90 protein-coding genes, 1 tRNA gene and 7 pseudogenes (1 of these 98 only partly in view) are annotated in these 97587 nt (G+C 68.5%); 51 read left to right on the forward strand and 47 right to left on the reverse strand.

The features are described 5' to 3' along the window. The 4 genes and pseudogenes from AS857_RS01425 to AS857_RS01440 all read left to right on the forward strand — a co-directional run. Positions 1 to 540 (forward strand): annotated as a pseudogene (locus AS857_RS01425) (NF041680 family putative transposase) (it extends 917 nt beyond the left edge of the window). A 277-nt stretch (positions 541 to 817) separates the two neighbouring features. Then, positions 818 to 1753 (forward strand): DUF6192 family protein, encoded by a 936-nt coding sequence (locus AS857_RS01430; RefSeq protein WP_063804140.1) that lies wholly within the window; start codon positions 818 to 820, stop codon positions 1751 to 1753. Between the two features lie 2 nt (positions 1754 to 1755). Beyond that, a complete protein-coding gene (locus tag AS857_RS01435) occupies positions 1756 to 2172 on the forward strand; it encodes a hypothetical protein (RefSeq protein WP_058041228.1) in 417 nt (138 codons plus the stop codon). A gap of 5 nt (positions 2173 to 2177) precedes the next feature. Continuing rightward, positions 2178 to 3143 (forward strand): IS5 family transposase, encoded by a 966-nt coding sequence (locus AS857_RS01440; protein ID WP_216823930.1) that lies wholly within the window; start codon positions 2178 to 2180, stop codon positions 3141 to 3143. 84 nt (positions 3144 to 3227) lie between these two features. Here the strand turns inward: AS857_RS01440 and AS857_RS01445 are convergent, their stop codons facing one another. Together AS857_RS01445 and AS857_RS01450 are read right to left on the reverse strand one after the other, a co-directional pair. Beyond that, positions 3228 to 3440 (reverse strand): DUF4287 domain-containing protein, encoded by a 213-nt coding sequence (locus AS857_RS01445; protein ID WP_058041229.1) that lies wholly within the window; start codon positions 3438 to 3440, stop codon positions 3228 to 3230. Between the two features lie 45 nt (positions 3441 to 3485). Further along, the gene (locus tag AS857_RS01450) at positions 3486 to 3668 is read right to left on the reverse strand and encodes a hypothetical protein (protein WP_058041230.1); all 183 of its coding nucleotides are present in this window, start codon (positions 3666 to 3668) and stop codon (positions 3486 to 3488) included. Between the two features lie 285 nt (positions 3669 to 3953). On the opposite strand from AS857_RS01450, the gene AS857_RS01455 reads away from it, so the two are divergent. Beyond that, positions 3954 to 4448, forward strand: coding sequence for a DUF3592 domain-containing protein (locus AS857_RS01455; protein WP_160330164.1), 495 nt, complete (start codon positions 3954 to 3956; stop codon positions 4446 to 4448). A 374-nt stretch (positions 4449 to 4822) separates the two neighbouring features. Here the strand turns inward: AS857_RS01455 and AS857_RS01460 are convergent, their stop codons facing one another. The 3 genes and pseudogenes from AS857_RS01460 to AS857_RS42510 all read right to left on the reverse strand — a co-directional run. Then, positions 4823 to 5029 carry a hypothetical protein gene (locus AS857_RS01460; RefSeq protein WP_058041232.1) on the reverse strand — a complete coding sequence of 69 codons (207 nt, stop codon included), beginning with the start codon at positions 5027 to 5029 and terminating at the stop codon, positions 4823 to 4825. 84 nt (positions 5030 to 5113) lie between these two features. After that, positions 5114 to 5758 carry a TIGR00645 family protein gene (locus tag AS857_RS01465; protein WP_079109970.1) on the reverse strand — a complete coding sequence of 215 codons (645 nt, stop codon included), beginning with the start codon at positions 5756 to 5758 and terminating at the stop codon, positions 5114 to 5116. Between the two features lie 121 nt (positions 5759 to 5879). Then, a pseudogene (locus AS857_RS42510) lies at positions 5880 to 6152 on the reverse strand (IS5/IS1182 family transposase); the annotation flags it as partial. A 655-nt stretch (positions 6153 to 6807) separates the two neighbouring features. Here AS857_RS42510 and AS857_RS01475 point away from each other — a divergent pair. Beyond that, on the forward strand, positions 6808 to 7371 hold the full coding sequence (locus AS857_RS01475; RefSeq protein WP_063804132.1) for an SMI1/KNR4 family protein: 564 nt from the start codon (positions 6808 to 6810) through the stop codon (positions 7369 to 7371). Positions 7372 to 7695: 324 nt separating this feature from the next. Here the strand turns inward: AS857_RS01475 and AS857_RS01480 are convergent, their stop codons facing one another. The 12 genes from AS857_RS01480 to AS857_RS01535 all read right to left on the reverse strand — a co-directional run bounded on the left by AS857_RS01480 (position 7696) and on the right by AS857_RS01535 (position 14869). After that, positions 7696 to 7944 (reverse strand): hypothetical protein, encoded by a 249-nt coding sequence (locus AS857_RS01480; protein ID WP_058041234.1) that lies wholly within the window; start codon positions 7942 to 7944, stop codon positions 7696 to 7698. 266 nt (positions 7945 to 8210) lie between these two features. After that, complete coding sequence (locus tag AS857_RS01485) at positions 8211 to 8984, reverse strand: CPBP family glutamic-type intramembrane protease (RefSeq protein WP_338058238.1); 774 nt, start codon at positions 8982 to 8984, stop codon at positions 8211 to 8213. A 176-nt stretch (positions 8985 to 9160) separates the two neighbouring features. Continuing rightward, positions 9161 to 9394: a hypothetical protein gene (locus AS857_RS01490; protein ID WP_058041236.1), complete on the reverse strand. Its 234-nt coding sequence runs from the start codon at positions 9392 to 9394 to the stop codon at positions 9161 to 9163. An 8-nt stretch (positions 9395 to 9402) separates the two neighbouring features. Beyond that, complete coding sequence (locus tag AS857_RS39755) at positions 9403 to 9846, reverse strand: class I SAM-dependent methyltransferase (RefSeq protein WP_160330165.1); 444 nt, start codon at positions 9844 to 9846, stop codon at positions 9403 to 9405. A gap of 68 nt (positions 9847 to 9914) precedes the next feature. Then, the gene (locus tag AS857_RS39760) at positions 9915 to 10214 is read right to left on the reverse strand and encodes a hypothetical protein (RefSeq protein WP_058041238.1); all 300 of its coding nucleotides are present in this window, start codon (positions 10212 to 10214) and stop codon (positions 9915 to 9917) included. Between the two features lie 316 nt (positions 10215 to 10530). Further along, positions 10531 to 11154, reverse strand: a complete 624-nt coding sequence (locus tag AS857_RS01505; RefSeq protein ID WP_058041239.1) for a hypothetical protein — start codon at positions 11152 to 11154, stop codon at positions 10531 to 10533. A 67-nt stretch (positions 11155 to 11221) separates the two neighbouring features. Further along, positions 11222 to 12007, reverse strand: coding sequence for an HAD family hydrolase (locus AS857_RS01510; RefSeq protein ID WP_063804133.1), 786 nt, complete (start codon positions 12005 to 12007; stop codon positions 11222 to 11224). Beyond that, positions 12004 to 12195: a hypothetical protein gene (locus tag AS857_RS39380; RefSeq protein ID WP_144440685.1), complete on the reverse strand. Its 192-nt coding sequence runs from the start codon at positions 12193 to 12195 to the stop codon at positions 12004 to 12006. Before AS857_RS39380 ends, AS857_RS01510 begins: the two co-directional genes overlap by 4 nt. 284 nt (positions 12196 to 12479) lie before the next feature. Further along, a complete protein-coding gene (locus AS857_RS01520) occupies positions 12480 to 12944 on the reverse strand; it encodes a hypothetical protein (protein WP_144440686.1) in 465 nt (154 codons plus the stop codon). A gap of 187 nt (positions 12945 to 13131) precedes the next feature. Continuing rightward, positions 13132 to 13479, reverse strand: a complete 348-nt coding sequence (locus AS857_RS01525; protein WP_058041242.1) for a DUF6415 family natural product biosynthesis protein — start codon at positions 13477 to 13479, stop codon at positions 13132 to 13134. Positions 13480 to 13580: 101 nt separating this feature from the next. Then, the gene (locus AS857_RS01530; RefSeq protein ID WP_058041243.1) at positions 13581 to 13991 is read right to left on the reverse strand and encodes an ATP-binding protein; all 411 of its coding nucleotides are present in this window, start codon (positions 13989 to 13991) and stop codon (positions 13581 to 13583) included. A gap of 134 nt (positions 13992 to 14125) precedes the next feature. Further along, on the reverse strand, positions 14126 to 14869 hold the full coding sequence (locus AS857_RS01535; RefSeq protein ID WP_144440687.1) for a Fe(II)-2OG oxygenase family protein: 744 nt from the start codon (positions 14867 to 14869) through the stop codon (positions 14126 to 14128). A 397-nt stretch (positions 14870 to 15266) separates the two neighbouring features. On the opposite strand from AS857_RS01535, the gene AS857_RS42025 reads away from it, so the two are divergent. The 7 genes and pseudogenes from AS857_RS42025 (at position 15267) to AS857_RS37035 (ending at position 21041) form a co-directional block, all read left to right on the forward strand. Then, positions 15267 to 15806, forward strand: a complete 540-nt coding sequence (locus AS857_RS42025) for an NsdA family TPR-like regulatory protein (protein WP_338058235.1) — start codon at positions 15267 to 15269, stop codon at positions 15804 to 15806. A gap of 134 nt (positions 15807 to 15940) precedes the next feature. Further along, positions 15941 to 16654 carry an NsdA family TPR-like regulatory protein gene (locus AS857_RS42030; RefSeq protein ID WP_338058236.1) on the forward strand — a complete coding sequence of 238 codons (714 nt, stop codon included), beginning with the start codon at positions 15941 to 15943 and terminating at the stop codon, positions 16652 to 16654. Between the two features lie 70 nt (positions 16655 to 16724). Further along, positions 16725 to 17210: an SAM-dependent methyltransferase gene (locus AS857_RS01545; RefSeq protein ID WP_058041245.1), complete on the forward strand. Its 486-nt coding sequence runs from the start codon at positions 16725 to 16727 to the stop codon at positions 17208 to 17210. Between the two features lie 686 nt (positions 17211 to 17896). Then, positions 17897 to 19147 carry an NsdA family TPR-like regulatory protein gene (locus AS857_RS01550; RefSeq protein WP_245699531.1) on the forward strand — a complete coding sequence of 417 codons (1251 nt, stop codon included), beginning with the start codon at positions 17897 to 17899 and terminating at the stop codon, positions 19145 to 19147. Positions 19148 to 19179: 32 nt separating this feature from the next. After that, a complete protein-coding gene (locus AS857_RS01555) occupies positions 19180 to 20088 on the forward strand; it encodes a phosphotransferase family protein (protein WP_058041246.1) in 909 nt (302 codons plus the stop codon). 53 nt (positions 20089 to 20141) lie between these two features. Next, a pseudogene (locus AS857_RS01560) lies at positions 20142 to 20498 on the forward strand (diadenosine tetraphosphate hydrolase); the annotation flags it as partial. Between the two features lie 27 nt (positions 20499 to 20525). Then, a complete protein-coding gene (locus AS857_RS37035; RefSeq protein ID WP_420823903.1) occupies positions 20526 to 21041 on the forward strand; it encodes a phosphotransferase enzyme family protein in 516 nt (171 codons plus the stop codon). 210 nt (positions 21042 to 21251) lie between these two features. Here AS857_RS37035 and AS857_RS01565 read toward each other — a convergent pair whose 3' ends face one another. Next, a complete protein-coding gene (locus AS857_RS01565; RefSeq protein ID WP_058041247.1) occupies positions 21252 to 21797 on the reverse strand; it encodes an EF-Tu/IF-2/RF-3 family GTPase in 546 nt (181 codons plus the stop codon). 265 nt (positions 21798 to 22062) lie between these two features. Continuing rightward, positions 22063 to 22266, reverse strand: coding sequence for a hypothetical protein (locus AS857_RS01570; protein ID WP_058041248.1), 204 nt, complete (start codon positions 22264 to 22266; stop codon positions 22063 to 22065). Between the two features lie 308 nt (positions 22267 to 22574). Between AS857_RS01570 and AS857_RS01575 the strand changes: the two genes are divergently transcribed. The 5 genes from AS857_RS01575 to AS857_RS01595 all read left to right on the forward strand — a co-directional run bounded on the left by AS857_RS01575 (position 22575) and on the right by AS857_RS01595 (position 26211). Next, on the forward strand, positions 22575 to 23090 hold the full coding sequence (locus AS857_RS01575) for a hypothetical protein (RefSeq protein ID WP_058041249.1): 516 nt from the start codon (positions 22575 to 22577) through the stop codon (positions 23088 to 23090). Positions 23091 to 23494: 404 nt separating this feature from the next. Beyond that, the gene (locus tag AS857_RS40860) at positions 23495 to 24154 is read left to right on the forward strand and encodes a hypothetical protein (RefSeq protein ID WP_058041250.1); all 660 of its coding nucleotides are present in this window, start codon (positions 23495 to 23497) and stop codon (positions 24152 to 24154) included. Beyond that, on the forward strand, positions 24151 to 24885 hold the full coding sequence (locus tag AS857_RS01585; protein ID WP_058041251.1) for a recombinase family protein: 735 nt from the start codon (positions 24151 to 24153) through the stop codon (positions 24883 to 24885). Before AS857_RS40860 ends, AS857_RS01585 begins: the two co-directional genes overlap by 4 nt. Before the next feature lie 4 nt (positions 24886 to 24889). After that, entirely contained in the window at positions 24890 to 25111 is a 222-nt protein-coding gene (locus AS857_RS01590) for a hypothetical protein (protein ID WP_058041252.1), read from the forward strand. Between the two features lie 590 nt (positions 25112 to 25701). After that, the gene (locus AS857_RS01595; RefSeq protein ID WP_058041253.1) at positions 25702 to 26211 is read left to right on the forward strand and encodes a hypothetical protein; all 510 of its coding nucleotides are present in this window, start codon (positions 25702 to 25704) and stop codon (positions 26209 to 26211) included. Between the two features lie 267 nt (positions 26212 to 26478). On the opposite strand, the gene AS857_RS01600 is transcribed toward AS857_RS01595, so the two are convergent. Then, entirely contained in the window at positions 26479 to 26847 is a 369-nt protein-coding gene (locus AS857_RS01600; RefSeq protein WP_144440689.1) for a hypothetical protein, read from the reverse strand. Beyond that, positions 26844 to 27026 carry an SMI1/KNR4 family protein gene (locus AS857_RS39765; protein WP_160330167.1) on the reverse strand — a complete coding sequence of 61 codons (183 nt, stop codon included), beginning with the start codon at positions 27024 to 27026 and terminating at the stop codon, positions 26844 to 26846. Before AS857_RS39765 ends, AS857_RS01600 begins: the two co-directional genes overlap by 4 nt. Before the next feature lie 246 nt (positions 27027 to 27272). Between AS857_RS39765 and AS857_RS39770 the strand changes: the two genes are divergently transcribed. The 9 genes from AS857_RS39770 (at position 27273) to AS857_RS01645 (ending at position 35225) form a co-directional block, all read left to right on the forward strand. Beyond that, positions 27273 to 27701: an Imm63 family immunity protein gene (locus AS857_RS39770; RefSeq protein WP_160330168.1), complete on the forward strand. Its 429-nt coding sequence runs from the start codon at positions 27273 to 27275 to the stop codon at positions 27699 to 27701. 326 nt (positions 27702 to 28027) lie between these two features. Beyond that, the gene (locus tag AS857_RS01610; RefSeq protein ID WP_058041256.1) at positions 28028 to 28816 is read left to right on the forward strand and encodes a hypothetical protein; all 789 of its coding nucleotides are present in this window, start codon (positions 28028 to 28030) and stop codon (positions 28814 to 28816) included. A 234-nt stretch (positions 28817 to 29050) separates the two neighbouring features. Beyond that, on the forward strand, positions 29051 to 29332 hold the full coding sequence (locus AS857_RS01615) for a hypothetical protein (protein ID WP_058041257.1): 282 nt from the start codon (positions 29051 to 29053) through the stop codon (positions 29330 to 29332). Next, positions 29329 to 29652: a hypothetical protein gene (locus tag AS857_RS01620; protein WP_058041258.1), complete on the forward strand. Its 324-nt coding sequence runs from the start codon at positions 29329 to 29331 to the stop codon at positions 29650 to 29652. The genes AS857_RS01615 and AS857_RS01620 overlap by 4 nt, the downstream gene beginning before the upstream one ends. 1420 nt (positions 29653 to 31072) lie before the next feature. Continuing rightward, a complete protein-coding gene (locus AS857_RS40870) occupies positions 31073 to 31759 on the forward strand; it encodes a group II intron maturase-specific domain-containing protein (RefSeq protein ID WP_245699532.1) in 687 nt (228 codons plus the stop codon). Positions 31760 to 31907: 148 nt separating this feature from the next. Next, positions 31908 to 32381: a hypothetical protein gene (locus AS857_RS40875; RefSeq protein ID WP_058041259.1), complete on the forward strand. Its 474-nt coding sequence runs from the start codon at positions 31908 to 31910 to the stop codon at positions 32379 to 32381. A gap of 367 nt (positions 32382 to 32748) precedes the next feature. Then, complete coding sequence (locus tag AS857_RS01635) at positions 32749 to 33561, forward strand: replication-relaxation family protein (RefSeq protein ID WP_245699533.1); 813 nt, start codon at positions 32749 to 32751, stop codon at positions 33559 to 33561. A gap of 574 nt (positions 33562 to 34135) precedes the next feature. Continuing rightward, a complete protein-coding gene (locus tag AS857_RS01640) occupies positions 34136 to 34540 on the forward strand; it encodes a hypothetical protein (protein ID WP_058041260.1) in 405 nt (134 codons plus the stop codon). Between the two features lie 490 nt (positions 34541 to 35030). Further along, positions 35031 to 35225 carry a hypothetical protein gene (locus AS857_RS01645; RefSeq protein WP_058041261.1) on the forward strand — a complete coding sequence of 65 codons (195 nt, stop codon included), beginning with the start codon at positions 35031 to 35033 and terminating at the stop codon, positions 35223 to 35225. A 666-nt stretch (positions 35226 to 35891) separates the two neighbouring features. On the opposite strand, the gene AS857_RS37055 is transcribed toward AS857_RS01645, so the two are convergent. From AS857_RS37055 to AS857_RS37060, 3 genes and pseudogenes are all read right to left on the reverse strand, one after another. Beyond that, positions 35892 to 37421, reverse strand: a complete 1530-nt coding sequence (locus AS857_RS37055) for a M12 family metallopeptidase (protein ID WP_079109974.1) — start codon at positions 37419 to 37421, stop codon at positions 35892 to 35894. Between the two features lie 128 nt (positions 37422 to 37549). Further along, entirely contained in the window at positions 37550 to 37801 is a 252-nt protein-coding gene (locus tag AS857_RS39385; protein WP_144440690.1) for a hypothetical protein, read from the reverse strand. 522 nt (positions 37802 to 38323) lie between these two features. Further along, positions 38324 to 38413 (reverse strand): annotated as a pseudogene (locus AS857_RS37060) (MerR family DNA-binding transcriptional regulator); the annotation flags it as partial. A 47-nt stretch (positions 38414 to 38460) separates the two neighbouring features. On the opposite strand from AS857_RS37060, the gene AS857_RS39775 reads away from it, so the two are divergent. Beyond that, a complete protein-coding gene (locus AS857_RS39775; protein ID WP_160330169.1) occupies positions 38461 to 38613 on the forward strand; it encodes a hypothetical protein in 153 nt (50 codons plus the stop codon). A 238-nt stretch (positions 38614 to 38851) separates the two neighbouring features. On the opposite strand, the gene AS857_RS39780 is transcribed toward AS857_RS39775, so the two are convergent. From AS857_RS39780 to AS857_RS01680, 8 genes and pseudogenes are all read right to left on the reverse strand, one after another. Continuing rightward, positions 38852 to 40162 carry a hypothetical protein gene (locus AS857_RS39780; RefSeq protein WP_058041262.1) on the reverse strand — a complete coding sequence of 437 codons (1311 nt, stop codon included), beginning with the start codon at positions 40160 to 40162 and terminating at the stop codon, positions 38852 to 38854. 376 nt (positions 40163 to 40538) lie between these two features. Further along, a pseudogene (locus tag AS857_RS42205) lies at positions 40539 to 40973 on the reverse strand (TniQ family protein); the annotation flags it as partial. Continuing rightward, a complete protein-coding gene (locus AS857_RS01655) occupies positions 40970 to 42091 on the reverse strand; it encodes an AAA family ATPase (protein ID WP_058041263.1) in 1122 nt (373 codons plus the stop codon). The gene AS857_RS01655 and the pseudogene AS857_RS42205, both read right to left, overlap by 4 nt. Next, positions 42088 to 43741: pseudogene (locus tag AS857_RS01660) on the reverse strand (transposase family protein). Before AS857_RS01660 ends, AS857_RS01655 begins: the two are co-directional and overlap by 4 nt. Beyond that, positions 43738 to 44256, reverse strand: a complete 519-nt coding sequence (locus AS857_RS01665) for a TnsA-like heteromeric transposase endonuclease subunit (RefSeq protein ID WP_338058239.1) — start codon at positions 44254 to 44256, stop codon at positions 43738 to 43740. Before AS857_RS01665 ends, AS857_RS01660 begins: the two are co-directional and overlap by 4 nt. A gap of 509 nt (positions 44257 to 44765) precedes the next feature. After that, positions 44766 to 45227, reverse strand: a complete 462-nt coding sequence (locus AS857_RS01670; RefSeq protein WP_144440691.1) for a hypothetical protein — start codon at positions 45225 to 45227, stop codon at positions 44766 to 44768. A gap of 52 nt (positions 45228 to 45279) precedes the next feature. Continuing rightward, on the reverse strand, positions 45280 to 46179 hold the full coding sequence (locus tag AS857_RS01675) for a TniQ family protein (protein WP_058041265.1): 900 nt from the start codon (positions 46177 to 46179) through the stop codon (positions 45280 to 45282). Then, a complete protein-coding gene (locus AS857_RS01680; protein WP_079109977.1) occupies positions 46163 to 47059 on the reverse strand; it encodes a TniB family NTP-binding protein in 897 nt (298 codons plus the stop codon). The genes AS857_RS01675 and AS857_RS01680 overlap by 17 nt, the downstream gene beginning before the upstream one ends. Between AS857_RS01680 and AS857_RS37070 the strand changes: the two genes are divergently transcribed. The 3 genes from AS857_RS37070 to AS857_RS40890 all read left to right on the forward strand — a co-directional run bounded on the left by AS857_RS37070 (position 47035) and on the right by AS857_RS40890 (position 49962). Beyond that, on the forward strand, positions 47035 to 47514 hold the full coding sequence (locus tag AS857_RS37070) for a hypothetical protein (RefSeq protein WP_079109991.1): 480 nt from the start codon (positions 47035 to 47037) through the stop codon (positions 47512 to 47514). The genes AS857_RS01680 and AS857_RS37070 overlap by 25 nt on opposite strands. Positions 47515 to 47768: 254 nt before the next feature. Beyond that, positions 47769 to 49025, forward strand: a complete 1257-nt coding sequence (locus tag AS857_RS42515) for an NB-ARC domain-containing protein (RefSeq protein ID WP_245699549.1) — start codon at positions 47769 to 47771, stop codon at positions 49023 to 49025. A gap of 262 nt (positions 49026 to 49287) precedes the next feature. Then, positions 49288 to 49962: a tetratricopeptide repeat protein gene (locus AS857_RS40890; protein WP_245699537.1), complete on the forward strand. Its 675-nt coding sequence runs from the start codon at positions 49288 to 49290 to the stop codon at positions 49960 to 49962. 289 nt (positions 49963 to 50251) lie between these two features. Here the strand turns inward: AS857_RS40890 and AS857_RS01690 are convergent, their stop codons facing one another. Further along, positions 50252 to 51364: a TIGR03767 family metallophosphoesterase gene (locus AS857_RS01690; protein ID WP_058041267.1), complete on the reverse strand. Its 1113-nt coding sequence runs from the start codon at positions 51362 to 51364 to the stop codon at positions 50252 to 50254. A gap of 324 nt (positions 51365 to 51688) precedes the next feature. Here AS857_RS01690 and AS857_RS01695 point away from each other — a divergent pair, with 324 nt between their 5' ends. Next, complete coding sequence (locus AS857_RS01695; protein ID WP_079109978.1) at positions 51689 to 52309, forward strand: CBS domain-containing protein; 621 nt, start codon at positions 51689 to 51691, stop codon at positions 52307 to 52309. Between the two features lie 711 nt (positions 52310 to 53020). After that, positions 53021 to 54076 (forward strand): hypothetical protein, encoded by a 1056-nt coding sequence (locus tag AS857_RS01700; protein WP_058041268.1) that lies wholly within the window; start codon positions 53021 to 53023, stop codon positions 54074 to 54076. 841 nt (positions 54077 to 54917) lie between these two features. Here AS857_RS01700 and AS857_RS01705 read toward each other — a convergent pair. Beyond that, positions 54918 to 55964 (reverse strand): vWA domain-containing protein, encoded by a 1047-nt coding sequence (locus tag AS857_RS01705; RefSeq protein WP_058041269.1) that lies wholly within the window; start codon positions 55962 to 55964, stop codon positions 54918 to 54920. A gap of 1097 nt (positions 55965 to 57061) precedes the next feature. On the opposite strand from AS857_RS01705, the gene AS857_RS01710 reads away from it, so the two are divergent. Then, positions 57062 to 57340: a hypothetical protein gene (locus tag AS857_RS01710; RefSeq protein WP_058041270.1), complete on the forward strand. Its 279-nt coding sequence runs from the start codon at positions 57062 to 57064 to the stop codon at positions 57338 to 57340. Positions 57341 to 59077: 1737 nt separating this feature from the next. Here the strand turns inward: AS857_RS01710 and AS857_RS01715 are convergent. Then, positions 59078 to 60619, reverse strand: a complete 1542-nt coding sequence (locus AS857_RS01715; RefSeq protein WP_079109992.1) for an MFS transporter — start codon at positions 60617 to 60619, stop codon at positions 59078 to 59080. A 104-nt stretch (positions 60620 to 60723) separates the two neighbouring features. On the opposite strand from AS857_RS01715, the gene AS857_RS01720 reads away from it, so the two are divergent. Further along, the gene (locus tag AS857_RS01720; RefSeq protein ID WP_058041271.1) at positions 60724 to 61650 is read left to right on the forward strand and encodes a helix-turn-helix transcriptional regulator; all 927 of its coding nucleotides are present in this window, start codon (positions 60724 to 60726) and stop codon (positions 61648 to 61650) included. 1154 nt (positions 61651 to 62804) lie between these two features. Here AS857_RS01720 and AS857_RS01725 read toward each other — a convergent pair. Both AS857_RS01725 and AS857_RS01730 read right to left on the reverse strand, forming a co-directional pair. Next, positions 62805 to 63755 carry an alpha/beta fold hydrolase gene (locus AS857_RS01725; protein ID WP_245699538.1) on the reverse strand — a complete coding sequence of 317 codons (951 nt, stop codon included), beginning with the start codon at positions 63753 to 63755 and terminating at the stop codon, positions 62805 to 62807. Between the two features lie 852 nt (positions 63756 to 64607). Further along, the gene (locus AS857_RS01730; protein ID WP_058041272.1) at positions 64608 to 67577 is read right to left on the reverse strand and encodes a helix-turn-helix transcriptional regulator; all 2970 of its coding nucleotides are present in this window, start codon (positions 67575 to 67577) and stop codon (positions 64608 to 64610) included. Positions 67578 to 67911: 334 nt separating this feature from the next. Between AS857_RS01730 and AS857_RS01735 the strand changes: the two genes are divergently transcribed. Next, a tRNA-Met gene (locus AS857_RS01735) sits at positions 67912 to 67985 on the forward strand. A 419-nt stretch (positions 67986 to 68404) separates the two neighbouring features. Here AS857_RS01735 and AS857_RS01740 read toward each other — a convergent pair. From AS857_RS01740 to AS857_RS01750, 3 genes are all read right to left on the reverse strand, one after another. Beyond that, entirely contained in the window at positions 68405 to 69106 is a 702-nt protein-coding gene (locus AS857_RS01740) for a hypothetical protein (protein WP_058041273.1), read from the reverse strand. Between the two features lie 261 nt (positions 69107 to 69367). Next, complete coding sequence (locus AS857_RS01745) at positions 69368 to 69913, reverse strand: hypothetical protein (protein ID WP_058041274.1); 546 nt, start codon at positions 69911 to 69913, stop codon at positions 69368 to 69370. Next, positions 69897 to 70166 (reverse strand): hypothetical protein, encoded by a 270-nt coding sequence (locus AS857_RS01750; protein ID WP_058041275.1) that lies wholly within the window; start codon positions 70164 to 70166, stop codon positions 69897 to 69899. The genes AS857_RS01745 and AS857_RS01750 overlap by 17 nt, the downstream gene beginning before the upstream one ends. A 361-nt stretch (positions 70167 to 70527) precedes the next feature. On the opposite strand from AS857_RS01750, the gene AS857_RS40900 reads away from it, so the two are divergent. Further along, the gene (locus AS857_RS40900; RefSeq protein ID WP_245699550.1) at positions 70528 to 71016 is read left to right on the forward strand and encodes a hypothetical protein; all 489 of its coding nucleotides are present in this window, start codon (positions 70528 to 70530) and stop codon (positions 71014 to 71016) included. Between the two features lie 245 nt (positions 71017 to 71261). Beyond that, complete coding sequence (locus AS857_RS39390) at positions 71262 to 71489, forward strand: hypothetical protein (protein WP_144440692.1); 228 nt, start codon at positions 71262 to 71264, stop codon at positions 71487 to 71489. Positions 71490 to 71818: 329 nt separating this feature from the next. Here AS857_RS39390 and AS857_RS01770 read toward each other — a convergent pair whose 3' ends face one another. Continuing rightward, the gene (locus tag AS857_RS01770) at positions 71819 to 72157 is read right to left on the reverse strand and encodes a thioredoxin family protein (RefSeq protein WP_058041278.1); all 339 of its coding nucleotides are present in this window, start codon (positions 72155 to 72157) and stop codon (positions 71819 to 71821) included. A gap of 247 nt (positions 72158 to 72404) precedes the next feature. Between AS857_RS01770 and AS857_RS01775 the strand changes: the two genes are divergently transcribed. Further along, positions 72405 to 74012 carry a hypothetical protein gene (locus AS857_RS01775; protein WP_058041279.1) on the forward strand — a complete coding sequence of 536 codons (1608 nt, stop codon included), beginning with the start codon at positions 72405 to 72407 and terminating at the stop codon, positions 74010 to 74012. Positions 74013 to 74021: 9 nt separating this feature from the next. After that, on the forward strand, positions 74022 to 74342 hold the full coding sequence (locus AS857_RS01780) for a hypothetical protein (RefSeq protein WP_058041280.1): 321 nt from the start codon (positions 74022 to 74024) through the stop codon (positions 74340 to 74342). A gap of 12 nt (positions 74343 to 74354) precedes the next feature. Here the strand turns inward: AS857_RS01780 and AS857_RS39395 are convergent, their stop codons facing one another. Next, positions 74355 to 74822, reverse strand: coding sequence for a hypothetical protein (locus AS857_RS39395; RefSeq protein WP_144440693.1), 468 nt, complete (start codon positions 74820 to 74822; stop codon positions 74355 to 74357). A 1171-nt stretch (positions 74823 to 75993) separates the two neighbouring features. Between AS857_RS39395 and AS857_RS01785 the strand changes: the two genes are divergently transcribed. Genes AS857_RS01785 through AS857_RS01795 form a run of 3 tightly spaced genes read left to right on the forward strand, consistent with a single transcriptional unit; the run spans position 75994 to position 78439 of the window. Further along, entirely contained in the window at positions 75994 to 76272 is a 279-nt protein-coding gene (locus AS857_RS01785; protein ID WP_058041281.1) for a helix-turn-helix domain-containing protein, read from the forward strand. After that, complete coding sequence (locus AS857_RS01790) at positions 76269 to 77867, forward strand: helix-turn-helix domain-containing protein (RefSeq protein WP_058041282.1); 1599 nt, start codon at positions 76269 to 76271, stop codon at positions 77865 to 77867. The genes AS857_RS01785 and AS857_RS01790 overlap by 4 nt, the downstream gene beginning before the upstream one ends. Further along, positions 77867 to 78439 carry a hypothetical protein gene (locus tag AS857_RS01795; protein WP_058041283.1) on the forward strand — a complete coding sequence of 191 codons (573 nt, stop codon included), beginning with the start codon at positions 77867 to 77869 and terminating at the stop codon, positions 78437 to 78439. Before AS857_RS01790 ends, AS857_RS01795 begins: the two co-directional genes overlap by 1 nt. 61 nt (positions 78440 to 78500) lie before the next feature. On the opposite strand, the gene AS857_RS01800 is transcribed toward AS857_RS01795, so the two are convergent. Both AS857_RS01800 and AS857_RS41790 read right to left on the reverse strand, forming a co-directional pair. Next, positions 78501 to 79283: a helicase associated domain-containing protein gene (locus AS857_RS01800; RefSeq protein WP_275477340.1), complete on the reverse strand. Its 783-nt coding sequence runs from the start codon at positions 79281 to 79283 to the stop codon at positions 78501 to 78503. A 9-nt stretch (positions 79284 to 79292) separates the two neighbouring features. After that, positions 79293 to 79385: pseudogene (locus AS857_RS41790) on the reverse strand (helicase associated domain-containing protein); the annotation flags it as partial. A 201-nt stretch (positions 79386 to 79586) separates the two neighbouring features. On the opposite strand from AS857_RS41790, the gene AS857_RS38480 reads away from it, so the two are divergent. The 4 genes from AS857_RS38480 (at position 79587) to AS857_RS01820 (ending at position 85220) form a co-directional block, all read left to right on the forward strand. Beyond that, positions 79587 to 79811 (forward strand): DUF5954 family protein, encoded by a 225-nt coding sequence (locus AS857_RS38480; RefSeq protein WP_058041285.1) that lies wholly within the window; start codon positions 79587 to 79589, stop codon positions 79809 to 79811. A gap of 588 nt (positions 79812 to 80399) precedes the next feature. After that, positions 80400 to 81107, forward strand: coding sequence for a hypothetical protein (locus AS857_RS01810; RefSeq protein ID WP_058041286.1), 708 nt, complete (start codon positions 80400 to 80402; stop codon positions 81105 to 81107). Then, entirely contained in the window at positions 81104 to 83074 is a 1971-nt protein-coding gene (locus AS857_RS01815; protein WP_058041287.1) for an ATP-binding protein, read from the forward strand. The genes AS857_RS01810 and AS857_RS01815 overlap by 4 nt, the downstream gene beginning before the upstream one ends. A gap of 49 nt (positions 83075 to 83123) precedes the next feature. Further along, positions 83124 to 85220 (forward strand): hypothetical protein, encoded by a 2097-nt coding sequence (locus AS857_RS01820; RefSeq protein WP_058041288.1) that lies wholly within the window; start codon positions 83124 to 83126, stop codon positions 85218 to 85220. A 121-nt stretch (positions 85221 to 85341) separates the two neighbouring features. On the opposite strand, the gene AS857_RS01825 is transcribed toward AS857_RS01820, so the two are convergent. From AS857_RS01825 to AS857_RS01840, 3 genes are all read right to left on the reverse strand, one after another. Further along, positions 85342 to 86469, reverse strand: a complete 1128-nt coding sequence (locus AS857_RS01825) for a TniB family NTP-binding protein (protein WP_245699539.1) — start codon at positions 86467 to 86469, stop codon at positions 85342 to 85344. A gap of 134 nt (positions 86470 to 86603) precedes the next feature. After that, positions 86604 to 89918 carry a TnsA-like heteromeric transposase endonuclease subunit gene (locus tag AS857_RS01830; RefSeq protein ID WP_245699540.1) on the reverse strand — a complete coding sequence of 1105 codons (3315 nt, stop codon included), beginning with the start codon at positions 89916 to 89918 and terminating at the stop codon, positions 86604 to 86606. Positions 89919 to 90060: 142 nt separating this feature from the next. Continuing rightward, positions 90061 to 91146 carry a TniQ family protein gene (locus AS857_RS01840; protein WP_063804143.1) on the reverse strand — a complete coding sequence of 362 codons (1086 nt, stop codon included), beginning with the start codon at positions 91144 to 91146 and terminating at the stop codon, positions 90061 to 90063. Positions 91147 to 91343: 197 nt separating this feature from the next. On the opposite strand from AS857_RS01840, the gene AS857_RS01845 reads away from it, so the two are divergent. The 4 genes from AS857_RS01845 to AS857_RS01860 all read left to right on the forward strand — a co-directional run bounded on the left by AS857_RS01845 (position 91344) and on the right by AS857_RS01860 (position 97263). After that, entirely contained in the window at positions 91344 to 93683 is a 2340-nt protein-coding gene (locus AS857_RS01845) for a DEAD/DEAH box helicase (protein ID WP_058041291.1), read from the forward strand. A 71-nt stretch (positions 93684 to 93754) separates the two neighbouring features. Further along, positions 93755 to 94237 carry a hypothetical protein gene (locus AS857_RS01850; RefSeq protein ID WP_058041292.1) on the forward strand — a complete coding sequence of 161 codons (483 nt, stop codon included), beginning with the start codon at positions 93755 to 93757 and terminating at the stop codon, positions 94235 to 94237. Between the two features lie 74 nt (positions 94238 to 94311). Beyond that, positions 94312 to 94731, forward strand: a complete 420-nt coding sequence (locus AS857_RS01855; protein WP_058041293.1) for a hypothetical protein — start codon at positions 94312 to 94314, stop codon at positions 94729 to 94731. Between the two features lie 54 nt (positions 94732 to 94785). After that, positions 94786 to 97263 (forward strand): DEAD/DEAH box helicase, encoded by a 2478-nt coding sequence (locus AS857_RS01860; protein ID WP_058041294.1) that lies wholly within the window; start codon positions 94786 to 94788, stop codon positions 97261 to 97263. The last annotated feature ends 324 nt before the right edge of the window (positions 97264 to 97587 follow it).

Genomic DNA, 97587 nt, shown 5'->3' on the forward strand with positions numbered 1-97587 from the left:
GGCACGTTGATCCGCCTCAAAGTCGATCACCTGCCCGGTGACCGTGACGCACCACCGGTCTGGCTGTGGTCCTCGGCCACCGGAGCGAGGCCGGCCGACGTTGACTTCATCTGGTCGTGCTACCTGCGCAGATTCGACCTGGAGCACACGTTTCGCCTGTTCAAGCAGTCCCTGGGATGGGCCCGCCCGCGGCTACGCGATCCGCAGGCGGCGGACCGCTGGACGTGGATCGTCATCGTCGCGCACACCCAGCTTCGCCTCGCCGTCCCTCTCACCACCGACCAGCGCAAGCCCTGGGAGAAGACCACCCGCCCCGGCACCGCGCTCACCCCCACCCGCGTCCGGCGCGGCTTCAGGAACATCCGCCCCCACCTCGGCAGTCCGGCCCGTGCACCCAAACCCACCCGGCCGGGACCAGGACGACCACCCGGCTACAAGAACCAGCACCCCGCCACCCGCTACGACGTGGGCAAAACCGTCAAGCGACCCGAGACGCTGATCGAACGCGACCGAAACAGACCGCAGCGATCACGACCATGAATACAGAAAGTGACCCCCCGATGTTAAGAAACAAGCTTACTAGCTGTGCTTAATCCCCTGATCTGTGACGCGCGGTGACGGTTGACAGAGTCGTTCAGGGATGCGTCGGAACCGGACTCGCGTTCGGGCCGAACTGGGATGGTTCGTATGCGAAGGGGTGCTCTTCCGGTCGTTCGTGGTGACCTTGGGGTGGTCGGCGGACTCTGCGAGTAGGTGCGGGCCGGGGTTCCTGCGGCCGGTGGAGCGTCGGCCCTCCGGCCCGCCTGGGGAGGGCACCGTGTCCGAGACGATCGGCAGTGTGCCGTGTGAGCGATTCGAGGTTCTGGTGGACCGGTCGGTGGAGCTGGTCCGGGTGATGTCGGGGTGCCAGTTCTCGCTGGGGGACGTCGCGCTGGAGATCGCTTCGCTGCGTTCCCACGGCGGGGACATGACGCTGGGCGAGGACGAGCTCGGGGTGGAGGGCGCCTTACGTGAGTTCGCCCAGGCGATCGGGCTCTCCTTCCATACCGTGCGCACGTATCGGTGGGTGGCCGCGCGGTGGCCGAAGGACCAGCGGCAGGAGGGGGTGTCCTTCGAAGTGCACCGGATTCTGGCGTCGGCGCCGGACGCGTACGAGCTCATCAAGAGTCCGCCGGTCAATGAGCGGACGGGCCGCAGCCAGTGGAGCGGGGACGCGGCGAAGCGGGCCGCGGGCTGGTCGACCGCGACGCCGGTGACGGTGGAGGAGAAGGTCGAAGCCATCCGGGACCTCGCGGCCGACGAGACGGTGGCGGCCCTGGCGGCCTGTGATCTGCTGCGCCGGCCGGAGGTGGCTTTCAAGGCGATGCAGGACCGGCAGGCCAGGGATCTGGTGAACCACGCCCAGTTCGACCAGGCCGAGTTCGTCGAGGACGAGGGCGAGGAGGACTGGTGGGATGAGCCCGAGGCCGAGGACGACGGGGGCGGGGACGACTGTGATCCGGCCCGGATCGTGCGGGGCTTCCACCGGGCGATGGAGTTCACCGACCTGATCGGGGTCTGCCAGGGATTTGTTGCCGGGGCGAGCCGGCTGGTGCCGAAGCTGCGCGGCCGGGAGTTCACCGAGTCGCAGCTTGGTCTCGTGACGCGGCAGCTGGAGAAGGTCAGGGCGAGGGCCGACTGGATCGAGACGGCGGTTTCCACGGGCAGGGTGGATCTGGATGAGGCCCTGGCCGAGCTGCTGCGGGGCCAGTAGCCATGAGGCGGCGGGCGGGACAGCCCGCTCATGGGCACGGAAACGCGGTCCGCAAGGCCCTGCTGGAGGCCAGCCCGGCCGGGCTGTCACTGAAGCAGCTGGTGAAGGCCACCCGGCGGACGCCGGCGCAGGTGTGGACGGGCATCCGGTTCCTGCGGAAGGTCGCGGTCAAGGCCGATCTGCCGCCCGTGACCTATAGCCGTGTCGAAGGCTTCCAGCTGTCTGAGCAGCCTGAGGTCTGGATCGCTTATGAACGGGCGGTCTTCCGGGCCGAGCTGCACCGCATCACGAACTTCATCGCCGGGATCGTCGCCCCGCACGCCAAGAAGGCCCCTGAGGATGAGTGGGCGCGCCTGGTCCTCGACCAGCTCGGCGGCGTCAAGGCCACCCTCGAAGTTCTCACCCGCATGGAACGCTGATCATGATGCGCACCGCCACTGAGACGCCGGCGGCTCCGGCCATCCGGCCGCGGCACTACCCGAGCGATACCACGGACGAAGAATGGGCGATCCTGGAGCTGCTGCCGCCGCCGGCCTGCACTCTCCCCTCAGGGGGAAGGCCGGAGGCTCACCCGCGGCGCAATGTGGTCGATGCCATCAGATATGTCAATGACAACGGCTGCAAGTGGCGTTCCGTCCCCGTCGACTTCGGTGTTCCCTGGCGCACCGTTTTCGGGTTCTTCCAGCGCTGGCGGGACAGCGGCGTCCTCGCTCGCATCCACAGCGAGCTCCACCAGAGGGTCCGCCTCCACGACGGGCTCAACCCCCGGACGGTCGCGGTGATCCTGGACTCCCAGTCCGTCAAAGGCGCCGAGACGGTGGGAGCCGCCACCCGCGGCTACGACGCCGGGAAGAAAATCAATGGCCGCAAGCGGCACCTGGCCGTTGACATGCGCGGCATGCCCCTGACGTTCATGGTCGCCCCCGCCACCAACCGCGATGACCAGCCCGCCCGCGACCTCCTCTTCCGCCTCCGCCTCGCCCACCCCGAGGTCACCGTCGCCTGGGCCGACTCCGCCTACGGCGGCGAACTCGTCCGCTGGACGAAGTCCTTCCTCAGCATCACCCTCCACACCGTCCCCCGGCGCAAAGACCAGGACGGCTTCCCCGTCCTCGCGAAACGGTGGCGAGTCGAACGCGCGATCTCGTGGGTCATGCGAGCCCGCAGAAACGTCCGCGACTACGAGCGGCTCATCTCCCACAGCGAAGCCCACCTGACCTGGACCATGATCACCCTCATGGTCCGTCGCCTCACCCGACCGCCCCGGCCTCCGCGCTCGGAGCCTCACCCCGTCGAACGACCCGAAGCCGTCGCCAAGCCCAGGCCGATCCGCATCCGGGCCCAGCAGCAGCCACACACCATCCGCCTCGCCCCCACCACCCTCGCCTGAGCCGTTTTCATCAGCCCGGCCTGCCTTGCCGCCATTCCGCCCTGGGCCCGCAGCTGGCCGCCGAGACAGACCCCAGAGGTGTCTCTACTTTCCGTCGGCCTCCGCGAGGGTGCGGGCGACAAGAGCGTTGGCATGGCCGTGCCCCAGGCCGTGTTCGGTCTTGAGCCAGCTGACCAGCTCCATGTGCTTAGACAGCGGTGACGTACGGATGAGGTTCTTCCACTCGGCTATGGGCCGGCCGTACTTCTTTTCGATCGACGGAAAGTAGCTGGCCGGGCCCTTCACAGGTTCAGTCATAACCGCAGCATGTCACCCACCACTGACAACGCAGCCTGCCGCCCATCACAGAACGTCACAGATCAGCAGTTCTGGCACAGCTAGTTGCGAGGCCAGCGCCCAACTTTCCAGCGGAGTAAGGCTTCGGCGCAGGGCCTCGATCAGATTGCGGCGCGAGAGGTTGACGACCAGGACGTGGTGGTGCAGCTGGGTGTGGTTGCCTGCGGTGCGGCACAGGTCGATGACCACGGACAGTGCCGGGCGCTGGCACGGGTCCTTGGCAGAAGTCGCCCACTCCTGACCCTGCGTCGGGGCAGCGTACTTTCTCTCCGGGAGCCGTAGCGATAAGGATGTCTCCGGTATCAAGCAGCTCAAGCAGCCCGTGAGGAAGTGAGCCCAGTGAGGACCGAGACGAGCAGCCCGCCGATGAAAGGGGTGAGGATGAACAGCCCTAAGCCGTGGCCCAGGTGGCCTGTCACTCTCGGCCTTGCAGTCCTCGTACCCCTGATCCTGGCGGGTTGCGGATGGCTCAACGTGGGCGGGGACGGTCTGCTGATAGCCGCCAGCGTCGTGATCGCCCTGCCCCTCCTGGTCGTGGCCGGCGCCCTGTGCGGAGCCGGGCCCGGCACCTGTGTGGTGATCCTCGGGTTCGCCTTCGTCCTCTTCGCCGGGCCTGCGATGGACGACTACGTGCTGGATCAGCGCGGCGTTCGGTACGAGGCCGTGATAGACGACGTCAGCAGCTACCACAGGAAGCACGATACGGGGCATACCTGCACCGTCGTCCGGTCGGACTCCGGACAGAGTCTGACCTACCGGATCGACGACTCCGACGGTTGCGAGAAGGACTTCGAGCCGGGGCAGCGCGTGACGCTGGTGGTGGATCCCAAGGACTGGCTGGCGACAAGGCTGAGCAGCAAAGCCAACGGGCTGTCACACGGCATGGCCTGGACCGTTGGGGGGCTGTTGGCGGCCATGGAGGCCTTCATCCTCTACGGTCGGCTACGCCGCCGGCCCCGCTTCGCCTGATCTGCGGACACACCTTCCGCGTAGAAACTCGTCTTCGCCGGCGACGCCAGCCCCTTCCCGCTGTGCGGGCGCTTCGGCTCCGGCGGCATCGAGAAGACCGACTGTCTGAGGGGCCTCGGGCGGGGCGTGCGCGACGCGGGCAGCAGCCCAGCGCCGTGATGCAGAAGGCCGGGCGTCCAGGGTGAGGGCCGTCACGGTCCAGCAGGCACCCCGGCAGCGTTGAGCCCACGAGCCCCTTCCCACACCAGGCTCTGGGTACCGCATTACGCTAAGGATCGGCATGCGCAGCGACCTCGCCCCCTTCAAAGCCCGCGGCCTGCGCTGCGTGGCCGAGCTCGACCAACGCGGCCGCGACTTCCTCGCCAGCCCTTGAGTCAGCCGCCCGACCGCAGCGGGGTCTCGGCGTACCGGCGGACGACCGGCTCCAAGTAATCTGCATGTGGCCCCGCCAGGGCGTAGCCGGCTGTCGTGGACAGCGCTGAGGGCTGGCCGCGGTGACGGGCGGCGAACAGGGCGGGGTCGTGCACTCCGCGGTCCAGCAGCACCTCGTCCAGAGCCGTGCGGCCGTGCAGCTCTTCCACGTCCCGTCCGGCTGCTTGATGGCGCGGTGACGGCGGTGCACTAGGGGGTGTCCGACTGGTCGGTGCGGCATGCGGTTGCTGGTGCTATTCGGGGCGCTCGCTGGCAGCTGGGGGTGCGGGGCTGTCAGCGGGGTTGTGGGGGCCCTGCGGGGGGATGGTGTGGCTTTGCTGTTCCAGCAGGGTCGCCTTGGCTTCCATGGGGCCTGCCATGTAGGCGAGGAGGCAGGCGGAGGCGATGAAAGCCATGTGGATGATCGTCCCCCACAGCAGTTCCTGGCGGGGGGTGTGGTGGATGTTGACGAACATCTGCAGCAGGTGGATGGACGAGATGCCCACGATCGCCATGGCGAGTTTGACCTTGAGCACGTTCGAGTTGACGTGCGAGAGCCATTCCGGCTGGTCCTTGTGGCCCTGGAGCCCGATACGGGAGACGAAGGTCTCATAACCACCGATGATCACCATGATCAGCAGATTGGCGATCATGACGACGTCGACCAGTTTCAGGACGCCGAGCATCACCATGTTCTCGTCCGAAGCTCCAGTGACCACACCACGGATGAGGGTGCGGAGCTCGCCGAAGAATTCCCACACGTAGACGGCCTGGGCAGCCACGAGCCCGAAGTACAAGGGTGCCTGGAGCCAGCGGGTGGCGAACAGGGCGTAGCCCAGTGACGGTACGGAGCCGTTCGCCGGAGGAGGGGCTGCCTCGTACGTGCCGCGCGTGCGCAATCGCTGCTCCGTCTCGTCGCCGGCGGTCGCCTATCAGCCCACCACTGCCCCAGCGGTCGGCGGGTTACGTGCGGCTGGCGCAGACTTCCCTCGTATAGGGGACCACGGTCTGTCCGGCAGGTCATGAGCGGAGCCAGAGGCGCAGGGCAGCGACGGTCACGGTGCCGTGGAAAATGTACGCCCTCTTGTCGAATCGGGTGGCGGCCGCGCGGAAGCCCTTGAGGGCGTTGATTGTTCGCTCGACTTCGTTGCGGCGCTTGTAGATTGCCTTGTCGAAGCCGGTGGGCCTGCCGCCCGCGCTGCCGCGGCGCTGGCGGTGGGCCCGCTGGTCCTTGCGTTCGGGGATGGTGTGCTTGATCTGCCGACGCCGCAGGTACCGGCGATTCCGGCGGGAGTCACGCCGCGGCACACCGGTCCGCTGCCGGAAGAGAAAAGCCGTTGATCACCCTGCGATGACTCTTCCAACGACCGCCTCGTCCCATGTTCTTCGGCAAGTGCGGCTCCAGCCGAGCCCACTCCTGATCCGAGAGATCGCCCCGCCACACACTGACTGAGCGTTTGGTCCTGTCTCAGGGTGATGTGTTGCGGTTTTCCGGTCCCGATACCCGGAGGCTGAAGGGGCAGTGAGACGACTGGCCGTTGATGTGGCGGCAGATGCCTGTTTCGCTCCGGCACCTCCTGTCTCATCCCAAGCCGTCCCGGCCCATGACCCTTCGCCCGCTGGCCAGGCCGACCGCCGCGCGAGGTGGATGCCGTGCAGGAGAGCGGAGCCCTGGTAGCCGGAGGCGTTGTGGACCAGGGGCGAGAGGAGTTCGGCAGCCCGTGTCAGGAGCGACGGCGCGTGGGCGGGGTAGGCGCGTGCGAGGAGGACGTGGGCGCGGCCGTTCTCGGCATCGCACTCGGTGATTGCCATGGCAACTTGCTGCCCTCTGGCGTGCTTGTCCACTTACGCTGAGGCCGAAGCGTACTGACGACGGGACACCCGGCGTACGGGGCATGCTCGTCGGCCCCCGTCACCAACTGTCCGTGGCCAATGGCGCCATCACGGCATGGTGCCCATCATCAAATCCTGGTCACGGATAGAAGCGTGGCTCGCCCTGCATGCCCCGGCCACCTACGCGAGCCTGGCTCCCCCAGCCAACCAGGAGGCACTCGCCATGACCGAGAAAGCGATCGGTATGCGGCTGCCCGGGCCGTTGACCGAGATTCTGCTGCTTCACAACGGGACGGGCTCCCAGACGCTGCTGCCCTCAGGGTGGCACCTCCTCAGCGCCGAAGGCATCGCCAGGACCTGGGCGCTGCGTACCGAGATCGCGGGAAACGATGCGGATGATTTTCACTACGATCCTGCTGCGGAGTTCGGGCCGTGGTGGGACCGGCGCTGGGTTCCCTTTGCCAGCTTCGGAAACGGTGATCACCTGGTGATCAGCCAGCTCGGCCGGATCGGCGACGCCTGCCATGAGGATGGTTGCCACTTTGACGCCCACCCGATGTGGTCCTCGCTCACGGCTCTGTTCGCCCATGTCGCATCGGCCCTGGAATCCGGCAACAAGCTCCACTACTACCAGCGAAGCGTCGACAAGGACGGCGAGCTGGAATGGGAAGTCCTCTGACCGCTGCCCTCCACAGCTGCGGCTTGCAGGTCCATCCCCGCCGCAGCGAGGCCTGGCCTGGAGATCTTCACCGTTGTCACAGCTGCTGCACTGGCGGGATTCCCACCGGATTGGCCAGTGCCGTCAGCGTCAGGCCCGTGCCCCGAGGCCGGTTCGCTCGTTGGAGGACTTGAGTGCATGTCCACCTGCGCCGGGGTCTACCCCGTCTCCCAGGTCCCGGCGCGGGACGCATGCACGGGCCGGGCTGGTCTATTTGCGTTTCGCGCGGTCGGCTGCAACTGTGCTGGCCTCGGGGCCGAGGGCAGCCACCCTGAGCTGGCAGGCCTATTGCAGGGCCCGTTTGCGGGCTTCGTCTTCGCGGGAGCTGACCCGGCCGGTGAGGACCAGGGCGACGATGCTTGAGGGGATCCATCCCCACTTGGCGACGAAGTCCGCGATCGTGCCCACGACCGAATCATCGTCGGTGAACCAAGCGACGGCGACCGCCACCATGCCGGCGAACAGCCAGCCCTTCCAGATGTTCCTGCGCGCGTCCTTCGCCGCTGCCTTGACGTCCTTGTATCCGTCGCTCATGGAGCCCTTTCCGTCGAGGTTCCCGGATCCTAACAAGCGAGTCGGGCCCGTCGACCGGCGACGTCGTGGTGCTGTCGGCCGTGACGAAGAACGAGATCGGTCGCGTCGATGCGAAGTCGTCCGTCGCGAGTGGCGGTAACCGCCCCTGACTTGCCGGGTCTGACCGCGTGGTGATGCGAGGGTTGGTGAGGTCAGCAAGGGCTCGCTCCCGTCGCGACGGCCCCCGATGGGCCGGTTCACGCAACAGGTCACGTCAGAGGGCGGGATCACCAGGCCTCCTGCAGGAAGGGAAGCGTGTCATAGAGAAAATGGCCGAGCATCAGGGGGAGCAGCCGCCGGGTGCGCAGGTACAGGCCTACGCCCGCTGCGCCGAGGAGGATTGCGGCGAGAGCTGGAGCTCCAATGAAGAGGTGGGTGGCTACGCGCAGGCCGATGCTGATCGCGTATGCGGTCCAAAGCGGAAGCCTGGCTGCGCGGGTGAGGATCACGACTGTGGCGACGATCACCAGTTCTTCCAGCACGCACGTGTAGACGACGTTGCTCACCGGGTGCAGCGTGCCGGACCAGCCCAGCACCTCGTCCTGGCTCCGGGCCGGGACGAGATCCGGCCACCAGTACGCTAGCCAGCCGGAGTAATAGACGGTCAGGGCAGAAGCGACGTACATGCCTCCGCCGGCCACGATCCACTTCACCAGACCCGCCGGTCGTGGCTCGCGTTGCCCGCTGTGCAGGACACGCCGGGGTGGGGTGCCGTGCCGGTGCAGCAGGTTCAGCGTCAGCCACGCGGCCAGGGCGGAGAAGGCGAGGTTGAACACCGCCCGCCCGGCCAGCGAGGGCAGGAGCGGCGCCAGGCACGCCGCGGTGATCACCGGCAGTGCCAGGTAGGCCTGCCACCGGCTGGCTGTGCGCAGCGTACGGATCAGCCAGATCCCAGCGGCTAACGCGGACAGCGGGCGGATGGCCGGTGCCCCGTGGGCCAGCAAGGGGTTCGTAGCGCCGTACAGGCTGGAGAGCTGTGTCGCCGACGCCCACAGGGCCACAGCCAACGTGACCGCAAGTAAACCCGCCCAGTGTCAGCAGCGCGCTTCTTCGCTCTTTCCAGGACGGCCGGCTCTCGGACGGCGTGAGGGCGGCCGGGGGCGGCGGGGCGGCGGCGGGATGGGCGGGCGTGGCCATGATGCTCCAGGCGTGATCAGGAAGCGGAAGGGGGGTGTGGTCAGCGGCGTTGGGCGTGGATGAGGAGTGAGGGGATCGGCCGGTGGGGGTGGTCCGGGTTGGCCAGGCGCGTCAGGTGCTGGATGGTGAAGTCGCGTGCCAGCAGGGACTGCCACAGGGCCGGGGCGAGGACCCAGCGGGGGAGCGTCACGGTGGTGCCGTTCGGCTGGGGCAGGAGCGCCGACGAGGACTCGGGGTAGGCGTTTACCGCAGTGCCGTCGGCGTGTTCAGCCATCGCCGCGATCACCAGCCGTCGCCCGGGCACAGTGCTGCGGCGGCCGCGGCCAGGAGCAGGTAGGGGTCGGTGAAGCAGGCGGCGCCGAACCGCGAGAAGCACACGTCGTACACGCCGGGCCGCTGGGCGAGGTGACGGACGGCGTCCTCCGTCACGTACCGCAGCCCGGGCAGGTGGCCGAAGCGGCGGCGAGCGAGTGCGGTAGCGGTCGGGGAGCTGTCCACGCCCACGCCGTCGGCGCCGTGCTCCTGGACGAGGTGGGCGACGACGAGTCCGGTGCCGCAGCCGACGTCGACGACCCGGCGGCCGCTCACGGGGCCGAGGAGTTCTGGTCCGGGTCCGTAGCTGTCGTAAGCGTCCCAGCGGAAGGGGTCGCCGGGCGTGCGTGCGGCTTCGGCCAGGCTGCGCTGGCGGCCGTGATGGGCCCACGGGTCGGACACGATCGGTTCCACGGTGATGCTCTCCTCACGTTGACGGCCGGCGGAGCGGCGGGTGGGCTGCCGCTCCACCGGCCATGGGGTCAGTCCTGGTCGGCGATGAGGGTCTGGAGGGAGGGCATGCACAGGCTGGGGTGTTGCAGGAGGTGCACGTGTCGCTTCTCGCGCAGGACGGTCTCCACCGTGCAGCCGATCGTGTCGCGGGCGTAGCGCATGACGCGTTCGGAGCTGGTGTGGCCGCGCACCCAGACGGCCGAGATGTGGCGGGCGGCGTAGTCCACGGCCCACCAGGCGAGGAGCTGCCCCAGCCGCCGGTGCTGCGGGGCGGGGGTGGTGAACAGGCCGCCCACCATGAGGGCGGGTTCGGCCTGCTGCTCGGGCATCTACCCGCAGGACGAGGACGAGGGAAGGAGGGCGATGGTCCCCAAGGGACGGTTGTCCTCGGTGACCACCCACACGACCGGTCGCCCGTCCTCGCTGCTGAGGAAGAAGTCGATCAGAAGAGTGCGGGCGGCCTCGAGGACAGTCCGGGCCCGGGGCGCAGGGTTGAGGGAGCGATCAGGTCGGACATCAGGCCGGTGACAGCGATCTCGTCGCTCTTCGCAGCCGGCCGCACCATGTAGCCCGGCGCGCGCATGCCGTCTGCCGGGTCGGCGGTACTGCCTGTGCCAGTAGAAGTGCGTGTGGAGGAGGGGTCGTTCATGACGGCTGTCCCCTGATGCTGTCTACGCGGATGGCGTCGGCGAGGAGCAGGGCCTGGCTGGCAGTGGCGCGGCCCAGGGCGATCCGGTCGGGACGGGAATCGGCACAGTCCGCACAGACAGGCTTGGCAATGGCATCGATGAACCCGCCCGCGGCGGCTGCCAGGAGAGGGCGGAGGCGGTCGGTCAGGTCGTGGATGGCCTCATAGCTGTCCAGAGGGACATCGCCGGCTTGCTGGTCGCCGCCGAGGAACCGCCACAGGCGGGCGGCGTCGGCGGCGCTGATGTCACCGATATCGACTCCGGATTCGGTGGCGCGAACGTCCGGGGCTTCGATGCCGGCGTCGCCCCAGACGGTGCGCAGACGGAGGGCGGCGGCCTGTACGTCGGACAGGTGGGCGAGGACCAGGAAGGCAAAGAGCATCGCGTCCTGGGCTGTGGCCAAGGCGATCTCCAATGCCGGCTCGATGCGGACGACGGTCCGCACCGTCGCCCGGATCTGGTGCTGGGCCAGCGCCTCCTGCAGAGCGCGGGCCATCTGCTCGACAGGCAACAGCGGGTCGACGGCATCCGTGCCGGGGAGAAAGGGAGCGGTGCTGTCCGGGGCGATCGTGACGGTCACAGTGGGCGCCTCCTTGCTGTCCCCGACTGTGAGGACCGGCAGGGTGTTGCTGGCCCGCAGCGCCTTGTCAACGGCCTGGGCGGCGGAGCGTGCATTCGTACGAGACGACGGCGAGGGGACCGCCCTGGGCGAGCGACTGGTGTTCATGATCGGTGTCTTTCTGGTGCGGGGAGTGGTCGGGGTCAAGGAGCGTGAGGAGGCCGTAGGGGGTGAGAGCGGTGGGGGTGCTCGGGTGGGCGGGGTGTCCGTAGCCCCAGGCGGCATGGATGTGAGGGGTGCCGGCACGGTGGGCGCATTCCTCGTCGACGGCCATGTCGCCGACGTAGACCGCGCACGCCGGGTCGACACCGAGGTCCACCAGGGCCAGCAGCAAAGGATCAGGGGCCGGCTTCCCCCGCCGGATGCACCCAGAGGCACGGAGGGTGACAAAGGGCCAGCCGAACCGGCCGGTTAGCTCGACGGCAGCCTCCGGGGACTTCGACGTCACCACCGCAACCGGCCAGCCCGCACGGCGGAACGCCCGCAGGACTTGGCTGATGCCGGGGAACGGCCGTGCCAGGTGGGAGGCGTTCCGGGAGGCACTCCGGTAGGTCTGCGCCGGGCCGGGCGAGGAATCCAGGCCGAGGAGGCTCATGATCTCGCCGAAGGGCCAGCCCAGGTGCTGGGCATAGGCGCTGAAGGGGATGCTCAGATCGTGCCGGGAGCACATCTGCTGCCAGGCCGACTTCATGACCGGCAGGGTGTCGACGAGGACCCCGTCCAGATCGAACACCAGGGCCCTGCCCAGTACCGGCTGGCCCGGCAGCAGGACTGAAACGGTGGTAGCGGCAGCAGACCACTTAGGATCCGTCACGTGGCCGCCCCTCGTGTCCGGCAGCCCGTGCCTCCCGGCGGGTCCACCAGCTGGCCGGCCACCCTGGCCAGGGCCTGGCGTAGTTTGCGGGGCGAGGTGATGCCACCGGGCGCCACCACCCACCGCACGTCCCGGGCCATCCCCAGCGCACCGGACAACGGCAGCTCGATGACACTGCCCTTGCGCATCACCCGCACACCGCGCACGCCAGGCCAACGCCGCGCATGCCCACGGGCGATGAGAAACATCCAGGCCCCTGACGAGCTGGCCACGACAGGCCCGATGCCGGTACCGAGGTAGGCGAGGACCCGCTCACCGATATCTGCCGGGACCCGGACCGCGTCCCAGCCGATACCGCACGGGGCCCGGTGCACGCCGCCCGCCGGAAGACGTACCGGCGAGGGCCGGCCGTCTCTGGGGGCGGCGTGCACCTGGTAAGGGTCCAAAGCGACCAGCTGGTCCCGTGAGGTGGTCACTGCGTTGCCCCCACTTGCTGGGGCGATGCGAGGAGCGCGGGGCGTGAACTGTGCCTGCGGGCCATACCGGCCTCGGTGAGAAGGCCGTAGCGCCAGGCGAGACGGACACCGTGAGCGGGCGTGCGGCCTCCGAGCCGTGCCAAAAGTCCTAGATTGGCAGAAGTAAGCACATAGCGGGGCGTGCGTGTGGTGTGGCTGAGCTGCCCGATGGTGACTCCGCGGATGTGAGCGCCGAGCACCAGGCGCTCCTGGGCGCTGAGGGTGGGTGCGGTGTCCTCGAAAGGCTGTGGGGCGGGGAAAGAGGGGTGGCAGTAGCAGGCGTGCACGAGCGCCGGCAGCCGGCGGGGCGAGCCGAGCAGCCTGGCGGTGGTGCTGAGATACGACGCCAGGGTGCTCATCTCGATCCCCATCGCCCCGGCAGCCTGCCGATACGTGTAGCCGTGCGCGAGGAATGTGATCACCGTCCGGTGTGCGAGGGACAGGAGCCGGGCGGTGCAGATCGCCTCACACTCGCGGGGAGGTAACAGACGGGCCAGCTCAGACGCGGGAGCAGCCGGGAGCAGTGAGCTTGGGGGACCGGGCACAGGCATGGCAGGGGCTTTCCTGGGAGGGACATGCGGGCAGCAGCATCAGGTCGCGGGGCCGGGCTCAGCGGTGGGGCTGGTGATCGGACGGGGCAGTGCTCTCCAGTTCGAGGAGGGTCGAGGTTGCGTGGGCCGGGCGCCGCAGGTGTCCTCGCGCCTCCTCCTCTCCTGTCGGCGCGGGCACGGTGACCAGTCGTCGAGCACGGTCAACCGCCTGCCGGGCGGGATGGCCGTGGCGGCCGATGAGGAAGGAGGCGTTGACCGTGAGTCGCTCGAGGAGCGTGATGAATTGCGGCGTCAGCTCGCGGACCTGCCCGGGGCTGGGCGCGGCGAATTCGCCGGTGACCTGCTCCAGGAGGTCGTAGGTGGCGTCAGCGTCGGCGATCTCGCAGAACCGCTGGTCCTGGCACAATCCGTCCCGAGGCTACGGCGGACGACCGGACGGAGACTGAACGAACCTGCCCAGGCTGCGCTGCCCTGTACCGGCCGCCACGTAGACCGTGGATGCTGGATTCACCGGGCGCCCCGGCGCTCGGTCCGGCTGACGTAGGCCCATACGGCCAGGTGGCCGCTGGGAAGGCGGCGCCATCCCCAGATGGCCAGTGACTCCACAAGGAGCAGCCCACGACCGTGCTCGGCGTCGTCACCAGGACCATCGGCCGCGCGGCACGCAGCGAGCAGCGCCTCTGCTTCGCCGCCTGCGTCTTCGACCTCGATGAGGACCGAACCGCCGGCTTCGGTGACGCTCAGACCGATCTCCGCGCAGTGGGCGGGAGTGGGGTGCTGGAGGGCGTTGGTCAGCAGCTCGCTGACGATCAGCTCCACCCGGAACACCTCGTCATCGCCGATCGCCCACCGGGCCATCAGAGCGGTGACCGTGCGCCGGGCCTGCCTGACGGCCTCGCGGTCAGGAGCAACCCCCATGGCCTCCTGACGCGACGCACGTAACCGGGGACGCTTACGCAACGCCGGCACAGTGACCCCAGCGCAGGAACTGGCCCCAGCGCTCTGCAGGCTGCCGCGTTCAGCACGGTGGGGGCGCAGTCTCGTCACCGTCCTCACGCCTGACCACCACCCCGAAGCGCGCGGTACGGAAGGAAGCCGTAGGGAAGATCCTGATGAGACATGCCGAGGGCTTGAACCACGCGGTACGGAGCGGCGGAGGGTTCCTGGCCGACCGCCCACCGGTGGTTGTCCAGAAGAAGCCCCTGACCCGCCCTGAGCCTGACGACAACCGCCACCCGGGCCAGGACATCCTGCAGCTCGACGAGGTGATCGCGGGCAGCGGGATACCAGTCCACGAGAGCATCCAGCCGGAGCCGCAGCGCCACCCGCCCTCCAGTACCGCAAGCAAAGACAGCACTGCGCACGCCCCCGCTGCCACCGAAGAACGCCGCCGACGGATCCGAGAAGACCGCTGCCGCCGCCGGGTAACGTCGGCGCATCGCGCGATACAGCTGCAGCCCGTCCACCAGCCGGAAAGCAGCACCCTGATCGGGGGCCCGGAGGCAAGCCAGCACCTTCAGCCGGGCCGGGTGAACAAGCGTGCAACCAGCGGTCGCCAGCTCCGCATCTCCGTGGCCGCTCAGGGCGGTGACGCGCAGGCCCAACTCGTGGAGGCGAGGGACCGTTGCCAACCCGTCAGGGCCACTGTCTCTCTGGCGTTGAACCTTCATGGCCCGGGGAACAACACGGGCCACCGACTCCCGGTCGGCCAGCCCCTGCAGCCGGACAGCTCCCGTGCTGCGCAGTTGCGCGACACACTGCTCGACACTGGCGGTGCTCAGGGTCGGCACGAGCATGATGGCTGCCTCCATGCCGCGGGCAGGAGGCCTCCTGGCACGTGTCACCGGCTGAAGTGGTGCGGCAGCTCTTGAAGCGGGCATGACGGCATCACTCTCCTGAGGTGTGGAGCGCAGAACGGGGCGTGTGGCAGGCCAGTCGGCGACTGCCAAGGCTGAGGCGTCGTATGGCAGCGCTCCGCTGGCGCGGGCATGCCGCTCCGGCGGTGCGGCAGGACGGGCCCGGCAGGATGTGGCCTGTGATCCCCCTGGGAATGATGTGCACCGAATTCCCCCTTGAATCATGGGCAGTTGTAGGTACGGTGAGCCAACCGCGAGTGGCATCCGGCGGGTATGCGTTTGTGGGGAGCAACCGCGCCAACGGTGCCAAAGATCGTTTTGGAGACGGGAGGGCTCCATGGCTCGCACGCGCAACGACAAGCTCGCGGCGGTGATCAGGGAAACCGGCTGGACGCAGGCCCAAGTAGCCGCCCGCTTTGTGAAGGTCGCCGCCGAGACGGAGGCCCATGAGCTCACGAGCGCAACGCGCTCGCATGTCTCCATGTGGCTGATGGGTGCGGCCCCCAGCGGCCGGGCACCCCTTATCTTGTGCGAGACCCTTGCGCGAGGCCTTGGCCGCCCGGTCTCCCTGACGGACATCGGCCTCGCTGCACCGACCCCAGGGGCGCCGCAGCCCCTGGGATGGCACGCCGACACACTGACCGCGCTCCATGACCTCGGGGGAGACGACATGGACATACGCCGACGACACCTTCTGACAAACGCCGCCTACTCGGTTGCTGGCCTCTCTCTTCCCACCGGCCCCTGGTGGGAAGAGACAGCCGAGCACGCGCGGCACCGCTCGCCCGGAACAGCCCGCCGCGTGGGCAGCACAGACGTGGAGGCCATCCGGGAACTCGTGTCCTTCTTCTCCCTGCGCGACCAGCGGCGCAGGTAGGCCACGGCCGCCAAGCCGTCGTCGCCTACCTGCGATCCGACGTCGCCGCCTGTCTGAGCGGCCGCTTCCCGAGCGAGGCCGTACGGCGCGAAGCGTTCTCCGCCGCCGGCGAGCTCGCCTACCTCAGCGGCTGGATGGCCTTCGACAACTGCGAGCACGCCACCGCCCAGCGCTACTTCACCCTGGCCACCAAGCTCGCCGCCGAGGCCAGCGACCCGGCTCTGGTCGCCCACATCCTGCGTGCCATGGCCCACCAGGCCGTCTACCTCGGTCACTACCTCCAGGCCCTCAACCTGGCCGAAGCCTCCATGAACCGCCCCCGCTACACCCTCGCCACCCCTCGCGAACGCGCCCTCCTCGGCGTCGTCCACGGCCGCGCCCTGGCCGCCTCCGGCCGCAAGAGCGACGCCCTGGCCGCCTTGCAACGCGCCGCCCGCGACCTCGCCACCGTCCGTCCGGGCGACGAAGAGCCTGGTCGTGTGTGGTTCTTCCAGGAGGCGAGCCTGTCTCACGAAACGGCCTGTGCGCTCCGGGACCTGGGCGACTTCAAGAGCGCCGAGAAGGAGTTCAAACGCAGCGTGCGCACCAGGAAGGCCAGCGCGTTCACCCGCACCCATGCCGTCACGCTCGGATACCTCGGCGCCGTGCAAGCTCAGCAGGGCAGCGTCGAAGCGGCCTGCGCAACCTGGTCGGCGGCTCTGGACACGATGGACGGGATCCAGTCCGGCCGGGCCCGCGACACCGTGGCCACGATGCGCCGCGTGCTCTCCCCCTTCCGCCAGCGGGGCATCCGGACCGTCGCCGACGTCGATACACGCGCCGCGAGGATCTTGAGCGGAGTAGCCTGACCCGGCCAAGGCAACCAACAGCCGACGGGCCGGGGCGCTGCGGGGCCCGCGGCGGGGAGAGGGGAGTGGGATGACCACCGAGCCGATACAGGCAGAACCCATCGCGACCGTGATCGGAGGACGCGCCGAGCCCACGGACGACTACTGGGGCGGCACCTGCTCCATCATCCGCCTCCACGACCGCTTCCCCGTGAAGACCGTCCAGGGCCTTGAGGAGTTCTCCCACCTCATCGTCACGTGGCACTTCCACCTCGCCGCGCCCGATGACGTCGCGCTCCACGCCCGCAGTCCCCGCAACAACCCACGATGGCCGGCCACGGGCACCTTCGCCCACCGCAACCACCGCCGCCCTAACCAGCTGGCCACCTCCTTTCCCCGCCTGCTGCGCGTGGAAGGACTCGACCTGCACGTAGCCGACCTGGACGCGGTAGCGGGAACACCCGTCATCGACCTGGCCCCCTACTTCCCGGCCATGGGACCGCAAGGCACCGTGCGGGTGCCGCAGTGGGTGGACGAGATGCTGCCGGACTACTGGACCACCCCCGGCAGGCCCTGACCCGGCACGTCGCAGGCACCCGGCACTCGCGGACCCGCACGGAGGGGAAACCGTCAGGGACCCACTGGTCTCACCGACCAGGGTGGAGACCGCTCGCGCCCAGCCGGTCTGCCCCGGCGCGCCAGGAAGCTGCCGAGCGTGGGCAGCGGTCCGGACACGGGAACGGCGGTGAGGGTCAGTCTTGGAACCGCGCATTCTGGCACCCCCTTCGGCAGTTGGAGGAAGTGGGTGCTGTCCAGAAACGCTGAGCAGCACCCACCCCGTACTCGGGAGCCGGGGTGGTCAGGGCATCCGGCTGCCGTGTACCTACGGCCTCGGCAATCGCCGAGGGATCGCAAGAGTCCTCGAATGCTCCGCCCGCAGCAACCGTCAAATTGGCGGAGCCCGTGAAATGAGAGGGAGAGATGACGGGGTCAGAGGCTGGACCCGTCAGAGGGTTCACGGGTCCCTCCCCGGAACGTTTCTTCGTTCACTACTCTCTGGGCGCAAACGGCGAGTTGGGAGGGAGTCGGGGATGGGTCTGCACACAGCTCGGCAGGAGATTTCGTGCGCGCAACGCTTACGGAAGGAGGGGCGCGCCAACGCGTGGAGTGCGGAGCAGATCGCTGCCGCGATCCATGAGTGCTGTCAGGTCAGCAGGCTCTAGGGCGCACCGTCTGGCGCGCGGTCTCACCCAGGACGAGGCCGTGGCTCGCCTGCTGCAGCTGGCCGAAGACCAGGGGATGGAAGCGCCACGCATCAATGCAGATCAGCTCAGACTGTGGGAATCCGATCAGCATCAGCCCCGCGAGACGACGGTCAAGCTCCTGTGCTGGCTGTATGATGGCCCACTCAGCCTTGGCCTCCGCAAAGCAAACACCCTCCCGGAGCCCGGGCAACGTCTGGCAGCAACGATGCCGGTGCCGGCCGACGCGCCTTCTCCGCTCGCCGGGCTTACGAGTCATCACCTGGCCCTGCTTCCTGACCCGGTGGGGGACCGGATCGAGGCCAAGCGTCGCTCCCTGAACCGGACCCTGGCCATGGCGACCGTGAGCGCGGACCAGCTCGACGACCTCGACGAGAGCATCCGCTGCCTTCGCCGGCAGTACCTCTACACCGCGCCCGTCGTGATGCTCCAGGCCCTCTTCAACCAGCTGGATGAAGTCGAGGGCCTGTCCGCCGAACGGCAACCCGGCGCCGTACAGGTCCGGTTGTCCGAGATGACCGCGCTGCTCGCCACGCTCATGGCCGATGCCCTCATGAAACTCGGCCGCCTGGAACGCTCACGCGCCTGGTACGACACCGCACAGAACGCAGCAGACGACAGCGGCATCCTCGAACTCCGCGCCCGTGTACGGGCCCAGCGCGCCATGTTCCCGTACTACTACGGCCCGCTGACCGACGCCGTCTCCCTCACCCGGGACGCCGGACGACTCGCCCGGGGCTACAAGGGACGCCCCACCGCCACGGAGGCCTTCGCCGCAGCTGCAGAAGCCCGCGCCCTCGCCCGCCAGGGCAACACCTCAGCCGCCGAGGCAGCCATCCGCTACGCCCGCCAGACGTTCGAGCAATGCGACCCGGGCCCGGACGACGATGCCTTCTCCTTCCCCGCACGCCGCCTGCTCTTCTATCTAAGCGGCGCCTACACCGCCCTGGGACACACCAGCCAGGCCCGCCGCGTCCAGGAAGAGGCCTTGTCTCTCTACCCTGCCCGGACCGGAATCGACCCCGCCCTCCTGCGCCTCGAAGCAGCCATCTGCCTGGCCAACGACCGCAGCCCCACCGAAGCATGCCAGCTCGCGACCGCCACCTACCTGCAAGTCCCCGCCGAGCACCGCACACCGATCCTGGAAGAACGCGCCCGGCACGTGATCGAAGTGCTCCCACCAGCGATAGGAGGCGGACCGGCGGCGAGAGAACTGACGGAAATCCTGGCCCTGCCCGCCGCGGATACGTGACAGCCCGGAAGACGATAGGCCAGCCTTGGCCCATGACAGCAGCGGCGCCGGCCCCCGGCGGCTTCACCGAGACCGAGATGCACCACGTCCTGGACCGCGCCTGCACGGCCGCCGGGCTCAACAGCTCCGATGCCCGGCTGCTACGCGGCCACACCAACGCCGTCGTCCTCCTGAACAGCGCCCCGGTCGTCGTGAAGATCGCCCGGCGCGGAACCCGCATCACCGACGTGGAACGCACCGTCCACTTCGTCCGCTGGCTGATGGAGCAGGGCTTCCCGACCGTCCCCCTCCACCTCGTCGGACCGCAGCCCATCGTCATTGACGAGCACGCCGTCACCTACTGGACGCATCTGCCCCAGCCCGTCGACCGGCCCGTTACCGCGGCACAGATCGCCAAGCCCCTCTACGCCCTGCACACCCTCCCGGCCCCGCCCACCAGCCTCCCGCGGCATGACAACGTCCGCGCGATCCGCTCCTCGCTCGCTGCGATCACGGCCCTGCCCCAGCAGACTCTCCGCTTCCTGCGCGACCGAGTGGACCGCCTGGAAGCCGACCTGGCCACGACGGACTTCGCCCTGCCCGAAGGAATCCTCCAAGGCGACCCCCAGCACCGCAACGCCCTCCACGACGGCGCCGGCGCAGTCCTGTGTGACTGGGACACCGTCTCCCTCGGCCAGCCGGAATGGGACCTCGTTACCATCGAAGTCCACTGCCGGCGCTTCGGACACGGCACCACCCACTACAACGACTTCGCCATCGCACACGGCTTCGACGTGACCAGCTGGCCTGGATATGAAACCCTCCGCGACCTGCGCGAACTGCGCATGGTCACCACCAACGCCCGCAAAGCCCACCACACCCCTGGCAGCCTCGCGGAGATCGAACGCCGCATCGAAGGCCTCTGCCACAGCGACACCGACCTGTCCTGGAACATCCTGTGACCAGCTCCCAGACAGAGGACGGACCGGCCTCAGCCAAGGCTGGTGACTGGCGGATGGACCGGATCGGCACTGCTCTGCGCGGCGAGAACCCGACAGTCCTGCGACGACTTGAGGCCGGATTCGCGGCGATTGGCGACGTCCAGTTTCTGCCGGGCTACTCGGTGCTCCTCATCGACGAACCGGGTGTCCAACGACTGTCTGACCTTCCCAAGCCCAAGCGGCTGGCGTTCCTGGCCGACATGGACCAGCTCGGTGAAGCGGTCGAGCGGGCCTGCCAACGCCTGGACCCCGATTTCCGCCGGGTCAACCTGGAGATCCTGGGGAACACCGACCCGTTCTTGCACGCTCACATCTGGCCGCGCTTCGAGTCAGGCCGTCGAATGGATCCGGTCCAGCTCGTTTCCAACCCTCGCTCCGGTCAGGTGTGGGAGACAGCCGTGCTTGACCCGCCCACTACCACATCGGGTCCGCTCGCCCAGCTCAGCGCCACGGTCGCCCGCAGCAGCTACCTGACCCCGGACATACGCACCTGGCTCACCCGCACCATCACCGAACTCCTGACCGCCTACCGGAAGCTGCACTTCCCCTTGGGTACCGGACTCATCCACGGCGACGCCTACCCCGGCAACACCCTCTGGGACGGCACATCCGTGCGCCTCGGCGACTGGGACGAAGCCGCCACCGGGCCACGGGAACTCGACCTCGCCAACACGCACCAGGGAGTGCGCTTCGGCCGAACACCTACGGCCATCGAAGCATTCACCAGGGCCTACGGCCACGACCCACGCGGCTGGCCAGGACTTCCCGTTCTGATCGCCATGCGCGACCTTCACACCCTGGGCTCGTTCATCAGGCGCGCGGACACCGGTGACCCCCACGCCACTCGGCAGCTCGAGCATCGCCTCAGCACCCTCCGCTCAGGGAGCACCACAGCACGCTGGGACATCTTCTGAGCCTCTCAGATGTCGCCGCGGGAGTGCGGGCGGCAGGCCCGCTGGCTTTGCCCCCGCGCGGTATGTCCGCCCGTCGAAGTCGAGCGGCTGATCGGCAAGCTCAAGGCCCACATGGCTGTCGCGATGCGTTTCGACAAGCGGGCCTTCGTCTTGGAAGGAACGGTCTCTCTCACGCGGTGATCCGGCTCTGGCTCCGTTCGTGAGTGAAGCTCAACGAGGGAGTTGAATCACGGTGCCGGATCCGGCGGCACGACCGTGGTGACGGAATGCGAAGGACTGGCCTTCCTCAAGCGCGATAGGCTCTTCGAGTACCACTGTCACCTCGGCTCCGTGAAGCGGCCGGACTACCTCGGCACCCTCGGGCAGTGTGACGGTGCCCCAGACTGCGGCGGTGCGGGCGTAGAAACACAGACGATCGCCGGAGGCAACGTCCGCACTGCCCTGATCCTCGGACAGCAGGGTGATGTCGGCAGCGAAGCCGATATGGGCGCTGACCGATCCTGGTGCCGCGAGCACCTGTCCCCGCTCGACGGCGTCCGCGGCAATACCACGCAGCAGCACCCCCACGTTCATCTCCGCCCTCGCCTCCCCGATGGACGCGTGGTTCTGTTCGATGTCCGCGATGAGAGCGGTCGCGCTGCCACCCAAGCCGATGATCTCCACCGCGTCGCCCTTGCGTACCCGGCCGCGTTCGATCCGACCCGTCGCCATGACCACCCTGCCCTGTTGCAGGCAAAAGACGTCTTCGACGGGCATCAGGAACGGCTTTTCTACTGTGTCCGCTGCTGACCTACCTGGAGATCCGCCCATGAGTACCCTGCTCCCTTGTGACCGCACGTGGCAGCCACGAACGGGAGTTAGAGGCTAACAACAATCGCTGGCCACTCAACGCAGAGGCCAGCGCAGGAAATTCCACCGCAGCCCGGCTACGACCTACCGGGCAGGCCCTGACCACCCCGTGGGCAGATCACCTTCAGCGGGTCGGGCAAGTCAGTGCAACACCCTTAAGTGCGGGCGGCAGTTACTGGTCGTCGAAGCGGCCGAAGGCGAAGCGGCGGCGGAGCCAGTCGGCTTTGACCGTGACCGACTGGCTGCCCTCGGAGGTCATGGCCAGCTTCCCGTCGGCCTTCCATTCCGGAGTCCGCGGCTTCGAGGGCTGGTCACTGCCTTCCGCGCCCAGGTCCGTGACGGCCTGGAAGGCGGCCTCGCCAGTCCAGCGTGCCATTGCCCAGGTGCGCAGGGTCAGAGCGCTGAGCGGGCTGCGATGATCACAACATGCTGCCAACCACGGACACCGCCGCCGAAGCGGCTGAGACCTCGTCTGGTGGCGCGGCCCGCACCCGGCTGGCCAAGCGTGAACTCCTCATCACGCAGCAGCTGGCGGCGAGCGGCCGGCGGCCTTCGAAGAGCCGTGTGCGTCACGGCAGCCCTTCCTGCGCGGATTACGGATGCGGCCGCGAGGAATGCCGGCGAGCCGCGCGCAGAGCCCGGGCACGACGGCAGGCCGACCGTGCCCGCGGCCAGGACGCCCGGGTGGACGCAACACCAGCCGCAGCCCACGCGCTGCACCTGCGTACGGCGGGCATGTCCGCCGGGGACATCGCCGGGCGCGCTGGCATCTCGGTCACCCTCGTCCGCAGGCTCCTGCAGCCGGCACGCACCCCGGCCAGAGTCCACCACACAACCGCCGAAGCCATTCTCGGACTGCCCATCCCCTCACGGGCACGGACACCCTGTATTCCAGGCCTCACCCCGGCAGACCACGCGTCGCAGTGGCTGCTGCAACTGGCCAGGCGAGGCTGGCCCGCCACCTACCTGGCCCGGCAGCTCGGCACCAGTACCTTCACCATCGCTGAAATCCGCAACCGCCGACGCCAGCACCTTGACCTTCAGCTGGAACAGATGATCCGACTGCTGTACCAGCACCTGAAAAGCACCACGCCCGCCACACAGGGAATCCCCTGCCGGGACTCCCACCGCGCACGCCGGGCTGCGACGCGCACCGACGCGCTCTCCAGGAAGGACAGGCGCATCACGGCCCAGCGGTGAAGCCGACGGCATGCGGGGCACCGACCGGCGCCACGCCGTCACCCCCCTTCAGACAGAACTGGCCGGGGCTGGTGGCCGCCGAGAACGCGCAGGAGTACCTGGCAAGCCGCCCACAGGCGCGTCTGGGGCTGGTCGCCGCGTTGGTTTCTGAGGGGGCGGTTTCCGGTATGTGAGGTGGAGGGTGGTGAAGTGGATTGTGGAATCGGTGTGTTGGGGTGTCTGGTGTTGTGGATGGGAGGATGGGCGTGCGGTAATGGTTAGGCGGTCCTGGCCCGTGTGTACGGGGTTCCAGGTCCAGCTTTTGCCCCAGCCTTTCAGGTTGGGGATTTCTTTTTGGGCTCGTGTCTCCTGCATTCGTATGCTGGTCTGGATCTGCGACGATTCTCTGGTCGGGCGCCGGCTGTGTGTTCCGGGTTTCCGGTGGGGCGGGGTGGCGCTGCCTGTTCGGCTTCCTGGCCGACCCAGCGCTCGGGCTGGGACGGAGGCGGCAAACGGCCGCATCGTCCAAGCAGCATTCGGGTTGGCTGGTGGTGACGCATTCGTTCCATCCGTTGTCCGGGCGTCGGGTCGAGGTCTTGTACTCGATGAAGCGTGGCAGCATGCGGATGTTCGTGGTCGATACCGGCAGCGGGGCGAGGATGACGGTGCCGGTGGAGCGGACCGACCGGGGGCCGGCCGCGGAGGGGGCCCGGCTGTCCGCCGAGTACCTGACTGAACTCCGTGCTGTGGTCGATGTGTTGGCCAACGTTGCGGCGCTCGCGAGGGTGGTGAACCCTCGTGTTGAGGTATCGACGCTGGTGGGGGCACTCGGGTGCGAAGCCGCAGAGCAAACGAGAACGTGCACCGTTCGGACGCGATCGCGGCGGTGGCGAACATGGTCGAGGCATGGCTCGGGGCGGGAGGTGCCCGGCGTGAACGGCGAAGGCAAGATCACCGCATCTCACCGGGCCCGACTCGCTATCGTCTACCTGCGGCAGTCGACGATGCTGCAGGTGCGCGACCACACCGAGTCGACCACACCGAGTCGACCGCGCGGCAGTACGCGCTGGCGGAGCTGGCGGTGACGCTGGGCTGGACGGCGGAGAACATCCTGGTCGTAGACGCCGACCTGGGGATCTCGGGACGGTTCGGCGTGGTGCGGGGCGGCTTCCACGACGTGGTCGCCAAGGTCTGCCTGGCCGAGGCCGGCGCCGTGTCCGGCTTGGAGGTCTCCCGCCTGGCCCGCTCGAATGCGGACATCGCCCGGCTGCTGGAACTCGCGCGGCTCACCGACACCCTCGTGGTCGACCTGGACGGCGTCTACGACCTGGCGGACTTCAACGACCGGCTGCTGCTCGGCCTGAAGGGCAGCATGTCCGAGGCCGAACTCCACCTGCTCACCGGACGGCTGCAGGGCGCCAAGCTGGAAGCGGCCCGCCGCGGTGACCTGCACGTCCCGCTGCCGGTCGGTCTGGTCTACGACGAGGACGGGAACGTCGTCTTCGACCCGGACGAGGAAGTGCGGGCCGCGGTGGAGAACGTGTTCGCCGAGTTCGCCCGCAGCGGCTCCGCCTATGGTGTCGTCGCCGCCCTCTGCGGCTGCCCTTTCCCGCTGCGGGCGTACGGCGAGGTCTGGGACGGGCAGCTGCGCTGGGGCAAGCTCACCCACGGCCGCGTGCTCGGCGTCCTGACCAACCCCGCCTACGCGGGGGCTTACGTCTACGGCCGCGTCAGGGAAACCCGCCGCGGTGTCGGCGGCGAACGTGGACATGAAGATCGGTCCCGGATGCGGGGATGCCAAGATCTGCTTCGGTGACGGAGTGCGCTGGCTGTTCCACATGACGGCGGGCGAGGCCCGTCCAGAGCTGCCCGACAAATACAACGACAAGGTCGACTCTGCCCAAAACTGGTCGGACGCCGCGGTCTGTCTGTACGAGCACGCGGGCTTCCTGGGGAAGCTGCTGGCGAAGGTCGAGCCGAAGGGAGGCGTCAAGCTGCGCGGAGGGGACCGGAACAAGACAAGCAGCATCCGGCCCTGCTGACAGACCGTCCTGTGCCCGGTCAGTCGCAGACGACGGCGCGCCCAGGGCTCAGGAGGTAGCGGCGTAGTCGCCGGTCTTCGCATCGTGGCAGTCGGGCTGCCGTCACGCGGGGGGTTCGGTCTGCGTCTTGGGGCGCCTGCGGAGGTGTGTGCTGCGGGCGCCCTCGCTGTCTGCGGCAGGTTGCCGGTGAGGAGGCAGAGCGAGTGCAACCGTCACAGCGCGAACGTTGTCTGATGCGGCACTAGTGAGATGCGCCGCCGGATGGCTTGACAACTGAGTGTAAGCAAAGGTGCCGCAGCCTTCCCTGTCCGTGACCGGGGGATCCCTGGTGCCCGTCCACACTCGGCGTCCGGCTTGAGAGCGGCAACGGTCTCCGGCGTCAGCGGGCACTGGGCTGACACGGTGCGCATAGCCGGGACACCGACAGGCACCTCAAAATGGTCGGAGGCCCACTTCGCGTAGGTCTGCGGCGAGCGGTCGACGAGGAGCTCGAAGAGTACGTTCGCTCCGTCGGGGGGGCTGCCTACCGTAGTGCGTCGGCGCAGCAGTAAAGATGGTGTCCTTTGCACCTCAGTGGAAAGGACACTTTGATGACTGATCAGTTTGCATACTTCGTAGGAACGGGTCCGACCGCGATGGCTCTGTACACGGAGGAACGTCCGTCGAGTCTCTGGCGGCGCTCGGGTGAGCAGTGGGAGTACTTGTCGCTGTATGACTGGGCGTGGCGCAAGGTGGAGGCGAAGGAAGAGGCACAGCTCCTGTTCAGGGCGGGGGATCTGCATCCGGTAACGGCACAGCGCGCTGCCGAGATAGAGGCCGACCGGCAGGCGTGTGTGCGGTACTGGGCGCGCTACATGGACGAGGAAGACTGGAGGGAGGGCGAGCCGCCCACCACGGTGGTCCGGCGCCGGCGCAGCCCCGAGTACATGAGCGACGAGCTGTACCGGGGTTCCAAGGGCTTCTGGGGTCCCACCCATGTAATCCTCGACGTTCACGAGGGTCGGACCTCGGACTGGCCGCACCTGGTCGAGCTGAGCGCGAAGGAGGCCGATGCGCTGTTGCATGAGCTGTTCGGGGTCACGGGTGCCGTCGACCTGTAAAGCACTCGGTTTCGGCGTCTTCCAGAAACGGCTCGTCGGAACGGGCTCGGTGGCGCCCTGACGGCGGGGAGCATCTGCGGCAGCCCATTCCCGGCGCTGCCCTTCTTGCCGTCGTCGTGTGTGCGGTGAATAGAGGAAGCCATGGCACTGGTCAAGAAGAGCTCACGCCGCATCACCGTAGACGGCTGAGGTCGCAGCGCAGCGGCCGCTCTGCGGCTCCGCTGCCGCTCTTCCGGCCTGATGCTGGCCTCGTGACCGCTCCCGCCGCTAGGCCGGCACAGACGACTCAGCGGGCGCCTGCTCTTGCCCAGCCTGCTCCGCTGCGCCCTCGTGGGCGACCATGCTGTAGGTGACCGACCCCTTCTGCTTGGCGCGTTGCACCTTGCCCCGGGCGACGAGTCCTTCCAGCGTGCTGCGCGACACGGTCGCCTGCACCGTGCGCTCTGGATGAGCAGCACCCACGCCGTTCGTGATCTCAGCAACGGACTGCGGACCCTGCTGCCCGGCCAGGTACGACAGGACGATCTCACCCCACGTGGCCTCCGCCCGGCCTCCCTCCACCTCATGGTGAGCGGCGCGCGCACGCGTAGGGGCTTGCGATGCGTGCGGCCGGGGAAACTTCGCGCGCTTCTTCACGGCCAGACCGTGTCCACACCGTAGTGTCCCGCGATGCCATCGGTTTCCTGGAGCAGGCTGGCGAGTTCGGTCGGCAAACCGCATCCCAGCTGCTGCTCGGCCGCGGCCAGCCTGGCCGTGGTGACCGGGTCCCTGAACTCGGCTTCGGGGAATGTCTGGCCTGCTGCTTTTCGCCACATGGGGGAGAGCGTAGTGCTGTGACCGGCTGTTTGCTGGTTGCCTATTGTGCTGGTTGGACGTGGCAGGCGGCTGGCCTCTGCCGCCGGCTGGCAGCCGCCTCCGAGGCGGAAGGACCCGCAAATGCGGGTAAACCTTCCCGGTCGGGGCGTCCCAGCCTGTCGGCGATGAGGGGGACAGGGCCAGCACATGCAATAATCGTCTGCATGACGATAAGGGTTAGGGATGTCGTAGCCGCTGTCGAGGGCATGGCCGCCAAGCTGGACGGGTGGAAGGCGCGCGACATGATCGCCTTCAGCTCGCATGATGGTCAGCCATACGTCGTCGTGGATGACGGTGTGTTCCACTGGGCCGTGAGGGAGCGTGGTCTGCTGAGCGAGCATCGCACCACGGAAAGCCTTGAGGAGCTCCTGCACTGGGTTGCCCTCGACACTGCCCGGGGCGCGGCCTTCGGCTGGGAGCTGCAGATGCGGCAGCACTTCCCTCACCAGGATCTGGGCATCGGCCGTCTGGCCAAGCAGCTCGAAGTGCTGGACCGGCTCAACCCCCAGTGGGCCGCGGAATTCCGGGCCGGCATCGCCGACAATGAGCCGGAGGTGCGCTTGGAGCACGTGGACGCCTACCCCCTGAACTCCCTCACCGAACAAACGGTATGGGTCGAGCAGGGCTGGGGCTGACGCGAAGGCCGTGGTCCGACCGGAGCCCACCTTCACCTCGACATGAACCGGACCAGCTTGCGCGACTTCATCTGCAGAGCGGCCGCCCCCACCTGCGTAGAGGAATCTGGAATGGCCGAGACCCTGTCCATCCGCGCGGTTCCTCGGCGTCGCCGATCGAATGCCGGTCCACCTCGATGCCCGCTCTGCCAGCCAGTGCCAGCACCACGACAACAAACCCCGGAAAGGCTGTGGAAAAGAATATGACTGACCCTGCGGGTTTCCGCTTTCCAGTCAGGGGCGAGGTCGCCGTCTTCCGCGGTGAGCTCTATCGGGCCCGTGGAGCTGTGGGTCTGTGGCCACACGTCGAGCTGCTACCCGAGCCAGGCCGTCCCGCACCCGAAGAACTCGCGCCGCGCGAGGCCGCCGACGGGACGGTGGGATACCCGGTCGCGCCGGAGCGCCTGGAAGCCTGGGACGTCGTGACGTGGACGTTCCGCTGGCACGGCGAGCTCTTCAAGTGCACCGCCGCCAAACCCACCACGCTCTCGGGCGACTACCTCGGCTCCGACGAACACTTCGCCAAGAAACACCTCAAGCGCCTGGCCATCGCCTACTACGGCGTCTTCCCGCGCAACGAGGTCACCGAGCTGGAGCTGCACCGTGAGGATCTGATCCAGCCACTGCACGCCCTGGTGCAGCGCCTGGACGAGTTTGACCACTTTCGCCCCAAGGTCTACGCGGTCCACCACGGCCGGACGTATCCGGCCAGCGCCAAGGCCGACGCGTCGGGCCTCATCGCCCTTACCACCGGGGATGACCGGCCTGAGAAGCTCGTCGCCGATCCCCGGGACCGGGACGGCGAGCACTTCCTGGCCGCCCCGGAGCAGTTGGACGCCTGGTACCGGACCCACTGGACCTTCCGCTGGAAGAACGGCCCCTTCGACGCCGTCGGAACGGTAGACGGCAGGATCAAGGGCATCTACACAGGCGGCAGCTGGGGCTTCGCGAACTACATGAACCTGACCCACGAGCCGGATCCCAACGGGGCCTACACCCGGTACACGGTCACGGTGGGCCTCAACGGCGTCACCGACCTCGAACAGCACCGCACCGACCTGCTGGCCAACCAGTAGTCGAGGTCCTGGGGGAGTGTCATCGCAGTTTCACGCCGCAGCGAGGGCCGCTGCCGAGGCAACCTCGCGAGCCTTCTCCTTGTCGTAGACCCGCAGCGACCCCGTCTCCGGTAGCCGTGTACCGCCTCCCCGTACGAGCGGGCCCGCCTCGCCGCCGGCGCGCTGACCGCCCGGGTCCACGCGGCGCGCCGCTCGGACCGCCTGGGCTCCCGGAGCCGGCCGCACCCCGTCGCCGTGCCCACCGCCCCGAGGCCCCGCCCGCAGCCGTCTCGTACGGACCGGAAGGCGTGCCGCGGCCAGGAGCAGAGGACCGACGTCGCCACGGTGGAGCAGACCCGCCGGACGTTCGAGGCCGCTGCCGCCAAGATGGCCGCGAAGCTCCAGGACGGCATTCGGGACCGTGCCGTCGCCCACGGCCCCCGATCGCAGCCTGCCCCGGTGACGTCCCCGGCGTCGCACACCCAGCAGCCTGGCGCCCAGCACGCGCCGGGCCGGACCACAGGAGGAGTCGCGTGAGCAGCACCCCGGAAGAGCTCAGCTTGGAGGACGCCCTCGCCCGCGCACGCGAAGCCGCCCAGAAGTGGCCAGCCGTGCTCGACGCCTCTGCGCCGTGGGAGCCGATCTGGAATCGGCCCCGGACACTGAAGAACGACCGGGAGAAGGAGCGGGAGCTGCGCAAGCAGCGCAGGCGGCTCCAAGACGCCGGACGTCGCCGTTTCGCCGCCGGGCAGTCCCGCCGGCCCCGGTCCCGGCAGAACCGCATCGGCAGCGCGGCCGCGCGCCGCGATGCGCGTGCCCTGTCCCGGTTGCGGCACTCCACCGCCTGGCTGTGGTGACGATGCCGGCCATCGTCCACCGAGTGGACCCCACGATGTTCTGCATCCGGTGCACGATGCCCGGCATCGGATGCTGTGCATGGAGGGACTCCACCTGGTGGACTCCATTGCGGTGCGCACCGGCTGACGGTGGACTCCGCTCTCGTGCGCACCACGATGCCCGGTACCGCACCGAGTGCGCACCATCCGACGATGCCCGGCACTCTCACGCGCACCCGGTTCACCGCACCGAGTGCACCGCGATGCGCACCGGCGATGCGCCGTACTCCCGGCGGGCACCCCGGTGCGCATCGAGTGCATCGCGCCCTCGGCACCGGTGCGGCGTGCGGTCACGAAGAGTAGGGCGGTGTGGGTGCGCTGGAGGCTGGCCGACCCTTGACCAACCCCTGGTCCGCACCGGACCACATCCCTTGACCAGGTTCCGCAGTACGCACGTTTCTCCTTGACATGTGTCCTGAACATGGAAGGAAGTTGCATGTAGGAGCAGTTTCCAGAAGTGATGCTGTGCGAGAGATGAAGGTTTCGTGGCCCTTCGGAGCCGCCCTGCGGGGGGGGGGAGGCTTCAAACCGCCTCATGCTGCGTTAGCTGAAGACTGTCGTGGTGAGCGATGAGAAAAAGGCGTCGTAAGAGGCGTCAGGTGGGGACCGGAAAGACGAACGCAAGTGAATCGCTGCTGACGTGTCGAAAGGAAACCAGACGACATCGAAACCGGGGCGTGTCTAGAACTCCGGGATGAGCCTGGCGGGTGCCCGTTTATTGGCCAGGTGGTGTCCGGCATGTAGGCGACGTGAGTCCGGTCTGCGGCTCTCGCATGGAACAGGAGAAGGAAGGCGCCGATACGCCCCGACGACAGTCGGGGAAGAGGGAGTGCCCCAAGCGGCGGACACCGCAAAGGGGTCGAGTACCGAAGCGGAGCCTGCTGGCAGACCGGCCCGTAGTAGTGACGAAGCCCCTGTAATGGGGGTGGAGCGGAGGGGCCGGGTCGTTCGTGACTGAGTTGATCACATCAACCGGGCAGTGCCCCGGGAGGAGTGCGATGGGCCAGTTGAAGTCTCAGATCAAGTCGTTTGATATTTCGAAGTGGGAAGTCAAGGAGGCGTGGGAGGAAGTCAGATCTCATAGGGGCGCACCCGGCGTGGACGGGCAGAGCATCGACGACTTCGAGAAGGACCTGAAGGGCAACCTCTACAAGGTCTGGAATCGTATGTCGTCGGGCTCGTACTTCCCGCCGCAGGTGCGCGCGGTGGAGATCCCCAAGTCAAACGGAGGCGGCACGAGAATGCTCGGCATTCCCGCCGTCGCTGATCGGGTGGCTCAGACGGTCGTGGCCCGGCACCTGGTGAGAAGGGTGGAGCCTGTATTCCATCCGGACAGCTACGGATACCGGCCTGGACGGTCCGCCTTGGACGCAGTGGAGAGGTGCCGGAAGCGCTGCTGGAGGCCCCGGTGGCTCCCGTCCTGGCGAACCTGTTCCTGCACTATGCGTTCGACGCCTGGATGGCCCGGGAGTTCCCGAGCGTCTGGTTCGAACGCTATACGGACGATGCGGTGCTGCACTGCGTCACCGAGCGCCAGGCCCGCCAGGTGCTGGCCGCGCTCAGGGACAGGCTGGTCGAAGTCGGGTTGCAGCTGCACCCGGACAAGACCCGGATCGTCTACTGCAAGGACAAGTGCCGGCGCGGCTCCTACGAGCACACGTCGTTCACGTTCCTTGGGTACACGTTCCGCCCCAGGAAGAACCGGAATCGACACGGCAAGCAGTTCCTGTCGTTCGAGCCGGCCATCAGCAGACAGGCCCTGACCCGGATCGGTCGCGAGGTGCGTTCCTGGCAACTGCACCGCCGCGTCGGCACCTCCTTCGGAGACCTCGCCCGCACGATCAACCGTGTGGTCGGGGGGTGGATCAACTACTACGGGAATTTCCGGCCGTGGGAGTTGTTCCCCTTCGTGATGCGCATCAACGCCTACCTGGTGCGTTGGATCCGCAAGAAGTACAAGCGGCTCGCAAGCCGCCGGAAGGCGCACGCGAAGCTCGTGGAGATCGCGCAGCGGTACCCACGGATGTTCGCGCACTGGCGCCTCACCACCGCTGCATGCGAGATCTGATGATCAGAACGACAAGAGCCGTGTAACGGGAGACTTTTACGCACGGTTCTGTGAGAGCCGAGGGGTGCGACTCCCCTCGGCTACTCGATAGCGCCCGCTAGAGACCCTGTATGTCCTGGTATGCGCTCGCGGTGCACGCCGGAGTGTGGTGCGCACCCGGTTCCGGTGGACGATGCGCCGCATCGTCGCGATGCGTGATCCGGTGAGGCTGGCGATGCGCCGCATCGTGTGCACCGTGGTGCGCGCCGGCCATGGTGCGCACCGCGGTGCGGGCCCGCACCGCACCGACCAGTGCGCACCGCGCGCCGCACTACACGACGGTGAGGCGCACCGGATGCGCACCGGCCGGTGCGCGGTGCGCATCGAGGGCCTGGCCCACGGCGACCGCCTCCAGCTGGCGCAGGACATCGGCGACTTCCTCGTGGGCCGCGGTGAGGAACAAGGCGCTGCCGATGGAGTCCTGACGGCCCGGCAGGCGGAGTACCTCGACTATGGCCGGCAGATCCGCAACGGCATGGCGCACGGCCAGACCACGCACGCGGTGATGCCGCCAGCGATGGTGGTGCCGATGGTGACGACCTCGTTCGCCATCGTCTCCGAGCTCTGCGCCGCGCCCGCCTGACGATCACGGCTGGGTAACGGCATCCAGCGGAATGTCACACCGTCCGCTTCCGGCACACCTCTATCAAATGACGGCGGGATGCCATCCGGTATCCCGCGCCATCTGTATGAGGAGCCTTGCCATGAGGTACACCAGCAGCGCCCGGCAGCCCGCGCCGGAGCCGCGACCGACCTGGTCAAGGGGTGCTGAGCGGTCTGCGGGCGGCCCGGAATCCAGTGCCGCGTCCAGTGCCGCGAACGATTCCAACGTCGTGCCCATCACCGCAGCTCACACCGCCCGCCAGGGGGCCGCCCGGCACGCTGACACCTCTCTTTCTTCCCCTGAGACATCGGCGAAGGGGAAGAAGTCCACTCCCACAGCCGGGAAGGTGCGGGCCGACGCGCTGCGGATGCTGGGGTGCCTGCGGATAGCCACGGTCCGGCAGATTGCTCAGGTGATCACGGCGGAGGATGCCGACGGCCGGTCGTACGTGCGCAGGGCGATGAAGAAGCTGGCGGAGCTGGGGCTGGCGGAGACGAACGGCAAGGTGGGCAAGCACCCGATCTGGAACCTGACCTCAGCGGGACAGAAGGCTCTGGCCGACGGCAACGAGCTGCCTTCCCGCCCGAAGGCTGGCACCGGGGCGAAGGTCGTTCGTGCCGGGTTCGGTCCGCACGGCGTCGCGGTCACGGACATGATCCTCGCCTACAGCGGACGCAACCATCTGACCGACTGGCAGGTAGAGGTCAACCACGCCATCAAGAAGATCGGCCTGAGCTTCAACACTGACGCGGTCCTCGCCGCGCCGACCAAGAGCAGTGAGGTGCGCCTCTTCGAGCTCGACAACGGCAGCATGTCCCAGGCCCGCCTCGCCAAGGAGGTCTGGGACTACGAGCGCTACGCCGGGCACCGGGCCTGGGAAGGCGCCCGCGGCACCATCGGCCGGACGTACCCGTTCTGGCAGCGCCACCGCTACACCCGCTCCAAGACCTTCCCGCGGCTGCACGTCGTCCTTGCGGGCAAGGAGGAGCACCTGCTCGACAACCGCCTCCAGGCGCTCGCCGCCGACGTGAAGGGCATCGCCGTCGCGGTCTGGGTGAACACCTTGCCCCGGCTCCAGCGCGGCGAGCCCTGGTACGAGATCGGCGTCGACGACCCGGACCGCCGCCCCCAGCGCTACCCCGAACCCGCGGGCCGCTGACTACCGCGCGCGAGCACCCGGGAGCGTCAGCCCACCTGCACCAGGGCGGCGGCCACGGCGCAATGACGGTGCCGGGCGCCGCGACGATTCAGTCCGGAACGCCCGGTGCTGCCTCCGCGACGCGGGGCGACCGAGGGCTGCTCGGTGGTTCGCGGTCCGGCGGACGTGCGGGCGGTCTTCACGAGATCCTGTGCTCCGCCAGCCACCCCGAACGCCCGCGCGCCGAGGGCCGCTCCAGCGCGGCTGTGGGATGTCGCCCGCATGCCGGTGTCGTGGAGATGGGTCGAGAGGGAGGAGGGGTGCCCGGCCGGTCGGGAGGCGTGGGACCGGCCAGGGCCCCGGAGCACGGCGGCCTGGCCTCGTGCGTGTGCACCTGGGACGCAGGAGGTGGCCGCCGCTGTGGGGTTCAACGACAGTGTCGTGCTGACTGTCACGCCTTCGTCGCCGGGCACGGTTGAGACTCCGGAGCCCTGGGAACCGTTGTCGGGTTCTTCGCGTCGAATATTTTGAACGTGTTCGAATCGATCAAAGGGTGCGTGTGGGGAAGGGACGTTTGCAGGGGCGGAGGCTGCCCGTGGGGGTGGCTTTGGCATCCTGGCTCGTGGTGGTGCCGATGCTTGGGGGATGTGGGCACAGCCGGCAGGAAGTGCTGGATGTGATGTATCTGAAGATGCCTGAGTGCCCGGTGAAGATGCTCAGCTACAAGGCGGATGAGCTCTGGTGGCCACCGGCCACGGTGGAGATGAGCTACACCGTGCCGAAGAGCTGCATGGATGACTACCTGGCGACTCAGGGTGTCGACGATCTGGGCAAACCCTCCCTGAAATGGCCGAGCGGATGGAGCGGTTCTAACGGCGACCGGGAGATCAAGCCGACCGACCCGCCTTTCCCGTCCGAGACCATGAAGCGGTTCAAGCTGCGGCTGGACGCCTCCAGGACGTATCCCATCCACTCGTTCTCGACAGCGAACCGGTCATAATTCGACGTCCTGCTGGACGAGAAGGGCGACACCACCACCGCCTACCTGACCGGCATGAACGGAAGCCTCTGATACCGCCATGGGCCGACTGCGGCGCACACCGGACGCGCCGCGTGGCCGCCGCCGCTCGATGGTGATCTCCCGGAGGACTATGCCAGGCTGCAGCGTGGGGTTGTGGGGTCTCTCGGCTCGCATCCCGAGCCAGTCCTGTGACCTGCAACTACACCAGATGACTCACCCTGTGTCCCATCTGCCCAGTCTCACAGCCGTGTCCCGATCTCCTGCATGGGGCGCAGCGGAGGGGGATGCCAGGTGTTTCCAGCGGATACAGGCTTCCTCGCCCTGCGCGCCCAGAGCTATGATCCACCCCTGAACTGAACGCGTTCAAAATAGGGGTAGCTTATGTCAGGGCAAGGCATTGGGGAAACCACTGCGTATCGAAGTCCCCGGTCCGGCATCAACTCCTGTGCCACAGAAGGGGCGTGACGCCGTGGGTGCCGGCCTTGGCCTGCTCCTCATTCCTCTCTCCCTCTATTTCGTGCTGGCACTGTTCCTCTGCCGCAACCTGGCCGCACGCACCACTCCGGCGGTCACGTGGATGTTCGCCACGGGGCTGCTCGTCCTGCCGGGTGGGCTCATCGTCGCTTGGTGGCTGACTGGGGTGGTCGCACAATCGGGTTCCTAGCGGGAGCTCCGTTGTACGGACGGTTCGCCCGCCAGCACCGCTATCCCTGTCTCCGCCTGGCTCCGGGCAGGCAGTCTCACGCCCGTGGCCGGTCGGCCACGGGCTGGCCATTACACCTGAGATTCGGCCGCGGGATCTGAGATCCCACATGCAGGTTAGGGTCTCGCTGCTCGTGGCATAGGCCGGGCCCGTGACCAGCGGGTTTCCCGTTGTCTCACGGCGATGGCACACGGTTCAGTCTCACGAGACATGGCACATCCTCAGCACGCCTGTACGGACGGCGAGCGGCTCGTGCCGCTGTCCCGTCGCATTGCGCCTGCCTGTGCATCTCGTCCTGAGCCGCGGGGTTGCCAGGTCGGATGAGAACACCCGGCTCGGGATTCTCGGTGCATCTGGCTTGTGTGGAATCCTGCGTGGGGTGCGAGCCGACCGCCCCAGATTCGAGACGGCGCCAGCCTTCTATGAATGGCCCTGGCGTCAGGGGTGCCAGGGTGAGCACACGTCCTGAACTGCCCCTGCTCGGGAGGTTTCGTGCCAACCTATCGGGCTGTATAGCCGGCTCACCGAGACGCCCTCGTTCTCGGTTGAATCAGATTCCTCGGCGGATTCAGCCGTTCCGGAGTCGATAGCGCATGCGTGCACCCCCCCGTTCACCCGTTCCGTTCATCATGTGATGACGGGCGGGGTGATACGAGGCCTGAACGCGATCCTGGCCACATTGATCTGGGTGTTTCCGCCTCCGCGCCATGACATTGCCAGTTGATTCTTATGCTCGGCCAGGCAGGGACCGTCGTCGGATGACTCGCCGTTGAACACGAATTTCTGGCTACACTTTCCACTGTCGACTGACCATCGAAGGTTGAGGTTCTGAGCACCTTCTCCGGTCCATCCGAGAAAGACGAGCCCATCCTGACCAGCCAGCGAAGGAGAGTGCTCGCTCGTGTCGTCGAGCGTCACTTTGTCATCTAGACCAAGTACCGTCGATCCGTTGAGATTCACGCGCGCCACATTGACATTTTTGTTGCCCGATCCCCTCCAAGAGATGAACAACTGGCCGTTGTGCGAAGTCAGGGCCGGACTGGCATCGGACGTCTCATTATCGAAGGTGTGCTTACCAGTCCACGGGCTTCCGCCGAGAATGCCGAAGATAATGTTCAGTCTGTCGTCCTTCCCGGTCCATGCGAGGCAGGTCATCCCTTGATGGATCGCCAGCGCGGGACGGTGGTTACTTTCCTCGGACAGCGTCTCCTTGTTGATCAATCCAGAAATGGAAGGAGGGTTGTCGTGCCAGTTCACCTGCGCGAAGTTCAGCTTGTTGGCACCCTCGCCCGTCCAGGCGATCCAGGCGCGCCCGCCACTTGGGTCCGGGAGCGATGCGAGAGCCGGGCCGTCGATCGACGTGTCCGCTGCTGTGTGCTTGGCCGGAAAGGTGACCCCATCATCAGCGGAGAGGCGCACGTTGATGTTCTGATTACTCTCCCCTGTCCAAGCCAGGAGCAGGTGCTTACCGTTGGAGGCGATAGCGGGACAGAAGTCGGTGGACTCAGGGAGTGTAATCTTCTGGTTCAGACCTATGACTTCTTCATAGAGCGCCCGCACAGCAGCGATGTCACCCACGCTAGGGTTGTTCCGCTGACCGATGGCTGAACAGGAAACCCCAGGTTTGATGGCAATTGTCGTCTGAGCGACCCCGCCAACCATTTTTCCAAACGCCGTCTGAGAGTAATGCATGATCGAGCCGCAGTCATAGCTGCCGAGCTTGCATCCTTCGATAATCTTGAAGTTCCTAACCCGATCCGCGGGTTGAACGTTAGCCTCATTTACAGTGACCACGCTATCCCGGTCAGGACGCTGCTGCTCATGAAGCAGGCCGATCGCATGACCGATTTCATGCATGACACTGCCGGCGTTGAAAGTTGCGCCGGCGATGTTACAGGTAATGTCGTCCTCTCCTGTGGAGGTGATATCGCGACCAGTGCTGGTGTTGCATCCAGAGCCGGAGACGAATCTGGTGAAGGTGCTCTCAGTGGCTCGCGGTACGAACCGGATGATGGACATCGTGTTCCATGCGTTGATGGCATCCGTCACGGCTTTTCGATCGGCTGTCGCGGGAGGGAAGTCCGCGGCATTAATCTCGAACGGAATTGTTCCATCTGGCCAGCGATTGTCGCTTGTCGGTGACAATCCAAATCCCATTGCTTCCACCTTCTGTGAGCTGCGCCACGTCGGCGTCGTCCACTTTCCCGCGTGATGGTTGCCAAGCGATCTGCCGGAGCTTGTTCCCGCGCAGCGCTCCTCGCTCTGAGACGGGGAGAGCAGCAGGCTCAGGCGCCGCGCCTCACGAGTCTCGCTTCGCCATCAGAGACTTCGACGTAGTAGTCAACGAGAGCCCCCAGTGATCCCGCTGCGTGCAATTCGCCTGGAAGGGCTACATGATGCACCTCTTCACCGGTGTCGGGTGTGATGTCTACGATGAAGGATGCAAGTCCTGATGCACTTACGCCCTCCGGCGGGCCCAGCCTGGTCGCAGCCTTGATGTTGCCGTCTCTATCAGCAACTACGAGTAGCTTGGTCATGCGGCCGCATCCTCTCTACGGAATCCAGGCATGAATGAAGAACGTTTCGCTTCGGTCCGTGTGTTCGTTTCGGACTCTCACCCAGTACGTGTCTCTGATGAGAGGAATCTCACCTGAGCCGACCATCCGTGAGACGCCGTGCCATTCCGTCCACAGTGAATGTTTGCCTGACCTTGTGGTGTTGGGTACAGCCAAAGCGAAGTAGGGCCCTGGGTAAACGGCGAGGTTGAATCCGAAGTGGTTGCTTTGACCCGGCGCGAGAAAACATTCCTGTGACGTGTACTGGTACCCCATCTTGCACATCCCGGTGCCATTTGGCCATCTCGACTGGTACTGCCGACAGTTCCGCAGAACGGCTTACGACAGCCACTTACCATCCAGGCTCCTCGACTTTCCCCACACCACCCACTCGCACTACACCAAACGGGTGATTCGGGGTGCCGGGGTCTCGGCCAGATCGCACTAGGTGCAGAATTAGATCAAACCCTATGAACTCGGCGACCAACGCACCGCGCCGCTCCCAGGCGGGAGCAGGCCGATCTCGTCGTAGTGCCGCAGTGCCCGGGCCGTCACACCCGACATCCGGGCGACCTCCGCTGTCGGCCAGGCCATCGTGGATCCGCAGGTGGTCGCTGGAGGCCCCGGCGTTCGTCGAAGTGATGAGGCAGACCGATTTTGCGGTCACCGCGTTCGCCCGCGCCTCCGCGTCCCTGGCAGGTGCTGGCGCGGCGGAAGACGGCTCCCAGCAGGCGCAGGACGCCCCGACCGCCGCCGTCCACGAGAACAGGCTCTTCGTGATGCACCGCCACTAACCCCAGCCGCGGGCACACAAGAACTCCGTGTCTCCCTACCGTCCGAGGCCGAACTGGCGGGTGGGCGCCGCGAGCGCGGACTGCGTCCAGGCTCTCCTGGGGTGCCCGTTGGGTGTCGGAGTTGGTCGGGGCCGGGAGCAGCGGTTGTGCCCGATGAAACAGCGTGCGTACTCGACGTGTGCCTGTGAGGGTCATGAGTTGAGCATGGTGCGGATTGTGGTGGCCGAGATGCTGGTGTCTACAGAGATCCGGGCGAGAGACTGTCCGAGCGTGTGCCGACGGTGAAGGATCTCGGGCAGGCGGTGGCCTCCAGGGACAGTCCGTCGTCCTTGTGCCAGGTTGCCCACTGCTGGACACGGAGGGAGGTGTCCTGGGTGTGGCGATAGCGCGGTGAGCTCCAGTCGACCGGGTGTTCGGCCAGCAGGTAGCGGGCGTGCGCGGTGGTGGTGCCGAGCTGCTGCGCGAGGCAGGCAATGGAGAACGCGCCCGTCGGAGCCAGGGCAGCGATCTGAGCGGGGGTGATGCTGCCCGGGTCGGGCCCGGGAAGGATCAGCGTACGGGTGAGGTCTTCGGGCAGTTGGGGGCTCCACTGCACGGGTTCGGTGAGGTGGTGGGCGTCGAGGAGTTCTTGGGCTCGCTGGTGCAAGAGGCGGGCTTCGGCAGGCAGCAGGCGCCAGCGGAACCGCTGGTAGTACCCGTACTCGGCGGCACTGGCCGGGGCAAGACAGGGCGGGGCGTGCTCGACGGGCGAGCCGGTGAGGGCCTGGAAGATCCACCGCTGGGCGTTCAGGTGAGAGCCGGCATGGTTGGAGCGCAAGGTCTTCTGCAGGCGCGTCCACCGCGCAGCCTCAAGGAAGTCCTCGCGGGGGCCGAAGAGGACGCGGCGGCGGGCGTAGTCGATGGGCGAGGCGTGCTGGTCGAGGTGGTCGGCCAGAGCAGTCACCAAGAGCAGGGCGTCGGCGCAGTCGTCGCGGGTGGCCAGTGCGGCCAGGAGACGGGAGAAGGTATGGCGGTCGCGAGTGGTGCCCAGGAGGCCGGCGGCCGTGGCGAGGGGGGTGCTGCTGCCGGTCATGAGGGTGGCCAGGGCGAGGAGTTCGTCGGCGCGGCGGGCCAGCGGTCGGCCGCTGGGGTGATACGGCGTCAGCCGCAGAGCCCAGCCGGGCCACAGGGCCGTCGGCAGGTACGCGGCGCGGGCGCGGGATGCATTGGTTCGGGGGGCGCCGGTGGCGGTGCGGTGACGCAGGCGGTGCAGGGGCGTGAGGTGGTCTTCGCGGCTGCCACGCAGGGCGGCCTGGAGCGCGGGTGAGACCGCGTGGCCCCAGGCGGCGAAACTGGCGGGGTACAGGGCGCGGCCGCTGGCACCGATGCGTTCAGTGAGCCACCGGGCGGTGCGGCCCACCTCGTGGACGCCGCCGACCTGCAGGATGCGCAGGGCAGCTGTGACGGCCGCAGCGGTAGCCGCTGCCGTCGGAGTGGTCTGACGCCGGTGATTCCCTGGCTGCCGCGTGGTGCTGGGGGCGTGCCGGTAGGCCTCCGTCTCCTCCTGCACGCGGGGTGGGCACCACTGCTCGGCGTGGTTGTCGAGGCCATGGCGGAGGATCTTCTCGCCTAGCGTCTTCAGGTCGTGCAGGAGTTGCTGCAGGCCCGTCTCCCTGCCTGCGTAGAGAGACAGGTCGGGGGCGGTTTGTGGTGTGGCGATTAGCGCGTCGAGGTAGTGCTGCGTCTGTATCAGGGGGGCTGCCGGGCGGGAGGGCTTCGGTCACGGTGGCGGCGTACGGGTGGCCGCAGCGCGTGCTTGCGCGGTTGATGCCCATATCTCCTGCGGGGGCCAGGCACCAGCCGGGCCGGGGGATCCTGGAGAGCGGGTGAGTGGTCATCCTGGGGGTGCGGTGGCAGGCCGGGCAGGCGTCAGCCAGCAGCACCCGGTGCTGCGTGCACAGGAAGGTCCACGTCAGCCGCCAGGCCAGTTGCCAGCGGCCTCCGGACTCCTCCAGGCAGCGGGGGCAGAACCGTGATCCGCTGGGCCTGGCCCACAGCAACTGGTGCTGGGGCAGCCGCTGGCCGGTGTCGATCTGCAGAGCCTGGCCATTCCAGCGCTCCAGCGTCATTGCCGCCACCCGCTCGCGGGCCGTTCCGGTCGCCCGGGCGACCGCATCAACCTCGTCAGGGCGGAGAAGGATAGTCCACCGCGGTAATGCGCGGGTGGTGGCGCCTGCGGCTTGACGAGGAAGACCGAGAGCGTCGGTCAGGTCGCCCAGGCTGGCCTGGAGACGGGCGGCGAGGGCCTCCAGCCAGGAATCCAAGGCCTCGCCCGCCACAGGCGGCAGGCGGATCGGCAGCGTCCGCACCTCCGCGTTCACCCTGTCACCGGCCTCCTGCTCCCCGAGCGGCTGGTAAGCCGACCTGATCGGAGAGCGGCTTCCAGTTCACGGCGGGCCCGCTCGGAGGCCTCGTCGTTCTTCACCCCGTCGAGCAGATCCTGGTGCAGGCGTTCGGCGCCGGTACGCATGGCGCGCTGGCAGCCGCGGTTGATCAGGGTCATCAGGGAACCGATGTGTCCGGTGCTGCGTGCGAAGAGATAGCCGGACAGGTCGTCGGCCAGCATGCCCGGATGCTTCTTCGTCAGCACCAGGCGCTGCTCGAGAGCAAGGAGCATCTGCCGCCACTCCTGGCGGCCTTGCTGGCTGTCGATGATGAAGGGGTGCAGGCCCAGGCGTGTGGTGCGGCGCCCGTTCTGTGCCAGGGCCGCGTCTGCGGAGGTATGGCCTTCGCTGAACAGGCCCTTGCCGGCCAGTCCTACGCCGACGATGAGCAAGGTGACGGGGAACTCGTTCGCGATCCACTTCAGGTGGTTGCTCACCTCGATGCCATTGGTGTTGCCCCATTTGAGGAAGTGCAGATCGTCGAGGATGAGCAGGCGCACATCGCAGGTCAGGACGCAGTCCAAGGCCCGCTGTCCGAACTGGGCGGCGGTGCCGTGGCGGGCGGGGTGTCCGAAGAACTCCAGCAGCGCGCGGTTGAGGTCTTTCATCCCTGTGTTGCCGGTCAGCCCGATGCGGCACACCGGCCACCGCTCATGGCCGTCGGCCGTGAACTCGCCCTGCTCGGCCACCTCCCGCAGGTGCACCTGCCGGGCGAAGGCCAGCACCGAGGTCGTCTTGCCCAGCCCCGGGAACGCATCCACGGCCACCGCGCCCTTGGCCTTGTCGCCGTCCTGGGGATTGCTGTCGTAGATGTCCCACAAGTCCTCGTGCAGCTCCGCCAGCTGTGGTGTCCTGATCGGCCCGAGATTCGCGTGCCACACACGCCGCTGCCGGTCGTACTCCACCCGCGCTGCTCCCCCAAGGGCTTTGAACTGCTCATGTTCCAGTGGGTCGGGCGGAGTGCGCGGCCCGGTGGTGACGAAGGCCTTGAAGTCCTCCTTGCGCGACAACGCCAGGCTGCCCAGCCCCTGCATCCCGTCGGAGAGAGTGCTCATACGTCGTCCAGGGCGTCCGCGTAGAAGTCCTCCTCGGTTTCGTCATCGCCCTCCAGGGCCGCCACTTCTTCGCCGCGGGCCGCAGCAGTGTTACCACCACCGGCTCCTTCCGGGGCCGGGCGTGCCGCGGGCAGCGGCGCCGACGCCTCGTCCGCCGTGTCGGGCAGGTGCAGGGCGACCTGCTCGCGGGACAGGCGCAGGGCCATGCGGCGCTCGGCGGGCGTGGTGCCCAGGCCGAGGTTCCAGCGTTCCAGCAGGTCAGCGACGGCGAGCCGGTCGTCGGGGTAGCGGTACTTCGTGGCCGCCAGCCTCCGGGCGAAGGCCAGCGCGTCCTCGCTCAGCGGCATCCGCGCGGACGGCGCGTGCTCCCACACCAGCGTGTGCCACCGCCGCTCCACCGGGTCGCGGAAGTAGACACGGGACACGTCGTCCGGATCCACCTGGAACGGCCAGCCGTTCTTCACCGGCCCCTGAAACGGGCTTGCGGTACCGGGGGCGGGCAGGCCGGGACCGTTGTAGCGGCGGCGGCCGATCTCCACCCCCATAGTGCTGGATCGTCCGCCACACTGTCGGCAGGAACTCAAAACCAAGGTCCGCATCCCGGGGAACCTCGATGCAACCGGCCCTGGCCATACCGTGCTCGAACATCTGCGCCGGGGACATCCGCAGCCCCGGCAGCCCCGGGTCCACCAGGCCGGAGTGCGGACGGCAGTGGTAGACCACTGCCACCCACTCCCGGATGATTGCCTCCAGCTCGTCGAGGAAGAACGCCTCGGCCTGCACCCACCTCAGGGTCAGCGGATCGAACGCGAACACGTCCAGCCGAGTGGTGTCCATCAGCAGGTACTCGCCCGGCCGCGTCGGCCGCAGCTTCCCATACGGCCCCTCCGGGCGCTCGGCAATGTCCCGGTTCCGCTTCGTACTCAGCCGGAACAGCGGGTGACGGCGTTCGAGTTCGCCTAATGCCCGGTAGGCGGTCGCCTGGCTCGGCAGTCGTACCACGTCGGGCCCGTAGCGGGCAATGACGCGGGCCCGGGTGCGGTCGATCACCATCTTGCGCGAGGGCTTGGACTGGCCGGCGTGTTCGACCATGACCTCCAGCGCCGTCTCCAGCCACCGCTCGTCGACGCGCTGAGCCACCGACGTCGTCAAGGGTGTCCGCGGGGCGAGCCCGGCTTCACCGTTTCGGTGGTAGGCCGCCACCCAGCGTCGCACGGTCCGGCCGGTCACTCCGAGCTCGGCCGCCTTGGCGGCATAGCGCGCTTCGAAGGGTGTCTCCGGCGCGTATTCAGGGCGCGGTTCCTCGGGCCGCGGCAGTTCCCGGCTCCCCGACCGGAACCCCGTCAGCACTTCGCGCACGTGCTCGGCCCGCTCGATCACCTGCGCCCGCTCCAATTCCGACAACTGCCCCAGGGCAACGCCCGTGATCTCTTCTTCGTCATCCGAGCCCGGACCGTCCGCCTCTGGGATGATCACCGCCCGGTCCGAGAACAGCAGTTCCTTCAGTCCGACCCGCAAGTAGCGGCCACGCTCGTCTTTGAGGACCAGTTCGTTGCCCGCCGCTGTCGCGGTCATCTCCACAACCTCGGCAGTCTCGCCGTCGTAGCGAAACCGCGTGCCCACGCCCACGCGCGCGCCAGCCCCACTCATGCCACGCTCCGCAGCACATGCGAGGCACTGAGCGGCTGCCGTAGGTCTGTGGTCAAGCGCCCGGCCCACAGCAGGTGGAAGATCCCAGCACGGGCATACTCCCGGGCAACCCCAGCTGGCCGACGCAGGGCCTCACCGAGCGTGAGTCCGTCCAGGTCTACTGGATCCAGGGCATCGAGCAGTTCGCGGGGGAAGAGCCAGTTACGGCGGTAGCCCGCGAGAAACCGCACGTTCTCCAGCAGCGCCACTGGGGGTTCGCTCCACACCTCGTAACGCCAGCCGCGGTCCTCCGCGAGGTGCCGGCTCCAGCCCAGAGTGAAGGCCACCTCGGGCTGGTCCAGTCGCCGCAGCGGCTTCACATCGACGACCAGCGGGCCCGCTTCAGTCAGCAGCAAATAGTCCGGAACGTGCCTGCGGACCGCGCCTTCAACCAGCGCTTTCACCAGGAACGGCTGAGCAACGATGTGGCGCACCGACGGATCGAAGTCGGCAAACAGCAATCGGGCCAGCTCCAGACGCGATTCTTAGATCACGTGATCCCGAACCGTGGCCGACCAGTACACCCCCGGGTCATGCCGCTGCCCCCGATACCAGCGGAACGTACGCCAGGGTCCTGCCTCCGCCACCTTGGAAAGGCTCACTGCCCCCCACGGACGATCAACGACCGCAAAGCCACCGCGGCGACGGTAGCTCACCGTCACCTGTCCGACTGTCGGTACCGCTGGAGGTGGACGGCCGGAGCTGCACCCCGCGGCGGTGCACATGACTACACCCCTGACCGACGAGGTCCCGCCGCCAGAAAGGGGGGGGCCGCTTCTGCTAGTAACGCACCAGGGTTCGGCGGCTGAGAAAACTGTCAGGCGTCACCTGAATGGGGCATCCTTAGGCGGCTGTCCTGTCGCAGTTCAGCTGGCGGGTAGATGGCCGCTGACCTGCTGGCGTGCCATGTCGTTTGAGAACGTTGCCCCGCGGCATTCTCAAACGACATGGCTTTCGCGGAAGACTTGATGGTGAGAATGTCAGCTCAGCCGTCCTGCTCGTCGGCCAGGCTACCGTGGTCGCCCGGAGACGGGGCTGTGGTTGGTGGTGGCGCTTCCTCAGGCAGCAAGCTCCAGCCGAGGTGCGCCGTGAGGAACGTGGCGATCTCATCCGCATCGGTGGACTCCGCAGGCAGGTCATCCGGCCGGGTCTGGTAGAGCCCAATCAGTTCATCCCGCAGCTGAGCATCCAGAATCGGTGCTTGGTAGCAGTCGATGGTCCCTCGATAGAACAGCCAGTCGAAGATCCGGACAGCAGGGCAGCGGCCAGACTGCGGCATTTCCGCCAGATGCCTGTCCTGCCAGGAGCCGACGTAGGCGTAGTCCGCTTGCTTCAAGGCTCCGTCGAGGGTCGGAGTGGGGAGATCCTTCAGGTTCCAGTAGATACGGGCTTCGGCTTCAGGTAGGGGTTCCGGGACTGCGGCAAGCCAGAGGCGATATTCGAACACCGAAGCAGCTTGACAGACCATTTCACCTGGGCTGGCCTATCGGCGAGGCTAGTCAGACGATCCATCGGCCAGTCCTCTGGCCTGCTGCCTCCGGGAAGTCTCGTTCGCGGTAAAGACAGAAGCGTCGGTAGAGGGGGTCCTGGGTTCCGAGGGTGGTGTAGATCCGTGCGAATCGTTGGCTCAGCTCGGCGGTCGTTGCGAGGTAGAGCTCTTTGGGGTCGAGGGCGGTCGTGGGCGGGGCCAGGATCAAGCGCGTCAGCACCACGATCTCGGGGAACGCCGCGAGGTGACTGCGGTCCTGAGCCGAGATCTTCTTGCTGACAGCGAGAGCCTCGACTCGGTCAAGACGATCGGTCCACTCCTTCCCGAGGTCGATCGGCATTCCGGAGGCGGACCAGTCCTCGACGATCTTCCGCGCCAGGTCGAGGGCTCGTCCGGTCTGCCGGTTCCGACGGGCGAGCTGGTCGAGTCGACGCTGGGCCTCGATGACTTCTGGTAGGACGCCGAGCGGGATGTCGTGAGTGGAGCGGGTCCAGAGCTGATGCCGCGGGCAGAGGTGGACGTGGATGGGCGAGAGGGTGATGACCACGGAAGCGGTGGGGCTGCGACGGGCTGTGCAGCAGTGGCAGGGGCGGCTGATCAGCTGTTCCGTTTGCTGCCCGGGGCCGTGTGGGCTGAGGAAGTCGACGAGTGCAGGCAGGGCCCAGGCGAGCTGGGGCGTTGGGCGCCCGGAGAGTGTGGCCAGACGGCCGGGTGAGTGGGGAGTCCATCCTGCGGTGGTGTTGCTGAGCGGGGAGAACTCCGGCGGCAGCGGGCCCAGGAGGCGGGCGAGGAAGCTCGCGGGACGGTTGTTGGCGACGGCCAGGCGGTGGAGATAGGAACCGAGGGTCTCGTTGTGGACGGGGCCGAGAGGGATGGGTAGCTGGCGGAGTTGGTCAGGCTGCGTCGGCATCCGGCCTCCGGCGGCGGGGGCGACGATTGCGGCGTTGTTCCTGGCGGGCGTCCTCGGCGGTCTGGTCGACCTCGATGGTCTCCAGAGTCTTGCGGGTGATGGCCTCGCTGCCGTTGATGATGGCCTCAAGGGCGGCGCCGCGGACGAGTTGGGAGAGGCTGCCGATCGCGCCGTCGGTGCGTTCGTGGAGGTAGCCGTCGAGTTTGACCAGGCTGCCGGGCTTGTGCCGGTGGAGTCGTAGGGCGTCTTCGAGTGAGGCGATCAGGTTCCGCCAGTTCTGCCGTTGTGCGGTGGTGCCGAAGGCGAACGGTTTGGTGTCGGTGACGGTGTATCGGCCGGCGATCTGCTGGCCTCGGACACCGCTGAACAGGCCGCTCGCGGCGACGTCGATGCTGGCGAGGACAAAGGTGGCGGGGATCCGCTCGGACAGGTATTTGAGCTGGTCGGAGGCTTCGGCCCCGGCCTGGGTGGCGAGGTTGAGGTTGTGGATCTCGTCGACGAGCGCGAGTTCGACCGGCATTTTGATCAGCAGGTCACAGACGGCATTGGTGATGGAGGTCTGGGTCTCTTGCCGGACAACAGGGAGGCCGAGGAACCGGGCGAACTCGATGGCGAGCATCTTCGGGGTGGCCCGGGGTGGGACGGATGTGCCGTCCTCCCGGCGCTCATTAGCCCCGATTCGCGGTACCGAGAATTCAGCCCTTTCAGCCCCTTCAGTCCCGTCCGGCCCTTGGCCTTGGGCGGCGTCAGGGTCGCTCTGGCGGCTTGAGCGGGGTTTTGGTGAAGGCTGCTGCGTGCAACGCCAGGCGAGGGCTACGGTCGAGAGGGCAAGAGCGGCTAAGAGGGGACGGCGGGGTGCTGGCAGAAGTGATGGCCGCATTGGCGGCGGCAGGCGGCAGTGCGGTGGTGCAGGCGGCAGGTACGGATGCCTGGGCTGGTTTCCGGCAGCGGGTCGCGACGTGGTTTGGCCGCGGTGACCTCCGGCGTGAGTATGCTGAGCTGGAACGCTTGGACCAGACCGCAGCTACCTTGTCGGCGGCTGGTACGGCAGATGCCGAACGGGTGCAGATCCGACAGGAGGCGTCCTGGGAAGCTATGTTCGTGACGCTGCTGGAGAGTCTGGACGATGCCGAGCGTGAGCTGGCCGCGGCCCAATTGAGGGCTTTACTGGAAGAACATAATGCGACTGCCGTTGGCGGGGTGTCAGCTGAGGCCAGTGGGCTGGCCGTTGGTGGGAATGTGAACCTTCGGGCAGACCACGGGTCTGCGGCTGCTTTGCGCATGGGCGATGTGACCCTGGGAAATCCTCCGCAGCCGGGCCCGTTCCAGGGCTGACCGGGCCCGGCGCCACGTCTGCCCTGCACATCACCGCTCATGCATCTGTCCATTCCGGGCCTGGCTCTGTCGCGGTCGGCCGCGCTGATCGTGTGATGTTCTACGCCGCTCCACGTCAAGCGGTGTCGTGGCCGCACCAGGTCGGGGTACTGCCCCGGCAGGCTGATTCTTTCCAGTACCGCAGTGCGGTCAGGGAGCTGCGAGAGGCAGTCGCCGACGCAGGTACCGCAGTGCTGTGCCAGGTGCTTGCTGGTATGGGTGGGGTTGGCAAGACTCAGCTTGCCGCCCACCATGCTCGACGTGCCTGGGAAGAAGACGTGGACCTGCTGGTGTGGGTTACCGCCGCTACCCGCGAGGCGATTACCGACACGTACGCCCAAGCGGCACGGGAGATCCTTCACGACTACGCAGGTGATCCAGGCCTGGCAGCGGAAGCGTTCCTCGCCTGGCTGGAGCCTAAGGCCTCGACGGAGCAATGCCGGTGGCTGATCGTTCTGGACGATGTGGCCGACCCTGCCGACCTGCGGGGCCTGTGGCCTCCCGCCAGCCCATCGGGCCGCACGCTGGTGACTACCCGCCGTCAGGACGCCGCCCTGACTGGCGCGGGCCGCCGCCTGATCCGAGTCGGCTTGTTCACTCCCTCCGAGGCTGTGGCCTACCTCACCACCTCCCTGGAGGCCCGTAAATACAGCGAAGGCGGTGAGCAGCTCGCCGGCCTGGCGGCCGATCTGGGGTACCTGCCGCTGGCCCTGTCCCAGGCAGCTGCCTACCTTGCCGACGCCCCAGATCTGAACAGCGTGACCTACCGCCACCTGCTAGCTGACCGGGCCCGCACTCTCGCCGATGCGCTGCCCGAACCAGGTGCTCTGCCCGATGATCAGGCAGTCACTGTCGCTGCCACCTGGTCGTTGTCCATCGACCGGGCCGATCGCATGCGCCCGCGGGGTTTGGCTCGTCCGATGCTGCACCTGGCAGCCATGCTCGGCTCGAACGGCATTCCCATTTCTGTTCTGACCAGCCCGCCCGCCCTCACCCACCTCACCGAAAACCGCACGGCTCCTGGGTGGGGCCCCCAGCTACAGCAGCGGGTGCGAGATGAGGTCGGGGTTGAGGGGGTGACCGGCGCGCTGCGGGTGTTACAACGCATGAGTTTGATCGATCACTCGCCTGATAGCCCTCACCAGACCGTCCGCGTCCACCAACTCGTCCAGCGCGCCGTCCGTGAATCCTTGCGCACTGATCAGTGCGATCTTTTCGCCCGCGCCGCCGCCGACGCCCTGACTGCTGCCTGGCCGAGGGTTGAACACGACACCGCGCTCGCCCAGTCACTGCGGGCCAACGCTGATGCCCTTCTCCGCCACGCCCAAGACGCCTTGTTCGGTTCTGATGCGCACCCGGTGCTTCCGCACCGGGTGCAGTCTCGGCGAAGCCGGACAGGTCACCGCCGCCGCCAGTCACTTCCGCCACCTGGCGGACCTCACCCGCGACCGTCTCGGCCCGGACCACCCTGACACGCTCTCCGCCCGGCAAAGCCATGCCAGCTGGCGTGGGCAGGCAGGGGACTTTACCGGTGCTGCGACCGATTGTGTTGGGCTGCTGGCCGACTTCGCACGGGTGCTGGGCCCGGATCATCCCCGCACTGAACTCACCGTGGAGGACCTTGCCCAATGGCGGGAGGCAGGAGAGTCTCCTGATGCCACGACCGGCCTCACCGAACTACTGGCCGACTACGTGCGAGTGTTGGGGCCGGATCATCCCCATACTCTCACCGGCTTGGACAACCTCGCCCGCTGGCGCGAGGAAGCAGGAGGGGCGATCGGTGCCGCGATCGACCTTTCGGAGCTGCTGGCGGACTATGCGCGGACGCTGGGCCCGGACCACCCCGACAGTCTCGCCGCCCGGCGCAGGGTTGCCTGCTTCCGTGGCGAGGCGGGGGATGCAGCCGGTGCTGTGGCTGCGGTCAGCGAACTGCTGACCGACTATGCCCGGGTGCTCGGCCCGGACCACCTCGACACCCTCAACGTCTGGTGGAGTCTCGGCTGCTGGAGGGGGGAGGCGGGAGATGCAGTCGGTGCTGTGGCCGCCTATATCGAACAACTAGCGGGATACAGGCGAGTGTTAGGCCCGGACCACAGTCGCACCCTTGTCGCTCGGCACAACCTCGCCTATTGCCGGGGCAGGGCGGGGGACGTAGCCGGCGCTATAGCCGCTTTCACTGAGCTGCTGGCCGATCGGGAGCGGATGTTTGGGCCAGACCACCCTGACGTCTTCTTCACCCGCCATAACCTCGCTCGGCTGCGTGGGCAAGGAGGTGATGTGGTCGGCGCTGTGGCCGCATTCTCTGAACTGCTGGCTGACCGGGAACGGGTGCTCGGCTCGAACCACCACCACACCCTCTACACACGGCACACTCTCACCCACTGGCAAAAAGAGGCAGGGGCGCGGTGAGCAGGCCCGCGCTCCGGTGTTCGGACGCTGGAACTAAAGACCTTTTGCAATCTCAATTGCCAGAAGGAGTTGGCTGGCTGAGAGCCAGCAGGGGGGATCAGCGTAGATCGGCCCGGCTCCCAGCTGCGTGAAGAACTCCACGACCTTCCACACACCTGCCCGACCAATGGCCGCAGCCCTATCCGGGCCACCGCCTCTGGCAGGTCCTGTACCCGGCTGCTTCACCTGGAAAGTGCACACAGAGGAGGGAGCCAGAGGTCCGGGGACGGAAGATCGGTATGACGGCCACCTAATGCGCGCATGCGGCACTGGGGTAGAGGGTTGCCTGGGTGAGGTTGGCGGTGGTGTAGCCATGGCCGGCGGGCCCGGGGCCGACGTGGTCCGGATGGAGGTGGGCTGCCAGGTATTCCCGCATGCTGAAGGGAGCCCGGCGGGCATCGGGGGTGACGGTGCGGGCCTGGTACCCGCGCCCCAGCAGCGCCTCGACCCAGTGTCCTGCGGGGTCGGTGCCGCGTCCCTCGCCGGCCATGAGGGTTCTGGCCTCGCCGGGCGGGACGGTCTGCAGCTTCCGGCTGCCGGTGGCCGCGGCGGCGATGGCGCCGTGACCGGAGGCGTAGCAGCCGCCGGAGAGTCCGTCGTGGTTGCCCAGCGTGGAGTACCAGGGGATGGCGAGGCCGGGGCTGTGCACCGGTTGGGTGGCGGCGCCGAGGAAGCCCTCGAGTTTCGGGAAGCCGGCGAGGCTGTCCAGGTCCCGCAGGAGGCTCTCGGGGTGCCAGAAGAGCTCCAGACCGCTGTCCTGGACGCCTTCGTAGTGGCCGGGCTCGCCCGTGTCCGGAGTGCAGGTGCCGCCGTTCATGGCGGTCAGGAACCAGTCCAGCTCGATCGTGGCGTTGTTGTCCGTGTTGTCACCAGTGGCCATGACGAAGGACAGCGGGGCTCCGGTGGCCGGTCCGCTGCGCAGGCTGTTGACCCGTTCGACGAGCGACACGGCACCGGCCACGGTCAGGGCCTCCTGTGGCCGCCACGCCTTCGGGCTCCCTGCGCGGAGGAATTCGTAGCGCAGCGGGTGCTGGACGTCGGTGATGTGCAGGTCGGTGAAGTGGACGAAGGCGGCCAGGGGAGTACGGCGATCGGCGCGGCCGGGCCGAGGGCCGGCGATGTCGCTCCGCACGATGCGCGGCCATCCCGGACCGTCCGCGAGGCGCCGGTACCCCGGACCGTCCGGCCGGGTGGTGACGGCCGCGAGGGTGGTTCCGGCAGCGAACGGCTCCCCGTGCGTCCCCAGCCGGTCGGCGTGCCCGGTGAATCCTGCCCGGACGACTCCTGCGGCGGCCCCCACTCCGGCGGCGGCCCCGGCGAGGAACATGCGCCGCCGGATGCCGGCGGACGAGGAATGCGGCATTTGCGGACCCTTTCCGACTCATGCGCATGTCATCGTATGCGCGGGGGCGTGACGCGGCCCGGCAACACACGCGAACTAACGTTCGAATGTGGTGGGGTGGTGGCCGGAGCGGCACGGGCAGGTGTCCGGGACCCGGTTCGCGCAGAGGCCGGGAAATCCCGTGTCCTGCACGGTCCGCCGATGGTCTGCGGCGTGTGCGCTGCTCGCATCCCGGGGAGTGGAGCGCGAGAACGGTGACCGGCGTGCGTGGCCCGTGCCGTTGCTCCGCCGGTCAGGGAGGAAACTGGACAGGGACCGGTCGATCCCCGCTGAGAGGAACCACGGATGCTGGAGCACAGGACCGTCGGCCAATTGATGACGCCCAAGGTCGCTCGGGTGCAGCGCGGCACGATGTTCCGGGAAATCGTCGCGGTGCTGAAGGAGAACGACATCACCGCCGTGCCCGTGGTGGACGACGCCGGCCACCCGGTCGGCGTGGTCTCCGAGGCCGACCTGCTCACCGGCGGCGGGGAGGGCGGGCACGCCGCGGCAACGGCCGAGACCCTGATGACGAGCCCCGCCGTCTGTGCGAGACCCGAGTGGAGCTTCATCGAAGCCGCGCACGTGATGAAGGAGCACCGCGTCAAGCGACTGCCCGTCGTGGACGAGGAGGGACGGCTCGTCGGCATCGTGAGCAGGGGAGACCTCCTGGACGTCTTCCTCCGGCCCGACCACGCCATCCGTGCCGAGATCATCGAGGACGTCGTCGTCCGGGCACTGCACGAGCCACCGTCCGCGGTGGGTGTCGAGGTCGGCGACGGACTGGTCACCCTCAGCGGCTCACTGCGCCGCAAGTCCCTGATCCCCGTACTGGTGCAGATGTGCCGCGGCGTCGACGGGGTCGTCGCCGTCCGGGAACACCTGGCGTTCGACGTCGATGACGCTGCTGACGTTCCCGGGGAGTGAGCCCGACGCGGCCGTTGCGCGCCGGTCCGTCGTCAGGCGTCGACCGCGGTCGCGCCGCAGCGCTTCCCCGGGGCGCGTACCGGCAGATCCTCCTCCCGCGTGGTAAAGGACGGGACCCGGGGTGCGGACGGGGTCGTCTGCCTCATGACCTGGCCTCAGGGCCGTTCGCGTTGAGTGGAGCCCGGACAGGCCGCGCTACCGTCGCTCGGTGGTACGCCACGCGCGCGTGGCGGGCTGCTTCCCAGGTACCGAGACCGGCCCGCTGCGAGACCGCTGGTTACCTGGCCTCTTCCCTCTGCACGCAGTGCGGCCGGTCCTGGCCGCGCGCGGGTGGTTCGAGACGTGGAGTGGCGAGGGATGGGACGGCCCTCCAGGGTCGGCCCCATGCGCATATGCACGTGAGAGTGGTTCATACAGGCAGGAGAAGACGCGTACCCACCGTCGTCAACCCGGACATCACCTGTGCCGCCCGCGACATGCTGCCCGGCCCCGAGCCCTAGATCACCTCGATCGTCAGGCTCCTTGAGGCCATCCCCGGCACCCTCTGCAGTTGTATCCGACCTGCGTGAACTGTGCGCCAGCAGCATCTCCGCATAGTTTGACGCGGGTGCCGGTGATCTCTGGCTGCTCTCTCCCGGCAACGGGTGAATTCCAGGTGGGACTCACCAGGCTGTGCTTGAGGCTTCACAGCTTGTGCGGTGTCCTGTTGGTATGGGGATCCAGAGAGACAGCACCAAGGAGCTCATGTACTACGCAAGCGACTGGACTTGGCCAGTCGAGATCGAGGGACAGATCAAGTCGATGTTGCTGTTCTTCGACGGGGTGGCTCTGTCTCTGCCCACTGATTTGCTGGAGGGGGCTCTGCAGCGCAGCCCGCTGGCTCAGCCGCTGCATGAGCAGGGGCTGCTGGTCAACCTTGCCCCAGAACAGCACATCCGTCCGGAGACAAGCGAGGAGCTTACCCGGAGTCTGCTCACGCTTGTCGAGGGAACTGATTGGGAGAGGGTGGCGCCCTACTGGGTTGCCTATGAGATGCGGAGTTCATTCCACTCTTCGCCCCAGTTCACCGCCGCGAGTGGGGCATTCCTAGATGCCATGCACAGGCGGGGGTTGGCCATCCCCATTGGCCCGCCGCACCCCTCACATGTGGAACTGGCCCACCCGGTGATCCGCCAGCTCGTTCTGCTGGCCTACTGCCGGGCTCTCCACCACGACCTTCAACAGGCCACAGACTTCTCCCTGCAGCCTGTTGCACACGCGACGAGCCCTGAGGCCCTCAGCAACGACTACTTCTCGAGGCCGTCCCACGAAGACTACGTGTGGACGCGTGCACAGCACACCGGAATGATCGTCGATGCCGATCTGAACGAGATCTGTCCTGATCTATCTGATGTTCCACTGGATGAGGTGCTGGACTTTCGGCGGGAGCACGGGAAGCAGTTCCGGTCGTACGCGGAGGGGGTACGTGCCCTGGTCAGCACGTGGCAAGGCCTCACAGATGACCAGGTCACTGCAGAGCTCCGTGAACGGCGTGCCCGGCTGAAGAGTGAAGCCCGGGATCTGCTGTCTGTCAGCCAGCAGGCCTTCCTCCGCAACACCGGAACCGTGACACTCGGTCTTTCTGGTGCTGTGTGGACTGCACTCCACGGCGGCGACCTCATCGGGGCGTTGCTCGCGGCGACAGCAGCCGGAGCTGCCATCACTCGCCCTGCTCCATCCGTAACCGCGTACTCCTACCTTTTTGCTGTGAAACGGAAGTGGCGCTAACCCGCTGCCCCAGCCGTGCGCAAAGGGACCCGCTGGCTGCAGCATCCTCTCGTTCTGTCGCTGCTGCACGGCCTGAGATGGATGTTTCTCGCCTTCCACAGTGTTCTGCTGGTCCTCAAAGGCACCGAGGCTGGCCGTGATGAGGGTGCCCGTCAACGACGATGACGTCCCCCTTTACCCTGACCTGTCAGGGTCTTGCGCAGGGCCAGGCGGCCAGAACCTCTGGAATCTTGTCCATGTAACGCCAGAGCCGTGGTGACGGAAACACCGAGACTCTCCGCCACCTGCGCGATCGTCTTGAGTGGAATCACCGTGCCAACGGTGAGGGGGCCTGCCACGTCACACCACCTTGGGCACAGTGACAGGCTCGTCAGCGCCCGCCCCGTTTCAGCACGTGGAGGATGAGGAGATGCGTACGGCGTTCAGCTGTCCGCCGGTGATGCAGTTCGTGGTCTTGGGTGGTGTTCCGGGCCCGAGCCTTCCGTAGCTGTTCGAAGGAGCTGTCGGTTTCTGTCGGCGTCCTTGCGGTCCTGTGCTGCTTGTGTGCCGGGTGACCGGGGTTCTGGGCGGGGCAGCAGGGGGGCGGGCCTGCGGGTCTGCAGGGGCGGGTCGCAGATCCGGCTCCTGGTCTCTCGGGGTTGTGTTTCGTTGTCTGGTTCACGGATGGCTTGTCCGGGTGATCGGTCGGGGAATGCCTCTGCCTGGCTGCTTCCGCGTTCAGGTCGCACCAGGCGGTGGAGGTGCCACCGGAGTGAGCGCGGTTGCCGAAGCGGATGTACAGGTAGCCGTCGGGCTGGTGGGGGTTTGGAGGGTGTGAGTTGATGGCTTCCTGGGTGTCGGGTTATTGCTGGTTGATGAGGAGTATGCGTGTGTGGGGGACGAGTTTACGGTTGACGCTGGTGCTTTGTATGAAGATGGTGAAGTCGTTGTTGTGGTCGGGTTTGATGCGGGCTTCTGTGTCGGGCAGGCCGAGGAGGGTGCGGGCTTCCGGTCCCGTGTAGATGCGGTCGGTTTTCTTCTCCAGTACTGCGATCTGCTTCTTTGCCTGGATTTTCTCTGTCTTGTTCAGCTGGTAGAACGCGCAGCCGGTGCGGTAGGTGTGCCCGGTTTCGGTGACCCAGTCCCGGATGGCTGCTTCGCGGGTCACCGGGATGAGTTGGTAGTCCGAGGGATCGGCGGGGGTGAGGCCGGCTGCTTTGATGGTGTCCTTGTTGACCGTTTCTGCGCCGGTGGAGAATACGGCCCGTGTTCCCCGGATGCCCTGGGTGCGGCCGATCATGAATTTTTCGGTGGCCTGCTGGATGACCTGTCCGGCTTCTTCCAGGCCTTGGGTGCTGGTGGCGTCCCAGATGGCGATGTTGTCCTTCGGGAAGCCGCACTGCATGGCCTCGCGTTTGCCCATCTGGTCCGGCACGAGTACGGCCAGTGTCCAGTTGTCTTCTTGTGCTGCGGTCATCTTGGCCACGGCCTGTACCAGTTCGCGCTGGTCCGTGGCGGGGGCGTCCGGGGAGCGGTGGCTTGCGTTTTCCTGCCCGTCGGTGAGTATGAATGTCAGGAAGCTGTGGTCGCCGTACAGCTGGGCTGTCTGTGCGAGCTCCCGCTGTGACTTCAGTGCGGCCGCCAGGAGGGCCGTCATTCCGCCGACCTGGTAGAGCTGTTTCAGGGACGGCATGCGCAGTACGTCCTTGTCGTAGATGACGCACTCCACCGTGTTGGCGAAGACGTATACCGTGACGCGGGTTTCCTGGTCCAGTTCTTCCGACCGGCGGGCCAGGTAGGCGATCTGCTGGTCGGCGACTTCGACGACCTTGCGGCTCAGGCGTGACATGGATGAACTGGCATCCAGTACGAGAGCAACGTGATTGATGTAGTTCTGGTTTCCGGACATGACAGCTCCCCCTTTTTTTCTTGTCTTCCGACTCGGTGCTCCGATCCTCGCACCCGCCACTGACAATCGGTCCTGGCTGCCGGGCGGGATGCGGACCGCGGGGAGGACTGACCTGCAACAAGGGGGGGGCGGCTGTCGCGCCGCGGCGGTTTGCTCCCCGCAGGAGCCGTTGGCGCGCTCCCGGCCCGCCGGCGCGCCGTGGGACGGCTCGGGGAAGGGGCGGGCGGCCCGCGGCCCGCGGCCCGCGGCAGGCGGCCGGGTGGATCGGTAGGGGCCTGCGCGTTCATCCCGTGTCTCCGGTGCCTGCCCGGGGAGTGGGGTAGGGGGCTGGGGTCTGATGGTCGGTTATGCGGTGGGCTGGTGGGCGTGTCCTGGCCGGCGGGACGAATGCCTTCAGTGGGGCCGGGTGGCCTGCGTGGGCGGGTGGGGGAGTGGGGGCGGCAGGTGTGCCGGTGGCTTCGGTCGTGTAGCGGGGGACGCGGGTGGTGGTGCCGGCTCCGGAGCCTGTGCCAGGGGCATGGGGTTGTCCGTTGCGCGGGCGGAGGAGGGGGAGCAGGGTGTGGCGGCCCGCGTTGAGTCGTTGCCGGTGGGTGTTGGGAGTGCGGTGGTGTCTTGGAGGAGTGCAGGCGGGGAGCGCGGCGCGGAGCTGGATGGATGCGCCCGGGGCCTGGGGGATGAGCAAGGGCGTGGTGCCAGTGCTGGGGACGGGTTCTCCTGGCCGGTGGATCGGTATTCGCCTGCCGGGTGTTTGACTCGCCTGTCAGCTTAACGGCCATGTCACTGTGCCGGGTTGGAAGAATCGCACGGCGCCCAGCCGTACATCACTCGTTGGATCGGCGGTCGTGGTTGTTCTCTGCCCTCCCGCGCCGAGGCGGTGTCGGCGTACGCCGCTCTGGACCGGGACGCACTGCGGGCTGCCGCACTGACGGTGTTGCGGAGTGGAATCGGCTCTGAAGCCCCTCTGAATCCGCTCTGAAGCTCACTGACGGAACGCTCTGCGCAGACGTCGCGAGACGTCTCGATCCCACGTGGTTAGGTTCCCGGAATATCGGAAGCGAGAAAGGTGCGGAATGCGAAATCTGAGGCGGAGTGTCGCAGTGGCCGGGTTGAGCGCTGTGGCTGCCTTTAGCCTTGCTGTCCCCCAGGCGGTGGCGGGCGAGGCCGCTGCAGCTCAATCTCTGTCCTGCAAGAAGCACGTCGGTGGCAAAACCGGCTGGGTCGAGTGCAAGGGCAAGGGCCAGTGGCGCACGATCTCGATCTGCGACTTCGAGCAGGACCGTACCAGCGAGTGGTACAAGCAGAACGGGGGAACGAAGCGGAAAGCCGTCCTTAAGTGCTGGTGGGATTTGGCGGACATAAAGATCGAGAAGAGGTAGCCCTCGAGAGTCGCCGGGGGCCTTGGACGGCGGGGTGCCGCCCGCGTGAGTGCTGGACGGCGGCCAGCGCATCTCGCGCAGCGCTGGCCGCTGTCCAGACCGGGTGGTCTGTCGGAGGGTTGCTGCTGGCGGGCTCTTCTGGGGGGGGGCGGTCGTCTCCGGCGGGCCCGGTGGTGTGTCTGGTGTGTAGGCCGGCCGTGAGGCCGGGTGGGCAGATCGTGTTCGTGTGGGTCTGCGCCCGTTTCTTCAGTATGGGTGCGTGGCTGGTGGAGGGTCAGTTGTTGTTCCAGCGCCCGCTGGCCGGCCGGGATTCCGGGGGTGTTCGTTCACGGTCGGCGCGATGTGGGCGGCCCGGCACGGATGGCGTGGGTTCTGGCGTAGGTGTGGCCCGGCGTTTGGCTTCGTTTCTTTGGGGGCTCGGGGCTCGGGGCTTGCGGGGGAGTGGGGTGGTGCAGGAGCGGTCCGGGTGGCTGTCGAGGGCTTTCAAGTACCACTGATTCCCGGGCCGGATGGAGTCCCGGGTCCTGGTTGGGGGCCTTCGGGTTCTGTGCCGTGTAGGCGGCGGGCCGGGCTGCCTGTGCCTGGTCCGGGACGGCGCGCCCCGTACCAGGCACCCGCATTGAGGCCTGCGGCTTTCCCCTTTCGGGCCTGGTGTTTTGCCGTGCACTGTTGCGTCCTGTCCGGTCTCCGGTATCGAAGGCGCTGCCGCGGGCCGGCGTCTTCATTGTCAAGGGAAATTCGTTGCCTTGCCTTTGATTGTGGGTCTTTGGGGGTTGGTTGGTGTAGTGCCGGTTCGTGGTCTTGTCTCCGGTTTCGTGGTCTGCGGGGACGGGCCCGGGGGCGCCGCCCGTCCCGGTTCCCGCAGCAGCTGCCTGGGGAGGGTCGTGAGGCCGGTCGGCAGCTTCTTCCCTGCCGGTCTGCGCAGGGCTGTTTGCCGGCGTGTCCGGTCACTCTGCTGGCCGGGCTCTTGCCGATGTCCTGCGCCGCGGCGCCAGGGAGAGCTCCGGTGTGGGGTTGTCTGGGGGGGGGCGAGGTTGCCGGGTTGCCGGTGTGTGCTCCACCACCTGGAAGACGATCCTGCACCTGCAGGACGGTTCCTGGGGCTTGAGTGCAGCGCTGTTTTCAGCCCCGTTGCCGGTGACCAGGTCTTCTGCCGGCCTCGGCCTCGGCCCGGTGCCGGCGTCACCGGCCGCCCGGCGTTCCTCCGCGTGCTCGGCAGTCAGGCCTTCACGATGTGGTGTCCGGCGCTCATCCGTCCCGGGATGCGGGCTGGTCCCCGGTCGGTATTGCTCCGCGAGGCAACGCTTGCTCGGGGCGTGTCCGGTGAGTCGCATCGGAAAGGGGGCGCCATCCGAATCGGGGAAGGTTCGGCGGTGTGCGATGCCCGGGTGTTCAACGGTGCACGATGCCGGGTCGGTGCCGGGTCGGTGTCGGGTCGGTGTCGGCTGGTGGTGTGGGGTTGAGGGGCGGTCGGGTGGTCGGGTGGTCCGGTCGCGTCGTACTGCCGGTCGTGGTTGACACGTTCCGGTGGACAAGGCCGGGAGATGCCCACTCGGCTGCAACGTGGGCGATCGGCCGGTCCGGGTGTCGTGGTGCTCGACACCCCCCGGGGGGGGCTCCGCGGGGACCGGACCGCACGGCGATACCAGCCTTGGCGCCCGTGTGCCGCCCGAGGCCCGTGCCGTCGTTCAACGAGGTGTCGGCGGTCCTGGGTTCTGAGCCGGGGGTTGGCGTGGGTTATCGGATGCTGTGGTTTCCGGTGGTGTCCTGGGCCAGCGGGCCGCCTGGGCCCGGGCCCGGGTAGGTGTCGTCGGTGTGGGTGGGGGCTTTCGGCAGGTGTCGCAGGGTGAAGATGCCGAGTGCGGTGTGGAGGATGCCGGCGAGGGCGGCGGTGATGTGCAGTGCGGTGACGAAGGCTGACTTCGCATCGCCGATGACGGTGGCTGTGAGGCCGGGGGCCTGGAGTGTTTCGTTGAGGGTGCCGGCGATGTGGGGTCCCTGGAGGCGGAAGATCAGGGCGGCCAGTGAGCCGAGGAGTGCGATGCCGAGGGCGTTGCCGATCTCGTTGCTGGTCTCGGCGATTGCTGCCGCGGATCCGGCGCGTTCTGGGGGGACTGCGGCCACGGCGGTGTCGGCGACGACGCTGAAGGAGATGCCGTAGCCGAGGCCGGTGATGATGGTGGATGCCACGTACCAGCCGATGCCGCTGGAGGCGCTGGTGGCCAGCAGCAGGAGCAGGCCTGTGGCGATGAGGAAGTGGCAGGTGATGAGTGCTGCCCGTGTGCCGGTACGTGCGGCCAGTGCCGGTGTGACGATGCAGGTGAGGGTGAGTGCAGCCGCTCCCGGGAGTGCGAGGAGGGCTGCGTCCAGGACCTTTAGTCCGAGGACGGACTGGAGGTAGATGCCGCTGAGGTAGGCCATGGCCGACCATGCGGCCAGAGGCAGGAGCCCGGTGATGGCCGCGATCGTGAACACCCGGTCGCGGAAGAGGCTGAAGTCGATCAGCGGGTGCTCGAGGTGGAGTTGCCGCCGGGTGAACCACCCCAGGGTGAGGATGCCGGCGGTCCCTGTGGCTACCGGGGTCGGGGTCAGTCCTTCTGCGGCGGCGTGTTTGATGGCGTAGACGGTCAGCAGGATGCCTGAGGCAGAGAGCAGGATGCTCAGGATGTCGGTGCGGCCGGCAGGTGTGGCAGGTACCTCGCGGAGCAGGACCGGGGCCAGGGCCAGGAAGAGCACGACGACGGGGAGGTTGATCAGGAAGACCGATCCCCACCAGAAGCTGCTCAGCAGTTGTCCGCCGACGACCGGGCCGATCGCGAAGCCGGCGGCGAAGGCGGCTGCGAAGATCCCGATCGCTTTCGCCCGCCGGCGCGGGTCGGTGAACAGTGCGCTGAGGACCGCCAGTGCCGATGGCAGCAGCGTGGCACCGGCCACACCCATCAGTGCCCGGAAGGCGATCAGGAGTTCCGGCCCAGGGGCGAGGGCTGCCCCTGCCGAGGCCGCGCCGAACACTGCGGTGCCGGTCATCAGGAGCTTCAGCCGCCCGTACCGGTCGCCGATGTTCCCGGACGCGATGAGCAGGGACCCGACGGCGAATCCGTAGGCATCCAGGATCCACAGCGCCTGGCCGGCAGTCGGCGACAGCGCCCGGGAGATCTCGGGCATCGCCAGGAACAGGACCGAGCCGTCCATCGCGACCAGCAGTACCGGGCCGAGGACCACCAGCAGGCCGAGCCAGGCCCGCGGGCCGGGGGAGTGAGGAATGCGCTGTGTGTTCATGCATCCGACGGTGCGATGCCGGTCCACGCGGCAGCCATCCCCGTGTCATGGGTACACCTCGCAGGGGCACCCGGACACAGACCGTGGCGCTTAGGCTCGGGGTCATGGAACTGGAGAGCCTCGGGGCCTATCTCAAGACCCGCCGCGACCGGGTCACGCCTGCCGACGTCGGACTGCGTACCTACGGCACCGCCCGCCGGGTGCCGGGCCTGCGCCGCGAGGAGCTCGCCCAGCTCGCCGGCGTGAGCGCCGGCTACTACACGCGACTGGAGCAGGGCCAGGCCGGTACTGCCTCCCGGCAGGTCCTCGATGCGCTCGCCGGCGTGCTCCGGCTCGGTCCGTCCGAGACAGCCCACCTGCACAACCTCGCCCGTCAGCCCGCCACATCACACCTGGTCCGTCCCCGCCCGGAAAGGCCGCATCAACGGGTGCTCGCGCTCCTGGCGTCCCTGGGGGACAGCACGCCGGCCGTCGTGCTCGGCCGCCGCGGTGACGTACTGGCCTGGAACCGCACCGGACATGCCCTCGTCGCGGAGCACGTCGGCTTCGAGGCGCCCCACGATCTGGCGCGACGGCCGTCCATCCCCCGGATGTTCTTCCTCGACTCCCTCACCCGGGACCTTCACCGGAACTGGGATGAACTCGCCCGGATCCACGTCGCCTACCTGCGGCTCACCGCGGGCCGGTATCCCACCGACGCCCGGCTGGCCGAACTGATCGGCGAACTGGCCATGCGCAGCCGGGACTTCGCCAGGCTGTGGGCCAGGGGCGACGTCGCGGACTGCACCGTTGGCACCATGCACCTGCAGCACCCGACCGTCGGCGACGTCGGCATCGACTATCAAGTGTGGCTCCAGCCCGAGAGCCCCGACCACCGGCTGGAGGTCTACACACCCCACGACACCGCCTCGGCCGACGCGCTGCGCCTGTTGTCCAGTCAAGTCGCCGGTCAGCTCGCCGGTCAGCGGAATCCCGGGGCCGTTCGTGCCGGGGTGGCCGGGCGTCCGGACAGGGGTGCCTCGCTGTCGTGACGGTTGCTCTGGAAGGGGTGGCGGTTGGTGGTGCGGCTGGTCATCCGGCTTTTGCCGCCGGTCAGGGCACCCCGGCTGCCGCCGCTGGCTGCGGTCAGGCCGGGTGTCCGGCGCAATGAGCTGCTGGTGCCCCGGAGGGCGTACTGCGCGGCGTCGGTCAGCACGCCCTGCCCCAGGCGTTGACAGCCCACCCTCGCCGGGCGGGTTCCTGGGTGACGCGTGGTTCGTGGGCGTCACCGACGGCTTTCCTGCGCTGAAAGCCCGGCATACGGGGAGTGTTGCGCATCCGCACTGTTGCGCAACGGCGGCCGGATGCCGTCCGGCCAGGTCAGGGTGGTCCCGTTGGCGGCCGTTGCCGGTTGCCATCGTTCATGGGCGTCTGCTGGCGTCTGCTGGGGTCCGGCGGTCTCTCATCGGGCGTGCAGCAGGTTGACCGGATCGTGTCCCCGGTGCCGGGCTGTTGCTCCGCCTATGGGAGGGGGAGTGGTCTTCGCGTGGTGACTGGTTGCCGGATGGGCCTGACTCCGGACGGCCTTGCCTGACAAGACCCGCACCCTGCCGCTCCCCGTATGAGCGGAACGGCAGGGTGCGTGGTCGCGGGGGCCGGCCCGGGGCCGGGCACTACAGGATCACCGCGCTGGATCGCAAGTCCGCCCCGTGCACGCGAGGTATTGCCTGCCGCTCTGCGCTGCAGCGCCAATACGGAGAGGGGATGGGGCCGGTGGGCCTGGCTGCTGGTGTCTGGTCCGGGGGCGTCGTCCCGGCCGGGTGCCGGCAGCCAGGCCCGCGGCTGCCCCTTTGTTTGCCTGCCGTTTTGCCGCGCACCGTTTTATCCTGTCCGGCCCCCGGCATCGAAGGCACTGCCGCGCACCGGCGTCTTTGTTGTGAAGGTAATGCTGCGATATTGCCTTTGATTATGGTCCTGTAGAGGCTGGTTGGTGTAGTGCCGTTACGTGGCTTCCCAGTTCCCTCGCCCTGCCCTGGAGGCGTCCCGGACCCGGGGGGAGGGAGGGGGGAGGGGGAGGGAGGCGGTGCTGCCGGTCGCTGAGAGGAACGCTGGCCGCCGTGCCCTGCGGCGCCGCGCCGCAGGGCACAGCGGCCGGGTCAGGATCCGCCCCGCCGGCCCCGCCGGCCCCGCCGGGCGGCTGCTTCCGTTATGCGTCTGCGGGGTGGTGGCTGGGCGGGGTGGTCTTTGCCGTGGCGGCGGTCTCGAGGTGTGTCAGGAGCGCGTCGGCGACGGGGCCGGTGGCACTGGGGGTGAGCATGTGGCCCATGCCGGGGATCAGCATCAGGTGTGCGCCGGTGATCGCTTGTGCGATGAGCCGGCCGTGTCCGGGCTTGACGGGTTCGGCGGTGCCTTCGATGACGAGGGTCGGGACGGTGACCCGTGCCAGTGCGCCGACCGGCTCGCATTCGAGGTCGGTCATACCGGCGAGCCGGTGGTTGGCTGCAGTGCGCGGGTCGCGCATGCGGTCGTGGAGCTTCTCCTCCAGGCGGCGCTGGGCGTCCTCGTCGAACTCGGACGGGCGCTCGGTGCCGTGGAGGACGCGGGCGATTTCGATCTGGAAGTCGATGGCTTCGGCCCGGGTGGCCGGGGGCGGGCTCATGGCCGCCTGGCGGAAGAACGCCGTGAATTCCGGTGCCGGTTCCGGCAGGCTGCCCTCGGGCTGCGCTTCGCCGGTCAGGGCGCGGACGAGGACCTGTCCTTCGTGCTCGCCCAAGGGGGATGAGCCGATCACGGTGAGGCTGTCGACCCGGCCGGGGTTCTCGACGGCGATCCACTGGGCGAGGAGCCCGCCTGCCGAGTGGCCCACGAGATGGGCGGAGTGGATCTCCAGGGCGTCCATGAGGCCTACGGCGTCGGCTTTGAGGTCGGCCCAGGTGTAGGGGTGCTGGGTGAAGTCGCGGGCGGTGGAGCGGCCCACGTCCCGGTGGTCGTAGCGGATGACGTGGTGGCCGGCTGCGGCGAGGCGGCCGACGAACTCGTCCGGCCAGAGCAGTCCCTGGCTCATCGAGCCGGCTATGAGGAGTACCGCCGGGTGGGAGGGGTCGCCGAACTCCTCCGTCCACAGCTCGATGCCGCCCACCGTGACCATGCGTCCCATTGCAGGCATTCCTTGCCCCCGCTTTCGGTGTTACGTGCTTGGTGTTCGCGTTCTCGTTTTCGTCCGCCTGTCGTTGCGGACAGGCAGAACTCTGCCGTCCCCGGCCCACCGGTGGTATCCGTAGGACCACTGGTGCCGGACTACTGGCCTTCCACTGGTGCCACGGCCGGGAGGCTGGCCTGCCCGTCACCCGCAGCAGGCGGTCCGGCCCGGTCAGGGACCACTGGCGGCAGGCCGCTGGCCTCCCCGCCGGCCCCCGGCGCCATGGAGCCTCCTGCCAGGGAGCACGGTGACAGCATCCGCCGCGCGGCCCGGCCCCGTGCCGCCCGGTCAGCGCCTGCCGGGGCTGCCCCGCGGCGGGCGGCGGGCCAGGCCTGTCACCCGCGGCAGGAGATCCGGCCGGTCATGGCAACTGGCACTGGACCACGGGCGGCTTCCCACCGGTGCCACGGAGCCTCCTGCCGGAGGCACGGTGACAGCCAGCCGCGCCGTCCGGCAGGCGGCTGCCGGGGCTGCCCTCACCGGTGGCGTGCTGGCTGGTCCGTCACCCGCGGCAGGCGGTCCGGCCCGGCCAGGGCCACTGGCGCTGGACAACTGCTCTCCCACCGGTGCACCGGTCCACGGGGGCTACGGCCCAACGGTCCACCGGTGCCGCCGGTGGGGTTCTGGTCCGTCACCGCGGCAGACAGGACAGCCCGGTCAGGGCCACTGGCGCTCCGGCCTACCGGCGCTCCGGCCTACCGGCCGTCCGACCACCGGCCCACCGGCCCACCGGCCCACGGGGCGGCACCGGTGCACGCGAGCTACGAAGTCTCGTACGGCCCCACCGGCGGCATGCTGGTTCGTGGTCTGTCACTGGAGCAAGCGGGCGAGTTCGGTGCGGGAGGTGATGCCGAGTTTGGGATACACCTTGTACAGGTGGTATTCGACGGTGCGCGGGCTGAGGAAGAGACGGGCCGCGACGTCCTTGTTGCTCACTCCTTCGGCGACGAGCCGGGCGATGCGCAGTTCCTGGGGGGTGAGGGTCTGCAAGGGGGCGGGTCCGGCGGGTTCGGGGCTCTCGCCCGCTGCCCGCAGCTCGCCCTGCGCACGCTGCTCCCAGGGTGCGGCCCCCAGACGGTGGAAGGTTTCCGCGGCGTCGCGCAGGTGGGGGCGCGCCTCGCCCGCGCGGCGGTCGCGGCGCAGTCGTTCGCCGAGGAGGAGTGCGGTGCGGGCCCGGTCGTAGGCGCTGGCGTCCCGGTCATCGCCGGTATCGAGGAGCTCAAGGGCCTGCTGCAGGAGACCGAGGCCGGCGGCGTCGTCGGCGGTCAGTGCCCTGCAGCGGGCGAGTACCGCCTGTGCCCGGGGTGAGGTGGCGTGGGCCGACCACCGCTCCAGGAATGCGGTGGCGGCACGGGCGGCCGCGTGGTCGCCGGCCGCGGCGGCGGCCTCGACCCGGTCGGCGGTGGAGCCCCACGCCACGATGGGGTGTCCCGCGCCCGGTCCCGCCGTGGTCAGCGCCATGAGCCGTTCATGGGCGCGGTCGTGGCGGCCGAGGCCGAGGTCGAGCAGACCCAGTGCGTACGACGCTATCCCGGCGCGCAGCCCGAGACGGTGCGGGATGGCGATGGCCAGGGCCTGGTGGGCGTAGGAGCGGCAGTCGTCTTCGTGGCCGCGGACGGCGGCGCAGACGGCGAGGTTGGCGAGATGGGCGGCAGCGGAGTTGTCGAGGCCGGCCTCCCGGGCGAGGGCCAGCCCTTCCTGGGACAGGGCGGTGCTGAGTGCGAAATTGCTGTTCATGCGCTCGGCGGTGGCAGCGTTCTCCAGGACGACGGGCAGCGTGCCCACCATGCTGGAGACCTTCGCGACGCGGCCGGCGCGGGCGCCGTGGCGGGCGGCGGCGTCGCTCTCGCCGAGCAGACTGGCCGCGGCCGCCGCCCACAGCAGGTGAGCGGCCTGCCCCCCGCCGCCACTGCCACTGCTGCCACTGCCTCCGTCGTGGTCGTGGTCCGGGACGGCAGCCAGGGCCCGGCGCAGTAGACGCGCGCCCTCACCGGTATCCCCGGCGTGCCATGCGCCCATTCCGGTCAGGATGTCGCGCAGGAACACATCGGCAGCATCCCCGGACCCCGCCGACGCCCCGGAGGGGAGGGCCAGTCCGGCCGCCCGGCTGCCGATCCGCACGGCGGCACCGGTGTCGCCGACGTACGAGGCAGCCTCCGCCGCGTCGGCGAGCAGAGCGAGGACGATCCGCCGGGCATCGCCCGTACGTGACGGCTGCGGCGCGCCCGCGGCACCGCGCGCGCCCGGGGCTTCAGGCCCCGCCACCGGACCGGACCCCACCGGCCCACCCGCTGCCCACTTGCCCGTGGCCCACCCGCCCGCTGTCTGCCCGTCCGCCGGCAGCATGTGCGCGGCGGCGCGTTCGGCCGCGTCCAGGAAAGCCCGCAGCGCCTCGGCGGCGTTACCGGAGGACAGCTCGAACCTGCCGCTGAGCTGCGCGATCTCGGCCAGCAGGACAGGATCCTCGGCCAGCTCCCGGGCGGCTGCGAGGGCGGACTGCGCCCGCCCGGGATGCCCGCCCAGCCATGCCGCCGCCGCGGTGTCCTTCAGCCGCCGGGCCCTGCCCCGCACATCCGGGGTCAGCTCGGCGGCCCATGACAGCATCCGTGCGGCGTCGGCGTAACCACCGCGGGCGGATGCCCGCTCGCCGGCGGCGGCGAGTTCGGCGGCGATCTCCTCGTCGGGGCCGGTCGCGGCCTCGGCCCGGTGCCGGGCCCCGCGGTCACGGTCGCCCGCCTCGGACAGCAGCGCGGCAAGGTGCCCGTGCACCGCCCGGCGCGCCGCCGCGCCTGCCCCGGCGTGCACGGCGGCACGGATCAGCGGGTGCCGGAAGCGGACGTCGGCAGGCCGGATATCGACCACACCGGCAGCCTCGGCGGCATACAACGCATCGGGGGACACACCCAGCCGCTCCGCGGCCGCCCGTATCAGCCGCACGTCACCGCGCCCCTCCAGCGCGGCGGCGAGCAGGACGAGCCGGGTGTCCCCGGGCAGCCGCGCGATCTGCTCCCCGTAGACGGCGGCCATGCCGTCCCCCAGGGGCAGCGGGTCGGGCAGCGGCGCCCGGCCCGTCAGCTGCTCCACGGTCAGCAGGCCGGCCGTCTCCCGCAACGCCAGCGGGTTGCCGCCGGTCGCCGCGGTGAGGACATCGGCCACACCAGGCGCAGGCCCGGCCGCCGCACACGCCGCCAGCACCTCCCGCGCGCCCTTGGCATCCAGTCCCGCAAGGTCCATGGCGGGCAGGGTGCGCAGCGCCTGCCTCGCCCCTGCGGTGTCCCGGGTGCCGATCAGCAGCCCCACCCCGTCGTCCCCCAGCCGCCGGGCCGCGAACAGCAGGGCATCGGCAGAGGCCTGGTCGACCCACTGGAAATCATCGACGACACACACCAGGCCCCCGGCCGCCGCCGCCTCCGCCAGCAGGGAGAGCACCCCGGCCGCCACCAGGAACCGGTCCTGGGCGGCCGCAGGCTCCGCCAGCCCCAGAGCAGCCCGGACCGCGTCCCGCTGCGCACCGGGCAGCGCACCGGCCAGGGCGGTCACCGGGCGCAGCAGCTGGTGCAACGCGGCGAAGGCCATACCGGACTCGGGCTCGGCGCCGGTCGCCGACAGCACCCGCGCAGGAGTGGCACGCCGGGCGGCGTGGTCCAGGAGCGTCGACTTGCCGGCCCCGGGCTCACCGCGCAGCACCAGGACCCCGCCGGCGCCGGAGCGCACCTTCGTCAGAAGCCCCTCGATCGCCTCGAGTTCGCCCTCACGCCCGCTGATCCGCTCGACCACCATTTGCTTCGCCCGTGCCCCCGGTGAACGCCGCAAGGACGGCCCCGTGCCGCCCTCCCTTTCGGCGCGGCCGACTGTACCTCCCCAGCCCCGCACACCATTTCCCCAGGTCACACCCCAGGCTCCCCAGGTCACACCCCAGGACTCACCAAGTCACATCCCACTCTCACCCCCGTCCCGGACACCATCCCCGGGCACGACGCCACCCCGGCCGAGCGGACCGCCCTCACCCCGCAGGCACGAACCCGCCACCAGCATCGGCCCCACCCCACACAAGCCCCCGGGCCGGAAGTGGTAACCGGTGCCCGCTGTGATGGCGTACGGTGGGGACTACCGACGCGGGGTGGAGCAGCTCGGTAGCTCGCTGGGCTCATAACCCAGAGGTCGCAGGTTCAAATCCTGTCCCCGCTACTGCTGAATGGGGGCCTGGATCCCGATGGATCCAGGCCCTCCTGCATTCCTGTGCGAACGTCCACGATATTTCCCACGGGAAAATTCAAGCACTTCCCCATGAGGTCCCGGAGCGGCTCCGCCATCACGAGCTCCCTTTGCCGATTCGTTTGGATCACTCCCGCCGACCGAGGCTGCCGGTGACGATGTCCCTGTGACGCACCACGTCAGCGCTGTGATCCCGGCTTTCGGCGTTCTTGCCGGCACGGTGCTGCTCGCCGGCGCCGTTCGCGAGTACCGCTCCGGGACACCGGCTCTCCGGGGCTGCAGCTGTGATCTCCCTCGCTGACATCCATGATCTCCGCCGCGGGTTTCACGCTCACTGGCGGTTCCGGAGCCAGGTGAGCCAACCGGCGGCATCCGGATACGCGAACTCACCATCATCGAAGCCCTTCCCGGAGGCCGTTGAAGCACTGGGTGTCATGGCCGTGTGCGGGCGTTCCCGGGCTCGCTGCGCGTGAGTCCCCCTTCCCTGGCCGGGCGCGGGACCAGCAGCAGCTGCCATTCTGAGGGACCGGTTGCGTAGACGAGCGGCGGTCGCAGCCGTCCACCACATCGCGCAGGATGTCCAGCATCGGGGACCGCAGATGCCCGTCGAGCCGTAGGAAGCCGGTCGCGTCGTAGGCGGCGGTCGGATCGGCCGCGACGTCTTCGAGGTACGCCTGTACCAGGCCGGGGTCGCGCATCTCCGGTGCGGACAGGAACGCCCGTGCCCGGGCGAAGGGCCGGCCAAAGGTGAGCGACCGCGCTGCAGGATTACGCATAGCAGCGTCGAAGGCGGCGACGTCCAGCCGGGTCATGGCTTCACAGCGCGGGTAGCGGGCGGCCAGGAGCGCCTGGACCTCCGGGTCGCGCAGCGCGATATGCAACAGGTTGATGCGCGTCTGGAGCGCCACGCCGGAGAGCATGAGCGGCTGGTTCTCGACCTCGTACGACATGCCGGAGAACCAGCCGGCCAGGATCCGGCACTGCTCGATGGCCATGACTGAGGACATCGAGACCATGGCTTCGAGCAGGAGGAGTTGCGGAGAGCAGGCACGGCCCGCCTGGTCGGCGCACAGCCTGTCCCATGCTTGGCTCATGCAGACCACCGCGACGGAGCTGGCCGGCCACGGCCTGTGGGCGGAGCTTTCGGCCGCCGCGGGGCTGGCCGGCCTGCGCCAGGTCCGCGACGGCCTCCTCGCGGAGCACCTGGGTGCTCGCGTGCGAGCGCCCTGCAGCGCCGGTGTCGCCGCGCTCGATGATCTCCCGGAGCCGGTAGGCCGCGGCCGTTGTGAACCGTGCGTCGAGGATGGCGTCCACGACTTGACGGATGAAGTCTTCCTCGAAGCAGCCGAGGCCCTTCAGGGCGGCCGCCGGTCCGGGGGGGGCAGGTGGTGGCCGATCTCGTGGCCGAGCGCGAAGAACCATTCGACCAGATGGCGTTCGTTGCGTTTCCTGCTCTGCAGGCAGCCGAGCGCCGGGCCGGAGAGGAACAGGCCGCGCTGGACCACGCGCGATCTTGCGAGCGTCGCGATGGCCTGGTCGCCGTGGCCGCGCTGGAGCAGGAATTCTGCGATGAGCCGGAGGACGGCTCCTTCGAAGGCATCTTCCAGCAGCGGCTCTTCCAGCTTCGTCTCGAGCATGAGGCCGTGCAGGAACGCGCAGATCCCGACCTGGCGCAGATGGAAGACGACCGTATGGGAGTCGCGGCCGCGCAGGCCGAAGTGCCCCGGGATCCCGTTGGTCACGGTCACCAGCTCGACGGGCTGTCCGCCGGCCTGTTCGGCCAGGGAGCGGAATTCCGCCAGCGGCGACACGGTGGTGCGGCCGGTCCGGACGGCCTCGCCCGGCTCGCCGGCCCGGCTTTGGACCGACTGCTGGAGGATCAGGTCATCCAGGCTGGTCATCGGGCGTGTCTTCAAGGGCTTCGATGACCTCGTCGAGCTGCGCGGGGGTGATGTCGCGGAACTCGCGGTCACCGATCCTGATGTATTTGATCTTGCGCTGGCGGATCAGCGTCTCCAGCACCGCGCCGAGGGCCGCGCCGGGGGCCGGGCCGAGGGTGTCCGCCAGTTGCGCCACGTGCGCCACGTACATCCAGGTGTCCGGATCGCCGACCTGTGCCTGGATCTGCCGTGTGCCGGACACGGCCTCCGGCACCCGCCGCTCGCCTCGGCGAGGGCGGCCGCCCCCGCTTCGTCGGTCTCGATCGTCACGACCCGCATACCGCTCATGCCCGGCCCTTCAGTCACTGGGCGTCACTGGGCATTTCAGGCTCATTCAAGCCGGAGAGACGCAGCGCCCGTCATCCTCCAGCCCGGGGCGGCACCGGCGATCGAGGCCCTTCCACCGGCGTGACGTCAGCTCTCGTCGTCGTCCTCGGCGGCGTCCGGGTCGCGCAGGTCACGGATGCCGCCGAGGGCCAACCCGGGCAGGGCAAAGGTGCAGGTTCCGTGCACAGGCCGCGATGGACGATCACGTGGGGCCGGGCCGGGCCGGGCCGGTGGGTCTCGACCTCCTCATGGCGTGCCCCCGCGGGCGAGGACGACACCGCGGACGGCCGAGTTCTGCCCGGGCCCGGCCTGGGCGCCAGTCTTCTCACCCATCGACCTGCACCGGGCCCACCCCGGCGAACCGGACGGCAGCGAGAACCCTTCAGCGCTCGCACTGCGGCGGCCATCAGGCCGGGACAGACCACGAGCCCGGCGCCGGCGAAGACCCGTACACGGAGGTACTCGCCTCACGACCGCCCGCCACCCGCTGGGACCAGGCCACATTCCGCTGTGGCCAGTGCGGCGCCGCGCCCACCCAGGCCGACTACGTGCAGGCCGTCGGCGCCCACCGCGACGCGCAAGTCCTGCTCGCACGCCTCAACCCGACCGAGCGTGACGACCTCGTCCCGATTCTCCGCACGGTCCTCGGCGCGGTCCTCGGCGCGCCGGAGACCGGCATCGAGTTCCCGGCGCTGATGGACCAGCAGGCACCCAGCAACGCTTCCGCCCCGCACTGACGGCTCCCTGCCCTGGCCCCAACCGCCTCGGGGCCGGGGCGGCCCGGAGGCCCGGACAGACCCGCCCGGCCTGCCCCCGACAGGAGATGTGCCGTCATGACCGTCGTCCCGCTCCACCCCGCCGTCCGGCACTACGCGCCGCGGACGAAGCACCGGTCCCGACCGTCGTCCGGCGCCAGGCCGCCGCCGGCTTCGACCGGCCCGGCCGTCGCCGAGAACGACTCGAGGAAGCTGCCCTCCAGGCGGTGCCGGACACCGACGCCGTCCCGATCAGCCCGTTCCCCGACACCCTCAGCACCGCTGTCCCGCCCATGAACCGGACCGGCTGCACCCCGGTCGACGACCACCAGTCCTACGCGGCATGCGCGGTGACCCACCTCGGCTCCGCCGACGGCATCCGCGGCTGGTGGCTGGCTTGCACTACACCCAGCGCACCGACCAGCTCGGCGACCACGAGCAGGTCCTCACCCTGATCGCGCCCTGCGCCTGCGGCACCTGCTTCCACGTGGAGATCCCTGACGAGGACGCGCTGATCGTGATGCCGGACGAGCCCGACACCACCGCCGGCGCCCCCGTCGGATGCGACCACCGCTTGCGCATCCGCTCCGCGAGCTACGCCGACCAGGACCCACGACAGCGTCGGGCAGCCCTTCCTGCCAGTCCCGCACACCCACCAGCCGGCGAGCGGCCCGTTCTACTGGTGGCGCGCTGGAGGATACGCACACACCCGGCCGTCCGCAGCCGCCTTGGACGTTTCTCTCGGGGAATCAGCTTCCCCGGCGGGGGAAGAGCGGGCGGCCGGTCAGAAGTGAGCGAGCAGGAAACGCTGGACCTCGGCGTGGGTCATCGGCCCGGCGCTGCGTGCCGCCACCGCACCTTCTTTGAGCAGGACGATGGACGGGGCTCCGGTGACGCCGTATCGCTTGGTCGCCTCCGGGCAGCGGGTGATATCGATCTTGATGGCTGTCAGGCGGTCCGCGTACTCCTCGGCGATCCGACCCACGACAAGGTCCATGGCCCGGCACGCTTCGATCGCCTTCGGCCACGTCCCGCAGAAGTAGGCGAGGACCGGGCCATCGCTCATCCTGAGGACGAAGTCGACCTCCGCATCCTCCAGTGGCTGGTGAACGCGCCGTGGCATCGGAGCTCCTGACCTCGTGATCGACGTACCGGGGGCACCATCATCGCCTGCGACACGCGCGTCCGACGCCGGCCGCGGCCAGGTCCCGGTCTTCACCGGGTCCAGGGCGTGGGCCGGGGCTGCGTCGACTTGTCCGCCGGCACGGTCCCCTGGAGGGCACTTCGGCATCAGGGGCCGCTTCGGGTCTCCCTGCGTGCCTGTGCATGCGGCTCAAGTGCTTTGACGTGGCAATGTCAGAATATTGATCATGAGTGACCGTCGGCCCGAACGGCCCGAGCCGCCCCAAGAGGCCCCGCCGCCCGAGCCCGTTGACGCCCCGGAGCCGGCGAAGGCGGCGGATACGGACTCCGGTACGGGCCCGGCGGAAGCGCCGGAACCGGCGGACGCGCGCGACGCAGGCGCCGGGCAGGGGGACGACGCTCCGGAGCCGGCGACTGCAGAGGAAGCGGGCAGCGCACCGGAGACCAGTGACGCACCGGAGCCGGGATCCGAGCAGCCGGACGCCGAGGCCCCGGAACCACAGAGCGCGGAAGGTCCGGACTCCGGCACAAGCCCGGCAGACGCCCCGCAGCCGGCGGACGCGCGCGACGCGGACATCGAGCAGGCTGACGACGCTCCGGAGCCGGCGGACGCAGAGGAAGCCGACAGCGCACCGGAGAAGACCGGCACCCCGGAGCCGGAGACCGAGCAGCCCGACACCGACGTCCCGGAGCCGACGGGCGCGGAGGACTCGCAGGAAGCGGGTGCCGGGGAAGCGGACGAGGCCCCGGAGCCGGAGGCCGTAGAGGAATCCGACAGCGCACCCGAGGAAACCGACACCCTGGAGCCGGAAGCCGAGCAGTGGGACGCCGAGGCTCCGGAACCGGCGACTGCTGAGGAAGCAGACTTCGAAACCGGCCCGGCGGACGCACGCGAGGCGGATGCCGACCAGGCAGACGACGCCCCGGAACCGGCGGACGCAGAAGAAGCCGACATCCCGGAGCCGGAGGCTGAGCAGGCCGACGCCGACGCGCCGGAATCCGTGGACGCGGCTGACGCAGATTCCGAAGCAGGTCCCGTAGGTGCGCACGATGCGGGCGCCGAGCAGACGGACGATGCTCCGGAACCGGCGACTGCTGAGGACGCAGACTCCGGGGAGGAACCCGGCAGCGGCGGTGCGCAGAACGCCGAGTCGCCGGCGGGGACCGACGAGCCTGGCGACGACGGGGATCCGGAGGGGCAGGAAGCGGGCACCGGTGAAGACGGTGAAGACGCCGAGGAGGAGTCGGAGTCCACGGAGGGAGGCGACGACGAGGGCGATGTTGAACGCAAGGCCGAGACAGATGCCAAGATCGCAGAGTTCGAAAGCCAAGGCCACGGTCCGCAACGACACCTGCACCCGAGTACCGAGGCTCTGAAGGCCCGGAAGGGCGAACCGAAGGTCGGCGACAACGGCGACGTGAAATTCAAGGGCAACGGCCATGTCGAGACCAAGCGCCACGTGAACCCGGAGACCGGCCGCGTCAAGGACGTCAAGGCGAATGGTGGAACCAGGCCTCACGGCTGCGGGGATTATGCGACCAAGTTCGAGAACGCCGAGGACTACGTCAAAGCCGAGCAGTACCTGCGTCAAAAGGCGGAGCAGACCGGAAAGCCCAAAGTCAACGCCACCATCGAGGAGATCTTCGGCCCGGGCGACCATTCAGGTAAATTCGAGGGATATTACGTCGATCCCGTGAAACCCAAGAATAAAGACGGAACCGTCAATCATCTTCCCGTGGACTTCCGTGGAGGGCGCATTGTCGCTGAATTCAACGAAAGTACCGGCGGACTGCATACGATGTACCCCGACCCCAGGGCCGGACGACACCCTTAGGGAAGCTCCATGGACGAAAATACTCAAGACTTCATCAGCAGCGCATTCGGCCCCTCGTACATCAATGAGCCCGAGGTTCTCAAGGCGAACCTGGTGCACAGCCTCAGCGCGCCGGGCATCTTCACGAAGACCCGTAAGGCTCAGCGCGACGGGTTCGCCCAGGTGATCCGCAACCGCGAGATGTCGCTGACGGACTGGGACATCATCACGGAGGGCGTGATCCGCTTCCCGACCGAGGACGAGATGTACGTGTTCCTCCAGGCGTCGTACGACTACTTCTTCGGCGACGCCCCGGAGCCGCCGGACTACCCGGAGAGTGATGAGGACTGACGTGGGCGAGCGTCAAACGCTGTCAGGGCGGTCGAGTTCGGGGCCGATGAGGCTTTTGCGGATGCCTGCGGGATGTCTGCGGGATGCCTGCGACTTCCTGTTCGGGAGAAGCGGGAAGCAGGCTGTCCTCCCGAAAGGCTGACGGTCATGGGATTCGCGGCAGGACATGGGCCGGCCCTGCCTGGTGGCGGGGGCCGGCACCCCCTGCTCCGGTGAGGGTTCCGCCCGGTTCCTGGCGCCCGGCACCGCGGACACGCCACTGTCGAAGACCACATCCGGTGCGGCAAGGACATCGGATTCGGCCGCTTGCCCTCCCGCCACTTCGCCATCGACGCGGCCTGGCCCGAACTCGGCCTCGCAGCGATCGGCCTCCTGTCTGGACCCGCGTTTGCTACTGGACTGCGGGCCGGCCGATGCCGAGCCCAGGGGAGACTTCGTTACCGGCTGCTGCACGTCGCCGCCCGCCTCATCCAGCAGCACCTCCGCATCCGCACGCGGCACCCCGCCGTCGTGCCGGGGCCGGTGACCGCGCGACTGCCGGCAGGCCAACAGCCTTCTCCTCCAGCCCGTAGCAGGCGGCGATCCGGCAAAGAAGCGGCAACGTCGTCCTTGGTGAGAGGAGACAGACGGAAAACCCCCGGGAACCATCCCTCATTCCCGGAAATCACAGCTTCCGAGTGCTGATACCTCCCTTCTCGGGCAGCTCGGCCGCGTCGCTGGTGCGACCGCGGAGCCCAACAACCACGAGTACGTCACCACTCGTCGGCTTCACCGCCTAGAACCCAGGCCCGGCAGGATGCGGAGCAGTTCCTGCCACCCTCGTGATGGCGCGCGGTGAGGTCTGCTGGTCGCGGCCGCACGGCCGCTGGGTATTCCTGATCTCATCGCTTTTCAGGAAGAGCGGTCGGGCCATTCAAGATCGCGCACGGATGGTGGCAGGACCGGTTGATAGCCGGAGTTGGTGTGGGAACGGCGGTTGCGGCGGCGCGCCCGTAGTCGCACTCCGCCGGACGTCGGTGCGCGTACGGGGGCCGGAGGGCGGGGAGCCCCGAAGGTATGGCGCAGCGGCTCGTCAAGAAGTGCGTCGGCTGCAGCGCGGATAAAAGGACCCAGGGGGAGGAGAAACGGTTGGTGAGGAGGCCCCGGGTGGCAGCCCACAGTTCAGCTGCCTCGGCGGTGGTCGTGAATCGGCTCTGCTCGAAATGGTCCATCCAAGCCGCGAACTCATCCCATGCAGGTGAGACGTCGCCGATTCCCATCCGGTCGGCGAGAGCGCGGTAGGCGGTGTGGGAGGCATCCTTCTCGTCCTGGGTCGCGCCGATATGCCCGCGGCGGGCTCCTACCGTCCGGGCCCCGGCTGCTCCGAGCCCTGCGCCGCCGGGCGCTGGACCTTGTGCGCCCGGGGCGCCTGGCCGATCGGGTCGTGGAGGAAGCGCGCCAGGCGGAGCGGGACGCGCGGCGTGCATCCCCGTCGGTCTGTGCGTGGGTGGGCCCGCCCAGACCGGTGACCGCCGCCGAACTTGGGCGGGACATGGGGCTTTGTCGGAATCCTCAGCCGGTCGTGCTCCGGAAGCCAGGCGTGTGACGCATATTCAAGTTTTATTTTCTGACTTTGATGCGTAATTTGCATAGCTTCGAGTATGGTGAGGATATGGGTTTGGAGGAGACGCTGAGGCTTACGGTGGCTGCGTTGATGCAGGCGACGGGGGATTCGCAGCGGGTGCTCGCTGCGGTGCTCGGGCTGACGCAGACGCAGGTCTCGCGCCGGCAGACCGGGGCCACTTCGTGGAGCCTGCGGGACGTCGACGTCCTGGCCGAGCACTACGACGTCGCTGTGCTGGATCTGCTGGCGGGCCCGACCCGGGCGTGCGAGGCACTACCCGCCGCCCGCCGCCGCGGCAGCAACGCCGAGAAGGGAGCGGCCCGATGAGTGACTTCGACGCGATCGACTCGCTGCTCGCCGCCGTCGGCCCTCAGGCCGAACTCCCCGCCCCCCAGGTCCGCCGGGAGCTGCGGGAGCGGGCCCGGTTGTCGAAAGCCCAGGTGGCCCGAGCACTCGGGGTGAGCCCTTCTACCGTCGCGGGCTGGGAGAGCGGCCGGGACCCGGCTGGTGAGATCCGCACCAAGTACGCCTACCTGCTGGACGGTCTGGCCGCGAAGTTCCCCGACGAGACCAAGCAGGAAACCGCCCTCGCCGCCGGGCAGGAGGCCGCTCCCGTCGCCGAGCCGTCCCCGCCGCCGATCACCCGCCCGGCAACCGGTCACCTTTCGCCGGAGACCGTGGAAGGCGGCGATGAGGTGGAGGCCCTCGCCGTGCCGGAGCCGTGTGTGCTCTGCGGCCGCCCGGCCGTGCACCGGGTGGCGGGTTTCGCCCAGCACCTGGACCCGGCCGACTGCCAGACCACGGCCGTCGTGCCACCCGCCCAGCACGCCCCGACCCCCGTACGTCCCGAGGCCACGCAGGCTGGGAAGCCGGCAACAGGCACGCCGCCTGAGCCGCGCCCCTCCGGGCGTTCCCAGGGCCCGGCCCGGCGTGCATTCCAGGAGCCGTCCGGACCGGCTGATCTGATCGGCCAGGCGGTGCAGGCCGCGCTCGCCGAGCACGAGGGCGACGTGGAAGCCGCGACGACGGCGCTGCTGAAGCGGGCGATCCCGGATGCCATGCGGCTGCTGGACGAGACCCGCAAGGGCGCCCGTTACGACGTCATCGCCCATCCCTGGATCCCTGACATCCTCAAGAAGCAGACCTCCCGCGGCGCCGACCAGATCTGGGAAGCCCGCCCGAAATGGACCCGGGCCGAGCTTCCTCCCGGCTGTCACGAGGTCACCGCGCTCGACATCAACGGCGCCTACCTCTCCGCTCTCAAGACCCACCTTCCGCTCGGCCAGCTGGAGCACTCGGCCGGTCTCACCCACGACCGGCGCCGAGCCGGCGTCCACCTGATCACCCCACCCGAGTGGGAGCACGAGACGGTACTGCCCAACCCGATCGGGAACCGGGACGAGCCCGGCCCCCTGTGGGTGACCGAACCCACCCTGCGCCTCCTGCTGCGCCTGTCCGGTCCGAAGTACGGCCTGTGCGAGCCTCCGGAGATCCACGAGTCGTACACCTCCGGCGCCACCGAGAACCTCCTGGAGAAGTTCCGGATCGCCCTCAAGGACGCCCGCGACGCGGCCATCGAACAAGGCGATGACGTCGCTCTGGAATACGTGAAAGCGATGTACTCCAAGTTCGTCTCCACGATGGGGGAGTCGAATTACAACCGGGAGCTGTACCGCCCGGACTGGATGCACATCATCCGCTCCCAGGCGTTCTCCAACCTCTGGCTCAAGGCGCTCAAGGCCCATGACGAGGGGCTGACGGTCGTCCGTGCGATGGGCACCGACGAACTCCACGTCATCGGCGACTGGCGCAATGTCTTTCCCGAAGGCCGGGGCGTTACTGAGGTCAAGGTGAAGGACACGTACACCGCCGGAATCGACACCACCGAGTACATGGAGACGGAAGGGGAGGGAGAGGAGTAATGCCGGAGAAGAACCTCGACTTCGGGAAGTTCGGTGCCCAAGGCATCAAGGGCAGCGAAGCCGTCGCGCGCAAGCTCGACGAGCTCGCGGGCGGCATCGCCACCCCGCTGACCGCCAAGCGCGGCTGGATAGCGCGTCTGCACTATCTGACGAAGTCGGGCAAGAGCCGCCAGGCCGCGAAGGAGGCGGGGCTGACGGTCACCGACCGGACGCTGAAGGCGTGGCTGGAGGGCAAGCGGGCGCCGTCGAAGGCGAACCTGGCCAGGATCGACGCCGCGTACCGGGCGGTGCGCCGGCAGAACGTCGCCCGGCACCTCCTCAAGCGCCTGAACCGCGAGGGACGCGGGACCCGGGTGGAGATCCACCCTCTCGACCAGTCCCAGGTCGCTCGCCCGCTTCAGCGCGTGGTGGAGTACCGGACGATGAACGTGCGCCGCTGGGACAAGATCGTCGGGTCCTGGGCGGCTGGCGACTACCAGGGCCTCGACGCGGCCTGGGACGACACGATCGTCGACCTGGGCTCGCAGTGGGGGCAGTACGAGTACGTCACCAACGTCGGCTTCGCCGCGTAGAAGACCAGCCTCGTCAGGGCCCGGATCCTGGATCCGGGCCCTGACACATTCCTGGCCGTCTCTACCGGGGGCTCCTGCTGGTCCTGGTGGTGGTCCATCGCATGTCGAGTTGGTCGAGTTCAGCCCGGCGTTGTTTGGTGAGTTTGTGGGCCCTGCGTCGGGTGTTGTCGAGGATCATGCCGAGCTTCACCTCCAGGAGCTCCTCAGCACCGCCCTGGCGGCCGGCCGGTGCGTCTTCCGCCAGGTGCTCGACGTGCTTGCGGGGGACGTTGAGGTGCCCTTCCCGGGTGTGGAACTGCCGTGCCGCCCGCAGGTTGAGGGCCCACTTGTCTTCCTGCGTGCGTTTGACGGGCCGCTCGTCTGCCTCGGCCGGGGTGAGGCCGAGGACGTTCTCGAGGAGCCATTGCTGGACAGGCAGGAGGCTGTCCCAGCTGAGGCGGCACGTCTGGGCCCAGCGGCCGAGGTCTTCGCCCTGCACGATCACCTGACCCGCTGCTGCCGGCACCGCCCCACCGCCCTCGACGTGGGCCTGGGCGAGGCGGAAGCGGCGTTGCCATCCGGTGTCCCAGGCGGGGCACCAGCCGGGGTCGATCTCCTCCAGCGCTTCCCGCCGTGCTTCGGTGAGGGCTTGGGCACTGGACCCGACGGGAAGGCCAGCCTCGCGGCGCTCGGCGATGGCATCCGCGAGCCGGGCGGCGGTGCGCAAATTCTTCGCCCAGATCCCGACCGGATACCCGTCCCAGACAGCCGTGGCCGGCGGCAGAAAATGCCCATGAATAGCCGCCCACTCACGGGCAGCCGTCAGTCCTTCTGCGAAGGCGACGTCCTGGTGCGACCACACCATCCCCAGCCGGTCCAGCTCTTCCACCCGTGTCCTGTTGAGGTTTCCGGCCTTGGCGAACTTCCTCTGGTCCGCCAGCCATGTCCCGAGCGGGAACCCCGCGGGCTTCCACTGGTCCGGGTGCTAAATCCGGGTGTGGTCACTGGGTGCGTGGGCTGCTGGCCAGGTGGTGTAGTGATCGTTTCGGGATGTGATCTGTGGTTCGGTGAGGCTGTGGGCTGGGGTTTTTGTGGTGTTCGGGATGGCGGCAGGGGTGTGGCGTGCGGGAGTGGTGATCGTTTCGGATTGTAGTGATCGGCGTGGTATTTGGTTCTGTCTGTCCCGGTCCTGGCGGACTCGGCGCGGGCTGTGGAGAGTCATCTGGACGTCCTGCTGCTGGTGGCGTTCCTGATCGTCGAGCGGACCGGCGAGGGTCCCTGGTCGCCGGGCAGTAGGCTGCAGGCCACCGCCCACGATGCGCGCCGCACCCTGGACTTCGCCCTGGCCTGGATGGAGCCACGCAGCCGCGGCCCTGATCCCTCACGATGCTGACCGCACCGTCGATGCCCGCCACCCGTCCGCCGGAAACACCGATGCGGCAGCCGCAGAGCTGAAGGAATTCGCGGAGGCAGCGGACAGACTGCGCGCCGGCCGCTGCGACGAGAAGGAAGAACGGACCGCCCCCTGCAGCGGAGGAGGCCGACGTCGGGGTCCGGATCCGCACGGGCAGATCGCGCTGAGCCATGGTTCAGCGGGTACACGTGTCGCAGGCTCTTGGCCTGGGCGGTCCGCGGCCCGCTCCCGCAGGCCGCTGTTCTGCCTGTCACCGCCGCCGGCTCGTCCTACGTCCGCCCCCATGGGGCCGCTCACCGCCCAGGGAGGTCAGCGAACCGGCCGCGACCGGGCCCCCGATAGTCGACGGGGGTTCTTGGTGCGTCCCATGTCCGCCCGGCCCACCTGACAGCTGCCCCAGCGAAGCCCTCTCCCGGGTCCTCCTCGACAAAGCCCCCCAGCGGCCGCCACCGGCTGTCAGCGCGAGGGGAACGCCCCGGTGACCTTCCGCTCAGGTGCACCCTGGCTGCTGGCCGTCTTGTCAGGGAAACCGCATGTCGGGCAGCGGATCATCGTTAGGATCACTCGATGGAGAACGACCTTGCCTCATCCGTCCCGGATGCTCCCGTCACCAGCCGGGAGCAGGACGCGGTGCGCCTCCTGCTGCTGATCCGTGGCGCCGGCCAGAAGCTCACGGATCTCGACCACGCTGACCCCGGTCTCGGCAAAGCGGTCGGGGTGGTCCGTACCCAGGTGCGCCTGCAGAAGCTGGACTTCTGGCTGAGGAACCCCGACTACCTGGCCGATGAGCTGCTCACTGACTACGAGACGAGCAAGGAGCCGGCCCTGCTGGAGCTTGCGGGTCAGATCCTGGACTCCGAGGAGCCCGAGGTCCGCCGGTATCCCATGCTGCGCCACCATTTCGGCGCCTACGAGCCGCTCGACGACGCGCTCGCGGTGCTGCGCAGCAGCGGTCTGGTCGTGCGACGCCGGCGGGGGACCGTCAACCACGTGCGCCAGCACGACTACTACCTGACCCAGCACGGCGACCAGGTCGCCCAGCGCGTAGTGAGTGAGGCACCGGTGTTCTCCTACTACGTCGAGCGGGTCGCCCTGGTGGTCGCCCTGGCTGACGGACTGGGCGGCACCGCACTGAAGAAGCGGCAGTATCTGCAGCGCGAGTACGCCGAAGCGGCACGCGGCACACGCATCGGATCGGTGAGCATCCGGGCCAGGGCCCGGCTTGAGGCACTGCGCGCGCAGAGCGCCACCAACGACAACGAGGGGGAGTCGTGACCGAAGCCGAGGAGCCTCTTGCGGCCCGGATCGCCCGGCAGGCCAAGAGCAGCGAGGTCGACGTCCGCGACGTCTTCACCACCTATGGGCTGCCTCTCACCCTGACTCCCGCCCGCCCGCGGCCACTGCGCCTGCACCGGATGCGCATGGCCGGCCTGCGCACCGGGTCCCTTGAGCCGGGCCCGTTCGACACCACGTTCCGCTTCGGCGCCGGGCTGACGGCACTGGTCGCCTCCAATCTGCGGGGCAAGACCAGCGTCCTGGAACTGATCACCTGGTGCCTGCGCGGAACCCCGCGTGACCTCCAGTCGGGGGTCCGGAACTGGATTCGCCACCTGGACCTCGACATCGTCGTGGCCGGCCAGCCCCTCGGCTTCCGCCTGGACTGCATCGACGGGGAGATCGTCCGCGCACAGGCACTGACCGGCCCCGACATCGGCTCGCTCGAAACGGCTCGCACACCCGACGACACGGGCCAGATTACGGCTCTCATCACCGCCGGCAGCGCCGAGAGCTATGCCCAGCACATCCAGGCATTCATGCTCGACCGCCTCGACCTGCAGCCCCTGCTCAACACACTCAACGAGACCGGCACCCAGGCCCACGGATGGCCCGCCTACTACGGAGCGATCTACCTGCCCGCCGGCGGCGACAAGGTGCTGCTCGGCGACCAGATGATGGGCGGCCTGCCCGGCCGCCTGCTCCAGGTCTTCCTCGACCTCCCGGCCGCCGCGACCCTGACCCGCGTACGCGCCGCCCATGACGTCAGAAGCTCCACCGTCAAGCGCCGCAAAGCCGACGCCCACGACGCTTTCCAGCAGCGCCGCGAGGAACGCGAACGCAAGGAGAGCGAGCTGCGCGAGGCCCGCGCTCGACTGGCCGCGCTGCCGGGCCCCGGCGAGGACGAATCCCTGACCTCCCTGGCCGCCGAAGCGGCACGACGGGCACGCGAGGTGGCCGACGCCCAGGAGACCTGGGAAGGCCTGATGCGCGTGCACCGGCGCGCGGTGGAGCACCGGCGCCGTGAGGAACGCCTGCTGAACGACGTGAGTGAGAGCCTCACCGCCCGGCTCCTCTTCCACGGCCTGGACCCGCAGGCATGCCCCCGCTGCGACCAGGAGATCGCCGAAGACCGGCGCCTGCAGGAACGCGACCACCACGCCTGCGCCGTCTGCGCCCGGCCTGTCACCGGCGAGGACGACAACCCGCAAGAGGTCCAGGACGAGGCACGACTGCGCCTGGAACAGGCGAAGGAAGCCGAGTCCACCTCCCGCCAGGCGCTGGAGGCCGCAGAGGCCGAACTCACCCGGCTCACCGACCTGCTTGCAGCCGGCCAAACACGCCTGCGCGAGGCCCAGTCCGTCCTTCTGCTCCCCCAGCGAATCCAGGCCCAAGAAGAGATCCTGCGTCTGGAAGGAGCGCTGTCCGTTCTCCCCGACCTGCCCGAGAACACCGGCGACCCCTACGAGAGCATGATCGTCGACGTCCTCAAGGCCGGCATCACCGTCCTGGACACCGACAGCAAGTCCGCTGCCGAGCGACTGTTCGAGGACGTCAACAAGGAGATCGCCGACCTCGGACGCCGCTTCGGCATCACCTCCCTGGAAAAGGTAGAGATCAACCGTGCCGCCCAGCTGAAGGTCATCAAGGATGGCGGAGTCGCCGACTACTTCAGCAAACTGAGCGCGGGCGAGCGGCTGCGCCTGCGTATCGCCGTGGTCATCGCGCTGCTGCGGGTCGGAGCGGCACACGGCCTGTCCACCCACCCGGGCCTGCTGCTGATCGACAGCCCCAAGGCCGAGGAAATCCAGGACCTCGACGCCCACAGCCTGGTCACGGAACTGGCGAAACTGGCTGACGAGAACAGCTTGCAGGTGCTGATCACCACCGCCGACTTCACCCTTGCCAACGGCGTACTGCCTAGGGATCGTATCGTCGAGGCAGCCGAGGGCCGCCCCATGTGGTGAACACAGCCCCTCACCCACGAAACGCACGACCAGGACAGGAGAGGGCGGCATGGGTCTGGCCGAGCAGCTCAGCGCCCTGGCCGAACAAGGCCGGGAGATCACGTTCGCTGGCCTCGGTATGCCCGCCGATGCCGTCCGTGCCGAGATGGACACGGTCGCCGCAGGCCCCTACGCCCCCCTGCTGGCCGAAGCGGTCACCCATGCCTTCGACCACGCCGAAGCCGACTGGCACGGCATCGCAGGCACATTCCCCGGCGGATTCGCCCGCCAGTCCAGCTTCCTGCACACCACCGCGACCCTCGAAACACTCCTCGCCAGCACCCCCGCCACACAGCAGCTGGCCAAAGCCCTGAATACAGCACTCCTCAACGACTTCAACGCAGTGACAGGCACCCAGCCGCTGCTCGCCGCAGCACGACTCGAAGGCGCGGTCCGCCTGGCGGTAGCCAAATCGGTCAACCCCTACCAGGTCTGGGGAATCCTTGAGGAACTCGAACAGAGTGACACTCCAGAAGACCTCACCGAACGCCTGCCCCGCATCATCGGCCTGGGACTGGACAGCTGGTCCAGCCACGAGCAAGCCATCACCGCCACCCTGCGCTCCTACCTCGAACGCCTCTCCAACGACGAAGCCAGCGATATCGACGCCTTCGTCGAACTGGGATACGACCGGCTGCGCACCGCGCTCACCTCCCGCACCGTGGCCGACGTCATCGACCACCTCCAGGCCGCCCACACCTGGTTCACCACAGCAGACGCCGCCGAAGAAGCCCGCCACGACGCCCGCGCCTACGCCGCCGTGTGCGACGCTCTGCTCGCCTTCACCGGCGGCCAGAGCACCAGACTCAACGAAGCCGCCGACCGGCTCGCGACCACCCTCAATCAGCGGCACGCCTGGAGCTGGGGCATGCACCAACCCGCCTGGCTGCAACCCCAGAAGGCCGCCGAAGTCGCCTGGGAACACCTCGTACTACAGCTGAAACACGCTGCCGAACACCTGCAGGACACCGTCTGGATGGAACCCTGGGGAGCACTCGACCACGTCCTGACCGCCTACCAGGCAGCCCGCACCGTCTGCCCTGTCGGCTCAGCCGAACACGGCATGTCCCTCCTCGTCGAACCCGCCATCGAAGACACCTTCCTGCGCCAGCAGTCCCTCCTCGCCCAGCTCCGCCGCGCCGTCACCGAGCCGGACACCCACCCCACCACGGGCTTCGACCAGGAGACAGCGTCCAAACTCCTGACCCGCGTGGAACAGCAACTGACGGCACGGCCCTCGGGCCGGCGGGAGCACGGAACCACCGCGGGCGCCGGCGCCGAGAAACCGCCTGGCGAAGCGGAGACCGAACGCGTCCACCGTCTGGCCCCCGCAGCAGTAAAGGCACTCGGACGTGACTTCACCGCCCGGCTCGCCAGCACCAGCACCGACGACGACCTGAAGGCGATCGACGACCTGGCCTATCGCGCAGACCTCACCCGGCTGCACAACTCCGACCCCGTCGTGGTGCCGCTGCTCAACCGTCTCCTGCACGGCCTGGAAGCGTTCCCCGACTTCGTCGGAGAGACCCGGCGGACCTTCACCGTCCTGGTCGGCCAGACCGTCCACTTCCTCAGGGCCGCAGCCGACCTGGACACCGCCACCGCCTTCGGCGAGGGGCGCACCGGCCCGGACGGCAAACGCATCAAGTTCCGTGACTACCGGCGGCGCTTCGACAAAGCCGACGGCGACCTGGTTCCCGTCGAAGGAGACCTGCAGCAGCACTTCTACGTCTGGCTCCTCAGCAGCCAGATCGGCCACCTGGTTCAGGTCGAAGCCGTCAACCGGGCCCTTGGACGGGCCGACATCCTCGTCCACTTCGGATCCCGCCAGTACCTGACCGAGATCAAAAAGAACCACACCAGCAACGACCGGGCCTACCTGGAGAAGAGATACCTGGCCCAAGCCGCCGAATACACCAACACCACCGCTCCCTTCGGCCAGTTGCTCGTACTCGACCTCACCGAGAAGAAGAAGGCCGGCACCCTCCGCGTCGACGAGCTGACCTGGCTGGCCAAGCACCGCCCGCCGAACGCCCTGATTGACCGCGCGGTCGTGGCAGCCGTCGTCACCGGCAACCGCTACACCCCCAGCGACTTCTCGGCATAGCAACCAGCCCAAGCCGGCTGCGCAGCCACACCAGACCCCCGCGCGCCCCCCCGACGGGGGGACGCGACGGTCTGGCAACCGCGGGCGTGAACAGGCAATGCGCGGCACGCGTCGGTTCGTTTCAGGGGCCGAGTTGCGCTGTTGCGGCGTCGATCTCTTTGAGGGTGATGTTCTCGCTGCCGCTTTGGATCGCGATGACGGCGGCGGTGGAGACGACGTAGGTGAGGGCTTTGAAATAGCCGCCGGTGCGCCGGTGCAGTTCGACGGCGTGTTTGCTCAGGGCGTGTTCCTCCAGCCGGTACAAGCTCAGGTCCGCCTCGAAGCCCATCAGCACCTCACGGAAGGTCTTTGGGTCCTCGGCGTTCAGTGGCAGGGGGTGCAGCCAGGTCACCGGCAGCAGCGCGCTGGGCGAGGGCGTCCCGGGCGCGGCCGGCTGCCCCGCCTGCTCGAGCCGCAGGCGGTTCTCCTCGCTGACCCGGGCGAGGTCCCCGGCCAGGACGCGGGCCTGATGCATCAGATGGCTGGCGCCGGTGCCGCAGAAGACGAGGGCGATGCCGAGTTTGTCGCGCAAGTAGTCGAAGTAGGGCAGCACGCTTGCCAGCTGCTGTGCCGTGGCGCGGTTGATGTCGTCGATGAGCATCAGGCGGGTCTGCGTTGTCTCCAGGATGTAGTTGACCGACAAGGTCAGGTCGGGGTGCCGGCGCATCTCGAGGACTTCGGTGATGCTCTTCGGTTCGGGGGCCAGGCCCAGGTAGGAGGCGATCTCCCAGACCCAGTTCACCTTCGGCTCGGGTTCTGCAGGGGTGGTGATGTGCACCACGGGAATCTTGTTGGGCTGCCTGCCGTTCATGGCGGTTTCGATCGCCCTTTGGGCGGCGCGCCCGACCGCCCGCAGCAAACAGGTCTTACCGGTTCCCGCAGGTCCGTCGATGACGTGGTCCATCAGGCCGTCCCGGCGGCCGCTGCTGTAATTGACTGCCTCGATGATCATGTCCTGCATGTGCGTCATCGCGTCGGTGGTCACCATCCGCAGATGCCGGTGGTAGGCGAGAGCCTGTTCGTCCTTCTTCCTGGCCGCAGCCCTCTCCTTGTCCGCAGCGGGGTCGCTGTCCGCCGCCAGCGCAGGCGACTTCACTTCCTCGTCGACGAAGTGGTTCCAGCCGGTGAGCTGGAACAGCGGCAGGGGCCGCATAGGAGTGTCCTTCAACTGCTGGCGCAGGCGTGCCTCACGCTTGTCGCGCAGTTCCACGGTCGCTTTCATCGCGCTGCTCCCTGGCGTGCGGTTGCCGTTTCATCCGTGCGGGCGGTGGTGGACGCGGAAGCCAGCCCTCAGCGGGCTGGCTTCCGCGTCCACCACCGCCCATGGGTCCCCGTGGCCGGCTGCTACATCTGCCAGGCACCGGCGTCTTCGCCCTCGTCGTCTTCTGGATCGAAGTCGTCGAGGAGCTCTGCGTCGACGACCTCCTGGAAGGCCAAAGGAGTCCCGTTCGCCAAGGCCTCTGCCAGGCTGTCGATACCGTCGCCGGGAAAGAGGGCGTCGAGCGGATGCGGCCCCGGCCCGCTGCCGGCCGAGGCGCCTGCGCCGTCCGCACTGTCTGCGCCTGCGGGAAGCACCGGCGGGACGGGTGTGCTCAGCGGCGCCAGGGGGGAGACGGGCAGCGCGGGGGAGGGCCGCAGGGTCGACAGGTCGAACTCCTCGAGACCGGCGTAAGGGTCCTGGGCTACCTGGTCGGTGGCCAGCTCCAGCCCCTGGAAGGGCGGTTCGGCGCCGGTGCGCTTGGGCGGCGGCCTGTGGCTTCGGTGGCGCCTGCCGCGCCCGGCCAGGGCCAGGGCGATCGCCTCCTCGTCCTTCTCGCTGCCACCGGCGGCCTGGTGCTGTTCGGCGTGTTCTTGCCACATGTCCGCGGTCCACGGGTCATGCAGCAGGTGCCGCAGCCTGAAGTCGCAGGTCACCCAGGTGCCTGCCGTGTGGTCGTACAGCCACACCCGTTCGGGGCGGTACGGATTGAAGCGGCACTCCCACTTGTCGCCGCGGCCGGTGAGTTTGGAGCCGCCGCGCAGCAGGATCTCGCGGTAGTGGGCGGCGTCCTGCGCGATCGGCTGATACACCCTGTAGTCGATCATGAAGCCGTCTTTGCCGGGGGTGACCCACCGCGGCAACAGGAAGAAGCGGTTGGCGGCAGGGGAGAAGGGCACGGGCCGGTAGCCGCTGCGGGGGACCTGGACGGCGTACATGCCGTTGGGGGACAGCTCGGTGCCCGGCCGGAAAGGATCACGCAGTCCCGCATGGGGGGTCTGCTGGTACTCCAGTGCGACCCATTCCTGCGCCATCTGCTGGAGTTCGGCGATCGTGTACAGCGGCATCCGGTCGATGCCGCGGCCGCGTTTTTTGTGGCTGCGACCGGCCCAACCGTGCTTGACGTGCTGACTGAAGCCGTGTGCGAGGGTGATGAAGAAGCTTTCGGCGAGCGGCTTGTCGGCCGGGGTTTTCTTGCGTGCCGGGCGGCGGGCGATGCGCAGCCGGTCGCACACGGATGTGAAGTGCTCACTCACGTACGGGCTGCCCTGATCGTAGATGATCATTTCGGGGTGGATGACCGGGCGGGCGGCTGTGGCCTTCGTGAACCGCTCGTCGGCGGCCGCGAGCGCGCCGAACGGCAGGCTGGAGGCGGCGGCCGCGCTCGGCGGGTCCCAGCCGGGCATCACCGGCCACGGCGCGAACGCCTGGGCCAGCATCAGCGTCAGGTCGATCGCCCGGGTTGCCCGGCCTGCCCGTCCGCTCTCGGCGTCCCTGGGCCGGCTGGGGGTGATCATCAGGGCGATGATGCTGCGGCTGGCCACGTCGATGAGGACGGTCATCTCCGTGGCGACGGGCCGGCCGTCGTCGCCGCGGGCCCAGATCCGCAAGGGCGTGGTGTCGACCTGGGTCTGCTGCCCCGGCCGCAGGACGATCTCGCGGCCGCCGTGGGGCAGGGGCGGGGTGGCGGCCACGGCGACGCGGCCGCGAGTCGGCAGGTTCAGGAGGTCGGCCAGGCCGGACTCCCGCATCCGCAGATAGAAGGTAGAGCGTGAGGGCAGCAGGGCTGCCGCGGCGGCCGGATCGTCGAACTCCTCGCCGTGCCGCGAGCGCAGCAGGTCCTCCACCTCCTCGCGGATCACCTCGATGGTCACGTCTGAGTCGCGGGCACGCCGGGTCACCACCTCCTGCATCGCCTTGAGACATCGAGGGTCGGTGAAGCCGCCAGGGCGCTTGGTCCGCGGCGCGGGCAGCAGCACGGCCGCATTTTCGCCGGCCTCCTTCCACCTGCGTCGTTTGTCGGCGAGCGTGGCGGCAGCGCAGCGGATGCCGTCGGCGGCCAGGCGCGCCGACATCGCGGCACACCGCTGGGCCAGCGTCGTCCCCGGCCCGAACCCCCGTTCAGGTTCGCTTCGGCCCGGCGCCAGACCGGTGTCGATCTCCACCATGCGTGCATGCCACTGCTCCGCCTCCTCCCGGCGCTCGTGGTCCTCCGGGAGGCTCCAGCCGTGCAGGGCGGCGCCGGCATCCGGTGCGTCGGTGTCCAATACGGCGAAGTCCTCCGCACCCACCAGCCACCGGTACGACACCGCCTGAGGTGCCTGCCAGCCCTCACCGCAGTCCGCGCCTTGGGCAGTCAGGGTGACCTGCGGGCCTTGCCACGCCACCACCTCCCACTCGCGTCCCTGCCAGTGCACCTGCGCCCCGATCGACACCGACAGCGGCCTCCCCGACACTCCGCCCATGTGCCCTCCCTTCGCGCCCCGAGGACCCACTACCTGGGCGAGCGCGTTCTGCGGCGTCATCGCCCCGCCGCCGGACAGGAGCGACGGACTTGTCGCTCCGGGAAAGGTGTGCGACTTCGATGCCAGGACAGCCGGGCCGCCCTCACCTGGGCCGGGCACCTGCTCCCGTCCGTTGTCGGCCGGTCCGGCCCAGGCCACGGCGTCGGGCAGCAGCGGCTGCGTGATGTCGAAGCGCAGCCGCCGCTGCCACAGCATCCGGTAGGCGAGATCCAGCCCGGTCAGCACATCCAGCCCGCTGGCCGCCACCCCCGCGCGCAGTCCCGTCGGCTCCGTGAACGCCTCCAGCAGTGCGGCCACCCGGCTGTCCTCGCAGCCTGCGGGAAAGCGGTAGCCGGCCAGCCACGCCAGGTTCCGGCCGCGCACACCCGACGGCTCCTGCACCTGCCGCACCCGCCACCCGGCCGCGCGGGCCACCGCCTGCAGCACCCGCAGCTTCGCCTCCGACACGCTCTCCGCACCGGCCGGCTCGAGCACCAGCACCTCACGCACACCACCGGAGGTACGGGCCACGAAGTCCGGGCGCCAGCGGCGATTCCTGCCTCGCTCCCGCCACCGCAACTCCACCGGGCCCGCGCTGAACGCCACCCAGGCCGGATCGAAGTCCAGCTCCAGCGTGAGCCGCCACTGCCGCAGACTCGAGCACACCACCGTCCGACCCCCGCTCACCACCGGCCAATACGTGATGATGCCCTTCCGGCCCCGGTAGGGCACCGGCTCGCTGACCGGCCCGAACCCCTCCAGGCCCAGCCCCCGCAGCCGGTCCGCACCACCCGCATGCACCAGCCCGTCCGGCCCGCGGTACAACGCCACCACATCCCGGACCGCGTCCACCACATGCTCTTCCGACCACGCTCCGGGGTCCTCCGGCACGCTCACGCAGCCTGCCCTCGGCGACTCCCGCCACACCGCGGCATCGCCCCGCACGCTGGCCCGAACCGTTCGGCGCGAGTGCCTGTGTCAGCTCCAGGTCTCCCACTGGGGGTGCCGCCCGCAGGCCGCTCTGTCCGGCTGCCGGGGCTCACATGTCGCATGCGGGCTGTCCCAGCTGCCAGGGCAGGCAAGACGCCGCCCCCAGCGCCTCGGTGGGCTGCGCCACCTGCGTATGGCCGGGCGACAGCCGCAGTTCCTGCGGCAGGCCGACGCCCGACGTGGGCCTGCCGCTGAGCTCGCCGACGGCCTCGGGCGCCGTGGCGGCGGGGACACTGTGCCGCTGCAGCCAGTCCATCAGCGCCCACCGGCCGACCTGGAAGTCGACACCCCACTGATCCATCTGCTCCCGCATCTGATCCATCCACCGAGTGCGGGCCTGCCCGTCGCGCTTGTTGGCGTGCTCGAAGGCGGCCAGGTGGGCGGCCATGGCCGCCGCCTCCGGCATCAGCACCAGCGGTGCCGCGGGCACCGCGTGTTCTCCAAGTCCCGCGTCCCGCGCCCGCTGCACCCAGCGTGGGGTGTCCGGCAGGTGTGTCCACCAGTGCACCGTGATCTGGAAGGCGTCGGCGAACAACTCCTCACCGGCCGGCCCGTAGCGCTGGTACAGGGCCTCGCGATCCCGGTGGGCTGCAATGGTCTGCGTCAGCAGCTTCAGCGACAACCCCCACGTACCACCGGTAGAGTCGCTGTCGGTAAACCGCAGATGCTCCAGACAGACCCGCCACCGGTCCGGGCTGATCATCCACACCGTCTCGTGCACCCCGCCGACGGCGGCGCACGTCCCGCACAGCGCCACCAGATGCCCCTGGCGCGGCAGCCATGGCCAGGTCCACACCGGTTCCCTGTCGGTGGCCGGCTCCAGCAGGTGGGCGGCCGTGCTCGGCAGACCCTCCTGCAGCGCACGGGCCGTGGTCCCGCACAGCACCGCCAGATACTCAAGCCCGCGCTCGTTGACGTACATCTCGGTGGTGGAGGGGTAGGTTCGCACCCGCGCCGGATCCCGCGAGGCCTTGCCGAAGCCCACACGCTCCAGCAGCTCCTCCAGATGAAGTCCCTGGCCGTGCGCGAGCCGGCTGACGTAACTGCCGGTCGACTCCCCTCGCACCGGCGCCACCCGCACCGGCAGCGGCTGCCGAGGGCCGAACCCCCATGCCTGAGCCGCCCGTTTCCCCACCTTCCGCCCCCTTTCCAGCTTGCCTGCGGCGGCCCTCAGCAGCCCGGCGCCTGTCATGCTGCGCCGCCGCCGTGCTGTCGAACCCTCCTCACCAGTCGAATACGCCGGAAAGGGTGAACTGGCCTCGAAAGGAAAACCGGCCACTGCCTCCGCGCCGACCATGAGATTCCCGGTACATGATCACGAGGGGGAGGCCGGTGCTCGGGGCCGTATCCGAAGACCAGCTCACCGAAGACCAGGAAGATCCGTTCGTCACCCCGCTGCGTGGCCATCAGGCCATTGCCGTCCGCAACACCGTCTCCGCGTTCCTCGACCACCACGCCCGCGTCAGCGTCGTGATGGCCACCGGCACCGGCAAGACCCACGTTGCCCTCCACGTCACCTACCGCATCGCTCCGCGCGGCAACGTGATCCTCTTCGCCCCCAACATTCAACTGCTCTACCAGACCGCACAGGTCTGGCATCGCGAGGGCCGCCGCGGGCTGTACCTGACCATCTGCAGTCAGGACGGCGTTGGCACGGTGCCCGGCGGTCTCCTGCGCGTCACCTCGGCCGAGGAACTGGCCCACCACGCTGCCCGGGCAGCAGCCTTCGGGCCGCTGAACGTTTTGTGCACCTATCACTCGCAGGACAAGGTCGAAGAGGCCCACCGCGAGCATCACCTCGCCCGCTGGGACCTCATAATCTGCGACGAAGCCCACCGGACCGCCGGCGACGGCAACAAAGCCTGGGCGCACGTCCTGGACGATGCGCTCATCCCCGCCCGCCACCGCCTCCACCTGACCGCCACCCCTCGCGTTCTGGCCCCGAATGTAGGCGAGGACATCCTTGGCACCGACGTGATCGCCTCCATGGACGACCCGCGTCTGTACGGGCCCGTCGTCTACCGCCTCTCCCTGGCCGAGTCGATCGCCCAAGGGCTCCTGGCCGACTACGAGATCGTCGCTGTCGAAGTCACCGAGAACGACCTCAGACAGGCCCTGCGCAACACCCGACGCATCGACGCCACCAGCGAAGGCCTACGCCTGGCAGCCGCACAGGTCGCCCTCCTACACGCCCAGCACCTCTACGACCTTCGCCGCACCCTCACCTTCCACACCTACATCGCCGACGCATCCGTCTATGCCGAAACCCTCACCGAGACCGCCGAGTTCATACCGCCGTACATGCGCTGCCACCTGGTCAGCAACGTGGTCCACAGCAAGACCGGCGCGGTCGCCCGCCGCGAACGGGTCCAGGAATTCATCGACACCCCCGCCCACGCCCCCACCGGAGAGGATCTTCCGCGCCGGGCGGTGCTCAGCAACTGCAACTGCTTCACCGAAGGCGTCGACATCCCCTCCCTGGACTCCATCCTGTTCGCCGAACCCAAGAGCAGCCCGATCCAGATCCTCCAGGCCGTCGGCCGAGCCCTGCGCCAGACCCCCGGACAAGGCAAGATCGCCCGCATCATCGTCCCCGTCTACCTCAGCCCGGACCAACAGCTCGAAGAAGGCGTCAAAGGCACCAGCTTCCACCTGCTGCACCAAATCCTCATCAGCCTCAGCGTCTGGGACGAACTCGTCTTCGACCGCATCCACTTCCTGGGCGGTGACCGCACCCTGCGCCCCTACACCCCCGCCCGCCCGCTGCGCGCCGACGAACTGATCGAACTGCTCCATCCCAAGAACACCCCCGCCCCCAACCAGATCTGGGACAGCGCCTACGAACACGCGCAGGCCTTCCACGCCCGACACGGACACGTGAACGTCCCAGACCGCCACCGCACCGACGACGGCTTCTACCTGGGCTGGTGGCTGGGCACGCAGCGCAGCCTGAACCAGCACGGCATGCTTCTGCCGGAGCGCGCCGAAGCCCTCGACCTGCTGGACATGCGATGGGAACACTCCCGCACCAGCATCGAGTTCACCCTCGACATGGCACGCGACTATGTAGCCCGGCACGGCCACCTCGTCCCCGCCCAGGGCGAGTCCCATGGCGGCATCCCTCTGGGAGCACGGCTCTCCCGGCTCCGCGCCGAAGCGGACCGCCGCGAACTGCCCTACTGCTACCACCGTGCCCTCACCGAGATCTACCCCTGGTGGAACAGCCGCTGGGACAAAACCGGGCGGTGGCGCTGCACCTACGCCGCCGTCGTGGCCGCCGCCCGCCGGAACACGGTGCCCTTCCCCGACCACGGCCCGGAACAGGCCGAAAACCCCTACAGCGAATGGCTGGCCGACCAGATCGCCGCCCTACCCCGCCTCACCACCACCCAGCATGAACTTCTCGGCCAGATCCCCCTGCGCCACCCTCTCGCGTACCTGCTGCGCCGCCCCCGCGGATACTCGGCCTGGGCCTTCCACAAAGGACTGCGGGAGGCCTACCTGTTCCGCCGCGCCCACCAACACCTCGCCGTCCCCGCCACTTACCGAGGCAACGACCAAGGCCCCCCACTCCTACTGCGCCGCTGGCTGTCCGAACGCCGCCGGAACGTCACCCGGCTCACCACACAGCAGATCAACGCCCTGGAGGCGCTGGACATGCGATGGAGCTAACCCGTCGACCACAAGAAGACCGCCCCGCCTCACCCCAAACGACGAACGACGATGAGGAACAAGGAGCCGTAATGCTGAGCAGCAACCCTGCCGAGAAAGCCGAGGAAGAGACCGCAACCAGCGCTGTCCACGCACACTCCGACGCAGATACACGATCTTCGCCGCCGTCGGTGTTGCTGGCGAACCCGAGCGATGTCGTGGCAGACGAGCTGTTCTACGCGACGGTAGAGGAATGCGAGGACTGCCGGACGATCTTGCTCGACTGCGCCGCACAGGACGCGCAAGCGGTGAAAAAGCTGGTGGACTGGGCATTCTGGATCACCTCCGAAGTACACGGCGGCCTTCCTGACGCACTCGTGAACCCAAACCCACCCAAGGACACTCTTTTCCACCCCTCAGCCACCTTCTGCCGCCTCGCCGAGAGATACCGCACAGGTCAGACAAACAGTGCCGACCATGTCCGCGGACCAGAGCAGCGCCGGGAAGTGGCGGATGACGCTGTCACCCTTGTGACCGGACTCGACCGGTACGGGGCAGACTTCCTCTACTGGTAACCGCCCCTGCCAGACCGAACCTGATCCCACGGCAACGATGTGCCAGGATCACTCTGCAAAGAGGGGGGATCCCGGTGGGTTCGCTGCAGGTAGATGTACTGGCATACGAGGCGCCGTGCGAGCGGTGTTCTTTTTCCCTGTGGTGGGTGTTCGGCCTACTGCCGTCATACCGACCGCATGGTGAGGAGTTCACCACCACGGACTTCCCCGAAGCCGTCGACATGGCACGCCGCATCCTTGCGGCGCCGGACGGCGACACGGCAGACGTCGCAGCACAGTTGCACGACCGGCCTGCCTGGCAGCGGGGCCGCAGCTTCAACCCGAACCGGTGCGGCGCCTGCGGGCATCACGCAGACTGGCACGCCCTCGACACGATCATCACTCACGTCTACCACCACGAGGGATGGATCTATGCCGCCGCCGGCCGGGTCCCCGTCCCTGAGTGGCGTGCGATCAGAGGCCGGGGACAAGGAATCTACTGGCCGTACTGCTGATTCCCGCGGACCCGCCCCCTCGACGTCTCCAGCCGCGCCATGAGGAACCACCTGATGACCACCGACTCCAGCATCGACGACACGCCCACCTCGGATCGCCCCGAACGCCGGGAGCTGCGCCCCGATCAGCAGGCGGCGGTGGACAGCGCGGTCCGGCACCTCTGGAAGCCTGGGGCGCGTGGGCATGTGGTCTCGGCGTGCGGGACGGGTAAGACGCTGATCGCGCTGCGCACTGCCGAGGCGCTCGATGCCCGCCACCTTCTGGTGGCAGTGCCGTCCCTGGACTTGCTGGGGCAGTGGGCGGCCGCGGCCCGCGCGGATGGGCGCCGTGAACGGTTGATGGCGGTCTCTTCCTTCGATGCCAGCAAGCATCCTCTGCTGGCTGGCGCTGGGGCGGTGTCCACGAGTTCGGGGGAGTACCTGGCCTATTGGTTGGCCCAGCGCACCAAGCGGCGGGAGCGGGTGACCGTGTTCGTCACCCTCGACTCGCTGCCCAGAATCGAAGAGACCCAGCACACAGTCTTCCCGGTTCCCGTCTTCGACCTGCTGGTGGTGGATGAGGCACACCGCACCGCCGGATCCTGGGAAAAGCAGTGGACGATGATCCACGACCAGACCCGGGTCCTGGCCGACCGCCGTCTCTACCTGACCGCGACACCCTACGAGTGGGAAGCCCCCCGCCTGACCGAGGCTCCGGACACACGTCCGCAGCCCAAGCGTACCGCGACCACCACCCCCCAATGGGAGACCCCCTCCCTGATCGCGTCAATGGACGACCCCAAGGTGTTCGGCAAACGCCTGCACACCTACTCCCACGCAGACGCGATCGACGACGGCGTCCTAGCCGACTACCAACTCCTGATCCCCGCGATCACCGACACCGACCTGCGCAGCGCCCTCACCGACACCGACGCCCAGACCGGCTTCGGTCCCACGGCCCGCCGTACGAGCGCCCTGCACCTGGCCGTCCTCAAAGCCATGACCGAGCACGACCTCAAGCACGTGATCGTCTACTTCCAGCAGATCGCGGACGCCGCGGACTTCGCCCGCCAATTCAGCCACACCCTGCGCACCCTCCCCGCCCAACAGCGCCCCGACTGGGCCCCAGACCTCCTCGTGCAGTCGATCAACGGCACCCACACCCCCGACCAACGCCAGAAGATCCAGAACCGCTTCATCGCCGCTCCCCGCAGCATCCTGACCAACGCACAAGTCCTCGGCGAGGGCATCGACCTGCCCGCCGTGGACGCGGTCGTGTTCGCGGACCGCACCGCGAGCGTGCGCCGCATCGTCCAGGCCCTCGGCCGCGCCCTACGCAAACCCCCCACCCTCGCCACCAAGACAGCGAGTCTGGTCATCCCGGCCTACACCCCACCCGACGCCGACCCCACCGACCTCCTCGGCACCCCCTACGAGGCCCTCTGGCTCGTCACCGCAGCGCTGCGCCACCACGACCAGACCATCGCCGCCCGCGCCCCACGCAAGAACACCAAGCGCCGCCTGGAAACCGACACCCACCAACTCATCGCGCGCCGCTTCCGCTTCGACTTCACGCTGGATGCCGACCACATCGCCCGCGCGATGGACCTGATCGCCTGGCCCGCAGTCGGCACGACCCTGTCCACCCCCCGCCGCGCCGGCCTCGCCGCCGCCGTCCGATACCACACCGAACACGGCCACCTGCGCGTACCCACCGACTACGAAGACTCCTACGGATACCGCCTCGGCTCCTTCATCGACGGACAGCGCACCGCCCACCGCCAAGGCACTCTCACCGCAGAATGGATCGCCGAGCTCGAAGACCTCGGCATGATCTGGGACGCCCACGAAGCCACCTGGGCCGGCCACCTGACCACCGTCGAGGCCTTCCACGCCGAGCACGGCCACCTCGCCATCCCTGCCACCAAACCCGGCGGCCAATTCCTCACCGACCAACGCTCCCTGGCCCGCAAAGGCCACCTCGACCCCACTCGCGAAGCTCAACTCACCGCACTCGACTCGCACTGGACGCTCCCGCATGGCCCGGACTGGCACCGCAAGTACCACCTGCTGCGCCGCCAGATCGAAGCAGGCCACGCCCCTGCCACCTGGCAGCGGGACTTGACGATCGACGGTGTGAAAGCCGGCGGCTGGCTCCACCGCCAGTTCACCGCCTGGACCCGACTCGACGATGGCCAACGCGCCCTCCTCACGCACCTCGGACTGACCCCCGATCAAGTCCCGCTCCCCGCACCGAAAACGAGCTCCACGTCTGGTACACGGACCCGCCGCTCCTTTGGCCAGACTGCCGAGCTCCTGCGCTTGTTCGTGGAACGCTGGAGCCGCCCGCCGAGCGCTCGGGAGTGGATGGAGGTCGACGGCGAGCGCGTCATGATCGGTCCATGGCTCTGTAAGGTACGCACCAAGCAGAATCTGGGACAACTCACCCAAGAGCAGGGCCAGTTGATGATCGACATCCTCAAGGGTGAGTGGGGCGCGGCCGACCGTGAATCCTCCGCAGAGGAGCCCGGCCAACTCTCGGAGATCCCATAGTTTTTTGCTTCCAAATAGCGCATAGCCCAACCCGGGCCACTAGAGTAGAAGCATTAGGTCTCCCATCAGATCGAAGGGTCGGGGACAGCAACCACCGGGGCGTATGACGTGAGAGCCAAGGGAACAGAACCCGCACAGTCCGGACCACCGCAGGACCATCCGCCTTGCTGCGTAGTTGAGGAATCCGCGGAGCGGATTCCGGCATCCCGGATCGCGGAGCGATCCGGGATGCCGGCCAACGGAGTTGGCCGATCAGCCGAGCGGAGCTCGGCTTTCTCCGCCGCGTAGCGGCGGCGCGTCGTGTCTGCGGAGCAGACCGCGCGC

The sequence above is a fragment of the Streptomyces roseifaciens genome (assembly GCF_001445655.1).
Lineage (GTDB): Bacteria > Actinomycetota > Actinomycetes > Streptomycetales > Streptomycetaceae > Streptomyces > Streptomyces aureoversilis.

Coding starts and splice junctions, on each gene's coding strand:
- AS857_RS01800 (WP_275477340.1), bottom strand. CDS start 79,283: ATGGTGTGGTCGCACCAGGACGTCGCCTTCGCAGAAGGACTGACGGCT.
- AS857_RS01480 (WP_058041234.1), bottom strand. CDS start 7,944: ATGAGCGACGGATACAAGGACGTCAAGGCAGCGGCGAAGGACGCGCGC.
- AS857_RS01545 (WP_058041245.1), top strand. CDS start 16,725: ATGACCACCGAGCCGATACAGGCAGAACCCATCGCGACCGTGATCGGA.
- AS857_RS01860 (WP_058041294.1), top strand. CDS start 94,786: ATGACCACCGACTCCAGCATCGACGACACGCCCACCTCGGATCGCCCC.
- AS857_RS01780 (WP_058041280.1), top strand. CDS start 74,022: ATGGACGAAAATACTCAAGACTTCATCAGCAGCGCATTCGGCCCCTCG.
- AS857_RS01785 (WP_058041281.1), top strand. CDS start 75,994: ATGGGTTTGGAGGAGACGCTGAGGCTTACGGTGGCTGCGTTGATGCAG.
- AS857_RS01675 (WP_058041265.1), bottom strand. CDS start 46,179: ATGCCGACGCAGCCTGACCAACTCCGCCAGCTACCCATCCCTCTCGGC.
- AS857_RS01435 (WP_058041228.1), top strand. CDS start 1,756: ATGAGGCGGCGGGCGGGACAGCCCGCTCATGGGCACGGAAACGCGGTC.
- AS857_RS42030 (WP_338058236.1), top strand. CDS start 15,941: ATGGCCTTCGACAACTGCGAGCACGCCACCGCCCAGCGCTACTTCACC.
- AS857_RS39765 (WP_160330167.1), bottom strand. CDS start 27,026: ATGTGGCGAAAAGCAGCAGGCCAGACATTCCCCGAAGCCGAGTTCAGG.
- AS857_RS01440 (WP_216823930.1), top strand. CDS start 2,178: ATGCGCACCGCCACTGAGACGCCGGCGGCTCCGGCCATCCGGCCGCGG.
- AS857_RS01680 (WP_079109977.1), bottom strand. CDS start 47,059: ATGCGGCCATCACTTCTGCCAGCACCCCGCCGTCCCCTCTTAGCCGCT.
- AS857_RS39380 (WP_144440685.1), bottom strand. CDS start 12,195: ATGCGCAAGGGCAGTGTCATCGAGCTGCCGTTGTCCGGTGCGCTGGGG.
- AS857_RS40900 (WP_245699550.1), top strand. CDS start 70,528: ATGGCGTGCCCCCGCGGGCGAGGACGACACCGCGGACGGCCGAGTTCT.
- AS857_RS01740 (WP_058041273.1), bottom strand. CDS start 69,106: ATGAGCCAAGCATGGGACAGGCTGTGCGCCGACCAGGCGGGCCGTGCC.
- AS857_RS01690 (WP_058041267.1), bottom strand. CDS start 51,364: ATGCCGCATTCCTCGTCCGCCGGCATCCGGCGGCGCATGTTCCTCGCC.
- AS857_RS39385 (WP_144440690.1), bottom strand. CDS start 37,801: ATGACCAAGCTACTCGTAGTTGCTGATAGAGACGGCAACATCAAGGCT.
- AS857_RS39760 (WP_058041238.1), bottom strand. CDS start 10,214: ATGCCCGAGCAGCAGGCCGAACCCGCCCTCATGGTGGGCGGCCTGTTC.
- AS857_RS01725 (WP_245699538.1), bottom strand. CDS start 63,755: ATGGGACGCATGGTCACGGTGGGCGGCATCGAGCTGTGGACGGAGGAG.
- AS857_RS01490 (WP_058041236.1), bottom strand. CDS start 9,394: ATGGCTGAACACGCCGACGGCACTGCGGTAAACGCCTACCCCGAGTCC.
- AS857_RS01775 (WP_058041279.1), top strand. CDS start 72,405: ATGAGTGACCGTCGGCCCGAACGGCCCGAGCCGCCCCAAGAGGCCCCG.
- AS857_RS01790 (WP_058041282.1), top strand. CDS start 76,269: ATGAGTGACTTCGACGCGATCGACTCGCTGCTCGCCGCCGTCGGCCCT.
- AS857_RS01770 (WP_058041278.1), bottom strand. CDS start 72,157: ATGCCACGGCGCGTTCACCAGCCACTGGAGGATGCGGAGGTCGACTTC.
- AS857_RS01850 (WP_058041292.1), top strand. CDS start 93,755: ATGCTGAGCAGCAACCCTGCCGAGAAAGCCGAGGAAGAGACCGCAACC.
- AS857_RS01475 (WP_063804132.1), top strand. CDS start 6,808: ATGGTGCCCATCATCAAATCCTGGTCACGGATAGAAGCGTGGCTCGCC.
- AS857_RS01695 (WP_079109978.1), top strand. CDS start 51,689: ATGCTGGAGCACAGGACCGTCGGCCAATTGATGACGCCCAAGGTCGCT.
- AS857_RS01555 (WP_058041246.1), top strand. CDS start 19,180: ATGACAGCAGCGGCGCCGGCCCCCGGCGGCTTCACCGAGACCGAGATG.
- AS857_RS39775 (WP_160330169.1), top strand. CDS start 38,461: ATGAGGCAGACCGATTTTGCGGTCACCGCGTTCGCCCGCGCCTCCGCG.
- AS857_RS01810 (WP_058041286.1), top strand. CDS start 80,400: ATGGAGAACGACCTTGCCTCATCCGTCCCGGATGCTCCCGTCACCAGC.
- AS857_RS01565 (WP_058041247.1), bottom strand. CDS start 21,797: ATGCCCGTCGAAGACGTCTTTTGCCTGCAACAGGGCAGGGTGGTCATG.
- AS857_RS01705 (WP_058041269.1), bottom strand. CDS start 55,964: ATGTCCGGAAACCAGAACTACATCAATCACGTTGCTCTCGTACTGGAT.
- AS857_RS39770 (WP_160330168.1), top strand. CDS start 27,273: ATGGCCGCCAAGCTGGACGGGTGGAAGGCGCGCGACATGATCGCCTTC.
- AS857_RS01820 (WP_058041288.1), top strand. CDS start 83,124: ATGGGTCTGGCCGAGCAGCTCAGCGCCCTGGCCGAACAAGGCCGGGAG.
- AS857_RS42515 (WP_245699549.1), top strand. CDS start 47,769: ATGGGTGGGGTTGGCAAGACTCAGCTTGCCGCCCACCATGCTCGACGT.
- AS857_RS01595 (WP_058041253.1), top strand. CDS start 25,702: ATGACTGATCAGTTTGCATACTTCGTAGGAACGGGTCCGACCGCGATG.
- AS857_RS01570 (WP_058041248.1), bottom strand. CDS start 22,266: ATGGCACGCTGGACTGGCGAGGCCGCCTTCCAGGCCGTCACGGACCTG.
- AS857_RS01535 (WP_144440687.1), bottom strand. CDS start 14,869: ATGCTCGTGCCGACCCTGAGCACCGCCAGTGTCGAGCAGTGTGTCGCG.
- AS857_RS42025 (WP_338058235.1), top strand. CDS start 15,267: ATGGCTCGCACGCGCAACGACAAGCTCGCGGCGGTGATCAGGGAAACC.
- AS857_RS01530 (WP_058041243.1), bottom strand. CDS start 13,991: ATGGGGGTTGCTCCTGACCGCGAGGCCGTCAGGCAGGCCCGGCGCACG.
- AS857_RS01745 (WP_058041274.1), bottom strand. CDS start 69,913: ATGACCAGCCTGGATGACCTGATCCTCCAGCAGTCGGTCCAAAGCCGG.
- AS857_RS01720 (WP_058041271.1), top strand. CDS start 60,724: ATGGAACTGGAGAGCCTCGGGGCCTATCTCAAGACCCGCCGCGACCGG.
- AS857_RS37055 (WP_079109974.1), bottom strand. CDS start 37,421: ATGGGATTTGGATTGTCACCGACAAGCGACAATCGCTGGCCAGATGGA.
- AS857_RS01715 (WP_079109992.1), bottom strand. CDS start 60,619: ATGAACACACAGCGCATTCCTCACTCCCCCGGCCCGCGGGCCTGGCTC.
- AS857_RS01795 (WP_058041283.1), top strand. CDS start 77,867: ATGCCGGAGAAGAACCTCGACTTCGGGAAGTTCGGTGCCCAAGGCATC.
- AS857_RS01700 (WP_058041268.1), top strand. CDS start 53,021: ATGGGGATCCAGAGAGACAGCACCAAGGAGCTCATGTACTACGCAAGC.
- AS857_RS01655 (WP_058041263.1), bottom strand. CDS start 42,091: ATGAGCACTCTCTCCGACGGGATGCAGGGGCTGGGCAGCCTGGCGTTG.
- AS857_RS01445 (WP_058041229.1), bottom strand. CDS start 3,440: ATGACTGAACCTGTGAAGGGCCCGGCCAGCTACTTTCCGTCGATCGAA.
- AS857_RS01730 (WP_058041272.1), bottom strand. CDS start 67,577: ATGGTGGTCGAGCGGATCAGCGGGCGTGAGGGCGAACTCGAGGCGATC.